General features: G+C 37.2%; 104 protein-coding genes, 2 tRNA genes and 2 pseudogenes (2 of these 108 only partly in view). 23 read left to right on the forward strand and 85 right to left on the reverse strand.

The genetic code is table 11. The annotated features are described in order from the left end of the window. On the reverse strand, positions 1–191 hold the start of the coding sequence (locus IGJ53_RS11440; protein WP_002291499.1) for a PTS sugar transporter subunit IIA. 247 nt of this gene lie to the left of the window's left edge; 191 of the gene's 438 nt are visible here — the first part of the coding sequence; it begins with the start codon at positions 189–191; its stop codon lies beyond the left edge, outside the window. A 14-nt stretch (positions 192–205) separates the two neighbouring features. Next, the gene (locus IGJ53_RS11445) at positions 206–1,972 is read right to left on the reverse strand and encodes a PTS mannitol-specific transporter subunit IIBC (RefSeq protein ID WP_259742156.1); all 1,767 of its coding nucleotides are present in this window, start codon (positions 1,970–1,972) and stop codon (positions 206–208) included. A gap of 260 nt (positions 1,973–2,232) precedes the next feature. Between IGJ53_RS11445 and IGJ53_RS11450 the strand changes: the two genes are divergently transcribed. The 3 genes from IGJ53_RS11450 to IGJ53_RS11460 all read left to right on the forward strand — a co-directional run bounded on the left by IGJ53_RS11450 (position 2,233) and on the right by IGJ53_RS11460 (position 4,481). Further along, the gene (locus tag IGJ53_RS11450; RefSeq protein WP_201064543.1) at positions 2,233–2,565 is read left to right on the forward strand and encodes a hypothetical protein; all 333 of its coding nucleotides are present in this window, start codon (positions 2,233–2,235) and stop codon (positions 2,563–2,565) included. Between the two features lie 108 nt (positions 2,566–2,673). Beyond that, positions 2,674–3,351, forward strand: a complete 678-nt coding sequence (locus IGJ53_RS11455) for an ATP-binding cassette domain-containing protein (RefSeq protein ID WP_010732951.1) — start codon at positions 2,674–2,676, stop codon at positions 3,349–3,351. Between the two features lie 2 nt (positions 3,352–3,353). Beyond that, positions 3,354–4,481 (forward strand): hypothetical protein, encoded by a 1,128-nt coding sequence (locus tag IGJ53_RS11460; protein WP_010732950.1) that lies wholly within the window; start codon positions 3,354–3,356, stop codon positions 4,479–4,481. A gap of 109 nt (positions 4,482–4,590) precedes the next feature. On the opposite strand, the gene IGJ53_RS11465 is transcribed toward IGJ53_RS11460, so the two are convergent. The 9 genes from IGJ53_RS11465 to IGJ53_RS11505 all read right to left on the reverse strand — a co-directional run bounded on the left by IGJ53_RS11465 (position 4,591) and on the right by IGJ53_RS11505 (position 16,451). Continuing rightward, positions 4,591–5,031, reverse strand: coding sequence for a PTS sugar transporter subunit IIA (locus IGJ53_RS11465; RefSeq protein WP_259742157.1), 441 nt, complete (start codon positions 5,029–5,031; stop codon positions 4,591–4,593). A gap of 10 nt (positions 5,032–5,041) precedes the next feature. After that, complete coding sequence (locus IGJ53_RS11470) at positions 5,042–7,075, reverse strand: BglG family transcription antiterminator (protein ID WP_259742158.1); 2,034 nt, start codon at positions 7,073–7,075, stop codon at positions 5,042–5,044. A 1-nt stretch (position 7,076) separates the two neighbouring features. Continuing rightward, positions 7,077–8,780, reverse strand: a complete 1,704-nt coding sequence (locus IGJ53_RS11475; protein ID WP_149558071.1) for a PTS transporter subunit EIIC — start codon at positions 8,778–8,780, stop codon at positions 7,077–7,079. Between the two features lie 92 nt (positions 8,781–8,872). After that, positions 8,873–9,823 carry a mannose-6-phosphate isomerase, class I gene (gene manA, locus IGJ53_RS11480; RefSeq protein ID WP_010732946.1) on the reverse strand — a complete coding sequence of 317 codons (951 nt, stop codon included), beginning with the start codon at positions 9,821–9,823 and terminating at the stop codon, positions 8,873–8,875. 38 nt (positions 9,824–9,861) lie between these two features. Then, positions 9,862–10,887: a serine hydrolase domain-containing protein gene (locus IGJ53_RS11485; protein WP_010732945.1), complete on the reverse strand. Its 1,026-nt coding sequence runs from the start codon at positions 10,885–10,887 to the stop codon at positions 9,862–9,864. A 207-nt stretch (positions 10,888–11,094) separates the two neighbouring features. Next, positions 11,095–11,964: a VOC family protein gene (locus tag IGJ53_RS11490; protein ID WP_002374774.1), complete on the reverse strand. Its 870-nt coding sequence runs from the start codon at positions 11,962–11,964 to the stop codon at positions 11,095–11,097. Between the two features lie 204 nt (positions 11,965–12,168). Continuing rightward, positions 12,169–14,061, reverse strand: a complete 1,893-nt coding sequence (locus IGJ53_RS11495; RefSeq protein ID WP_010732943.1) for an ABC transporter ATP-binding protein — start codon at positions 14,059–14,061, stop codon at positions 12,169–12,171. Continuing rightward, on the reverse strand, positions 14,058–15,785 hold the full coding sequence (locus tag IGJ53_RS11500; RefSeq protein WP_010732942.1) for an ABC transporter ATP-binding protein: 1,728 nt from the start codon (positions 15,783–15,785) through the stop codon (positions 14,058–14,060). Before IGJ53_RS11500 ends, IGJ53_RS11495 begins: the two co-directional genes overlap by 4 nt. Before the next feature lie 15 nt (positions 15,786–15,800). Next, positions 15,801–16,451, reverse strand: a complete 651-nt coding sequence (locus tag IGJ53_RS11505; protein WP_002374782.1) for a TetR/AcrR family transcriptional regulator — start codon at positions 16,449–16,451, stop codon at positions 15,801–15,803. Between the two features lie 203 nt (positions 16,452–16,654). Here IGJ53_RS11505 and IGJ53_RS11510 point away from each other — a divergent pair, with 203 nt between their 5' ends. Further along, positions 16,655–16,951 carry a rhodanese-like domain-containing protein gene (locus IGJ53_RS11510; RefSeq protein ID WP_002291478.1) on the forward strand — a complete coding sequence of 99 codons (297 nt, stop codon included), beginning with the start codon at positions 16,655–16,657 and terminating at the stop codon, positions 16,949–16,951. 190 nt (positions 16,952–17,141) lie between these two features. Continuing rightward, positions 17,142–17,762: an NAD(P)H-dependent oxidoreductase gene (locus tag IGJ53_RS11515; RefSeq protein ID WP_010732941.1), complete on the forward strand. Its 621-nt coding sequence runs from the start codon at positions 17,142–17,144 to the stop codon at positions 17,760–17,762. 88 nt (positions 17,763–17,850) lie between these two features. Here the strand turns inward: IGJ53_RS11515 and IGJ53_RS11520 are convergent, their stop codons facing one another. Both IGJ53_RS11520 and IGJ53_RS11525 read right to left on the reverse strand, forming a co-directional pair. Then, positions 17,851–19,017, reverse strand: coding sequence for an AI-2E family transporter (locus IGJ53_RS11520; RefSeq protein ID WP_002291475.1), 1,167 nt, complete (start codon positions 19,015–19,017; stop codon positions 17,851–17,853). 11 nt (positions 19,018–19,028) lie between these two features. Continuing rightward, positions 19,029–19,382, reverse strand: coding sequence for a PTS glucitol/sorbitol transporter subunit IIA (locus tag IGJ53_RS11525; RefSeq protein ID WP_002291472.1), 354 nt, complete (start codon positions 19,380–19,382; stop codon positions 19,029–19,031). 127 nt (positions 19,383–19,509) lie between these two features. Here IGJ53_RS11525 and IGJ53_RS11530 point away from each other — a divergent pair, with 127 nt between their 5' ends. Then, complete coding sequence (locus IGJ53_RS11530) at positions 19,510–20,532, forward strand: lactonase family protein (RefSeq protein WP_259742159.1); 1,023 nt, start codon at positions 19,510–19,512, stop codon at positions 20,530–20,532. A gap of 18 nt (positions 20,533–20,550) precedes the next feature. Next, positions 20,551–20,712: a hypothetical protein gene (locus IGJ53_RS11535; protein WP_002310079.1), complete on the forward strand. Its 162-nt coding sequence runs from the start codon at positions 20,551–20,553 to the stop codon at positions 20,710–20,712. 256 nt (positions 20,713–20,968) lie between these two features. Here the strand turns inward: IGJ53_RS11535 and IGJ53_RS11540 are convergent, their stop codons facing one another. Together IGJ53_RS11540 and IGJ53_RS11545 are read right to left on the reverse strand one after the other, a co-directional pair. Next, complete coding sequence (locus tag IGJ53_RS11540; RefSeq protein ID WP_438750254.1) at positions 20,969–21,403, reverse strand: hypothetical protein; 435 nt, start codon at positions 21,401–21,403, stop codon at positions 20,969–20,971. Positions 21,404–21,512: 109 nt separating this feature from the next. Beyond that, a complete protein-coding gene (locus IGJ53_RS11545) occupies positions 21,513–23,372 on the reverse strand; it encodes an LTA synthase family protein (protein ID WP_438750256.1) in 1,860 nt (619 codons plus the stop codon). Between IGJ53_RS11545 and IGJ53_RS11550 the strand changes: the two genes are divergently transcribed. Beyond that, positions 23,373–23,513, forward strand: coding sequence for a hypothetical protein (locus tag IGJ53_RS11550; RefSeq protein ID WP_002321042.1), 141 nt, complete (start codon positions 23,373–23,375; stop codon positions 23,511–23,513). Here the strand turns inward: IGJ53_RS11550 and IGJ53_RS11555 are convergent. The 4 genes from IGJ53_RS11555 to IGJ53_RS11570 all read right to left on the reverse strand — a co-directional run bounded on the left by IGJ53_RS11555 (position 23,490) and on the right by IGJ53_RS11570 (position 28,714). Further along, entirely contained in the window at positions 23,490–24,650 is a 1,161-nt protein-coding gene (locus tag IGJ53_RS11555) for an NAD(P)-dependent oxidoreductase (protein ID WP_010732937.1), read from the reverse strand. The genes IGJ53_RS11550 and IGJ53_RS11555 overlap by 24 nt on opposite strands. Positions 24,651–24,957: 307 nt before the next feature. Beyond that, positions 24,958–26,382 (reverse strand): L-arabinose isomerase, encoded by a 1,425-nt coding sequence (araA, locus tag IGJ53_RS11560; RefSeq protein ID WP_438750259.1) that lies wholly within the window; start codon positions 26,380–26,382, stop codon positions 24,958–24,960. A gap of 15 nt (positions 26,383–26,397) precedes the next feature. After that, positions 26,398–27,096, reverse strand: a complete 699-nt coding sequence (locus IGJ53_RS11565; RefSeq protein ID WP_010732935.1) for an L-ribulose-5-phosphate 4-epimerase — start codon at positions 27,094–27,096, stop codon at positions 26,398–26,400. Beyond that, positions 27,053–28,714: a xylulokinase gene (locus tag IGJ53_RS11570; RefSeq protein WP_259742161.1), complete on the reverse strand. Its 1,662-nt coding sequence runs from the start codon at positions 28,712–28,714 to the stop codon at positions 27,053–27,055. The genes IGJ53_RS11565 and IGJ53_RS11570 overlap by 44 nt, the downstream gene beginning before the upstream one ends. Before the next feature lie 217 nt (positions 28,715–28,931). On the opposite strand from IGJ53_RS11570, the gene IGJ53_RS11575 reads away from it, so the two are divergent. Continuing rightward, complete coding sequence (locus IGJ53_RS11575; protein ID WP_259742162.1) at positions 28,932–30,332, forward strand: sugar porter family MFS transporter; 1,401 nt, start codon at positions 28,932–28,934, stop codon at positions 30,330–30,332. A gap of 58 nt (positions 30,333–30,390) precedes the next feature. Here IGJ53_RS11575 and IGJ53_RS11580 read toward each other — a convergent pair whose 3' ends face one another. The 3 genes from IGJ53_RS11580 to IGJ53_RS11590 all read right to left on the reverse strand — a co-directional run bounded on the left by IGJ53_RS11580 (position 30,391) and on the right by IGJ53_RS11590 (position 33,845). Continuing rightward, the gene (locus IGJ53_RS11580; RefSeq protein ID WP_259742163.1) at positions 30,391–31,470 is read right to left on the reverse strand and encodes a GntR family transcriptional regulator; all 1,080 of its coding nucleotides are present in this window, start codon (positions 31,468–31,470) and stop codon (positions 30,391–30,393) included. Between the two features lie 117 nt (positions 31,471–31,587). Then, positions 31,588–32,826, reverse strand: a complete 1,239-nt coding sequence (locus IGJ53_RS11585) for an oligosaccharide MFS transporter (protein ID WP_010732931.1) — start codon at positions 32,824–32,826, stop codon at positions 31,588–31,590. 17 nt (positions 32,827–32,843) lie between these two features. Beyond that, on the reverse strand, positions 32,844–33,845 hold the full coding sequence (locus IGJ53_RS11590) for a glycoside hydrolase family 43 protein (RefSeq protein ID WP_002374797.1): 1,002 nt from the start codon (positions 33,843–33,845) through the stop codon (positions 32,844–32,846). Between the two features lie 201 nt (positions 33,846–34,046). Between IGJ53_RS11590 and IGJ53_RS11595 the strand changes: the two genes are divergently transcribed. Continuing rightward, positions 34,047–34,937 carry an ArsR/SmtB family transcription factor gene (locus IGJ53_RS11595; protein ID WP_002310057.1) on the forward strand — a complete coding sequence of 297 codons (891 nt, stop codon included), beginning with the start codon at positions 34,047–34,049 and terminating at the stop codon, positions 34,935–34,937. A 69-nt stretch (positions 34,938–35,006) separates the two neighbouring features. Here IGJ53_RS11595 and nadE read toward each other — a convergent pair whose 3' ends face one another. The 7 genes from nadE to IGJ53_RS11630 form a co-directional block, all read right to left on the reverse strand. After that, positions 35,007–35,831 (reverse strand): ammonia-dependent NAD(+) synthetase, encoded by an 825-nt coding sequence (nadE, locus tag IGJ53_RS11600; protein WP_259742164.1) that lies wholly within the window; start codon positions 35,829–35,831, stop codon positions 35,007–35,009. Between the two features lie 11 nt (positions 35,832–35,842). After that, on the reverse strand, positions 35,843–37,315 hold the full coding sequence (locus IGJ53_RS11605) for a nicotinate phosphoribosyltransferase (protein WP_002374800.1): 1,473 nt from the start codon (positions 37,313–37,315) through the stop codon (positions 35,843–35,845). Positions 37,316–37,640: 325 nt separating this feature from the next. Next, a complete protein-coding gene (locus tag IGJ53_RS11610; protein ID WP_259742165.1) occupies positions 37,641–38,669 on the reverse strand; it encodes a DUF916 and DUF3324 domain-containing protein in 1,029 nt (342 codons plus the stop codon). 105 nt (positions 38,670–38,774) lie between these two features. Further along, entirely contained in the window at positions 38,775–39,398 is a 624-nt protein-coding gene (locus IGJ53_RS11615; RefSeq protein ID WP_010732928.1) for a hypothetical protein, read from the reverse strand. 22 nt (positions 39,399–39,420) lie between these two features. Then, complete coding sequence (locus IGJ53_RS11620; RefSeq protein WP_002374805.1) at positions 39,421–39,993, reverse strand: hypothetical protein; 573 nt, start codon at positions 39,991–39,993, stop codon at positions 39,421–39,423. Next, a complete protein-coding gene (locus IGJ53_RS11625; protein WP_010732927.1) occupies positions 39,983–40,279 on the reverse strand; it encodes a hypothetical protein in 297 nt (98 codons plus the stop codon). Before IGJ53_RS11625 ends, IGJ53_RS11620 begins: the two co-directional genes overlap by 11 nt. Before the next feature lie 73 nt (positions 40,280–40,352). Beyond that, entirely contained in the window at positions 40,353–43,145 is a 2,793-nt protein-coding gene (locus IGJ53_RS11630) for a hypothetical protein (RefSeq protein WP_259742166.1), read from the reverse strand. Positions 43,146–43,585: 440 nt separating this feature from the next. Here IGJ53_RS11630 and IGJ53_RS11635 point away from each other — a divergent pair, with 440 nt between their 5' ends. Next, positions 43,586–45,127 (forward strand): helix-turn-helix domain-containing protein, encoded by a 1,542-nt coding sequence (locus IGJ53_RS11635; RefSeq protein ID WP_259742167.1) that lies wholly within the window; start codon positions 43,586–43,588, stop codon positions 45,125–45,127. Between the two features lie 361 nt (positions 45,128–45,488). Here the strand turns inward: IGJ53_RS11635 and IGJ53_RS11640 are convergent, their stop codons facing one another. After that, positions 45,489–45,845 (reverse strand): DUF1827 family protein, encoded by a 357-nt coding sequence (locus tag IGJ53_RS11640; RefSeq protein WP_086311487.1) that lies wholly within the window; start codon positions 45,843–45,845, stop codon positions 45,489–45,491. A 222-nt stretch (positions 45,846–46,067) separates the two neighbouring features. On the opposite strand from IGJ53_RS11640, the gene IGJ53_RS11645 reads away from it, so the two are divergent. Continuing rightward, a complete protein-coding gene (locus tag IGJ53_RS11645) occupies positions 46,068–46,823 on the forward strand; it encodes a MerR family transcriptional regulator (RefSeq protein WP_259742168.1) in 756 nt (251 codons plus the stop codon). Between the two features lie 132 nt (positions 46,824–46,955). Here IGJ53_RS11645 and wecB read toward each other — a convergent pair whose 3' ends face one another. The 4 genes from wecB to IGJ53_RS11665 form a co-directional block, all read right to left on the reverse strand. After that, on the reverse strand, positions 46,956–48,059 hold the full coding sequence (gene wecB / locus IGJ53_RS11650; protein ID WP_010732922.1) for a non-hydrolyzing UDP-N-acetylglucosamine 2-epimerase: 1,104 nt from the start codon (positions 48,057–48,059) through the stop codon (positions 46,956–46,958). A gap of 118 nt (positions 48,060–48,177) precedes the next feature. Further along, the gene (locus tag IGJ53_RS11655) at positions 48,178–49,482 is read right to left on the reverse strand and encodes a glycosyltransferase family 2 protein (protein ID WP_010732920.1); all 1,305 of its coding nucleotides are present in this window, start codon (positions 49,480–49,482) and stop codon (positions 48,178–48,180) included. An 89-nt stretch (positions 49,483–49,571) separates the two neighbouring features. Continuing rightward, positions 49,572–52,802 carry a hypothetical protein gene (locus tag IGJ53_RS11660; RefSeq protein WP_438750267.1) on the reverse strand — a complete coding sequence of 1,077 codons (3,231 nt, stop codon included), beginning with the start codon at positions 52,800–52,802 and terminating at the stop codon, positions 49,572–49,574. A 284-nt stretch (positions 52,803–53,086) separates the two neighbouring features. Then, on the reverse strand, positions 53,087–54,202 hold the full coding sequence (locus IGJ53_RS11665) for a sensor histidine kinase (protein WP_259742205.1): 1,116 nt from the start codon (positions 54,200–54,202) through the stop codon (positions 53,087–53,089). A 485-nt stretch (positions 54,203–54,687) separates the two neighbouring features. Between IGJ53_RS11665 and IGJ53_RS11670 the strand changes: the two genes are divergently transcribed. Beyond that, positions 54,688–55,440 carry a LytR/AlgR family response regulator transcription factor gene (locus tag IGJ53_RS11670; RefSeq protein WP_042957061.1) on the forward strand — a complete coding sequence of 251 codons (753 nt, stop codon included), beginning with the start codon at positions 54,688–54,690 and terminating at the stop codon, positions 55,438–55,440. Between the two features lie 217 nt (positions 55,441–55,657). Here the strand turns inward: IGJ53_RS11670 and IGJ53_RS11675 are convergent, their stop codons facing one another. From IGJ53_RS11675 to groES, 5 genes are all read right to left on the reverse strand, one after another. Then, positions 55,658–56,581 carry a LacI family DNA-binding transcriptional regulator gene (locus IGJ53_RS11675; RefSeq protein ID WP_002293627.1) on the reverse strand — a complete coding sequence of 308 codons (924 nt, stop codon included), beginning with the start codon at positions 56,579–56,581 and terminating at the stop codon, positions 55,658–55,660. Positions 56,582–56,595: 14 nt separating this feature from the next. Then, a complete protein-coding gene (locus tag IGJ53_RS11680) occupies positions 56,596–56,868 on the reverse strand; it encodes a hypothetical protein (RefSeq protein ID WP_002310043.1) in 273 nt (90 codons plus the stop codon). An 82-nt stretch (positions 56,869–56,950) separates the two neighbouring features. Next, positions 56,951–58,357 (reverse strand): PTS sugar transporter subunit IIC, encoded by a 1,407-nt coding sequence (locus tag IGJ53_RS11685; protein WP_438750271.1) that lies wholly within the window; start codon positions 58,355–58,357, stop codon positions 56,951–56,953. 330 nt (positions 58,358–58,687) lie between these two features. Then, positions 58,688–60,313 carry a chaperonin GroEL gene (gene groL / locus IGJ53_RS11690; protein ID WP_002290607.1) on the reverse strand — a complete coding sequence of 542 codons (1,626 nt, stop codon included), beginning with the start codon at positions 60,311–60,313 and terminating at the stop codon, positions 58,688–58,690. Between the two features lie 51 nt (positions 60,314–60,364). Further along, complete coding sequence (gene groES, locus IGJ53_RS11695; RefSeq protein ID WP_002288862.1) at positions 60,365–60,649, reverse strand: co-chaperone GroES; 285 nt, start codon at positions 60,647–60,649, stop codon at positions 60,365–60,367. 223 nt (positions 60,650–60,872) lie between these two features. On the opposite strand from groES, the gene IGJ53_RS11700 reads away from it, so the two are divergent. Then, positions 60,873–61,535, forward strand: a complete 663-nt coding sequence (locus tag IGJ53_RS11700; protein WP_086311483.1) for a CPBP family intramembrane glutamic endopeptidase — start codon at positions 60,873–60,875, stop codon at positions 61,533–61,535. A gap of 76 nt (positions 61,536–61,611) precedes the next feature. On the opposite strand, the gene IGJ53_RS11705 is transcribed toward IGJ53_RS11700, so the two are convergent. After that, a complete protein-coding gene (locus IGJ53_RS11705) occupies positions 61,612–62,910 on the reverse strand; it encodes a PTS sugar transporter subunit IIC (RefSeq protein ID WP_259742206.1) in 1,299 nt (432 codons plus the stop codon). A gap of 170 nt (positions 62,911–63,080) precedes the next feature. Here IGJ53_RS11705 and IGJ53_RS11710 point away from each other — a divergent pair, with 170 nt between their 5' ends. Continuing rightward, positions 63,081–63,710 (forward strand): NAD(P)-dependent oxidoreductase, encoded by a 630-nt coding sequence (locus IGJ53_RS11710; RefSeq protein ID WP_438750273.1) that lies wholly within the window; start codon positions 63,081–63,083, stop codon positions 63,708–63,710. A gap of 101 nt (positions 63,711–63,811) precedes the next feature. Here IGJ53_RS11710 and IGJ53_RS11715 read toward each other — a convergent pair whose 3' ends face one another. The 7 genes from IGJ53_RS11715 to IGJ53_RS11745 all read right to left on the reverse strand — a co-directional run bounded on the left by IGJ53_RS11715 (position 63,812) and on the right by IGJ53_RS11745 (position 71,009). Further along, entirely contained in the window at positions 63,812–64,621 is an 810-nt protein-coding gene (locus tag IGJ53_RS11715; protein WP_002288854.1) for an MBL fold metallo-hydrolase, read from the reverse strand. A gap of 54 nt (positions 64,622–64,675) precedes the next feature. Next, positions 64,676–65,545 (reverse strand): two-component system regulatory protein YycI, encoded by an 870-nt coding sequence (locus IGJ53_RS11720; protein ID WP_010732913.1) that lies wholly within the window; start codon positions 65,543–65,545, stop codon positions 64,676–64,678. Further along, positions 65,546–66,862 (reverse strand): YycH family regulatory protein, encoded by a 1,317-nt coding sequence (locus IGJ53_RS11725; RefSeq protein ID WP_438750276.1) that lies wholly within the window; start codon positions 66,860–66,862, stop codon positions 65,546–65,548. Beyond that, positions 66,859–68,694, reverse strand: coding sequence for a cell wall metabolism sensor histidine kinase WalK (gene walK / locus IGJ53_RS11730; RefSeq protein ID WP_002310033.1), 1,836 nt, complete (start codon positions 68,692–68,694; stop codon positions 66,859–66,861). The genes IGJ53_RS11725 and walK overlap by 4 nt, the downstream gene beginning before the upstream one ends. Positions 68,695–68,698: 4 nt before the next feature. After that, positions 68,699–69,403 carry a response regulator YycF gene (yycF, locus tag IGJ53_RS11735; RefSeq protein ID WP_002288850.1) on the reverse strand — a complete coding sequence of 235 codons (705 nt, stop codon included), beginning with the start codon at positions 69,401–69,403 and terminating at the stop codon, positions 68,699–68,701. 189 nt (positions 69,404–69,592) lie between these two features. Then, a complete protein-coding gene (locus IGJ53_RS11740) occupies positions 69,593–70,453 on the reverse strand; it encodes a DegV family protein (protein ID WP_002299785.1) in 861 nt (286 codons plus the stop codon). Then, positions 70,440–71,009, reverse strand: a complete 570-nt coding sequence (locus tag IGJ53_RS11745) for a DUF1836 domain-containing protein (RefSeq protein WP_049142158.1) — start codon at positions 71,007–71,009, stop codon at positions 70,440–70,442. The genes IGJ53_RS11740 and IGJ53_RS11745 overlap by 14 nt, the downstream gene beginning before the upstream one ends. Positions 71,010–71,390: 381 nt before the next feature. On the opposite strand from IGJ53_RS11745, the gene IGJ53_RS11750 reads away from it, so the two are divergent. After that, positions 71,391–71,463 (forward strand) — tRNA-Lys (locus IGJ53_RS11750). Between the two features lie 161 nt (positions 71,464–71,624). On the opposite strand, the gene IGJ53_RS11755 is transcribed toward IGJ53_RS11750, so the two are convergent. From IGJ53_RS11755 to IGJ53_RS11780, 6 genes and pseudogenes are all read right to left on the reverse strand, one after another. Then, entirely contained in the window at positions 71,625–73,352 is a 1,728-nt protein-coding gene (locus tag IGJ53_RS11755; RefSeq protein WP_259742210.1) for an ABC transporter permease/substrate binding protein, read from the reverse strand. Next, a complete protein-coding gene (locus IGJ53_RS11760) occupies positions 73,345–74,538 on the reverse strand; it encodes a quaternary amine ABC transporter ATP-binding protein (RefSeq protein ID WP_259742211.1) in 1,194 nt (397 codons plus the stop codon). Before IGJ53_RS11760 ends, IGJ53_RS11755 begins: the two co-directional genes overlap by 8 nt. 186 nt (positions 74,539–74,724) lie before the next feature. Further along, positions 74,725–75,369, reverse strand: a complete 645-nt coding sequence (locus IGJ53_RS11765; RefSeq protein ID WP_002287801.1) for a GntR family transcriptional regulator — start codon at positions 75,367–75,369, stop codon at positions 74,725–74,727. A 93-nt stretch (positions 75,370–75,462) separates the two neighbouring features. After that, the gene (locus tag IGJ53_RS11770) at positions 75,463–75,597 is read right to left on the reverse strand and encodes a hypothetical protein (protein WP_002290587.1); all 135 of its coding nucleotides are present in this window, start codon (positions 75,595–75,597) and stop codon (positions 75,463–75,465) included. Between the two features lies 1 nt (position 75,598). Then, positions 75,599–77,731, reverse strand: a pseudogene (gene feoB, locus IGJ53_RS11775) (ferrous iron transport protein B). Next, the gene (locus IGJ53_RS11780; protein ID WP_259742212.1) at positions 77,728–78,201 is read right to left on the reverse strand and encodes a FeoA family protein; all 474 of its coding nucleotides are present in this window, start codon (positions 78,199–78,201) and stop codon (positions 77,728–77,730) included. The pseudogene feoB and the gene IGJ53_RS11780 overlap by 4 nt, the downstream one beginning before the upstream one ends. Before the next feature lie 401 nt (positions 78,202–78,602). Here IGJ53_RS11780 and nrdH point away from each other — a divergent pair, with 401 nt between their 5' ends. From nrdH to nrdF, 3 genes are all read left to right on the forward strand, one after another. Continuing rightward, positions 78,603–78,827 carry a glutaredoxin-like protein NrdH gene (gene nrdH / locus IGJ53_RS11785; RefSeq protein ID WP_002287795.1) on the forward strand — a complete coding sequence of 75 codons (225 nt, stop codon included), beginning with the start codon at positions 78,603–78,605 and terminating at the stop codon, positions 78,825–78,827. 158 nt (positions 78,828–78,985) lie between these two features. Further along, a complete protein-coding gene (gene nrdE / locus IGJ53_RS11790; RefSeq protein ID WP_010732901.1) occupies positions 78,986–81,145 on the forward strand; it encodes a class 1b ribonucleoside-diphosphate reductase subunit alpha in 2,160 nt (719 codons plus the stop codon). A gap of 49 nt (positions 81,146–81,194) precedes the next feature. Further along, the gene (gene nrdF / locus IGJ53_RS11795) at positions 81,195–82,160 is read left to right on the forward strand and encodes a class 1b ribonucleoside-diphosphate reductase subunit beta (protein WP_002287792.1); all 966 of its coding nucleotides are present in this window, start codon (positions 81,195–81,197) and stop codon (positions 82,158–82,160) included. A 45-nt stretch (positions 82,161–82,205) separates the two neighbouring features. Here nrdF and IGJ53_RS11800 read toward each other — a convergent pair whose 3' ends face one another. The 11 genes from IGJ53_RS11800 to IGJ53_RS11850 all read right to left on the reverse strand — a co-directional run bounded on the left by IGJ53_RS11800 (position 82,206) and on the right by IGJ53_RS11850 (position 92,375). Then, the gene (locus IGJ53_RS11800; RefSeq protein ID WP_010732900.1) at positions 82,206–84,623 is read right to left on the reverse strand and encodes a polysaccharide lyase 8 family protein; all 2,418 of its coding nucleotides are present in this window, start codon (positions 84,621–84,623) and stop codon (positions 82,206–82,208) included. A 133-nt stretch (positions 84,624–84,756) separates the two neighbouring features. After that, positions 84,757–85,563, reverse strand: coding sequence for a PTS system mannose/fructose/sorbose family transporter subunit IID (locus IGJ53_RS11805; protein WP_010732899.1), 807 nt, complete (start codon positions 85,561–85,563; stop codon positions 84,757–84,759). Beyond that, the gene (locus IGJ53_RS11810; protein WP_002341162.1) at positions 85,550–86,347 is read right to left on the reverse strand and encodes a PTS mannose/fructose/sorbose/N-acetylgalactosamine transporter subunit IIC; all 798 of its coding nucleotides are present in this window, start codon (positions 86,345–86,347) and stop codon (positions 85,550–85,552) included. The genes IGJ53_RS11805 and IGJ53_RS11810 overlap by 14 nt, the downstream gene beginning before the upstream one ends. A 23-nt stretch (positions 86,348–86,370) precedes the next feature. Further along, entirely contained in the window at positions 86,371–87,297 is a 927-nt protein-coding gene (locus tag IGJ53_RS11815) for a PTS mannose/fructose/sorbose transporter subunit IIAB (RefSeq protein WP_002374862.1), read from the reverse strand. A 211-nt stretch (positions 87,298–87,508) separates the two neighbouring features. Beyond that, on the reverse strand, positions 87,509–88,198 hold the full coding sequence (gene alsE / locus IGJ53_RS11820; RefSeq protein ID WP_010732897.1) for a D-allulose 6-phosphate 3-epimerase: 690 nt from the start codon (positions 88,196–88,198) through the stop codon (positions 87,509–87,511). Positions 88,199–88,254: 56 nt separating this feature from the next. Next, the gene (locus tag IGJ53_RS11825; RefSeq protein WP_010732896.1) at positions 88,255–89,352 is read right to left on the reverse strand and encodes a PTS fructose transporter subunit IIC; all 1,098 of its coding nucleotides are present in this window, start codon (positions 89,350–89,352) and stop codon (positions 88,255–88,257) included. Between the two features lie 20 nt (positions 89,353–89,372). After that, positions 89,373–89,693, reverse strand: coding sequence for a PTS fructose transporter subunit IIB (locus IGJ53_RS11830; RefSeq protein WP_002315681.1), 321 nt, complete (start codon positions 89,691–89,693; stop codon positions 89,373–89,375). 16 nt (positions 89,694–89,709) lie between these two features. After that, positions 89,710–90,162: a fructose PTS transporter subunit IIA gene (locus IGJ53_RS11835; protein ID WP_002290571.1), complete on the reverse strand. Its 453-nt coding sequence runs from the start codon at positions 90,160–90,162 to the stop codon at positions 89,710–89,712. 15 nt (positions 90,163–90,177) lie between these two features. Beyond that, positions 90,178–90,492 carry a PTS fructose transporter subunit IIB gene (locus IGJ53_RS11840; protein WP_010732894.1) on the reverse strand — a complete coding sequence of 105 codons (315 nt, stop codon included), beginning with the start codon at positions 90,490–90,492 and terminating at the stop codon, positions 90,178–90,180. 13 nt (positions 90,493–90,505) lie between these two features. Beyond that, positions 90,506–90,901 (reverse strand): PTS sugar transporter subunit IIA, encoded by a 396-nt coding sequence (locus IGJ53_RS11845; RefSeq protein ID WP_259742332.1) that lies wholly within the window; start codon positions 90,899–90,901, stop codon positions 90,506–90,508. Then, positions 90,891–92,375 (reverse strand): BglG family transcription antiterminator, encoded by a 1,485-nt coding sequence (locus IGJ53_RS11850; RefSeq protein WP_259742333.1) that lies wholly within the window; start codon positions 92,373–92,375, stop codon positions 90,891–90,893. Before IGJ53_RS11850 ends, IGJ53_RS11845 begins: the two co-directional genes overlap by 11 nt. Positions 92,376–92,654: 279 nt before the next feature. Here IGJ53_RS11850 and IGJ53_RS11855 point away from each other — a divergent pair, with 279 nt between their 5' ends. The 3 genes from IGJ53_RS11855 (at position 92,655) to IGJ53_RS11865 (ending at position 96,455) form a co-directional block, all read left to right on the forward strand. Continuing rightward, entirely contained in the window at positions 92,655–93,362 is a 708-nt protein-coding gene (locus tag IGJ53_RS11855; RefSeq protein WP_002290565.1) for a GntR family transcriptional regulator, read from the forward strand. A gap of 126 nt (positions 93,363–93,488) precedes the next feature. Next, positions 93,489–94,652: a glycoside hydrolase family 88 protein gene (locus tag IGJ53_RS11860; protein WP_438750285.1), complete on the forward strand. Its 1,164-nt coding sequence runs from the start codon at positions 93,489–93,491 to the stop codon at positions 94,650–94,652. 15 nt (positions 94,653–94,667) lie between these two features. Beyond that, positions 94,668–96,455, forward strand: coding sequence for a glycoside hydrolase family 35 protein (locus tag IGJ53_RS11865; RefSeq protein WP_259742335.1), 1,788 nt, complete (start codon positions 94,668–94,670; stop codon positions 96,453–96,455). 126 nt (positions 96,456–96,581) lie between these two features. Here IGJ53_RS11865 and IGJ53_RS11870 read toward each other — a convergent pair whose 3' ends face one another. The 5 genes from IGJ53_RS11870 to nagB form a co-directional block, all read right to left on the reverse strand. Further along, positions 96,582–97,415 (reverse strand): hypothetical protein, encoded by an 834-nt coding sequence (locus IGJ53_RS11870; protein ID WP_010732889.1) that lies wholly within the window; start codon positions 97,413–97,415, stop codon positions 96,582–96,584. Next, positions 97,402–99,138, reverse strand: coding sequence for a DUF2264 domain-containing protein (locus IGJ53_RS11875; protein ID WP_259742336.1), 1,737 nt, complete (start codon positions 99,136–99,138; stop codon positions 97,402–97,404). Before IGJ53_RS11875 ends, IGJ53_RS11870 begins: the two co-directional genes overlap by 14 nt. 380 nt (positions 99,139–99,518) lie before the next feature. Beyond that, positions 99,519–100,658 carry an AI-2E family transporter gene (locus tag IGJ53_RS11880; protein WP_259742337.1) on the reverse strand — a complete coding sequence of 380 codons (1,140 nt, stop codon included), beginning with the start codon at positions 100,656–100,658 and terminating at the stop codon, positions 99,519–99,521. A 178-nt stretch (positions 100,659–100,836) separates the two neighbouring features. Further along, entirely contained in the window at positions 100,837–101,550 is a 714-nt protein-coding gene (locus tag IGJ53_RS11885) for an MgtC/SapB family protein (protein ID WP_002290559.1), read from the reverse strand. Between the two features lie 258 nt (positions 101,551–101,808). Further along, positions 101,809–102,510 carry a glucosamine-6-phosphate deaminase gene (nagB, locus tag IGJ53_RS11890; RefSeq protein ID WP_002287787.1) on the reverse strand — a complete coding sequence of 234 codons (702 nt, stop codon included), beginning with the start codon at positions 102,508–102,510 and terminating at the stop codon, positions 101,809–101,811. Positions 102,511–102,743: 233 nt separating this feature from the next. Between nagB and IGJ53_RS11895 the strand changes: the two are divergent. Then, a pseudogene (locus IGJ53_RS11895) lies at positions 102,744–104,275 on the forward strand (ABC-F family ATP-binding cassette domain-containing protein). 254 nt (positions 104,276–104,529) lie between these two features. On the opposite strand, the gene IGJ53_RS11900 reads toward IGJ53_RS11895, so the two are convergent. The 16 genes from IGJ53_RS11900 to IGJ53_RS11975 all read right to left on the reverse strand — a co-directional run. Beyond that, positions 104,530–105,732, reverse strand: coding sequence for an MFS transporter (locus tag IGJ53_RS11900; protein WP_438750289.1), 1,203 nt, complete (start codon positions 105,730–105,732; stop codon positions 104,530–104,532). 81 nt (positions 105,733–105,813) lie between these two features. After that, positions 105,814–106,503, reverse strand: coding sequence for a TVP38/TMEM64 family protein (locus IGJ53_RS11905; protein ID WP_002373125.1), 690 nt, complete (start codon positions 106,501–106,503; stop codon positions 105,814–105,816). A 1,516-nt stretch (positions 106,504–108,019) separates the two neighbouring features. Beyond that, positions 108,020–108,589, reverse strand: coding sequence for a hypothetical protein (locus IGJ53_RS11910; protein WP_259741942.1), 570 nt, complete (start codon positions 108,587–108,589; stop codon positions 108,020–108,022). Positions 108,590–108,607: 18 nt separating this feature from the next. Continuing rightward, entirely contained in the window at positions 108,608–109,501 is an 894-nt protein-coding gene (locus IGJ53_RS11915) for a DUF6731 family protein (protein ID WP_438750292.1), read from the reverse strand. Between the two features lie 408 nt (positions 109,502–109,909). Further along, positions 109,910–109,983: transfer RNA gene (locus IGJ53_RS11920), tRNA-Ile, on the reverse strand. A 289-nt stretch (positions 109,984–110,272) separates the two neighbouring features. Next, a complete protein-coding gene (locus tag IGJ53_RS11925; RefSeq protein WP_438750294.1) occupies positions 110,273–111,310 on the reverse strand; it encodes a GH25 family lysozyme in 1,038 nt (345 codons plus the stop codon). After that, a complete protein-coding gene (locus tag IGJ53_RS11930; protein WP_259741945.1) occupies positions 111,307–111,582 on the reverse strand; it encodes a phage holin family protein in 276 nt (91 codons plus the stop codon). The genes IGJ53_RS11925 and IGJ53_RS11930 overlap by 4 nt, the downstream gene beginning before the upstream one ends. Before the next feature lie 42 nt (positions 111,583–111,624). Beyond that, positions 111,625–111,906: a hypothetical protein gene (locus tag IGJ53_RS11935; protein ID WP_369904026.1), complete on the reverse strand. Its 282-nt coding sequence runs from the start codon at positions 111,904–111,906 to the stop codon at positions 111,625–111,627. Positions 111,907–111,923: 17 nt separating this feature from the next. Beyond that, positions 111,924–112,052 (reverse strand): XkdX family protein, encoded by a 129-nt coding sequence (locus IGJ53_RS11940; protein ID WP_178243945.1) that lies wholly within the window; start codon positions 112,050–112,052, stop codon positions 111,924–111,926. Further along, positions 112,039–112,371, reverse strand: a complete 333-nt coding sequence (locus IGJ53_RS11945) for a hypothetical protein (protein ID WP_438750297.1) — start codon at positions 112,369–112,371, stop codon at positions 112,039–112,041. The genes IGJ53_RS11940 and IGJ53_RS11945 overlap by 14 nt, the downstream gene beginning before the upstream one ends. An 11-nt stretch (positions 112,372–112,382) precedes the next feature. Next, positions 112,383–113,807 carry a BppU family phage baseplate upper protein gene (locus tag IGJ53_RS11950; protein ID WP_438750299.1) on the reverse strand — a complete coding sequence of 475 codons (1,425 nt, stop codon included), beginning with the start codon at positions 113,805–113,807 and terminating at the stop codon, positions 112,383–112,385. Between the two features lie 34 nt (positions 113,808–113,841). Next, positions 113,842–113,955: a CD1375 family protein gene (locus IGJ53_RS11955; RefSeq protein ID WP_259741947.1), complete on the reverse strand. Its 114-nt coding sequence runs from the start codon at positions 113,953–113,955 to the stop codon at positions 113,842–113,844. Beyond that, positions 113,948–114,310, reverse strand: coding sequence for a hypothetical protein (locus tag IGJ53_RS11960; RefSeq protein WP_438750302.1), 363 nt, complete (start codon positions 114,308–114,310; stop codon positions 113,948–113,950). Before IGJ53_RS11960 ends, IGJ53_RS11955 begins: the two co-directional genes overlap by 8 nt. Before the next feature lie 12 nt (positions 114,311–114,322). Next, positions 114,323–114,946, reverse strand: a complete 624-nt coding sequence (locus IGJ53_RS11965) for a hypothetical protein (RefSeq protein ID WP_438750303.1) — start codon at positions 114,944–114,946, stop codon at positions 114,323–114,325. A 13-nt stretch (positions 114,947–114,959) separates the two neighbouring features. Further along, complete coding sequence (locus tag IGJ53_RS11970) at positions 114,960–115,187, reverse strand: hypothetical protein (RefSeq protein WP_438750305.1); 228 nt, start codon at positions 115,185–115,187, stop codon at positions 114,960–114,962. Then, on the reverse strand, positions 115,180–115,343 hold the final stretch of the coding sequence (locus IGJ53_RS11975; protein ID WP_438750307.1) for a phage baseplate upper protein. The gene runs 718 nt beyond the window's last position; the window shows 164 of its 882 coding nt (coding positions 719–882); its start codon lies beyond the right edge, outside the window; it ends in the stop codon at positions 115,180–115,182. The genes IGJ53_RS11970 and IGJ53_RS11975 overlap by 8 nt, the downstream gene beginning before the upstream one ends.

Here is a 115,343-nt window from a genome sequence, read left to right on the forward strand (position 1 = left end):
GTTCCATGAGGAATCGCGATAAAATTCCCCATGTAAACAGATAACATGTTGTCTCTTTCTACCATGGCATCGATATATTCCTCATCAACGCATCCTGCTTCTACAAGCTTTTGACCGCAATAGCGGATCGCTTCTTCTTTGGTTTTAAATGATCGATTGAGTTCGATCATGTCGAATGGCAAACTTTGCATGCTGTTTTCCTCCCTTAAGCTGTGTGTTTCAAATATTGTGCAATTGATTCAAATTTTTGTGGGTTGACCATGCTATTAACCGATAAATGAATGGATTGCGGTGCAGCCATCTGTGCTTTTTCTGCTAAACTTTCTTTGGATACGATCAGTGAATCAGGCTCCCCTTTTAACTCCTGGATGTTGACTTTTCGTAACGGGATAGTTAAATGGTTCTTGTCTAATATATCTTTGAGCACGGTCATCCCCATTGTTGCCGACCCTGACCGATCATCGTGGACAAGTAGAATCTCTTTAATTTGTTTGATGTTTGCTGAAAGAAACTCTTCTGTTGGCTCGTTCTTGATTTCAGAAACTGATGGTTCCTGTTTGCTGCTCAATTCTTGAATGATTTCATCATATCGAGGTGAATTCAAAAAGTTTTCTACTGAGACAAAACGCGCGCTCGGTGCTTTTTGTTTTGCTCTTTCTTGTAGTTCGACCTGAGTAACGATCAATGTATTCGAGTCATCTGTCAGTTGGCTGATTGCTTGGTTAGTCACCGTTTGAGGCAAGTCTGCTTCCTGTACTTTTTTTCTCAAGATCGAAGCGCCCATCGCACTTGATCCCATCCCTGCATCACAAGCAAAAATGATTTTTTGTACGCCAGATAGCGCAGTTCCTTGAGGAATACCTTGGGCACCTTTAGATGCTTGTTTAGCTGCTTTTGTCTCTTGCACAGACTTTTCAAAGTCTTCATTTGTATCTTTCGCATCCGCTTTCAAAATCACTGCAGAAATACCGAATGAAACAGCTGCGGCAACAATCACGCCCAAAATAACAGGAAGGTAAGAATTGAACGGTGTCATCGCTAGAATCGCAATGATCGATCCTGGAGAAGCTGGCGCTCTTAGTCCAGCATCCATCAATTGGAAAATGAAACTTCCTGACATTCCTCCGCCTATAACTGATAAGAATAATAACGGTTTCATCATGACGTAAGGAAAATAGATTTCATGGATCCCACCTAAAAAGTGGATGATCATGGCACCTGGTGCTGAAGATTTTGCTGCTCCTTTGCCAAACAAAGTAAAAGCAAGTAATACACCAAGTCCTGGACCAGGATTTGCTTCAAGCAAGAATAGAATAGATTTTCCTGCATCTGCTACTTGTTCAGTTCCTAATGGTGTCAAAATCCCATGGTTGATTGCATTATTCAAAAATAAGATTTTTGCTGGTTCAATAAAAATACTTGTCAATGGAATCAAATGGGCAGATAAAATGATCTCTACACCTTTTGCCATTGCTTGAGTCAATGCATCGACAACTGGACCAATCGCAGAAAAACCTAATAACGCTAATCCAAAACCGATAAGACCTACTGAAAAATTATTGACCAACATTTCAAAACCGGATTTGATCCGTTTTTGGAACAGCTGATCAAACTTCTTGATGGCATATCCACCAAGAGGTCCCATAATCATTGCGCCTAGCATCATTGGAATTTCTGTTCCGACAATCACACCCATCGTTGCAATTGCTCCTACAACTGATCCGCGGTCACCAGCAATTACTTTTCCGCCAGTATAGCCGATCAATAAAGGAATCAGATAAGTTAGCATCGGGCTTACCATGGTAGCAAAAGCTTCATTTGGCAAATAACCATCTGGGATAAATAAAGCCGTTAACACACCCCAAGCAATCAGTGCTCCAATGTTTGGCATGACCATGCTTGATAAGGTACTGCCTAATTTTTGTACCTTCGCTTTTAACGAAATGTTGTTTTTGGGAATCGTCCGTTCCATTTTGTCTCTTCCTCTCTCCTTTTGATACTCTAATTGTATCCGCTTACTAAAAAGAGAAATAGTCGTACTTTGGCACGAAACTTTGTGCCAAAGGTTTGAGAGTGTCTTTAAATAATAAAATTCAAATAAAAAACTGTTTTTTCATAACTTAGTTATTTAATTTATTTAAAATTACTTTAAAAAAACAAATGTAATGGCTTTCTTTTTATTTGTAAATGTTTTATTATGGTATTGAAATAAAAATGAAAGGGAGAATAACAATGAAAGGGAGAATAACAATGAAAAAAACAGTAAAAATTAGCATTGTTTCTGTTGCCCTCGCCACATGCTTATTTCCTAATGTAACTTTTGCTGCAGAGCATCCGTTCGAAGAAGTAGACTTATTTAGACAAAGAGAAGCGATTGTTCGTAAGACTGGTAGACAGTCTTTTTATCGAGATCCTTCCATCGGTTGGGGAGCAGTTAATGTGTTAACATGGCGTTCCTATTGGTTTACGAATAGTATACGTGAAATTAGTCGAAATACTACCAGAATTGATAAAGGATTCAGTTTAGATACCTATTATTACACATGGGAATATCAAGTTCGTTAATTCTTTATTTTTCAAAGCCTGTGTTGTATATATGGGAAATTTCCTAATAATGAAGCTAATGTCTATAACACAGCTTTCGTCACACAATCATAAAATGGAGATTTTATTATGACATTACTGATCAAAAACATGAACATGAAACGTGGTAAAAAACGTGTGATTCGACAATTGGATCTTTTAGTAGAATCAGGAGAAGTAGCTGCTTTGATTGCCCCGAACGGATTTGGCAAAACAACTTTGCTGAATGGCATTGCCCAACTGCTGCCAACAATTTATGATCAATTGTCCCTTCACAACATCTCTCCTACTGCTTATACAGATTACCGCCGGTCTTTCTTTTTTCTAGAATCAACGAATCAGTTATCCGACTATCTATCGGCTGTTGATTATTTGACTTTGATCAAATACTATTGGCAGAGCAAAGTAGAATGCCAAACTGTTTTCCAACGATTGAAGATGACTGAGTACCTTACTTTGCCGATTGGAAAAATGTCTCTAGGAATGAAACAACATGTCTTGCTTGCTGCTTACTTGATCAGTGATTCATCTGTCATGTTATTCGATGAACCGTTGAACGGGTTAGACCCAGGAAGTATTGATGTCTTGAATAGGCTGATCAGACAATGGCAGGAGGAGGGGAAGACGATTCTTCTTTCTTCCCACGCTATCGCGAATATCCAATCGATTTGTTCTAAAGCATGTTTTCTAAAAAATGGAGAAATCGTCACAGAATCCTCAAATATGGAAGAGATTTTAGCTATTTATCGTAAATTGTATGAGGTGTAACTATGACTTTATTTACATTTGAACGCAATCTCTTACTAAAAAACAAAGTAAACTTTTTATTTCCTCTATTGTTGGTCGTGCTCTTTGCATTCCCACTTTTTTTTGATTATGAACTTGCTTATACAGAATTCGATGAACTGAATCATAACTATGAAGAAACGCAACGTTTGATTGAAACGTTGAAAGAAGATGAGAATGAGAAAGAATTTGTGGAAAGTTTAGAGAAAAGCAACAAACTGATTGAAGCAATTTTACATGCAAAAAACACAGGGAATGTCCAGGAAATGGTCGAAGCAACTTATCATTATGAAAAAGATATACTGGATCGACTGATTTCTGGTCAAAGACAAGGAATTCCAATCATTGAACAACAAAAACGTGTCGAGTTGCTCCGTTATATGAACGAACATCAGATCCAAAGATATTCAATTTTTGACTTGCCAGCGCACCTCCCTTTAGCGAATTACTACGAAAATATTTTTTCAGGAATGATTTCTAGTTTTTTGATTTTATGTATAACCGCCTTGTTTCTTTCCTCGATCATCTCTTATGAAAAAAGAAAGCAGGTAATCTCTCTAGTCAATCTATTACCGGATAGTATAGTAAAGAAACATAGCATCCGTTTTACCGTTTATTATGGTGCAGCTATGCTAAGTCTCGTGATTCCATTTTTGTTCGTCTCTATACTAGTAGTAATCAAAAATGGTTTGGGAGACTTCCGTTATCCTGTAGGAACGATCATTGGTCAGGAGATACGAATCCTTCCGATGTATGTGTATCTTTCCCAGAGTTTTCTGTTCCTGTTGTTGTGGGTGCTTTTTTTAAGTACAATCAGTTTTCTTCTATCTGCTTTATTTGAACATTCTCTAGTCAATCTTTTAGGTACACTTCTTTGTCTTTTCTTAGCAGAGTATCGCTTGTTTTCTTCGATTGGATGGATAGAATCAATCAGTCATTACTTGCCAACTTCTTATGTTGATTTTCAAAATGTGATCGTAGGAGGAGATATGTTCTCGCCACTAGCTTCAGAACAGGTTACTTTCATGAATGGTATCTTGACACTTGGTACATGGAGTATCGTTCTATTATTCATAGGTATGGGCGCTATCTATAAAAAAAAGAGTTATTAAAACACAAAAATAATAGGAGCGGTGACAAAAATCTTGTCACCGTCTCCTATTTTTCCCTTGGTTGAAGTTATTACTTGATGCAAGGCAGCTTTTTTACTGAGAACATTGGTTATATATGTCCATATTCAAAAATCATTTGGACTTCTTCAATCGTTTCCGCATCACTGAGCGCCATTACTTGGTCGATGTCTGAACAGAAAAAGGCTAAATCTTGTAGCACAGCTAACTGATGTTCTTTTTTTAAAGCCACTACAAATAAGAGTGTCGCGATTTTTGGTTCCTCTTTTGTTCCAAAGTCCACACCATCAGGCACTTGGACTAAATAGATCCCTTCTTCTACTACTTCTTCATCTTTGTCAGTCCCATGTGGCAAGGCTACGAAATTCCCGATATAGACACTCGCTTTTTCTTGTCTTTCGATCATTGATTGGATATATGCCGGTTTGATTCCCCCTTGTTGGGTCATCCACTGACCGATCTCGGTCAACGCTTCTTTCCAATTTTGATAGGATTGATCGAGCAATATTTTTTCTGCTGGTAGCTGGATCATCTTTTCACCCTCATTTCTTTATTTCTTCAATCAGGATTTTCGCTAACAATTGATAAACGATTTCTTTATTTCCTGAGCGGAAGATCTCTGTGTTCAAATCGTTCATGATGATTGCTCCACTGATTTTTCCTAAAAGAATCCCGTCTTTTTCTTGGATTGGCGAAGGCGCCAGCATAACTAACATACGGGACAAATCGACTGGCTGTCTATCCATCCCGTCAATTGTCAACGGTTGTTTCAAATTGAAAATACAAAAGATCGGTTTAGAAACCAATGAGCTGGATGTATGGAATAACCCCATATTTGTATGAGGAATTCCGATAGGTGCTTGTTCGTATCGCTTAAGCAATCGGCGATGAACTACCTCTTCATCCGTTACTAGTCCTTCAGGAAAATAAGGAAATAAGCTGCGAATCGTTTCGGAGACCGTATCAGGGTTATCTAGTTCTTGAATAAAGAAACGATCAAGTAATTGATTGATTTGCTCCATGAAATGCATCGTTTCCTCATAAGTATCTTCTAGCATCCACTCGTTATTGCTGTTATACGTATTTTTTTGCCTTTTTTTCTTCTCAATATGCGAAAAAGCTTCTTTTAGCTGTTTGACTTCCTCTTCCAGCAGTAGCGGGGAGACTAAAATATATGTTCCATTATATCCTGGTAGAATAGATGTAGAAATAACAATATCATATTCTTCTTGTAAATCAATTTTTTTCAAATCAGCGATCCGATAGAAATGAATCTGTTGAATGAAAGGAAAATAACGTTTCAAACGCAGTTCCAACATGCTAGTAGAAGCTAAGCCGCTTGGTGAAAATCCTGCAATACTGATATTGCTTTCTTTCGGACTTTTTTCCAATGAATTTGCAAAATGAAGGACCATATATGCAATCTCTTCTTCTGATAATTTCTTTTCTTGAAAAATCCGCTCTACTGCTTTGCGGATTGCATTGGCAATTTCCTCATATTGAACCATGATTTTTTCTAAAATCGGATTAGTCAGTGTCTCTTCTTGTAAAACAGCTCTTGAAAACACACCAGACAAATGGGTCAAAAGCATTTTGTACAAAGTTTCATCTTCATAGAAATGGACATTCGTCTCTTCACCTACTTCTTGAATCAGTTGTTTTACTAAATAAGCAAGCTGGGTATCGAACGTTTCTTCAAAGAAATTCTGATCAAATGAGTTCGTGAAGTCATTTAATAATCCTGCAAAAAAGACGATTTCATTTACTGGATAAAGTTGTTTTGTCTCAGAAGCAATCCGTGAGAATAATCGTTTAGCGGTCTGAAGCAATTCTTTGTTTGCCAGACCATTATACGTCTCATTTGTCAGTAAATGATTTTTCGTTACACGATCCATCGTCAATGTCAGCATCAAAACCAAATGTTCAAGTTTTCTATCACTTAGATTAGTCTTTTTTTGGATCAATTCTTCCCCGACTACTTGGCGTGCAAGAGACAGATGTTGCGGATCAACGAATCGAAAAAAGTAATTCAGCGATGAATCAAAAGAAATACTATGAAAAAGTTCATATTCATTGATTTCTAATTCTAATACATTCGCTGTTAGAAGCCGACGGTATTTTTCCGGTCCTACGATCTCATATCCTTGGTTCCGAATGATTTTCAAAGGCAGTTGGCAGATGCTTTCTTCCAACTGTTTGATATCTGCATAAAAAGTAGTATTACTGATGCGGTATAATTCCATAAAATGGGCAAGACTCAACGGTTCTGTCGTTAGTAACAACTCGGCTAAAATTGCGTGTTGTCGTTTAGCAGTAGGCAAATCATCGCTTTTCCCATCTGTATTTTCATTTAATTGCTCCATTACTTCTTCCGATGCCTCAATGACAAACGAACCTCTTGCTACTTTTTTCAACGAAGCATTTACTGATTTCAATGAGATTTCAAGATTATCTAATTCGCGGTAAACAGTCCGCTTGCTGACTTTCAATAAATTCATCATTTTTTGGATAGTCACAGGTGAGGGACTGCTGAGAAATTCTGCTAATAATTGTTTTTCTCTGGGCGATAAGTACATCTTATTTTTCTCCCTTCACGAGTTTTTCGTATTCATTCGTAGCTACCCAATGTTCCACTAGGACTAGCTGAGGGATCTTTTCTTTTAGCTGTTCATTTACAGCTAGTTCTCTTTGGGCGATATAAATCGTTTCTTCTTGGATTTTGAGCTGTTCGATTGGTTCCTTTAAGATAACAAACTGTTTTTTCTCTTTTTTTGCTAATTGACTTAAAATCGCCATGCCCATGGTTTGTGAACCTCGTCTATTATTTTTATACAAAAACACAATGTTGACGAGCGACTTTTTCTGTTCTGCTACTTCTACTCTCTCTTTTTTTTCTTTCCAATTTGGTTCGTGGATCGCTTCTTTTATTCGTGACAGCAAGATATCTGTTTCCAAAAAGTGATCCAATACGAAAATTTGACTTTGAGGTACTTTTTCTCTTGCAAGATCCGCTAATTCATGTTGGACGATAACAAGCTGATTTACTTGATTGTTCAATTCATAGACAGAGCTGTATCCGACAGCGAGATCAATTTTTTCCGCTGCTAATTTCTTCTTCAGCAGGGCGGCTCCCATAGCGCTTGATCCCATGCCTGAGTCACACGCAAAAACGACAGAATGAATGGTAGATAGTTCCAAAATTTCTCCCCTTTCTTTGACCGTGTTGTCTCCTTTTTCTTTTTTCGGTAATTTCAATAGCAGCGTTGCACAAATGAAGCTTACAAATGTACTGAGTGCTATCCCTATGCTTACCCCAGCTAGTTGCGGATAAGGCGTATTGGCAAAAATCACGAGTAGTGACCCGGGCGATACAGGAGTAGCTAATCCCGCATCTAACCATTGGAATATCAACGTGCCGCTTGCTCCACCAACCATTACAGCTAAAAACAGAGATGGACGCAACAAGACAAACGGAAAATAAATTTCGTGAATCCCACCAATCGCATGGATCATCAACGCTCCACTTGTGTTTACTTTTTCCTGTTTTTTTGCAAAACAAAGGATAGCAAGTAAGATCCCTAAACCAGGTCCCGGATTTGCCTCCATCAAAAACAGGTAAGAGTGTCCGACTGCTTGTGAGAATTCGATTCCTAAAGGTGTCAACACACCATGGTTGATTGCATTATTAAAAAATAATACTTTTAGAGGTTCTAGGATCAAACTGACAAGCGGCAACAGATTCATTTTGACTAGCCAAGACACGACGGAGACAAGCAACAGGTGGAAACTATTTAAAGCTGGCTCAATAAAAACGATTCCAATTATACAAATAACACTACCAATCAGCCCTACTAGTAAGTTGCTGACAAGCATTTCATACCCAGCTCTGAATTTCGCATGAAATCTAGAAACAAATTGTTCATACAAGATGCCGGCAAGTGGCCCTATAATCATCGCTCCTACGATTTGCGGGGCATCGGAACGAGCAATCAACCCTAAAGAAGCGATTGCACCCGCGACTGCCCCTTTTTGTCCCCCTACCGATTTTCCGCCTGAATAGCTGATCAAGATTGGTAACAGCAGTTGAATCATCCAGTGGCATACCTTTTCCAACGTGGCATGCAAATCGCCAGACACACCTTTCATTACTAATGACAAGATTCCCCAAGCAATAAACAGACTTAGGTTTGGCATGATCATTTCATTCAAGTGGTGTCCGGCTTTTCTTAGTTGTTTCGTAAACACTCGACTGCTGCCGTTTGCTTTCCATTTGTATTCCATCTTTTTCACCATACTTCTATTTATTGATAGACGGATTTTATGTAGAAAAAGCAGCAAACGAAAACCGTCTGCCGCTTTCAGCTATCTGGGAACTATTTGCCTGGTTCAGACGCAATGATTGCTAGTTCACCTTGGACCGTCCACTCAGAAACGCCACTTGGAATGATACAGCTTGTTCCTTTTTCTAATGGATATGTTTTTCCGTCAACAACAAGGTCTCCTGCTCCTTCAATCACTGTCATCAACGTATAAGGGGCTTGTTTTTTGAAAGATGTGATTCCTTTAATATCCCACTCATATACATTGAAAAACTCAGTTTCTAAATAAGTGACGATCGATGAATTCCCTTTTCGGACTTCTTTGATTTGTAATTCTGGTGTTTTCGCAGGGACAGTTGTTACATCGATCGATTGTTGGATATGCAGCTCTCTTGTTTGTCCTTGCGCATCTTTTCTGTCGTAGTCATACACGCGATAGGTCGTATCGGAGCTTTGTTGTGTTTCTAAAATCATGATTCCTTTACCAATAGCATGGATCGTTCCGCTTGGTACATAAAAGAAATCACCTTTTTTAACTGGTACTTTCTTCAAAAGGTCATCCCAGCGCCCATCTTTGATCATCTCAGCTAGTTCTTCTCTTGTCTTTGCATGATGACCGTAGATGATTTCTGCACCAGGTTCAGCATCGATGATATACCAGCATTCAGTTTTTCCTAATTCACCTTCATGTTTCATCCCATAGGCATCATCTGGATGTACTTGTACAGATAGATCATCTTCTGCATCTAAGATCTTGATCAATAATGGAAACACTGGTTCTGAAGGATGGCCAAACAATTCCTTGTGTTCTGACCATAGTTCATCTAATCTTTTCCCTTTGAATTCGCCATTTTCTACTACACTGACACCATGAGGATGCGCGCTGATCGCCCAATCTTCTCCGATTTTATCGTTAGGGATATCAAAACCGAAGACTGAACGTAAACGGCTTCCTCCCCAAATTTTTTCTTGAAAAACTGGTTTTAAAAACATAGGTTCCTGCATAATTCAAACTCCTCTCATTTTTCATAGCTATTATAGCATTATTTCTGTAATACCGCTTTCTCTTTCAAAAAGTTTTCAACAATTTCATCTCGACATATGAGATACTCCGCACGATGATCGACAGGATGTACGCGATTTGACAAAAATATCAACGCTTCTTGTGTTTTTATATCGATCAAGAAAAACGTACCTGTATAACCAGTATGAAAAAGAATCGCATGACCGTCTTCTACATCTTTTTTTAAATCCCACCCTAGAGAACGATAGCCATTTTTTTCTGGAGTTTGATCTTGTAGCAAAGAATCAATCGTTTCTTCTTCTAAAAACCGACCATTACTGATTTTTCCCTTGTTCAAATACATTTGGACAAAAGTAATGCTGTCGTTCAAATCGATAAAGAGCCCAGCATTTCCTGCATGTTCAGCTAAAACTCTTGCTTTCGGATCATGAGTTTGTCCACGCAAAATCTCACCCGAAGGCAGTTGTTCTGTGGGAACGATTTTTTTGGAAGGAAAAGGAAGAAATAAGCTGTTCATCATTCCTAATGGTTCCAATACTTGTTCTTGAAAGATTTCCACTGCAGTTTCTTGGTAAATTTTTTCCAGCATCAATCCAAGAAGAATCGTTCCGGCATCTGTATATTTTACTTCTTTTCCTAGTTGCTCACCTGGTTCTAGCTTCAAATAAGCGGCAATCAATTCTTCCTGAGATAGCTCATCTCTGTTTGGTATCCATGTTTTGATATCAGAAGTATGTGTCAGTAAATGACGCAAAGTGATTGTCTGATTTTCAAATTCAGAAAGATATTTATGCAGTGGTTGATCGAGTTCTATTTTTCCATCTTCTAATAGACGCAAAACTAATGAAGTGGTTGCAACGACTTTCGTCAGTGATGCTGCATCAAACAACAGATCTTCTGTCATCGGCTGTTTTTCAGGAACGACTTGGGCAAAGCCAGCTGTAAATGATTCTACTTGATTTTCTTTGATGAAGGCGGCTGCTACACCTGGATAAAATCCTTCTTCCATTTTTTTCAAAATAAGCTGTTTCGTTTGTGGGTACATCTTTTTCTCCTGCTTTTCTGTCAGATTCTTACAGTCCAAGCTTAAAGCTTAATCTATGAGGAATCAACCTTTTTACACAAAAAAACTGCGCGGAAAACCACGCAGTTTCATTCGGTATACTGTTTGCTCTTTCTATCTCTAGAACAAGTGATAGTATGACCGTTCATAAAATGACGAGACATGCGACAATCGTTAAGAAAGAAAAAGTTAAGCGTCGCATCGAATGTCAGTTTTATTCTTTTCTTTTGGCTCACTGACGAACCACCATTCGATTCCTATGGCATCATAGATTGTGAGTACTGTATGCTTTTTGTCCAAGAAGAAATCGACTGATAATTGCTGCAAGTGAGCAATCAGTCCTTCCATGCTTTCAGTATCAATCATGAATTTCAGAAAATCAAGGCCAATCACTTCATCTGTAGGCAAATCGATGGCATCACCACTTGCTTCTGTCAATCCAACATGGAAATCTCCTTCATTCAATACATGGATGCCCTCTTCTTCATTATGTACCTTCAAACCAAGGACACGATTAAGAAATTGGCGTTCTTTTGCTAAATCAGTAACATTTAAATGGATTTTTTCAAAATAAGATCCTGCTGATAGTTTACTGAATTTTTCTTCAGATTTTCTTAACAACGCTTCTTGATCCATCGTCTCTGGAACTTCTCTTTGGTCACTCTTATTCTCTTCATGGTAAATTTCTAATTCATTCTCTTCGGGGTCTACGAGTAAAATCCCCATACGTCCATGATCTTCTAAAGCTTCTTTGATTGGATAATTCTTTTTACGTATACGGCAAAGAATATCTGCCATTTCTTCTGTGCTAGGGATAATCAATGAGAAACGGTTCAACTTTTTGATCTCCCCCATGTGATCATTCGCTCTAGGACTTTCTTCCAGCAGCAACATTTCACTTCCAGCTTCTTCTGTTCCTAAAATGGCTAATTCGTTTTCTTCTCTTTTCAAATCAAAGCCAACAACGTTCTTGTAAAAATCAATCATTTTATCTCGGTCTTTCACCCGAATGGCTACACTTTTTAAATAGGTGGCAGCCCCCAATTGAAAATCTCTCATATTTCTTGCTCCCCTCTACGTCAAGCTTTATTTTAACGATGGATTCTTCTTCTTTCAAGCAATAACTTTGATTTTGTTAAAAAAAGTGTGAGAAACTTCGCATTTTACTTGTTTTTTGTAAATAAATGAGTAAAAAACCACATGAAACTCATTTTCTTGAAATGTGCTTCATGCGGTAAAGAAAAATAATAAATTTGTACGTTTCTATGAAGCTTCTTCTTCAGAAAACTGACTGTTATAAAGATCTGCATAGAATCCGTCTTTTTCCATCAATGTATCGTGGTTTCCAGTTTCTACGATCGAACCATGATTCATCACAATAATGTTGTCTGCATCGCGTATTGTAGACAAGCGGTGAGCGACAACAAAACTTGTTCGGTTTTCCAATAGGCGGTTCATCGCTTTTTGAATTAGTATTTCTGTTCGTGTATCTACACTAGATGTTGCTTCATCAAGGATCAGGACATCCGGATTTGCTAAGAATGCCCGCGCAATAGTGATCAGCTGACGCTGTCCTTGCGAAATATTGCTTGCATCCTCATTTAATACAGTGTTATATCCTTCTGGCAATTTACGAACAAAATCATCTACGTGAGCGGCTTTAGCAGCTTCAATGACTTGTTCATCTGTTGCATCGTCGTTCCCATATTTGATATTGTCATAGATACTTCCTGTAAACAGCCACGTATCTTGCAGTACCATTGAAAACTGTGCGCGCAATTCATCACGTGAAAGGTCACGAGTATCTACACCATCGTAACGAATACTACCTCCAGAAACATCGTAGAACCGTTCAAGAAGGTTGATCAGTGTCGTCTTTCCTGCACCGGTTGGCCCTACAATAGCGACCATCTCGCCAGGTTTGACATCCAAGTTGAAATCAGTCATTAACAAGTTATCTGGTGTGTAGCCGAATTGAACATTTTCAAAACGAACTTTGTATGGTGTATCTTTTTCTTCTGGAAGGCCAGATTTTTCATTGGACATCTCTTCTTCATCCAACACTTCAAATACTCGTTCGGCTGAAGCAACCGTTGATTGGATAGTGTTCATCAAACTTGCAAGTTGAGTGATTGGTTGAGAGAACTGTGTCGTATATTGCAAGAATGCTTGAACATCCCCTAATGTCATGTTCCCATTTGCAACTTTTACTCCGCCTAGTACAGCGACGAACACATAGCCTAGATTTTTAACGAAATTCATCAGCGGCATGATGATTGCCGAAATAAATTGAGCTTTCCAACCAGCAGCATACAGATTCTGATTTTCTTTTTCAAATACTTCCTGATCTTTTTCAGTATGATTGAATGTTTTAACGATCGTATGACCACCATATGTTTCTTCTACTTGGTTATTCAATAAACCTAAACTTTTTTGCTGATCTGCGAAAAATACTTGTGATCTTGGCGCAACGATCATAACGATGATCAAGCTTAAAGGAATCATCAATAACGCGACTAACGTCAATTGCCAGCTGATTGAAAGCATCATCACGATGACTCCAATCAGTGTGACCGCACTAGTTACAAATTGAGTCAAATTTTGCTGCAACGTGCTCGCGATGTTATCCATATCATTGATTGCTCGAGACATGATATCGCCATTTGTATGTGTATCATAATAGGAAATCGGTACACGATTCATTTTGGCTTCCAAGTCATGACGCAACTCATAAACTGTCCGCTGTGAAACACGCGTCATAATAAACTGCTGTAAAAAGTTGAATACAGCAGAGATCAAATACATCACGATTACTGTTGCAATGATCTGCGCAATTTTATCAAAGTCTATCGGAAATTTTGTTACTTGTTGCCCTTGTTGCATCTGTTGAGCACCAGCCATTACACCTTTGAATATTTCTGTGGTTGCTTTCCCCAAGACCTTTGGTGTTTGGATTTGGAAGATCACGGCTGCTATTGCTAGTACAAATACAGCGATGATCGCAACCATACGTTTAGACATATAGCCAAACAATCGGCGTACCGTTCCCCAGAAATTTTTAGGCTTTTCCCCTTTTACACCGAGATTTCTGCCAGGTCCACCATGTCCTGGACCGCCTGCTGGTCCATGAGAGGGACGTGTGTTTGTTTTACTCATGCTAAGTCCTCCTCTCTTAGTTGTGAATGAACGATTTCTTGATAAGTTTCGTTTGTTGCTAATAGTTCTTCATGTGTTCCTTTGCCAACCAGTTTTCCTTCATCTAGCACAAGGATCATATCTGCATCCATTACAGTACTTACTCGTTGAGCAACTAAAACGGTGATACTTTCTTTCATATTCGTTTTCAATGCTTGGCGAAGATTGGCATCCGTTTTGAAATCCAATGCTGAGAAGGAATCATCAAACACATAAATGTCGGCTGTTTTGACTAATGCCCGTGCAATTGCTAGACGCTGCCTTTGTCCGCCGGAGAAGTTTCCTCCTCCTTGTTCCACATGGCTATCTAAGCCATCTTCCATCTCTGAAACAAAATCTTTAGCTTGTGCGATTTCTAACGCTTTCCAAATCATTTCATCTGTTGCATCCGGCTTACCATACTGCATATTGTCTCGGATCGTTCCAGAGAAAAGAACTGCTTTTTGAGGAACAAAGCCCATTAATTCTCGCAAATTATATTGAGTCATGTCACTAATGTCCGTTCCATTTATTTGGATCGAACCAGATTCGATGTCATATAATCGAGGGATCAAATTGACTAAGGTCGTTTTACCTGAACCAGTCCCCCCTATGATTGCGACGATCTCGCCCGACTTGGCTTGGAAATCAATATCTTCCAATGCAAGTTTTTCTGCTCCATGATATCGATAATTGACATGATTGAAGGCCAATGTTGCTTCTTTTCCAGCAAAAGAAACTGTTTTAGGATTTTCAGGGTCATGGATACCGATTTTTTCATCCAACACCTCATTGATACGGTCAGCTGAAGCTTGTGCACGAGGTACCATGATAAAAATAGCGGAAAGCATCATAAAGCTGATCAAGATCTGCATCGCATAAGTCATAAATGCAATCAGATTACCGACTTCCAAGGTCATATCTGCTATGTAGTGTCCACCAAACCAAGTGATTGCTACGTTTGTACCGCTCATGATCAATGTCATCATCGGCATCATCAATGCGACGATCGTATTAACTTTGATTGCCGTATTTGTATAATCTTTATTCGCTAAATCAAAACGATTTTCTTCAAAGCGCGTTTTATCGAATGCGCGGATGACTCTGACACCTGTCAACCCTTCTCGAAATACCAAGTTCAAACGGTCAGTTTTCTTTTGCATGCTTTTGAATAATGGAACAGCAAAATACATGATTCCGCCAATCAAAATAATCATTACTGGAATGACGACTAAGAAGATTTTTGTCAACTGATGATCTTTTTGATAAGCAAGTATGCTTGCGCCAATCAACGTGATTGGTGCATTGATCATCATACGTAAAAACATTTGTGTGACCATTTGGATTTGAGTCACATCATTGGTCGTTCTTGTGATCAAAGAGGCCGTTCCGTATTTGTCAAACGCATCTTTTGTCAGGCTCTCTGATTTTTTATAGACATCCGTACGCAATTGCTTACCCAGTTTCTGTGATTCTCGAGTAGCAAAAAATGTATTTGCAATAGCAGCTAAGATACTGATCAAAGAAAAACCGATCATCACAAAACCTGTATGCCAAATATAATCGACATCTCCTTGCGCTACCCCTTTATCAATAATATTGGAGGTAAGTGTCGGCAAATATAAATCTGCCAGTACTTGGATCACCATGAAAACTGCAGCTGCAATTGCTGAAGTCAAGGAGATCCGTTTTACGATTTTTAGCATCTAGTTCCCTTCTTTCTATTTATATACTCCGTTTTTCAGCCAAGAAAGTTTCAAATTGAATTCACTGATTGCTTGCTCTACTGAGTAATCTTCAGTTGTTGAAAATAAGCGATACGAATGCGCAATTGTTGTAAAGACAGTATTCATCACTAATTGGATCAGTAATTCCAATTCATGATCATTTTTTACTTTCAGCTTCGTCCGATCAATCAATTCAAGCAACTCTTTTGCATCTTGTTTGTGTTCTTTATGTGGATCATGAGGCGTTTTTTGGCGACTCGTATGAGGAGCGACTTTTCTTGAGGCACGGTAATCCATGTTCATAAACAAGTTACGATAAAAAGAAGCATTCTCACCTTCCAAAATCTCATAAATCATTTTAGAAAAATAGGATTCGAATCCTTTGAATAGATCACCATCGGATTCTTTCATTAGTTGCAACATATCTTTAGAGCTGTCACGTCTCATTGTCTCAAAGTAATAAAAATAAAGATCCTCTTTATCTTCAAAATACTGATAGAAACTGCCTCTAGGGATATCCGCTAATTTGACGATATTAGCAATCGAGGCTTCTTTCAAAGGTACTCTAGAAAACTCGATTCTCGCCGCTTCAATTAACCTTTTTTGTTTTTCTTTCGGCAAATGGAAAAATGTCTGTGTCGGCATATGGATCCTCCTTTCTTCTAAGATGACACATTGTCATATGACGCTATGTCATTATAACACCTCCCACCTGTTTTGCAAGACATTTGCATAGTTTTTTTCATTATTATCCGATACATTAAAAAAGTGATAAGAGGAATCCTTCCATTTGAATTAATGAGAGCTGCCCATTAAAATAGCCACATACTAAACAAAGGATGAGATAAATGGCCCAATCAATTAGTGTCCAAGACTTCAATAAATTGCCGCTCGATGCTGACAGCATCGTTTTAGATACAAGAAATACTTTAGATTACACAAAAAAACACTTAAGCCACTCGCTTTCTATCCCCGCTGCTATCTTGCCAAGACAATTAAAAAATCTAGATCCAAAAAAACTTTATTATATTCTAAGCTACACAGGCAGACGATCAGAAGCATTAGCCGATCAACTTACTGCTAGCGGATTTCGTGCTGTTTATATCATTGGTGGGATGGAAGCTCTTCAGTCAAGCGTTGCTTGAACATTGCTTGTTAGATTCAAAGGGGGCTGTGACAAAAATCGTGTCACAGCCTCTTTTATATCCTGTCTTTTTTTAGTTATTTATTCTTCAACCTTATCAATATGACTTGATAGCCTTTTCTTTTTCGAGTAAACTGATTTTGTTAGTCATAGTTATAACAATCATAGCAATAAAAGGAGAAGGTAAGCATATGGCATCTGTTTTAGTAGTCAAAGGTCATCCCCTAACTGCAGAAGAATCACGTACAGTTAAGGCATTGACGTCTTTTTTAACAAGTTATAAAGAAAATCATCCAGATGATGAAGTGACTGTTTTGGAACTTTATCGCGATGATATTCCAGAAATCGATGAAGAATTATTATCAGGTTGGGAAGCATTACGTGCTGGTGCAGAATTCACTTCCTTATCAGAAAGTCAACAACAAAAAATTGCTCGTTTCAATGAATTGACTGAGCAGTTCCTTGCTGCTGATAAAATCGTTATCGCAAACGCCTTATGGAATCTAAATATCCCAACAAAATTAAAAGCTTGGTTCGATACCGTCAATGTAGCTGGAAAAACGTTCCGCTATACAGAAAACGGGCCAGAAGGATTAGTGACAGGTAAAAAAGCATTGCACATCCAATCTAATGGCGGTGTATACAACGGACAAGACTTTGCCTCTCAATATGTAAAAGGTATTTTGAACTTTGTAGGCATCGATCAAGTAGATCAACTATTCATCGAAGGAATCGATTATGACCCTGACCGTGCAGATGAGTTGATGCAAAATGCATTAGATAAAGCTGCTGCTTTAGGTAAATCATTTTAAAATTGAGGTAAATGTATATAAAAGAGACAGAGGGAAAAATCTTCAAAGCAACATTTGTGCTTTGGATATTTTCCTCTGTCTCTTTTTGTTATTCTTTCTGCTTTTTCAACGGATTTTCTTCATAAAGAGAAGAAATCGTTGTGTACCATTCAAAAACATGAGTAATCACTACTTTAGCTGCTGCATAAACAGGAATCCCCAAGATCACACCAACGATCCCAAACAATTTCCCTGACGTCAGCAGAACTAATAAAATCGTTACTGGATGGATTGCTAACTGATTTCCCAACACTAATGGAGAGATCAAGCGTCCTTCTATTGTCTGTTCTACTGCAAAAACGATCAGTACCTTGATGATCATGAATGGACCTGCCACAATAGCTAAAAAGATGGCTGGAATCATTGCTAAAAATGAGCCTAAGTATGGGATCAGATTCAAGAACCCTGCAATGATCCCCAACGTGACAGCATATTCTAAACCAATGATCGCAAAACCAATCATAAACATGATTGCCACAGCAAAAGCCACAGTTAGTTGCCCTCTTATATATGAAGAAACTTGACTATTCATTTCACTCAGCACATTCAACGTCGGTTTTTGCATGCGCGTTGGTAAAAACTTGACGAAATAAGGGGCTAATCGCTTACCATCTTTCAATAAATAAAATAAGATAAACGGCATCGTCAGCAAAGCTACTAAAATAGTCGCTACCGCACCAACAAAACTCCCAAGACTCTGAACTGTACTCTTAGATATGTCTTGGATCATATCACCTGCTGAATTCATGAACTTATCACCTGCTGTTTCTAACTGTTCACGAAATTGGTTGAACAGCGGGTCTCTCAAGATCTCGGTCAATTTATTATCGATCGTATCAACGTATTGAGGAAAGTTACTGATAAAGCTGACTGTTTGCTCTTGGATCTTAGGTATGATCACTACGCTTCCCCATACGATTAATGCAACGACCAAAACAAACAGCCCAATGATACTATAGAGCCTTGGTACTTTTCGCTTCTCAAAGTAATCAACTACCGGATTCATCAAGTAATACAAGATGCCTGCTAGAATGATAGGTAGTCCTACGATTGCTAAAAATTGCCAGATCGGTGCAAACAAATAAGAAACTTTTGTAAATAAAAAGACGATCAGCAATATTAACAATACAACAAGTAAAGCTGTGACCACTTGATTATTTAAAAACCAGCGCCAAAACCAAGACACCGGTCTGTTCTTCTTATTTTTCCCTTCCATAAGTCCTCCTGTTAGTTATAAATAATTTGGCTTCCCAAACCAATAGCAGGCAGTTCATGCGGATGAAGATAGATTCCGTTTGCAATTTGTCCTTCTTCTGGACAGGTATCAAAAATCAATGATACGTGAGCTACCGTCTCTAAATTTCCATTGGCCATCGGACCGACATAATCGATCGTATACGACTGATCATCAAAAGTAATCGTTCCGCCTGCTTTCAAAGAAAAAGGTTCGTCTTTCGACACCTCTTGAATCACCGAATATTTTCGCAAGGCAGCTGTTGCTGTTTTATCGAACAAAATCAGCATCGGTTCTTCCTTGTTTATTGCTTCTGTTCCAATTTCTGTAATCGTTGCCTGAATCATCGCACTCTCTCCTTTACTTGCTTTCAAAAACAGTATAACACATTCTCATTCTTTAGCCTTGGGGAATAATTATGTGATAGAATAAAGACGAAAACTATTTCATTACCATTAGGAGGAATCAGCTCATATGATCGAAAAGATAATTTTAGGAACCTATACGCGTCGCGAAAGCAAAGGAATCTATACGATCGACCTTGATACAGAAAAAGAAGAATTATCCAGTCTTTCATTGGCTGTTGAAGAGAACAGCCCTACCTACCTAGCAAAAAGCAAAGCTGGCAATCTTTACACGGTCACCAGTATAGACGGATTAGGTGGTGCCGGTGCGTACGATAAGGATTTTCGTTTTTTGAATGCGGTAACAGAGTCTGGGGCTCCTTTATGTTATGTAGCGGTTGATGAAACACGGCAATTGCTCTATGGGGCCAACTACCATAAAGGCGAAGTAAATGTCTATCACATATTAGGAGATGGCGAGCTGAAAGCAGCGGATTCCGTATTCCATCAAGAAGCGACAGGCCCTCATAAAAACCAAGATCATGCGCATGTCCACTATACGGATCTGACTCCTGACCAACGATTAGTCGTATGTGATCTTGGTACAGATCGTGTGTATACTTATGATGTGTCCGAAAACGGCAAATTGAATCTTGTCACTACCTTCACTGCAGAGCCAGGAACAGGCCCTCGCCATCTCGTCTTTCATCCGAATGGACAATTCGCCTATTTATTTGGTGAATTAGACAGCACAGTCCGAGTGCTTTCTTATGATAAAGAAACAGGTGATTTTGAAGAATTACAGAAAATATCGACCTTGCCAGAAGAATACGACGGTGAAAATGGAGGGGCTGCTATTCGCATTTCCAATGATGGCAAGTTCCTTTATGCTTCTAATCGGGGACACAACTCGATTGCCGTATTCGCAGTTTCCGAAGATGGTTCTCACATCCAAAATAAACAAATCATCTCAACAGAAGGAGATTTTCCTCGCGATTTCGCACTAGATCCAAGCAATGGTTTTGTCGTATGTGCCAATCAGAATACCGATAATCTGACATTATACCGCCGTCATCCTGAAACAGGATTACTGGAATTATTGCAAAAAGATGTCTACGCACCAGAATGTGTCTGTGTTTATTTTGATCGTTAGCAAGAAAAGGAGAATAAAATGAATCAGCAAGACGTATTAGACAGGCTGCGGGAAGAACTGAATATTCCTTTCTTTGATGGGAAAATCGAAGATAAAGAGTATAGCGAAGAGGAATATCAGAAACTCAAAGCCGATTTACAGAACTACTTTGAACAATATGTACGGAATGTAGAAAACTAATCAACCTTCCATACTATATAAAAAGGACATCAGCGCAAGACTTTTTCGTCTGTTCTGATGTCCTTTTCTATAAATAAAAAAACCGCCGAGTTGGTTAGACTCTGCGGAAAAGGAGTATTTACTCAATTTTGAGTAAGTACAAGGTTGTTGGTTATAGGTATGTTCTTATCATAAAGGATTTTGTTCACTCTATCATAAAGACAATATTACATTTATATTAGATAACTCTAGTTTTTATTGTCATCAAATTTTTCTTCTATTTTTTCAATAACAAATTAGTCATTTTTTGGATGGCAGCTGTCAATTGGTCAGTCGCTTGGTCTTGTTTTGCTTCAGATGTATTGAATAAATCTTTATCTACCCCTGACTCAAGATCAATACTTTGAATCATTTCTTCACAGCCTGCTACATATGAAAGATAAGCTTTTTCAAAATTTTTATGAATGCCCATTGCTTTTGCTGGTGGGCGCAATGTACTGACTTTCTTAAGCATTGCCCGATATTTTTTTGTTCCTTCTTCAAATAACTGGACGGTCTCTTCAAGGGTCGATCTGTCCAGTTCACTTGTTTTTCCTTCATCGATTGCGTTTCTGATCACTTCATATTTCGGATGCACTCCTTCTCCGATTGCTTCTGTTTCCTTGACGATTTGATCGATAGACTGCACATAATAGCCAATATTCGGTAACATGTTTGTTTTCCTACTTTCTCCATTGTTGTTATTATTTATTCTACTTGTTTTTATCCTCAAATGACAAGTACTTGAAAAAATTTAATGGTTTCTATACAGCTCGCCATTCTTATTCGTGCTCAAAGAAACCATCTGCTAAACTATATTGTTTCCCTGCGACAATGTCATATTGGATCAATTGATATTCGTCGTAAATCTCTTGTTGCGAGCGATTGAATTGCGCTTCTTTATACCACTGTCCGTTTTGATAGTACAGTTCTCGTTCAAACGCCGGAAGTTCTTGTTCTAATGATAAAAGCAGCTGATAAAAGCCATTCGTTGTCTGATTCGTCTGTTCCATTAGATTCGCTGCAAAATAAAAAGGACTGGTGATTGCATCTTGAGTCGTTTGCTTTTCTAATTTTCCTTTACTGTCAAACATCAAGAATTGTGTTTCATGTAATGTTTGTTTATCATTTTTGGCTTGGATGGTATCTGAATAGATCCCTGGCAGATGATCCCCCCAAAAAACAACTAGAGTCCTTCTAGAAAGATTCTTCAATTCTTCCGTGAACTGCTTCAGTGCCGTGCTGCTATAGGAAATATCTTGCAGATAATTCTCTAAGTCAAGCGTCCCACTTCCATCTGAAATCTCTGCAGAATAGTCCAGTTTATCATACTTTCCATTGTAAGGCATATGTGTCTGCATCGTGACTAAATGAATGAACTGAGGTGTTTTTTCTTCCTTGAGAAGTGTCATTATTTCTTTGTAAGCTGACTCATCAGAAATATATGGATTATTCTCTATCGTATCCGTATAGGTCATCGTACGCTCGCTGATGAACTGGTCAAATCCTAATGTCTGATAAACATCCTCTCTTTTATACATCGAAGTATTGTATGGATGGATCGCTGTCGTCTGGTATGATTGTGCGTTTAACGCTGAAACGATAGAAGGAAGCTGATCCATTTTTGGTACAAGCATCGTGTAAGGGGTGGTGAGTTGCGCATTAAATAACGCCATAGAAAAACCAGTCAATGCTTCGAATTCGATATTTGCTGTTCCACCGCCATAGTTTTGAGAAAGCATATTGCCACTATATGTTTGATCAGCTACTTCATAATAATCTGCCAATGGCTCACCAGATACTTCTACGCCGTTTAATCGACTAGGATCTGAGAAACTTTCACTCATCACGAACACGATGTTCGGCGACTCTTCCTCTACAGCTTTATTTTTTTCATCTGCTAGCTTCTGGTATTTTTCAGTGATTTCTTTGATCTTTGCTTTCGAATATCCTTCAGGTTCATCCATTGGTTCTACCTTCAGATTGTACAAAAACCCACCGATAAAACCAGTGTTATAGTAGTTCATTTTCTGACTGTAAGGTATCCATAGTGCCGTTTTATTATATGCTTTTCGCAACAAATTATCGGGATTGTTGAAATTACTGATATACCCTAGCAGTCCAATTGCCACAAGCAGTGTCGTTAATCGGATCAATTGGAATCGCCTTCCTTTTTTCAGGCTTCGAAACATGTACCAGCAAAACAATCCTAGCACGGTTCCTGCGGCAGCTAAAATCACTGTAAACAGCATAGTGCCGGTCATATCTTTCAGCAATCCGATTTCAGTGATCATCTTCAAATCGTCTGGATAAATCGATTCTTGCCGATAACTCATTTTCATATAATTTGCAAAACCTAATACACCGATGGCTACGACATACGTAAGGGAACCTAAAGGGACAGATCCTGCTAGTGCAATCAGAAAAATAAGAATGATCAGCAAGACGAGACAGGCTAAGAAGAATTTTTCCGTATGCCAAGAAAAAGCAAATTTCAACGCAAGGTCTACGGATAGATCATTTTGACACCACTGCAAAAATAAATTACTAAAAACAACAAGAAAAAAGATACTGATGATTGCTACTGTTCCTTTTAAAATCTTTTTCTGTTTGGTCGAAAGTCTGCTTATATATCTTTTCAAATGCTTGCTCCTTCATTTCTATCAATAAAAGAATGTTGCTTCTCTTATTTTAGTTGTACGAAATTCGAAAGTAAAGAACGGAAAGAAGAATTAATGAAATCCAAATATTCTCTTTCTTTATGGCCTTTCTGGTTTCTTTAATAAGCGGACCTTTCGTACTCCAGAAATTTTTTCTAGCTGTTGTTTCACTTGATTGAGCTGTTCAAAATCAGTACTGTCTATGTCAATCAATATGTAGACATGCTCATTCTTATGGTTACGCGATATATCTGCGATCGCTAGCTCGTTCTCATTCAGCAGAGAAAATATCTCTGCTAATATATTGGTTTTCTTTTGATAAAATATAGTGAATCGAAACGGCGCTTGGAAAAACATTCGTGCGGATGGATAATTGACCGCTTCTCTAACCGTACCGAACAAAAGATAATCTTTTAAGGCTTCAACTGCCAAACGTCCGCTGTCTGCCAAAGCTTCCTGAGTCGATCCCCCTAGATGAGGCAACATAAGTATACGGTCATTTTTTAAGAACTCTTCTTCTGGGAAATCAGTCACGTATTTGGCTAGATGTTGTTTTTCCAATGCTTGCATAACAGCGTATTTATCAACAATTTCACTTCTTCCTACATTGATAAGTACAGCATCTTTTTTCATTTTTTCTATATTCGCCTGATTGATCAATCCTTTTGTATCTTCTGTCAACGGCAGCATGACTACGATGTAATCCGAGGCAGAAAGAACTGTTTCTAAATCTGCTTGCCGAACATAATCCAACTGGGCATCGCGGATAGAATAACCCAAGACATCCATCCCTAAGCCATAGCAACTTAGCGCTACTTTTGTGCCTATCGCGCCAAGACCAAGCAGACCGATGGTTTTGCCTTGCAATTCTCGTCCCACATAAGCACTTCTTTTGTTTTCTGCCTGTTCTAAAATACTAGGACCTGTTAGTGTTTGTACCATACGACTTGCTTCGATTATCGGACGGGAAGATAAGAGCAAACAGCACAAAACAAGCTCTTTTACTGCATTAGCATTTACACCTGGTGTATTCATGACGATCGTCCCGTTTTCAGAAGCTTTTTCAACGTTGATCGTATTCACCCCAACACCAGCTCTTGAAATTGCTAGCAAATCTGGTGTAAGCCATTCGTCTTTCACTTTCGTACTACGAATGACTATTCCTTCGGCTGGCAAATCATCTATTATTTTGAAATATTCCCCTTGTAACTTTTCTATCTCTTGTTCTGGAATAGCATCAATCAAATGAACGTGATACATAAAACCCCCTCCTTACTAACAAGTATCTCGAAATTTTTGCAATTAGACAACTGTTTACCATTTGACTTCCTAGAAGCAAAAATAGCAGTTAGAGCAGAGTAGGCTTAGCGATAAAAATAAGGCCATGACAAGTTACTGCCATAAGCCTTATTTTTGAGAGCAAAATATTGTGGGTGAGATTTCTTGATAAATGGTGTTCAGTTAGCTGACATTGATGATAAGCCAAAATTTCAAAAATAGTTGAAAAGCAATTTTCGTCAATCTCTTCTTTTTTCTTAAAACTAAGCGGCTTTTTCAAAACCTCTTTTTATCTAATAACAACTGTTTCCAATTCAACTAATTTTGCCCATGTTTTAATTTGATCGGTTGTTAGATTTAGCGAGACAACGGTATGATGACCGCCACCTGCCTGAATCCATGAATGAACACCTTCATGGAAATTCGGTTTAGTTTTCCATAACACACGTGCAACAGGTAAATTAGGTGCTTCAGTCGTTGGTTCAAAGGCTTCTACTTCATTGATCAACAGTTTATAATGCGTACCGAAATCTGCCATCGATACGACTACCCCTTCTCCTGCTTTCCCATCAAATACAAGACGCGCTGGATCTTCTCTATCTCCCATTGATAAAGGAGAAACAACGATTCTTGGTTTCGTCGCAGCAAGCGTCGGATCTACTTCCATCATATGGGATTCCAAGATTGCTTCTTGGCCACTAGCTAGCTCGTAAGTATAATCTTCCATGAATCCTGTATCTTTTCCTCGAGCCATGATTTTCAGCAACCGATCAATCGCTGCAGTTTTCCAGTCGCCTTCCCCAGCAAAACCGTATCCTTCTGCCATCAAACGTTGTACAGCTAGTCCAGGCAGTTGTTTCATTCCATAAAGGTCTTCAAAATTAGTCGTAAAAGCGTTATAGCCTCCTTCTTCTAAGAAACGGCGAATACCGATTTCCTGCTGAGCTTGTACTTTTACATGTTCTTCCCATGTCTTTTCTTCATAATCACCATAGTCGAAGGTATACAATTCCTTGTACTCTTCAAATAATTGTTCGACTTCTTCGTCTGATACGCGATCGATTACTTGTACAAGATCTCCGATACCAAAATAATCAACAGTCCAACCAAATTGAATCTGTGCTTCCACTTTGTCTCCTTCTGTGACACCCACGTTTCTCATGTTGTCACCAAAACGAGCCACTTTTATTCCAAAACTTTCATTATAGGCTACTGCAACATCCATCCAAGCAGCAATCTCTTTTTGGATCTCAGGTCGTTTCCAGTAGCCAACGACGATTTTATTTTGTTTATTTAATCGAGCATTGATGAACCCATATTCGCGGTCACCATGAGCGGATTGATTTAAATTCATGAAATCCATATCGATCGTTTTCCAAGGAATGCTTTCGTTATATTGCGTAGCTAAATGAAGCAATGGTTTTTGTAGAAGCTTTGTCCCACGGATCCACATTTTTGCTGGTGAGAAAGTATGCATCCAAGTGATCACACCTGCTACTTCTTCTCGATAATTGACCTCTTTCATGATTTTTGTGATCGTGTCAGCAGTAACTGCTAATTCTTGAAGGCGGATAGGATAAGGCAATTGGCCATTTTCATTCAGTTCATCGACCATTTCTTGTGCATGTTTCTTTACTTCTCGCAGTGCTTCTTCCCCATATAAATGCTGTGATCCTACAACAAACCAAAATTCTTTTTCTCCAATATTCAACATAATTAGCCACTCCTTTTATTTGTTTTGTCCGTAATACGCATTTTTTCCGTGTTTTCGTAAATAATGTTTATCTAAAATCCGTTGAGGCAGCTCTTCTGAAAATGAATTGAGCTGTCTGGTAAATAAATTCATCTTGCATACTTCATCTAGTACGACTGCGTTCATTACCGCACTTTGCGCATCTTTCCCCCAAGTAAATGGACCGTGTCCGTGTAAAAGTACCCCTGGAATTGCTAAGGGATCAATTTTGCGTTCTTTGAATGTTTCTATGATAACTTTTCCTGTTTCATATTCGTACCCGCTGTCGATTTCCTGTTGTGTCAAAAATCGAGCACAAGGTACCGATCCATAAAAAGTATCTGCATGCGTCGTCCCCATCGCAGGAACATCCAATCCTGCTTGTGCCCAGATCGTCGCCCATGTCGAGTGAGTATGGACGATTCCTCCGATTTGAGGAAATGAACGATATAAAACAGCATGAGTAGGCGTATCCGAAGAGGGATTAAGTTTACCTTCGATGATATGATTGTCCAAGTCCATAACGACCATGTCGTCTGCTGTCATCTCTTCATAATTGACCCCACTAGGTTTGATAACGAAATATCGTGTTTCAGGATCAAAAGCGCTCACATTTCCCCATGTATATTTGACGAGTCCATGTTTAGGCAAGTCAAGATTTGCTTGATACACTTCTTCTTTCAGTTGTTCCAGCATTTTCTATCACTCCTTTTTCTTGCAATTGATGAATCGCTGTTTTTTCAATGTCGATCCCCTCACGGTAACGTCTCATAAATATCTGATAGCCTGCTATTTCTTCTGCTGAAGGTGTGATGGTGACTCCCTGGTCTTGTCCAAACACGTCTTCTGCCAAGAAGTTTTTTAAAGACTTCCCATGCTGATCTATCATATAGGCTGCTAATAACGCGATTCCCCACGCTCCACCTTCTCCGGCTGTGTCCATCACTGTAACTGGTGCCTCCATAGCAGATGCTAGAATCCGCTGTCCAACTTCTGGTGTTTTAAAAATCCCCCCATGCCCCACTAAACGATCAATTTGGACATCCTCAGATTTCAATATATCCATTCCGATTCTCATTGCACCAAAAGCACTGGCTAAATGGATCCGCATGAAATTCGCTAAATCAAAACGGCTACCTGGTGTACGTACAAATAATGGCCTTCCTTCATTTACTCCTGTAATGTTTTCACCGGAAAAATAACCATAAGAAAGTAATCCCCCGCAATCCGTATCGCCTTCTAGCGCTTTGTTGAATAATACCGTGAATAATTTATCTCTGCTTATCTCCATACCCAAAGAATTTGTAAATTCTTCAAAAATACTGACCCAAGCATTGATATCCGAAGAGCAGTTATTCGTATGAACCATGCCTACTAGTTCTCCTGAAGGTGTAGTGACCATGTCGATTTCCGGATGGACATTTTCTAGTTCTTTTTCTAATACGATCATAGCGAAGGCGGAAGTACCAGCCGAAATGTTCCCTGTCCGTTTGGCTACACTGTTCGTAGCGACCATACCGGTTCCTGCATCTCCTTCTGGCGGACAAATCGGGATTCCTGGCTTCAGGTTTCCCGTAGGGTCGATCAGATAAGCCCCTGATTCGCTCAACTTGCCAGCTTCTTCTCCTGCTACTAGAACTTTAGGCAAAATGTGATCCAAATCAATCGCTACATGCTCTTTTTCGACTAATTGACCAAAAATATTTTTCATTTCTTGATGATAGGTTTTCGTTGAAGGATCGATAGGAAACATGCCTGATGCATCTCCTACGCCTAGTACTTTCTCACCAGTAAGCTGCCAATGAACATATCCTGCAAGCGTTGTCAAAAAATCGATTTCTCTCACATGTTCTTCTTTATTCAAGACAGCTTGATACAAATGAGCGATACTCCATCTCTGCGGAATATTGTATTGAAATTTTTCCGTTAATATTCGTTCTGCTTCTTCAGTGATTGTATTCCGCCAAGTACGAAATGGTACTAGTAACTGTTCCTTGCTATCAAAAGCTAGATAACCGTGCATCATTGCACTAAACCCAATCGACCCGATCGTCGTAAGATTTTCGCCATAGATTTCGAATACTTCTGCTGCCATTTTTCGGTAACTGACGCGCAGTCCTTTCCAAATATCTTCTAATGAATAGGTCCAGATACCATTTTCTAGTTTGTTTTCCCACTCATAACTACCAGCTGCAATAGGAGTAAAAGATGAATCAATCAATACAGCTTTGATCCTAGTTGATCCAAACTCAATCCCTAAAGATGTACGACCATCTATGACATCTAACATACTTTGCGCATTTACTTCCTTCATAATGATTTAACTCCCTCCTTCTCGTCAAACCTGATCAAACCGTCTTTTTAGTAGCGCTTACAATGATTATTGTATACTTTTGTACGTACATGTCAAGCGGTTATTTACAAGAACACAATAAAAAACGCTTGTTTTGTACGTACATAAGTTATAAAATGAAATTGCTTACAAAACCTGATCAACCGCCTTCTCGAAATTCTAGAAGGAGAGAATACTTATGAAAAAAGAAAAAAAAGTTTCCTCATCGTTTATTTATTTTTTTGGCGCATTTGGCGGCATTCTATTTGGATATGATATTGGTGTTATGACCGGCGCCTTACCTTTTTTACAGCATGATTGGGGTTTGGCAGGTAAAGCTTCTTTGATAGGATGGATCACGTCTTCGGTCATGTTAGGTGCGATCCTTGGCGGCTCTTTATCTGGTCTTCTTTCTGATAAGCTTGGACGACGAAAAATGATTCTTCTTTCTGCACTTATTTTTATGGCTGGTTCTGTCCTTTCTGCATCTGCCCCTCACAATGGTTCTTATTTTCTGATTGCAGCAAGGATTCTTCTAGGTTTAGCTGTTGGCGCTGCATCTGCCCTAGTTCCTGCTTATATGTCTGAAATGGCTCCTGCTAGACTAAGGGGAAGATTGTCAGGGATCAATCAAGTGATGATTGCTTCTGGCATGCTCCTTTCCTACGTTGCAGATTATTTGCTAAAAGGGTTACCTGAAACGATGGCTTGGCGCGTGATGTTAGGACTTGCTGCTGTCCCTGCACTGATTTTATTTTTCGGCGTTTTAGCTCTACCAGAGTCACCGCGTTTTCTTGTGCAATCTGGTCGCTTGGAAGAGGCAAAAAGAGTATTGAACTATATTCGGACACCAAAAGAAGCTGAACAGGAATTCGAACAAATCCAGCTGAATGTCAAACAAGAAAAGACAACCGTAACTTCTTGGCATACTTTGTTTTTAGAAAAGTATCGTTCGTTAGTTATTGCCGGTATTGGTGTAGCAGTATTCCAGCAATTCCAAGGAGCTAATGCTATTTTTTACTATATTCCGCTGATCGTAGAAAAAGCGACTGGGCATGCAGCGAGCGATGCATTGATGTGGCCGATCATCCAAGGAATCATTTTAGTTGCTGGTTCTTTGCTCTTTTTGGTTATTGCAGACAAGTTCAATCGGCGAACTTTATTGAAAATAGGCGGTAGCGTGATGGGACTTTCTTTCATCCTACCAGCTGTTTTAGGAACTGTACTGGATGCTCATACAAATTCGTTGTTGATTCTCTTGTTTTTATGTATTTATGTCGCTTTTTATTCTTGCACATGGGCTCCACTGACATGGGTAATCGTAGGCGAAATATTCCCGCTAGCTGTCCGCGGGCGAGCATCTGGCCTAGCCTCTTCTTTTAATTGGATTGGTTCTTTCCTAGTCGGCTTGCTTTTTCCTGTGATGACTGCTTCTATGTCTCAAGAAATCGTTTTCGGTATTTTTGGGATCATCTGCTTTTTAGGGGTTTTATTTATTCAAGAGATCGTACCAGAAACTCGTGGGAAATCTTTAGAGGAAATCGAACAAAGTGCATCTAAAAAAACTTATCCTAAACGTATTTCTATCCATCATTCTTAAAGATGTTGTGACAGCTCCAAATCGATATAAAAAATAAGAGGCGGTAAAAACCCGTCTCTTATTTTTCGTTTTCTTTTACTGTTTCCCGTTCAACTAGTACAGGTTCATAGAGAATATTTGGCTGTGCCCGTCCTTTTTCAATCGTTGTGACGATCCACCGTGCGGCATCTTGTCCCAACTTTTCTTTTGGATGCGTCAATGTTGTCAATTTTTTATTCCCTAAATGGCTTAAAGAAGAATCGTCTGTTCCTACGATCGATAGGTCATCTGGAATATGATAGCCATTTTCTGTCAACTTATCTAGCAATAAACTAGCTATTTGATCGTTATAGCAAATGATGCCATCTAAAGCTTGTTCTTCTTTCAACCGTTGTACTGTTTTTTCAGCGATTGTTTCTCGTGTTTCTGTGGTGAAAGTAATGATATCTTCCGTCAAAAAACGCACATTATACTGTTCACACGCGCTGATAAAACCTTTCATCCTGTATTTTCCTTGAAGATCGTCGATTTTTGTGATGAACAACAGACGCTGATGTCCTTTTTTTATCAAATATTCCGCTGCCATAAAACCGACTTTCACATCATCTAAACAAATATAAGAGGCATTTAACTCTTCATAAGCAGCATTGATCATCACCATCGGAATACCTTGTTCTCTCAAAGCAACATAAAGTGCTAAGTTTGGGTTATACTGATTACTTTTCGTAGGCTCAACGATCAAACCATCTACCCCATAAGCAATCATTTTCTTCAAACACTCTTTCTCCAATTCGTGATCGTTATTCGTACTGGCTAAAAGCAATGAATACCCAGATTCTCGTAATTCATTTTCGATTCCTCGAATAATCGACGGAAAAATATAATCAGAGAGATATGTGGTGATGACACCGATCGTTTTTGTTCTGTCCAATGGTGTTTTTTCTTTCTTATAGCTGTCATCTACATATGTGCCCGACCCTTTTTCTTTACGCAGATAGCCCTCATTTACCAACACAGCGATTGCTTGCCGAATCGTATGTCTGCTGACGTCATATATTTCTTGCAGCTTGAATTCTGAAGGAATGGTTGTATTTACTTCGTATTCCTCATGAAGGATCTTTTGTTTTATCTCATCTGCAATGTCTTGATATTTTGCCATTTGCCTTGCCCCTTTTTATTTGTACGTACATATGTATCCATTATACACAAGAAAGAGACAACTTGGAAATATCCAGTTGTCTCTTTCTGATTATTTCTTTCTCCTGTTTTTAGGAAACTATATTCCTTTTTCTAAACCAACCGGTGTTATTCTTTTATCTGGATTCTTTAGTCCAATCGCACCAACAACCGTCACTATGAGCACCAATACTGCTAGAAAAATATATGTTTCTTTAAATCCTATGCTGTCATACATTTTTCCAGCAATAGTAGAGAATGCAAAAACTGAGATTTGCTTGGAGAAATTAAACCCTAGAAGATATACAGTTGCTGACAATCGCCAATCGAATGCGCCAGAAATATATTTCATAACGGAAACAAGAAGCAGTGGCATTTCTACGGCTGCAATCAATCGAGCACCTGACAATACGATCCAGTTGGGAGCCAATGCACTAAGCATCACTCTTATAAAAATCAAACAGCCAAACAGGATCATCCCTTTTTTCGCACCGATTTTATTGATAAGACTCGGCATTGGGATCATGATCATCGCTTCCAAAGCTACTTGGATTGAAAGCAATCGACTGTAGATGATTGTTCCCTGAGATACCTCATGGAAAAAAGTCCGATAGTAGATAGCAAATTGCTGATCTACTACATCATAGATAGCGGCTGTCCCAACAAAGAATAGACACAAGAGCCAAAAGTTTTTATTTTTAAACAAAGTGAAAATCTCTTTTCTGGTCACTTCATTTTTTTCCTCTACTGGTACTTCACTGCTTTTAAGATTTACTTTATCTCCAAAAATCACTAATCCAGTCAAGATTGTCGCCATAAATGAGCAAAGCCAAAAAATAGAATTAGGATTTTGCGTAAAGATAATTCCGCCTACGAATGCCGCAAGAGCGCCAGCAATCGAACCGCCTAAACGTGAATGTCCGTATTCGAATTTATTCACTAAACTTGCCCGTTCAACGTAAGTCTCAACTACTCCTACGCCACCATTTAAAACAAAAGCTAGATAAATACTGCCGATGATCGCTCCAAAAAAAGTATTGATTGATAAAAGAGGAATAAAGAGCCATTGGAAAAATGGGCCAATGAACATTCCAGCTATCGTGATAGTTATCAATAGATTCTTTTTGAATGCTAATTTATCCGATAATATCCCAAATATCGGCTGGTAAAACAAAGAAACGAATGCCATGAACGAAAAGATGATACCTGCTTGCGTTCCGTCAAGATCTGCTACTTGCTGCAGCCATAACGACAAAAATCCGAAAACTGTTGCCCAGATAAAGAAATACGTAAAATGGGTGCCCGCAAAGCTCCAAAAATGATTCGATTCGTTTTTCATGATTCTCCCTCTTTCTCTTAGTCATTCAAATATGGAAGCGGCTTGCCAAAAATTGGGAAACCATCGTTACCCCAACCAAAAGCTTGTACTTTTGTGTGTCTGTTCGGGTCGTATAGCGGATCACCTTTGATCTCCGTATAGTCCCGACAGTGATAAACCAGAATATCTGTTTCTCCATCTTCTGCAATAGTAAAAGAATTATGTCCAGGTCCGTATTGTTGTGTAGAAAGGTCGCTCTGGAAAACAGGTTCTGTCACTTTTGTCCAATTTTCTCTTTTCAATAAGTCAGATTCCAAATCAGCATAAATCATTCCCATACAATAATTTTCGTCGGTAGCGCTTGCAGAATAAGTGATGAAAATTTTTCCATTCCGCATCAATACTGCAGGTCCCTCATTTACTTTAAAGCCCTTACATTCCCACTCAAATTCTGGTTTTGTCAGCATAACTGGTTCTGTTTTCAATGTCCACGGATTAGTCATTTCTGCTATATATAAATTAGAATTTCCTTCAATAGCATTGTCTTTTTGTGCCCAAACATAATATAAATGATTATTCTGTTCAAACACTGTGGCATCTAAACAAAAAGTATCTAAGTGCGACACCACTTGACCCTTTTCGTGCCAATTTTCGTCTACCATCGGATCTTGCGCTTCACACTCTAAACAATACATTCGATGAGTGAACAATCCATCAATAATCTCTTCTGTATGCGTTGCAGCAAAATAGATATACCATTTTCCAGCAATATAATGAATCTCTGGAGCCCAGATTAGTTTGCTCATCTCGCCCGTCTCATGTTTTCGCCAGATTGTACGTGGTGTTGCATAAGCTAGACCAGCAATCGTTCTTGAACGGCGTAATTCAATACGATCGTATGAAGGCACAGAAGCAATGAAATAATAATATCCGTCCTCATGTTTATAGATAAATGGATCTGCCCTTTGAATAATCAACGGCTTTTGATAATTCTCATTCATCTCTTTGATTTTTACTTCTTCTTGTACTTCAACTGTCATTGTGTCTCCTCCTTAATTAATTTATAAATGAATGTTACCTCTTAAAGAAAGCGTTGTCAATAATATTTTTGTTAATTAAAAAATAAAAATTAGATATAATTAATATAAACATTAATAATAAAAGCCGTAATTTATAAAACGATTGACTATATTAATGTTAGTGTTAATATATAGTTAACAGAAAAATAAGCGAGGAAAATTATGCAACTACAAATAAACGAGGAATCCTTACCGGTATATGAAGCATTAGCTAGCAAAACAAGAATCAGGATCATTCAGCTGCTTTCCAAAAAGAAGATGAATGTCAAAGATTTGGCAAAAGAACTTGGAGTAAGCAGCGCGATCACGACGATGCACGTGAAAAAGTTAGAAGAAGCAAACATCATCAAAACAGAGAAAATAGGACAACAAAAAATTTCGAGCCTTCGTGTCGATAAAATAGATATCAGTTTCCCAGAAAAAATATTCAATGCTTTTGACACGAAAGAAACATCGATACCTATTGGTCACTATACGAATTATGCAATTGAACCGACATGTGGTTTAGCGACGATCCATGACTTTATCGGAAAAGTGGATGAACCACGCTATTTTGTGGATCCTCGAAGGATGGATGCTCGTATCCTCTGGTTTACCAGCGGGTTTGTCGAGTATCAGTCACCTAATTTTTTGAATGCAGAGGATACATTAGAAATGTTGGAAGTTTCTGTGGAAATTTCTTCTGAATTTCCTTTTTCAAATGACAATTGGCCTTCCGATATCACTTTCAGCCTAAATGGCGTAGAGCTAGGAACATGGACGAGCCCTGGAGATTTTGCTGATATCCGCGGGAAATATACGCCTGACTGGTATCCAGATAATCTCAATCAATACGGCTTGCTGAAGACGATTCGAATCACCAAACATTTGACAAATATGAATGGAGAACCTTTGTCAGACATCACGATCAACGACATCCCTAAAGATCAAGACACTTGGCATTTGCGAATCGAAGTGAAAGAAGATGCCGAACATGTAGGTGGCTGTACTTTATTTGGTAAAGGATTCGGTAATTACGACCAGGATATCAAATTAAAAGTTTACTACAGCTGATACTTTTCTATTTTATAAAGAAAAAACAGCCACTCCCTATGAAGGGACGGCTGTTTTTTTATTTTATTGTTATTTCCAAAAATCATCCAAAACAGAAATTGGCAAATGACGTTTATGCTGCGTCTTGTTCCACCACGCTTCGATTTTTTCTTGTGCTTGAGCGGGAACTTCTTTTCCTTCTAGATAATCATCGATTTCGTCATACGTAACACCTAGTGCGACTTCATCCGCAATCATTGGTTTCCCATCTTCAAGATCTGCAGTCGGAATTTTTGTGTATAGCTTTTCCGGTGCATTCAATGCTTGAAGCAATTGTTTCCCTTGCCGTTTGTTCAAACGGAACAATGGTAAGATATCGGCTCCCCCATCACCAAATTTCGTGAAAAAGCCAGTGATGTTTTCTGCAGCATGATCTGTCCCTAATACAGCTCCTGCTCTTTCTCCAGCTACGGCATATTGTGTAATCATTCGTTGTCGTGCTTTGATATTTCCTTTGTTAAAATCGCTGATTTCCACACCTGCTTCATTTAATACTTGTACTTGTGCATCAACAGCTGGTTTGATATTTACTCGCAAACTGACATCAGGCTGGATAAAGTCAAGGGCAGCTTTTGCATCTTCTTCATCTGCTTGTTCACCATAAGGAAGACGAACAGCGATAAATTGATAGCTTTCATCTTTCGTTTCTTCACGCATTTCTTCCATCGTTAGTTGCGCCAAACGACCTGCTAAAGTAGAATCTTGACCACCGCTAATACCTAATACGAAGGTTTTAAGAAACGGATATTTTTTCAAATAAGCTTTCATAAAATCAATACTTTTACGAATTTCTTCTGTTGGATCAATTATTGGTTTGACACCTAATTCATTGATGATTTCTGTTTGCATGCTCATTTATTCTCCTCCTATGCTTCTGTATGAAGTTCTGCTACGCTTTTTTTCATTCGTTCCATCGTAGCCATTTTATGGTTCCAGCATTCAGTAGATAGATCGACCGGATATTTTTGCGGATTCAAGTCTCGTTTGTACTCTTCCCACAGTGAATCTAGATTTTCTTTTGTATATTCTTTGATTTCGTTTAGTACAGGTAGTTCGTATACTCTTTTTCCTTCGATAAAGATATCTTGTAAAACGGGGCGAGCGGTAAAATCCCGAACAGTTTTATTGATAAACGTATGCACTGGATGAAACATAAAGATAGCTTCTTCTTCTCGTGGATCTTCATCCCATAATGTGACATAGTCTCCTTCAGATTTCCCATCAGAGTTTCGAGTAATACGCCATACTTGTTTTTTTCCTGGAGTTGTCACTTTTTCCGCATTGCTTGATAACTTGATCGTATCCATCATGTTTCCTTCGCTATCTTCAATTGATACTAGTTTGAATACTGCACCAAGGGCTGGCTGATCATAAGCGGTAATCAGTTTTGTTCCAACACCCCATACATCAATTTTAGCTTTTTGCATCTTTAAATTCAAAATCGTTGCTTCATCTAAGTCATTCGAAGCATAAATTTTTGCTTCCGTAAATCCAGCTGCATCTAATTGTTCCCGAACACGCTTAGATATATAGGCCATATCTCCACTGTCGATACGTACGCCTTGGAAGTTGATTTTATCACCTAATTCTTTTGCTACGCGGATTGCACTTGGCACACCTGATTTCAACGTATCATAAGTATCGACTAAGAACACACAGTCTTTATGGGTTTTAGCGTACGCCATAAATGCTTCATAATCATTTCCATAAGATTGGACTAACGAATGCGCATGAGTCCCGCTAGCTGGTATCCCAAATATCTTTCCAGCACGTACATTGCTTGTTGCATCTGCTCCGCCGATATATGCCGCTCTAGTTCCCCAGACTGCCGCATCCAATTCTTGCGCTCGTCTAGTCCCAAATTCCAAGAGCGGATCTTCTCCGATCACAGATTTGATGCGAGCTGCTTTTGTCGCGATCAACGTTTGAAAATTGACCATATTCAACAGTGCTGTTTCTACTAATTGACAATGTGCCAAAGGACCTTCCACTTGGATCAATGGTTCATTTGCAAAAACTAATTCACCTTCACGAGCAGAACGAACCGTTGCTTTAAATTCAAAATTTTGTAAATACTCCAAAAACCCTTCAGGATAGACTTCTAAGCCACGTAAGTAAGCAATATCGGAATCACTAAACGTCAGATTCTCTAAATAATTGACTAACCGTTCCAATCCTGCAAAAACCGCGTACCCGTGGTTAAAAGGCATTTCTCGAAAATAACATTCAAAAACAGCATGTAAATCAGCTCGACCTAATTCCCAGTATGTCTGCATCATATTGATTTGATATAGATCCGTATGCAACGTCAAACTGTCGTCTGGGTAAGTATTATTCATCTTGTATTACTCCTCTTGGCAAGTTTTCATTTCCTACCCATTATAACAAAAAAAATTGATAGGAAAAGAAATCTTCATTATTTTCTGAAAAAGAGGTTGTGAAAAAGCTGCTTAGTTTCGAGTATTAAGAAAAATTTTGTGAAAATGGCTTTCCACATTTTTGCATAACCTCATGTTTATTGAATATTGTGACTTGTGACCGAGGAGTTGGCAGGAGAACACCGTTTATCCGGAAAAAAGGGCTGCGACAAGACTTTTGTCACAGCCCCTACTCTTATTTTTACTACTTCTTATAAAACAGATTTCACTTAATATTCGATATGAATCACCTTCTGCGGAATTTCTTTCCTCTGCGATATACATAGAAACCACCGACTAAAAGAACCGCTGCTAGGGCCCCGATAATGATATACAACAAAGAATTTGTATTATTTTCTACAGTAAAAACCTCATGATTGACTGAGTTTGCTTGTTCTTTCGTAATCGTAAAGTCTTTTGTCAGCAACCACTTTTGCCCTGTCACATCTTGTGCTTCGACTAAAAGTTGATAATCCCCCGATTCTAAAGGTTTCGTATTTCCAGCTTCCCCATGATAAATAGGCATAGCAAAAACTGATTCAGGAGCAATACCGCCATTTTCGATTTTTCGTGTCATTATCGGTTCTTCCTGTCCTTTTGAATGAACAGTTGCTTCAACGGTCACTCCCTTGATATTGATTGGTTGAGGATTTTCTAGCACAGCAATCACACCAGCATTGTTGGTGATCACTTCGGAACGTACCTCATTCAACTTCAGATCCGGCACAACTTCCTTGTCATTTGCGCTCATCATCAACCCAACCACATAAGCGTATTCGCTAAAAAAAGGCTGATTACTTTCTTCTTTTTCAGCTGAAAAATCTTTTTTCACTTGGATCCCGCCTAATAAGATTCCATCAAAGGAAGTATCAGGTGCTTGTACTTCTAAAGTAACGACTCCTGCTTTATTCCCTGGAATCACTGCTTCTTTTGGATAATCGACCAATGCGCAGATGGGTTGCTGAACGATTGACTCCTCTGGTAATTCATTTTGTCCGTAGTCAATCACTATGTTTCCGTTTGTCTGAGCTGTATTGACATTGATAAAGTACGTTTGCTCCTGGTCAGAAAAATTATTGATCTGGATCTGTAGTGTCTGTTTTGTTCCAGGTTCTACTCGTAAATCAAAGAATGAACGTCCTTCTCGCTGATTGTCCGGTAAAATAGGATGGACGCTATAGTCTGCTCCATGGTTTTCATCAGCAAAAACGACGATTCCAGGAAAAACTAGCTGTATTAACAAAATTATCAAAACCAATACTAAATGTCGTCTCACTTTTCATCCCTCCATTTTATGTAAAAAGGATGGAGTTAGCTTATCCGCTCCATCCTTTTGCGGTTGTTTACAAGTAAAACGAATTATTTTACTTAAATATTGCTGTTAGATCGAATCAACTGCTGTGTAAGTAACTGTCCCAGTATACTCTCCAACCGGTGTATTCGCTTTGACTGTTAGTGTTGGCGCTTCTGATGTGAGTTCATTTATATGATTAAAAGTACCGGAAACATAAGATATCGGAAGAGTTGTGGCAGATTCTAATACATTTTCTCCATTGATCGTAAGAGCAGAAGCAATATCATCTGTTAAATTTGTTGCACTGACTGTCAATACCCAATCTCCCGCAACTACAGCATTCTCCCAAGCTGCTGTCAGCTCTGTTGTATCTTCAACACCAGTGTATTCGCTGATCAATTCTAAAGCTTCTGTTTTGCTGGCTTCTAGCGGACGAAAATCGGAAGCTTGCAATGCGCCATCAAAAGTACCATTGACAGTTGTATTTGCGCTGATTTGCGCAACCGTATGTTCACCAAAATCGATATCAGGAACAGAATCTAGTGTAAAAATCCCTGGGTAAGTTGGAAGATCATCCACTACTAAAAAGTCAGTGATCTCCACTCTAGTCGTTCCATCCATTGGTTCACCAAATTCTGCTGCCATGACTGTTGGTGCAAAACATGTAAATAACATCGCACTTGTACTTAAAACCCCTACTAATTTTTTCATTTTTTGTCCTCCTTTTTTCTCATCAAAATTCTGCATTCACAAATCGCCAATAATGTTTCGAGTAGTAATGACCACTAGATGTCCCCTCAGGAAAAGAGAGTGTTGACTGCTCGCCAGGAATCGTATATGTAACGATTCCACGTTCTTTGTTTCCTGTTGACTGGATGATTGTACGATACTCTTTTCCTGCATCTTGGTGATCATATTCGAAAGCTTCCAATCCTTCGACAGCTTCTTCGTTCTTTCCGCTGAACATGCCTCTACCCAATTGATAATCAGCAGTCAAAAGATGGCCATCTTTTTTACAACGGAAGTCTTCTGTTTTCAGTTGTAGTTGCCATTCTGTGCTCTCTTTTCGAGAATCAAGAAAGGTAATCGATAAATCGTTGCTCTCTCGATGGATTTGATTGTGTTCATCTGTATAGCGCGATACGAACAGTAAATCATCAATGTATAGCATCCGTGGAAATTGTTCATTCAAAGGAACGATTTTCAGAGAAGTCGTGCCCTCGGTCTGTCCGTGAACAGCAGAAGAACAGCTAAACATTCCTATGAATAATGCACTCCATAACGCTAGCGAAAATCTATTTTTCATGTTTTTCGCCTCCACGTATTTGATGACGATAGACTAAAATAACGCCGATAATCAACAGCGTCCCAGCAAATGAAATCAATCCTGCCTTTGCTTCATTTGCCTCTGGAAAACTGCTTTTCTGTTTTTCTTCTCCCATTTCAGTCTGCTTTCCTATCTCCCGTTCATTGATTTCTATGACTGCATGCGTTTCACCAGCTTGGGTAGCAGCATTCACCACTGGCATCGATAACGAGAACAGGAGTAGAAGAAGAACAGAAATTATCCAGTATCGGATTTTTGATTTCATTGTTTTCTCCTTTCCACTTTTTTTCTAGTATCTAGCCAGCCATACGATCCCCCCTTTCAAAGCTAGCTTCTTGCTATAACACATCTTCAATTTTCCACGTGATCGTTCCAGAATATATGCCTAACGCCTCTTGATTGTTTAGCCGCAGCAATAGCCCTTCTTCCTCCGAAAATTCATACTTTTTGTCAATCTCAAGCGTTAAAGCAGAAAGTGCGATTTCTCCCCGTTCATTTTTGAACACAAGATACTCTTCACTAATCGCATGTTGCATATCCACATGATTTAGTTCTTCAGCGGATACGGTCACTCTATATGAATCTGATGTATTCAACGTGTTTCTAGTAACAACACGCATCCCTTCTTCACGAGCTTGTGCTTGTCTGTTCATTGGCAATTGTGATCGAGCATACTTCCAGCTGTATTCTTCTGTCACGAATTCAAATCCGATAAATCCTTCAACAGTGAAGGTTCCATTTAGCTCTAGATAAGTAATCTCATCATTGATAGGTCGATTATCAGTAAGGGTGAGCTTGATTGTATTTTCTCCTAGTTTGAAAACACCATCTGAATCTTTTAGATCGATTTTGAACCCTCGTGATTGATGCATTTTGAATTCTTCTTCTGCATCTGTGATTATCTGATTTTCAATCAATAACTCATCATTGATCCATACGCTGTAATACAAACGATCTAAGTCTGGATCAAGATAATCAAATGTAAAATGGAACGGATCTTGAAAATCAATAAATGTATTTTTTTCGCCAAACACTTCATTTGTCGTTCGTAAGTTGTCAATTTCTGGTGGGTGGTTAGGTTCACGCTGGATCTCGTATTCAACTGCATGTTCGACTTGAGCATGATAATACTCACCGGTTGTAGTGCCTGATCTACCAATAAACTCTACCCGTTCATAGACGTTATGGTTTTCAAGTCCTTGAAACTCTGGTTTTACTTTTGTTTTGTAATGCAACGTCACTTCTGTTCCTATAGGAATCTCGATAGCTTCCTCTGGATAAAAGCGCTGGGTGGATGAAACATAAAAAGCATTTACATCTATTGATGTAGCATTTTCACCGTCACTATCTAGTTCTTGATACGTAAAATATGGTTGATAGCCATCTTCTAATAAGATTAATTCAGTAAACTCAAAAGGATTGGATTTACTTTCTTCTTCATCAGAAGTCAAGATAGTGATACCATTATCTTCACTAGGATTAAGGAAGATACTACCATCGCCTTCTTCGTTGTAAAATGTAACGGTGTGTTCCAATTCTGTATTGATAGGGATTTTTTTGCCATTCACATTCACCGTCACACCTTGCTCTTGCGTTGTAATCTCATGCACCAATTCCCCTTGGACCTCAAATCGTGGATTGGTTAAAAAGATTGCTGCATCTGCACGAGGACTAAGAAGGGAAAATTCAGCAGTCGCAGTGAATCCCCAATATAGTTTCTTCGATGGAAGATTGGTAAAATAGTCATTGATATTGATGACGCCTTCTGTTATGCCATATCCTCCTGTTTGGCGCAGATCCTCCATTGTAAAGGTAAGCATCCCTGCTGGGGTAATGTTGATATCCAATTTCCACCAGCTGCCAGTCGAAAATTCACTGTTTCTGCCAAAGTCTTTTTTAAAAGATTTAGTAGTCGGATTACCCGAAGGCGCTGCTGCAATATGGGCACCAGAGAATTCTCGATCTCCTAATGCATTGAGATTTAGAAGAGGACCATTAGAAATTTTATTATCGAATTCAAGAATCATTCCATTCGCTATATATTTATCAATAGGAGCTATACCTGTCAAAAGATCTGGGTGATAATACGCTCCTAATGACTTAGGTGAATGCCCTGCTGTAGGATCATACATATTGTAGATACCCCGTCTGCTGAAAAACAAATTAGTAGGATTCCCATCATGAAGAAAGAACGTGATTCCCTCTGTATCTTCATCAAAATAGAGATAACTTGTAAATCCGATATCCGTAGACATGTTCGTAAAATCAATCCTGTTAGAACTTGTTGAAACCATATGCCCTCTGTTATATAGCAATGAACTCAAATTTGAAGGCGTCATATAACTTAATCGGTAGTCTTGATCTAATGTTGCGACATTAGGTGCAAGTGTGAAAATATGACTTGGTCTTGCAAACAAGTGATTTAAAGGAATAGCATCTGCAAAAGCACCATTCAAATTGGAATCTAATGTATTTGCGGCATAGGTTTCAACTTCTTCCGCTTCTGTTTGAGCATTTTCCACTGGTTCTTCTCTTGATGCTTCTGGCTTATCAGAAATCTCAGTAGGCTCCCCATTTATTTCAGATACGGCGGTATTTTCCGGCAAATCAACTGCGACTACGTACTCTGTCTGGTCACCAATGAATATCTCTTCTAATTCATCTCCTGTTTGTTTCATCAGTCTTGGCGTAATTTTTAGATGATATTGATTATATTCTTCTACTATGAGGCTTTTAAAAACGATTTCAATTCTCTCATTCTCCGAAGAAAAATCACCTGCGTAGTACCATTCCTCATCAACTGGTCCTACTTTTCCAAAGGTTCGTTCGATTTCCTGAATGCTTTCTCTCAGTAATAATCCTTCATGTTCAACTATTTCCAGCTTAAATTGCATTTGATATTCAGCTTCATCTTTTGCATGCTTCTCATACGTCATACTCCATTGTATCTGCTTCAGTTCCTCATCCATTTCGTAATCGATCACAATATTCGCATGTTCATCAGCTACTACTTTTTCAGACTCAGTCTTGGCAAAAGTGATCTGCGACAGTCCCGTAAGTTGCGATAAAAATAGTACAGCAACCATAAAAACTACACTGCCATAATGTGAGACAGTTTTCGTTTTTTTCATTTCCTCTCTTCCCCTTCTTGAATATTAGTGAGATTTTTTCAAAAAGCTCCGATATAGTCGTTCTCATCTTTTATCCGATACCTAAAATTTAACTTAATTAAAATAAGATTGCAAATAGATTAGAAAAAAGGTGTTAAAAAATATAATAACAAAAAAATACCGTAAACAGCCATTAAATCCATAATAAAAGGTAGCAATCAACTTAATAAAAAACATTGACCTATAAATAATGAAAGTGATTTCTCAAATAAATTGTATTTATCGATCAAATTTGAGACAATAAAATGGGAATAAAACCAAAAAAATGAGAAAAATATAATTTAAGTGGATATAAAGAAAAATGAAGAGGTATCTAGAAATGATCTGGAGTTGAATAATAGTTTATAAAATATTTGTATTTTTAATTATTTAAAGAAATAAGCAATCAAAAAGGAGGTCCTATGTTTTTCAATATTGTGTTTACCCAGAAAGAACGCCGCAAGTTAGCAATTTTTCATCTATTGGAGGAGCAACATGAATTAACTATCAAAAAGATCAGTAAAAAACTTGATCTATCTTCTACTATCGTAAAAAATATATTGAATGAAATGGAGAATGAATTTGATGCCTTTTGCTTTTCTGGATTCAAATTATTGTCAAAAAACAAGATCAACCAGAATCTGCCAACTGATTTAAACTATGATTATTATTATTCATATCTTATCCAGCATAGCCTCCCTTATCGCGCGATCAAATCTTCTCTTTTCTATCCAGAGAAAAATCTGGTGGAATTCTGCCAAGAAAATTTCATTAGTCGTGCTTCTGCTATGCGGCATCTGCAGTCATTAGCCGATTATGTACAGGAATACGATGTCATTTTTAATCGCAGCCAATTATCTTTCAAAGGAGACGAACGCTTGATTCGCTTGATATTATTCAATATTCTTTGGGCAGCTTCTCGCGGAAATGAAGATTATGCTTTTTACGTCTCAAAATCTGAGTTATTAAAAAAATTGGCTGAACTTACTAAGCATACATCTTTAAATTGGAGTTTCGTAGGAAAAAAAGAAGTTTGTCTTTTTGCTGGGATTACCACTCAGCGGATTGCACAAGGTCACTATGTAGAGGATGACCCTCGCTATAGCGAAGCAGTTTTTAGTAATGATCATCGAATAAAATGCCTTTTTGGTGAACATTTTTCTATTCCCACCTCTCATCAAGACAGTGAATTTCGTTTTGCACAATTTATGGTGTTTTATGCACCGACCTTTCAATATGAGAATCCTACTCTTAATGAAGCTTTAGACATATTCGACAAAAAAGGACAGCTGCTTTCTTCATTATTGAAAGAACTTGACAATTATTGGCAAACTGAGATTTTTCCTGATGACCGTGTTTTTCAACACAATCAAATTGTTCACCTCCATTTATTTAATATTCTTTTTTGTTATTATCTTTTTCCAAAGCGTGTACCGACACTTTTCTTTCTAATGAATTATTTTCATAAAAAGAAGTCATCAAGTTATTACTATTTAAAAGAGCATTTTACCTTCTTCTTGAACAAGATGGGGCGGCGACATAATTATCAATGGCTTTCTATTTGCTGTAATGATTTAGCTGAAATATTTGCATGGCTGACTTTGCAATGTTGCGAGGACAATGAAAATTCAACTAAGTTACAAGTTTCTTTAGTGATGGAAACAAATTATTTTTTTACCCAAGATATCAAGAATTTTTTAAAAGACTTGTCCTTTATCGAACTGAAGGAATTATCCTATGAAGAAATACAACCCATTGATTTTCTGATCGTCTCTTCTGTACATCTTATGCCCAAAGAAACGGATACAAGTTATTATGTAGTGAATTTTTTGGAAGGAAAGACAGATTATGTCAAGTTGTACCTTGAATTGAAAAAAGCTCATGAAAATAAGAAGTTTCACTTGCTTTTAAAAAGACCTGAAAGAAAAAAGCTGCCGTCAATTAAACCACAACTGTTCGTATAATTGGACACCAAAAAAAGGGCTGCGACAAAAGTCTGTCACAGTCCCTTTTTCCGAATAAACGGTGTTCTCCTGCCAACTCCTCGGTCACAAGTCACAATATCCATAAAACATAAGAAGCTGTCTTTTGAAATTGTTTCTTGTGACTCGGAGCTGAACGGCAGGCTTACTACCTCTTTCTTAAACGGTGTTCAAAAGCTTGCATCTGCGGTAATAAGCCCAACCAAACAAAAAATATGACGAACTATTTTTGTTTGGCTGTTCTTATTACTTGATGCAGAACAGCTTTTTCACAACCTCTTTTTTACTGTATACATCATAAGTATGGAGCGGTTTAGCATAAAGATGATTAGCGATTAGGACATCAATCGATCGGATTCTTTTGTTCGACAACTACAATATCTTTATTTGGACGTTTGAATTGTATTCCGGCACGTTCCAGCTCCTGTTTCACTCCTACATGGACTTTGACATCTTCCCGTGTCATTTTTAAAACGTGATGAATCGCATAGTCGATTTCTTGCCTTGTGATTTTTTTCTTCGTATTGATCATCACAACTTGCTTTTTGTCATATGTGTCCACTAGCAGCAACTGTGTCCGATCTAACGAAAATAATTTGTAATAATTAATGGCCGTATTCCCAAAAAAGAATTCTACTACTTTAGGATAAAATGTCTTAATATTTAAATTACTATTCACAGGTGTTTCGATTAGCTTCATCTCATTCCTCTTTTCTATATAGTCGATTTAGATTCAATCCCATATATATTCCCCGTTGTTCCCAACATTAAGGAATCGGTTACAATTGAACCTTTAAAAACAAAAGGATTTACCTTTTATCACTTAATAGTATAACATAATTTCATGAGAAAAAAATACACTTTTTTCTTGACCATCTCGTTACGTAAAGGATTATGCTTACATTTGTCAGGAGGAAAAATAATGGAATACACGATAAAGAAAATGTCAGAGATATCGGGAGTCAGTCCGAGAACCTTGCGCTTTTATGATGAGATTGGACTGCTAAAGCCAGCTAGGATCAATTCCTCAGGCTATCGGATTTATGGCAAAAAAGAAGTCGATCGTCTGCAACATATCTTATTTTATCGAACGTTGGCATTCAAGTTGGAGGATATTCAAGAAATCTTAGATAATCCGCATTTTGACCACCAGAAAGCTTTAATCGAACATCAGCAGATGCTTCTAGAAAAACGGGCACAAATCGACATCCTCTTGGCAACTGTCCAACAAACACTTGATAGATACGAAGGAGGAAGAAAAATGAGTGATAAAGAAAAATTTGAAGGGTTCAAACAACAAAAATTGAAAGAAAATGAAGAAACTTATGGACAAGAGATTCGACAAAAATACGGGGAAGAAAAGGTTACAGCGTCCAACGAAAAATGGATGAATATGGATAAAGAAACGTATGAAGAGATGCAAACTGTTGAAAAGCAGATGTTAGCTGACCTCACTCTTTATTTACAAGCTCCTGCAGATGAAAACTTAGCAGATCGCATCTTTCAAACTCATAAGAAGTGGTTATCTTACAGCTGGTCTGAATATCAGCCAGAAGCGCATAAAGGATTAGGGATGATGTACGAAGCCGATGAACGATTCACTGCATATTATGACGAACGAAGTGGTCAAGGTGCAGCAAAAGCATTAAATGAAATCATCCAAAAAAAGTTAATGTAAATAGGTATTTATTTCTTATATCAGAAAACTAGAGATGCGGTTAAGAATTTTTATTATAATCATAAGGCAACTAACAGGAGTTGTTTACATAAAATGCTCCTGCTAGTTGCCATATATTTACTAGCGCTAAACTCACATTATATACTCTTGTTCGATTATTGAACAAATTTGTTTCGATGCCGTGCCATTCCCATAAGGATTTTTCTTATTTCTAAATGTATCATAATAATTACTATCTATAATAAGTTTGGTTACTTTATTATAAATACCTTCTGGATCCGTTCCTACAAGTATCAAAGTACCAGCCTCTATGCCCTCTGGTCGTTCTGTGGTGTCTCTTAACACTAATACTGGTTTTCCTAGTGAAGGTGCTTCTTCTTGTATTCCTCCAGAATCTGTTAGAATCATCTTAGCTTTTTTTAAATAGTGATGAAATTCCAATACATCTAAAGGCTCGATTAAATAGATATTATCAATATTATCTAAATGTTTATACACAACTTCTTTTACCAATGGATTTAAATGGACAGGAAATACAATGGAATATTCATTGTGATTTTTAGCAATTTTTTTTAATGCAATACAAATGTTTTCTAAAGATTCACCTAAATTCTCTCTTCTATGAGCAGTCACAACAATAAGCTTATCATCTTCAATTGTATTAAGAAAAGCATCTGAACTATGGGTTTTCGAAATATTATACACCAATGTATCAATAGAAGTATTTCCCGTTACATAAACATTTTTTACTATTCCTTCTGCTTTTAAATTTTCTTTCGCCATTTCTGTAGGAGCAAAATGGTAGTCAACAAGTCTACTGATTAATTGTCGATTTATTTCTTCTGGAAACGGACTATATTTATCATAGGTCCGTAATCCCGCTTCTACATGACCAACCTTTATTTTATAAAAGAATGCTGAAAAAGCAGCTATCAGAGCTGTTGTAGTATCTCCATGTACTAAAACTAAATCGGGTCTTTCTTTTAAATATAATTCATCAAATTTCTCCATTAATCGTCTGGTCAAATCTGTTAAGGATTGTTTTTGCTCCATAATATCAAAGTTTACGTAAGGAACTATATGATATCTATCTAACACTTGGTCTAACATTTCTTTATGCTGCCCAGAAACAATGATTTTCGTGTCAAAATGTTTACTTTTTTGTAATTCGTGAAAGACTGGTATCATCTTTATAGCTTCAGGTCTGGTTCCGAAAACGACAAATATCTTTTTCATCAATAATTTCTCCTATCTTAAAATAAAATAAAAAACAGTCATTGTAATAACAAATATTAAATATATAAGGTTATACGGTATTTCTTTATTCTTTTTCTGTGATTTTCGCATTTATTCATTACTCCTTTTCAAAAGTCGCATTATGGACTGTCTTTTTCCAATTATTTTGTGGAAAATACCAAGTACAGAATCCATACAGTTGAGCTAATAAATAAGTTAAAGAATTCCAAATAAACCCTATAATCAGACGAATATATAAAATCACTTTAGAAAATATCGTTTTTTTCTGTTTAAAATAAAGCGCTCCTTCTTGTGTAATATAGACTAAGGGAATCAAAATAAAATTGATGAATTCAATATCTAACCAGTAAATAGCCAAAGAAAATAGATTCGGTAAATAGTGAAATAACCTGAAATCAATCAAACTAAAAAATATAATTAAACAATAAATGATTGGTCTGATCATCGAGTAAGAATAAAACAAAGTTTCTAAGCGATTCATAAACTGCACTAAATTTTTTGATGAAAAAATTGCGCGTATTTGTTTGCTAGTAGTGGTAAATCCTACGAACCAATGCCCCTGAGCCCAACGTGTTCTTTGATGATGACTGGCACTGAATGAATTAGGTTTTTCGTCGTATACTTTAGCAAAATGATTCCAAGTACTTCTTTTCCCCTGATTGGAAAGCTCAACTTGTAACTCAAAATCTTCTGTATAACTTCTAGGGTTCCATCCATGTTCAACTATATAATTTGTACTCAAAATAAATCCGGTTCCTCCAATAGCAGCATTCCATCCTAATAATTTTTTCCCATATTGCACAGCTCTATTTGTAATAAAATATACGGCTGCATATCCTGAAGCTGTAACAGATGTAGCAATATTTTTACTTCCTAAATATCCTTGAACTGCTGTTAAATATGGTTTACTGATTACTTGACTATTCATTTCTTTTAAATAATCTGGATGAACGATATTATCCGCATCAATGAAACTAATATAGTCATATTCTTTCCATCCAGTAGTTGTTAAAAAAAATTTAGCAATGGCATGTGGTTTCCCTCTTGGTTCGTCTGGTTCAGAAGTATTTTCAAAACATTCCACTTGCGGAAATTTCTTCCCAATCGCACTCGTATTATCTGTACAGTTATCCGCTAGCAGCACGATGTCGTACAAATTTTTATCGTAGTTTTGATTGGTTAAATTAGCTAGTGTTTCATAGATAACATTTTCTTCATTATGCGCTGGGATCAAAAATAAAAATTTCTTTTCTGGACATACATCATCGTAGTCTTTTTTAGGTTTGAATAAAGCAATTAAGCTTAGACTTGTATAGAATATTAAATTCGCAAATAATAAGACTAAAAGTATGAATATAATGACTTTTAGAATGAAAAATATTTGCACAGGTGTATGAAACATACAATTTTCTCCTCCTATAATTAAAATACGAAACTTCTGAAAAAATATAAACTGGGAGAGAATTGAGATTCTCTCCCAGTAACTCATTGCTATGAGAGGTCTTGCGAGGCAAGAATTTCCCCTGATGAATCTTTTACATTCACTGTATAAATATATTGACCCATAGAGACTCCCGGAGTAGTTGTTGTATATTCCATAGGTACAATTGCTTGGAAGGTCGTTGCTAGGTCAACATCGATCGATTCGTCCCAATTTGTAGAGACTGTTGGAAGATTTTCTTTTCTATAAACTTCCTCTCCTGATTGATTAGTAATTACTAATTCTTTTGTAAGATCTTTGATATTTTGATTATTGTCTAATTGGACATATCCGTCTAACACATATTGCATTGAATCATTGAAGTAAGAATTTACTTGTTTAATAGCGGTCCCCACTGATTGTTTGGATACTCTAATTTTAGGAATATTTCCTTCTAAAATAGGTTTGATAAAGTTTCCCTTCTCTATATCTCCTTCTAAATCTTCATAATCATCATGATACAAAGATGTTCCTAGACCGACTTTATTCGTAAGTTGAACAGCATCATAAGGTATATCTTTGGCAGTTACTTGAATTTGGAAAGAATAGATCCCTTCTGAGAGTCTAGCTAAAGTATTAATATCAATAATAAACTGAAATCCATTATAAACATCAGGTGTGTACCAATTTGTTGGTGTTGCAGGTACGTTGGCTACAATTCTACCCGAAGCATCCACTATATTAATTGTTTCTAACAAATTACTTGATTGGCTCATATCCCAATCTAAGTTATTCAATTGCCCTTCATAAACCATACCGTAATCTTGCCAGTACGTCCGTTTAAACCAGTTTGTCGTTGTCGCTTTTTTATGTTCTTTTACATGAACCTTCACAGTCTTCGTTTGTCCATCTTTTGCTTTCACAATGACATCGTAATCTCCAGCTGTATTCATATCTACACGTGATTTATCGATTGTCACTTCAATCTCATTTCCAGCCTTATCTGTTGCCGAAGCGTTAAATGCTTCGTCTGAAGGAATCTCATCTCCTACGTAAGCCGTGACATCTTGAGCAGTGATATTTTGTTGGTTTGCTAATACATGAACTTTTACAGTCTTCGTTTGTTCATCTTTCGCTTTCACAATAACATCGTAATCTCCAGCTGTATTCATATCTACACGTGATTTATCGATTGTCACTTCAATCTCATTTCCAGCCTTATCTGTTGCCGAAGCGTTAAATGCTTCGTCTGAAGGAATCTCATCTCCTACGTAAGCCGTGACATCTTGAGCAGTGATATTTTGTTGGTTTTCTTTGACTATGACTTCATCAGATACACTTGATTGTTTATCTTTGCAATTAGGTTGATGCCCAATCACTATTGCTGTAACTTGTTGTTTTGCTTGTAATGGTTTATTCAACTGGACATTTATTGTTTTTTCATTTTCTATTCGTTCTACTGTCGTCGCTACCTTGTCATCAATTAATATTTCTACAGAGTACGTACGATTATAATTAGTGTCTTCTTTTGGAATATCAACTGAAATTTTTTCATCTCCAACAAACAATCCATCCCTAACCATCGGCGCTTTTATAGTCCATCCATCATAATCTGAGTCATCTTTTACTATTTCCTGTACTTCTGAAGATTGTTTAACTGGATTTCCTTCTTGATGACCTTCAATAATTGATTTAATCACATCACCATGTTTAAAAGGTATAATACTACCATCATCGTCAATATTTGATATTGAATACATGCTACCCAAAGTTGTAATCTGTCTCGAATCAATTAATCGTTCATTCACATAAGTTTTTAAAACATAAGAACGATTTAAGTATGGATCTTGATCAGGGGTTTGGATTGATACATTGGCTTCTCCAACTTTAGCTTCTGTCAATTGAGGAGCATTTACAACCCATGAATCAAACGGATGATCACTATTCCCCACAACAATCTTATCTACTACTTCACTATTTTTATCTTCTTTGTCAGGTTCATGTCCTACAATATATGCTGATACTTTGTGTCCTTTGACTAATGATAATTTAGTAAATGATACACCAAGTTCACTTTGTTGCCCGTCATAATACCCTTTAACAGTTTGATCATCTGCTGTTACCACATATTCATAGGTACGATTTTTTTCAAGGTTTTGTTTTGGTAAATCAATCGTAACTGAAGTATCACCTTCTTCTGGCTGAACAATTCTTGGGGAATTGACATTCCATTTATCATAAGGTATTCCTTCTCCTATTGTTTTTTCAGTCCACACAGAATAATTTTTTATTCCCGTTGGATTGACATGACCTACACGTGCCTCTAAGACATCCCCTTCTTTTAGATTCAGTTTAGCCCCATCAAAAGTCCAACTTCCATTTCCATCTAAAGAAATATTATTTGTTATTAATTCTCCGTTTACAGCAAGTTCGACAAAGTAATTGCTGTAAACGGTATTTTCTGATTGCTTCGCATTGCCTGAAATTTTATATTGTTCATCATAATTTAGAGAGGTTGGTTGAATATCACCTTCGACCCAATCCCAATCTTGTTCAGGATAATAGTTAAAATACGTGGAGGCAGGTGCTCCACCGATAGTGATACTCCAATCCTTAAGCCCCGTTTGACATTGGAATTCATATTGATGTTCTTGCTTAACTAATTTATCTGGATAATCTTTGTGAAATTTATTCATATCAAAGGTAATATGCCAATCAACATGTGTTTCGAAACCTAAATCTAAATCATATTTTTTTGTTCTTAATGTTAATCTATGACTATTTGCATCATATTTAATCCATTGATAATTTTCGTTTTTAGTTCCTCTTTCAATCAATTGTTGAATGTCTTGAACACCGTCATACCAATCACTGTAAGGAAATTCAACCTCCCCAACCAAATAGTCTTTCCAATTCGGCACGCTAAATAGCTGTTCTGCGATATATGGATCTACCGTCAATTCACTATCAAATATGGCGCCTATTCCTCCACCAACTAATCTAGTTGTTTCAATATCCATACTCAAATTTTCATATTGATCTACGCTAGTGGCTACAAATTTCGTTTCAAAACCCGTAGACAGACTAGCCTTGACTGAATTTGATTCTAGTTGTGTTTTGTTTGTAACTAACATTGCACTACTATCTGTTTGTTTAGCATTTATTGCAGCACTCGGTGCAACCTCACTATCTCGTACTGTTGCATCAATATTTTTAACTGTACTAAAAATACTTGTAGAAACTAACAAACCACTTAATGCTGTCATGATAAACAACTTCTTACTCCTCTTTTTCAACTTCATTGTCCCTCCATTAAATTACCAAGTTATTCTATTCAATACTTTATTTATAATAATTCCAATTATTGATATTTACATCTCTTTTGATGACGTATTTTTCACGTTTCGTGTATTTTTATAATCATCTATTTTTCAACACAATTGTTTTTCCTTCTATTGCTACAAACAACATTTATTTTTATAAAAAAAAGCAGAAGTTATAATAAACTTCTGCTCCTAACTGTTTATTTTCAATTTAACGTAAATTAAGCATTTGCTTTCGTATATTTTTGTTGTTGAATATTTTCTCAAGATGAAATAATTTTTACCATTACTCTAAACGTGCCTTTACTTCTATCGATAATAAAATTAAAATTAGGGTATCTGTCGGCTATTTTAGCCAGATAGCTAAGTCCTAATCCATTATGCCCAGATTTGGTTGTGATACCTTTTTTTAATATTTTTTCTAAAGAAAAATCATTATTTTCACTATAGATGTTTTCAATTTCAACAAGTAATTCTTTATTATTTTGTATAAATTTTATTGTAATAGCTGGTTGAATTACTTCCTGACTACTTTCAATGGCATTATCAATTAGTATTGACAATATACGAACAAAGTCTAACAGATTTATTCCAATCTCCTTGATTTCACCGATTACACATAATTGAATATCTATTTTTTTATTTATACTGTCTTGTATTTTTGTAAATAGAATACTTTTAACAGGCAAAATGTAGATGTGTTTTAGATCTTTCAGAACATTATCTTCAATTATACTATCCGAGTAAGAAGTTATTTCTTCAAGTAGATGAAATGCTTCATCCGTTTTATTCGATTTTAAAGAAATAGTTAACGTTAGTAGTAGATTTTTATAATCATGCCTGAATTCTTTCATATCGTCTAGTTTCTCAATTTCTTGACTATATGCTATATTTAACTGATTTATTTCATGAAAATATCGTGTTATTTGGGTTATTGAGTAGATCCCACCTATAAACATAAGGAACAATAACAATAAAATGACATTATAAAACCAATAAATCATATGATTCAAATTTGTTTGTATTGCCTGCAATAGGGCAACTGAACTAAAAATAACACAGAATATTGCTATAATCACTCGTAATGGATTGGAAAGTTTATTAAGTAAAAAATAGATTTGAAAATGCGCATCTAATCTATACAATACATATAGAAAAGCTAAAAAAAATATAATGTCTAAAATACTTCCCCAAAAAAGAATATTCGTTGATATAATATAACTATTATATATGTAAAGTACATCGAAAGAAAATATCATACTTATTTGGATTAACATATAATTTAACATTACCGTTAAAATAGTATAAGAACCACTACGACTACCATAATAAATAAATAGAAAACTACTTATATACGTAAGAGGAATTAAACTATTCATAGTGCCGCCATGGTTACTTAAGTTCATAGAGCGTAGAACAACTAATAAAAAAGTTACCAAGCTATTCAACAATTTATTATTAAAAGAACAGGTTTTACGTAATATAACCCAATTAAAAAGTAAGTGTTCAATTAAAGCAATATATAAAATGAACGCTATTGAAAATTGCAAAACGGTCATCCTTTCTTTATGAAATACATGTCCATATTTTTATTATTCCTCAAAATCATAATAATAGATATCAAATAGCTAAGTTTCTACTCATCAAACCATCTACTATAAACCTATAAGCATCCCCTATATTTATACTAGATCCATATCACTTTATGACTGCATATATTTCTCTTATTTTTTAATAAAAGACACTTTAGTATATAATTGCTTTTTTCTTTACACAATACTAAAATGATGATTACTCAATAAAAATTAATTTACTTGATATACGAAAAGTTTTATACTCATAATAATTTTTGGAGGAGTAGATGATGACTAATATCTACCTTATAGAAGATAACCTAGCACACTTAACCTATATAAAAAAAACGGTTGAGAAGCATAAGCAAAAAAATGGTATTTCTTACCATATCCATGAGGTAATCGATATTGTTAATTTTAATAAAAAAATAGTTCGTACGACCATTCTAGATAGTGATGTTTTCTTTATTGATATAAAGTTAAGTCAATATTTTAATGGAGTTGATTTAGCTGAAAAGATTAGGTTAAATAATTCAAAATGTTTGATTATCTTTATAACTAGTGAAGAAAATAGGACATTGGAAGTAATTAATAAAAATATTTCTCCATTCGGTTATATCATAAAATCTGCTAGCAATATTGATTCGATTGATACACAATTAGTTAAGATATTAGATAAAATCCGTCTCATACAAACTGAAAAAAATGATATTCTTCGTTTTAAAAGTCTCAATGATGACTTATTAATTTCTTTATCTGAAATTAATTATCTTACCACTATCAAGGGAAATAGATTTCATACCTATCTCCAAACAGTTGAAGGAGAACATATTATTAATCATTCTTTTGCCAATGTTAAAAAAATGCCTTTTCCAGACTATTTTATAGTTTCACTTAAATCTTATATTATCAATACACACCAACTAAAAAGTCTCAATAGAAAATCTGGTGAAATAACTTTTAAAAATGATTATAAACTCTATTTAAGCCCTTTATTAGTCTCTAAATTAACCAAATTAGTTGATTTCTCAATTTTCATTTAAATTGTTTTCGCATTATAAATAGTTAGTGATAATTAGACCTATGAAATAATATTCTATAATTCCAACGAGTTATTTTTACTAAAAAACTATTTTAGCAAAAAATATTTTCTCTGTGATTTAAAATAAATAAGGATTACATGTCATATTCAACAAGAATACAACATGTAATCCTTATTTGTTCTTGAAATCACTTGATTTTTACCTATAAATCCCCCTGTCAGCGCTGAATAAACGTATAAGGTATTTTCACTTTATCCTTTTTTTCTGTAAGAAACAATTGAAAAGCCATTTCTCCGCAAGCTTCCAGATGGTGATCGATCGTTGGAAAGCCAAGAAGCTCGCTGATCAGCAAATTATCGCGTCCAATCACCACTGGTGTCTTATCTTGCAGATAGCTTTGCAAGATGCCTGCTGCGACCATATCCGAATTTGTAAAGACCCCATCAACTCTATGGTCTTTAAAAAAGATACCTGCTTGTTTTCCTTTCTCTGCATCTATGCAATCCCAAAAAACAAGTGACTCATCAAAAAACGGAAAAAGTCGACGACATAGTTGCAAAGTGATCTTTGAATTATAACTCAGCCTGCCACTTCGCCCCAATGTGATGCCCAATCGTTTTACCCCTTGCTGCTTCAAATAAGAAAGACCTTCTGTAATCGATTGTTCTCGATCAATAAAGACGCAACTTGCCTGTTTTTCCTTGATTTCTTCACAAAAAACTAGAGGACCATATTTTTGATAATCTAGCAAATCTTCTAGTGTATTGGCACGAGATGTGATGATCAATCCATCGAACGCTTTAGCTGCAAATTCTTCAAGATAGCTTCGCTCTTTTTCTTTCTGATAACCCGTCGGTAAAAGCGTCACTTTGTAATCATAGTCAAACGCCTCTTCAATGATTCCACTGATCAGCTGATCAAAGTACGGATGGTTGGTATAAGGCAAGATTACTCCGATACTTTTCGTTTTTCCATAACTCAACTGTCTGGCTTTTGCATTAGGGATATAATCGACTTCTTTCATGACCGCAAGTATTTCTTTCCTTTTTTCCTCATCTACATATGGATGTCCATTGATTACACGTGAAATAGTAGAAACTGAATAACCTGTGAGCTTTGCGATATCTCGAATATTTGCCACTGCTGCTTCGCCACCTATACAAAAAGATTTTCTTGTAAATAGTCTACCACAGCTGGACCGCATTCAAAAAACTGATACATTTTTCCATCATGAGAAAAACTGATCCGCTGTCCACCCCAATATATATCTTTTGTCAACGTTTCGATTTCATTCATCGGTATTTCTTTTACTATATTCTTATTCAGCCCTTGAAAACTGTACAACGTTAATATGGACCCCTTAAACTCGACAAACGCATAAAAATATTTGTTCGTTGTGCCATCTGTTATCTCTACATAGGTATTCATTGCAAGCCCTCCTTTTGATACTTTGAGTATAGTGTATGAAACGCGTCTCATATCAAGGAGTTTGTTTTGCAATAGAAACGTTCTATTCCTCTGGTTCACCTAAATTTGGATCTAAGCGGTTTGCTGCTAAAATAAATGGCGCCCAGATCAAAGCAGCTACTATTAAATTAACGATTGTTAAAACGATGGCTCGCCAATCTCCCGCAGTAGCTAAAAATCCACTGATGATCGTTGGCATGACCAAAATCACATTTACTACAACTGGACGAACAAGCCCAGCCATCGTGGCAAAATAGGCGATCGTTGCAGTCGCAAGAGGTGCCAAGATGAACGGAATCATCAACAGCGGATTCAACACAACAGGAAGACCAAACATCACTGGTTCATTGATATTGAAGATTCCTGGTGCAATCCCCAACTTTCCTACCGTTTTATAATCTGCCCGTTTAGATAAAAATAAAATCATAACTATCAACACCAGCGTGACTCCAGCTCCTCCCGGCCAGACAAAAGCTTCAAAAGAACCTGCCACCCATTTGAAAGGGATGGGCTCATTATTTTGAAAGGCATTCGTGTTTTCGACCATCGCGGTACCATATAAGGTCTGCAAAACAGGTGACATGATATTTGTGCCGTGAAGACCAAAAAACCAAAGAACATGCACAAGAAGAACAATGATAAAGACCGCTCCATAACCTTGTGATAAGTTCATCAAAGGAGATTGGATGGCTTCAGAAATCCAGTCAATCAGCGGCTCGCCAGCTGTTTGTCTAAAGATATAATTAATCACACCAACGACGTATAAAGAAACTAATGCAGGAATAATCGCCGCAAAAGCTCTTGCTACAGCAGGTGGCACAGAATCCGGCATCCGTATGATGATCTTTTTCTTGATCAGAATCGCAAAAATAATGACAGAAATAAATCCAAAGATCATAGCAGTGAATAAACCAGACCCACCCATATATTTACCAAAATTAAAATAGCCCCATGCGCCTACTGATAACGTTTGTCCTCCGTCTGGCGTTCCAGCAATCACACCACCTGCAGAAGTAATCAAATCTGCTGCGTCTTGCGAAAGCTTCTCGGGCAATGTCAACACCGCTGTTGCTGCATCGGGTAAGCCAATAATAAAAGCAACCAGAGAAACAATACTTCCTGAGACAGGATCGACCTCATAGGCTTTCGCTAGATTCGCTCCTAGTGATAAGGCAAAGACCACTGCCATAATAGCTAAAGTACCATTCCAGATCAATCCATTTACGCCAATGACTGGGGTAAAAAATGTCGTGATTGCATTCCCTTCACCTAGATACGTATTCGGAAAATCCCGCATAAATGCGTTCAGTAAAACAGCAATTGCTCCTGCCATCGTAGCTGGCATCGTACCAATAAAAGCATCCCTCAATGCAACCAAGTGTTTCTCCGACCCGATTTTCGTTGCAACTGGCAAAATATACTTCTCCATCCAACTCATTAATCCATTCATTTTTTCTCCTCCTGTTTTTATTGTTACCGAAGCTCCGTTTTGAATACGCATACATTATAATGATATTATAAATATAGCATAGTTATTCCTATCTGGCTATCTGTTTTTAGCAGATAAAATAAATAACTATGCGAATTCAAAAAACATGCATAATCCTTTATAAATAGTATAGTTTCCAACTACTCGCAAAAGCAAATGATACCATTTAAATTACACTTATTATGAATAAGTATACAAAAAAAGTAGAAAAGGAAGTATTTCGCTTCCTTTTCTACTTTTTATCTATCTTTCTCAAATAATGGGCTACGCTGGATAAGCAAGGTGCTTTTCTTACATCATACCGCCCATCATTGATGGATCCATTGCAGGAGCTGCTGGTGCTGCTGGTTCTGGTTTATCTGCAACGACTGCTTCTGTTGTTAATAACAAGGCAGAAACGGAAGCGGCATTTTGCAAGGCAGAACGTGTTACTTTAGTTGGGTCTACGATACCTGCTTCAACCATGTTTACCCATTCTCCAGTAGCAGCGTTGAAACCAGTACCTAGTTCTACGTTCTTCAATTTATCAACAATCACTGATCCTTCATAACCAGCGTTTTCAGCGATTTGACGAATTGGTTCTTCTAAGGCACGAACAACGATCTTGATACCTGTTGCCACGTCTCCTTCTGCTTCTACAGCAGAAACTTTGCTGATAACGTTCACTAGAGCTGTACCACCACCTGAGACCATTCCTTCTTCTACTGCGGCACGCGTAGCATTCAATGCATCTTCAATGCGTAATTTCAATTCTTTCAATTCTGTTTCAGTAGCTGCACCGACTTTAACAACAGCTACACCGCCTGCTAATTTAGCTAAGCGTTCTTGTAATTTTTCGCGGTCAAAATCAGAAGTTGTTTCAGCAATTTGGTTTTTGATCAATTGCACACGCGCTTCGATGGCTTCTTTTTCTCCTGAACCTTCTACGATCGTTGTATTGTCTTTATCTACAACAACTTTAGACGCATTTCCTAAGTTTTCGATTGTTGCATCTTTTAATTCTAGACCTAGATCGTCAGTAATTACTGTACCACCTGTCAAAATAGCAATATCTTCAAGCATTGCTTTACGACGATCACCGAAACCAGGAGCTTTTACGGCTACTACATTAAATGTTCCGCGAATCTTGTTCAATACAAGAGTTGGTAATGCTTCGCCATCTACATCGTCAGCAATGATCAATAATGGACGTGATTGTTGCAAGATTTGTTCTAACAATGGCAGAATGTCTTGGATGTTAGAGATTTTTTTGTCTGTAATCAAGATATATGGGTTTTCTAGAACAGCTTCCATTTTGTCGTTATCTGTTACCATATATTGTGATAAGTAACCACGATCAAATTGCATACCTTCTACAACATCTAGTTCTGTTTCGATTCCTTTTGATTCTTCAATTGTGATGACACCGTCGTTTCCAACTTTTTCCATTGCATCAGCAATCAAATGTCCAACTTTATCAGAGCCTGAAGAAACAGCTGCTACTTGTGCAATGGCTTCTTTTGAATCAACAACTGTTGAGATATTATGCAACTCTTCCACTGCGGCTTTTGTTGCCAATTCGATCCCGCGGCGAATGCCTAGAGGATTAGCACCTGCAGTTACGTTTTTTAAACCTTCGCGAACGATTGCTTGTGTCAAAACAGTGGCTGTCGTTGTTCCGTCACCGGCAATATCATTTGTTTTTGATGCTACTTCTGATACAAGTTTTGCACCCATGTTTTCAAAATGATCTTCTAACTCGATTTCTTTTGCGATCGTCACACCATCATTTGTGATCAATGGAGAGCCGTAAGATTTTTCTAGTACGACATTTCGGCCTTTAGGTCCTAATGTTACTTTCACTGTATCTGCTAATTTATCTACCCCGCGTAACATAGCTGCGCGTGCGTCTTCTGCAAATTTCAATTCTTTTGCCATGATTGATTCACCTCATCGATTATTTTTGATTATTTTTTCTATCTTCAAAATTTACTCAACAATCGCCATGATATCTTTTCCTGCGACGATCAGATATTCTTTTCCTTCGTATTTTACTTCTGTACCGGCGTATTTTTCGAACATAACTTGGTCGCCTGCTTTCACAGCGGCAGGAACTTTTTCACCGTTTTCCAACAAACGGCCCTCACCGACTGCAACAACTGTCCCAGTTTGGGGTTTCTCTTTAGCTGCAGAAGCTAAAACGATTCCTCCGACAGTTTTTTCTTCTTCTTTTGCGACTTCGATAATGACGCGATCACCTAATGGTTTTAACACGATAAATCCCTCCGATAACTCTTTTTTTAATCCGTTAGCACTCTTAACCTTCGAGTGCTAACCTACATTTTTAATAATACTCATTCTCCCTCTTTTTTGCAAGCTTTTAAATCAAAGAAAAGAAATTTTATTCTGACAGTTGCTTATTGAAATTATGATATAATTGAAATCAATCGATAAAAGCTTGCCTTGCATGCTTGTTATCCCTTAAAGGAGGAATTACATGTCTTTAAAAAAATATAGTTTCCTCAGCATTTTTTGCTATGGTCTAATTTTTATCTCACCCTTAATCCTAGCTTCGATAGGACTTGTAAAATCTACGTCTGAATTGATCACAGCAACTGCAGTCATGTATATACTGGGCGCGGTTGTCCTAGCTATTTTTTATTTTAAGCAACGTGAACCGTTAGCAATCGAATCAGCAGTAAAAAAAGCTTCTGTTCCAAAGATCGTTATTTATGGATTAGTTGGAATCTTTGTCGCATTGATTCTGCAAAGCATCGCTGTCATGCTGGAATCTGTATTGTTTGGCGAAGCAACCCCTTCTGAGAATACACAAAATATCATCCAGATGATCATGGAAGCACCTGCTTTTATTTTGGCGACAACTGTTGCCGGACCAATCATGGAAGAGTTCGTATTTCGTCGCAGCATACTGGGGATCATCAGTCGGTATTCAAATTTTTGGGTCGGGGCAGTGATCAGCTCTTTGCTGTTTGCGTTTGCTCATAATGATGGTCATTTGCTGATTTACTTTTTCCTAGGTTTCTTCTTCAGCCTAGAGTACAAAGCTACTGGTCGGATCTGGACATCGATGATCACACACGTAGGAATGAACACATTAGTTGTTCTTGTTCAATTAGCTGTCCAAAAAGGACTGGTATAAACATGATTAGAAATACTCCTGTCATCCTAGATTGGTGATTTTTCCAATCTAAAGCGACAGGAGTATTTTTGTTTTTTTAGTCGATGATCTTTTCTGCTGTTCCATCATTTTTTGTCTGTCTTTCCTTTTTGAAGTTTGCAGAATCTATTTTTTTCAAAAATGGGAAATAAATGAAAAAACTAATTGCCAGCACGATACCTTGTAAAATCGCTGCAGGCACTCCGCCTACTAAAAAACCCGAGAGGATCGGCGGTGTTGTCCAAGGAACTTGGACCGCTGTAAATAAAGGAACGAATCCAAAATATAAAGCGGAATAGGTAATCAATCCTGAGAGGATCGGCGCGAAAATAAAAGGAACAGCCATCATCGGGTTCATCACAATTGGTGTGGAAAAAATAATCGATTCATTGATATTGAAAAAGGCTGGTAAAAGAGAAAGTTTTCCTAATTCTCGGTATTTCCTCGATTTCGCAAAAAACATCATAAAAAATACAGCTCCTAACGTCAAACCTGCTCCGGTAACAGTCATGAATTGATCAAGAAATTGCTGAGTAACGATATGCCCGCCATTTGCCACAGTCAAGTCTTTTCCAGAGGCTAAGATTTCTGCATTTGCTAATGAGTTTGCTTGTAAGATCGGACTAACCAACCCATTGACCATCGCAGATCCATGAAGACCAAATAGCCATAAAAACGGGACAAAAAAACCTAATAAAAGCACACCGAATAACGTGTCTATCAACGATTGGATCGGAAGCTGGACGTACGTCCATATTCCTTGAATGACAGTCATCCCGAACAACTGTTGAAAAACCGCTGAACCTATAAGCGTAAAAGTAACTATAGCAAGTATTGGGATCAATGAAGTAAAAGACTGCCAAACATTTTCAGGAATCTTCCCATTTTGCCTCCATCCTTTCGCAAATCTTGCTAAACGTGCATAGCCCCATCCAATGAGGAGCCCGGTTGCAACTGCTCCTAGTATCCCTTCACCGCCTGTCCAGATATTATCTATCTCTACCTGAACATTAAGTGGCTGAATAAGTAGTAGATAAGCAGACAAGGCTGTCATGCCGACTGGCAAGCGATCGATGTTTTCTTCTTTTGCATAAGCATACGCAATAGCAAAAACGATCCAAAAGGCTATCACGTCAAATGTAGCCTGGTATACTTGTGTAAAATACATAGAAAATCCTGTTTTATCTATCCACTGAGCGATGTAATCTACAGGAAAATGAGCAAATAAGAAAAACAGCGAGCCAACTATAATTATCGGGATCGTATAAGTCATTCCATTACGCAAAGCAGTTAAGGGTCTAAGATTCACAACAGATGTTACCATTGGTAAAAAGGCACGATCTAACCACTCTTTCATTTCTTATCTCCTTCATCTTCTATTTGATCAACTAGTTTCCTTAATTTAACTATACCCAATGATCACGAACCATGAAAGGAATGCGCACTAAGCTTTTCAAAAAACGGATTCTTTGACGAATATCCAGTAACTGCTTACAATGGACAGGAATAAAAAAGGAGGCTTTTTTTATGAAAATCGCAATCATTGGCGCTACTGGTCATGCAGGTTCATTTATTTTAGACGAAGCATTGTCCAGAGATTTAGACGTGACGGCAATCGTGCGTCATCCAGAAAAATTGCCATCAGATGTTCCGTTTATACAAAAGGATTTATTTGAGTTGACAACTACTGATCTTACATCTTTTGATGTTGTCGTTGATGCTTTCAACGCTCCTAAAGGAAAAGAAGAAATGCATCAAACTTCTTTGTCCCATTTGATTGAGATACTTGAAGGAACCGATACACGCTTAATTGTCGTTGGGGGCGCCTCTTCGTTATTCTTAGATACAGAAAAGACGACTCGTATGATTGACCAAGTGCCTAAAAATGCACCCTTCTATCCAACAGTTTTCAATATGTACGAAGGATTGCTAAAATTGAAACAATCTAAAAATCTACAGTGGACTTATATCAGTCCAGCTTCTTTATTTGATCCACACGGCAAGCGTACAGGCACTTATTTATTAAGTGATGATTATTTACAAAGAAACGCTGTTGGCGACAGTACGATTAGCATGGCAGATTACGCGATTGCATTAGTAGATGAGATACTGGATAAACAACATGAAAAACAGCATATCAGTGTAGTCAGCCGATAATACGGTTATTTTGTCAATGATCTGAAAAAAATAAAAACAGAAGATAAAACCAACACTGATTGATTTTATCTTCTGTTTTTATTTTTTATTGACTACACTGTTTAAATCGAAAATAGCTCAGTTGCTTCATCTGGATCTGTATCATAGATTTCAAAATCATGTCCAACGCCAAAATCTTTTTCTTTCAAAACATTTTCCATCGTTAAATGAGCAAGTTCTTTCATATTGTTTTCCTTGCTAAGATGACCAAGATAGATTCGTTTGGTCCGATTACCGATCACATCAGTCATGACAAGTGCACCATCTTCGTTGGAAAGATGCCCTCTATCTCCTAAAATACGCTGTTTTAGATTCCACGGATAAGGTCCCATGCGTAACATCTCAAGATCATGGTTACTTTCCATCAAATAACCATCGGCATTTTCAATGACACCTCGCATGTAATCACTGCAGTATCCGGTATCCGTCAACATGACGAATGAACGGTTTTCTTTATGGAAACGATAAAATTGCGGAGCTGCTGCGTCATGGGAGACGCCGAAACTCTCAATATCGATATCGCCGAATGTTCTTACTTTTCCCATCTCAAATAGATGTTTTTGTTCCACTGGTACATTCCCAATCAGCGGCTCCATCGCTTCCCAAGTCTGCTGATTGGCAAAAACATCCAAATGATACTTACGAGCCAAGACACCCACACCATGTATATGGTCTCGATGTTCATGCGTCACAAGTATTCCATCTAATTGGTCCGGTGTCCGATCAATTTGAGCCATCAAGGAAGTGATTTTTTTACCGCTAAGTCCTGCATCGACCAAAAGCCGTTTTTTTTCACTTTCGATATAAAGTGAATTACCCGAACTTCCACTTGCTAGGATACTGATTTTAAAAGCTGGTTTTTCTTCAGCCATTTGACTCCTACTTCCCTTCTTACTTTGTAAACTTTTTTCATTATACTCGCTTTTTTATTGATCTTCCACTTTTGGTACAGTATTGTTTGTCACGATCGTATTGCTGAAAGCGTTGACGCTCTCGATTTGGACCACTTTATCGCTTGTTTCGATTGCTACATGCCAAACAGGAACATACACATTTTTTTCCCGGACTTTCAGAATACAGGAATAAGCTAGTTGACGCCATAAAATTTTTGATCCTCTTGGTATTTTGTTATTGATGTACAATGTATTGATTGCTTCCTCTTCCGTATACAGTTCCGTCTTTTCGCGCAGCTGCTCGATATCAGATAAATGCGTCTGCATGTATTTCGTGATGCTATAATCATTATCGTTTTTTTCTAAAGAAAGAACGATTTTTGCTGTATCATCATTGAATGGGATGCCTTCATACTCTTGGCTTGCTTGGATTTCTAGTGGTTCTTCTTCTAAATGAGAAAAATTTTTCGTGTACACATACTCATTACCGAATAAAATATTGTCTTTGTTAGCTAAAAAATCTTCCAAAGAACTGCTGATCTTATCTGGATCAATCACGTTCTTTTCAGCTTCTGAGCTGGATAAGGATTTTGTCAAAACATCGCCGTCTAAAAACACGCCACTTTCCAACAATCCGCTTTTTCCAGCCTTGCGATAATTTGCTAATGAAGTGCTAAGATTGGTCTGTTCCGCGCTAAGATAATAGCCTTGCTTGCTCTCAGAAGAAATCTTCCCCGTATAAGTGATATCGTCACTAGCCAGACGTTGTTGAATTGATTCAGTCTGATCAGAACGAATGACATTGTTTTCTTGGTATACCGCATCATGATAACTGCTGAATAAAAACACATTCAACCCTAAAAAAGCGACGAAAAATATCCATTCGATTTTTTTAAAATCCAATTAATTCGCCTCCAATCCAGGTAATTTTTCCAGAAGGTCGTTAGCTGAATACCAGTTATCTTTATATTTCACATACCATTCAGGTAAGAGATCAACGACGCGATTCGTTTCTTTGACATTTTGCCATGTATAGCCAACGATTACTGAACCAATCTTGTTGCTATCTGCTCCCTTAGCTTCCAGCTGCTGGATGATTTCATTCGTACTTGCAAGTTCTACTTCTTCATCTGAAGGTATCGGTACTTGAATCGTATTCAAACTGGTTTGGATATTCACTTGCACCGAACCGTTTGTTTCACCGCCAACTTCCACACCGATCTGTCCTCTGCTGTCCGTCCCAAAAACCGGAAAGCCTTCCACGAAGATCCGGTAATCGATTGTATTGTCACTCCGGTCAAAATATCTGAGATTCCCTAAAGAACTGCCTAATTTGCTAATATAGGGAAAACTTTCAGAAAATACACTAGCATTTTCTTTTTTCTCTGGCAGCTCTCCTCGAAAATCAACTACTTGCGTTTCCGAATGGATAGACATCGTTTCATTCCCACCGTAAAAAATCAATTCATTGCTTTCATCATTATTTTTCACGCTATCTGGCTTCTGGAAAAAAGCATTTCTAAAAAGTGTATAGGGTTGCTGCGAAAGGATATAGCTGTACTTTTTCAACTTGATTGAATGTTTCGTAGCATATTGCGTGTCGATCGTCGACGGTTCTGTTGACATTTCTGTCCATTTCGTGTCGTTTGCTGTTAATTCTTTGTTGATATCCTCCCAATTCAACGAAATATTCGCTTCATATACAAGGTGGTTCGAATAATTCAAAAATCGGATTTTTTTGTTTCCTTGATCGAATTGTATTCTAGTAAAATACATATTTTCGCTTTCTTTTGCCAAATTCGAGACGTCTACATCTAAATCAAATGCTTCCTTATATTCTCTTAGCAAAAAAGGCGCATTATAGGCCAACTCGAAACCAGATGTCAGATTTTTCACTTGTTCGAATTGTGATTCATCTCCCGAAACGACTTCAGAAAGCTTCCCGAATCTTGCTTTATCGATGATCAATTGCAATCGGTACACGAGATTTTCACTGTTGGTTTCTTGGATCGTTCCCGAATGGTGCCATGTAACATGAAGCGGAAGAAAGACTTCGGAAGTTTTTCGATTGCTTTGAGACTCGATCATTTGAGTGTTTGTCTCATCTACGTTGATTGAACTTTTTCCTGCTGGGCTCAGCCAGATTGCATAAGAGAAGTATATGCTTAACGCAACCATCAAAATGAGTCCTATACGAACGACTTTTTCAGAGATTCTCATTCCCACCATTCCTCCTCATAAGGTTCATATGGCAGCGAGATATAAAAAGTCGATCCTTTTCCTTCCTTGCTCTCTGCCCAAATAGCGCCTCGATGCGCCTTGATCACTTCTCTAGAAATAGCTAATCCAAGACCTGTCCCACCTTGTGCTCTTGCACGTGCTTTATCTACTCGATAGAACCGCTCGAACACTCGGTTCAGATCTTTTTTAGGAATCCCCAATCCTTGATCGGTGATACTTAAAATCACGTTATTATGCGTTTCTAATAAGCGACAGGTGATCGTTCCCCCATCTGGTGAATACTTGATCGCGTTATTCATGATATTATCGACTACTTGGATGATTTTATCTGTATCTACTTCGACCCAAAGATCTCTTTGCGTGAATTCACGACGGATCTTATAATTTTTTTCCTGATTTCCTACCATCATATCAAACCGGTCAAGAACAAAATTCACTAACTCGTTGAAATTGACATATTCTAATTGAAGCTGGGTATTACCTGTATCCATGCGAGACAGATTCAGGAGATCATTGATCATTCGAATCATCCGATCTGTTTCATCCAATGTTACCTTCAAAAAATTTGGTGCTACTTCCTCGTCTTTCCACGCACCTTCGCTCAATGCTTCGATATAACTACGCATACTTGTCAACGGTGTACGAAGTTCATGGGAAACATTAGAGACGAATTCACGACGTTCCCGTTCTGTTTTTTCTTGTTCTGTCACATCATGCAAGACAGCTACTAATCCGCTGATAAAACCTGATTCACGACGGATCATGGAAAAGTCTACTCGTAAGATCATCTGATCGCTCTCCAATGTACTGGTTGAACGGTCAAGTACCATTTCGTTTGGATCTTCTAATAATTTACGCAAGGTATATTCTTCTTCGATATCCAAAAGTGTCAAAATCGATTGTCCAATTGCTTCCTCATTTTTGACATCTAGCAAGGAAACAGCCATATCATTGATCGTAATGACTTTACCCCTGCGATCTGTCGCAATGACGCCGTCTGTCATATGGGATAGCACGCTATCCAACCGATTGCGTTCAGCTTCCATTGTATCTTGAGCTTCTTCAATACGTTCAGCTAACTGATTGAAGGTATCAGCCAGCTGTCCAAGTTCATCTTGTCCATGCACTTTGACTTTCCGACTGTAGTCTCCTCTAGCGATTCGAATGGCTTGTTCTCTCATTTCACCGATCGGCTGTGTAATCGAACGAGCAACTAAAACAGATACGATCATTGAAATAAATGCCGCAATTAGTGAGGCAGTAAAGAAAATGACTGCTGTGTTATTGATTTCCGAATATTTTTGTTCGATATTACTTTTGACGTAAAGAGCCCCGATAACGGCATCGCCGGTCGGGGACAGGATCGGTTGAACATTGATATTCACCCGTTTATCGTCGTTATCTAAAGCAACATAACGTTTAGTCGTGAAATCATTGATATCAACATAATCATTTTTCTTTCCCACAGCGCTTTGTTCATTGACATCGGTTGTTCCTCGGATGATCCCTTTTTCGTCAACGACCCGTATTTCGATGATATCGCTAGTCGCACTGTTTTCAATAAATCTTTTGATATTCGCATTTACCTCTTCATCATCTGCATTATCTTTTCGATTCAATTCCGGGCTGATTGTTGTTGCTAATGATTCCACCGTTTGATTCATATCTTTAATAAATGTATTGATCGTGGAACGTTCCAATCCACGTATAAAATAGGCGCCAATAATTTCGATCGAGATCAATAAAATCAAAATAAAAGTAATAGCGATCTTAAAATTGACTGATCGAAAAAAGCGGACTTTTCTTTTCATCCAATTACTCCTGTTCTGGGTTACGCAAATAGTAACCGACACCACGACGTGTCACTAAATAATTTGGATGGCTTGGATTATCTTCGATCTTTTCACGCAAACGACGTACAGTTACATCCACTGTTCGTACATCTCCAAAATAATCATAACCCCAAACCGTTTGTAATAAATGTTCTCTTGTCATCACTTGTCCAAGGTGCTTCGCCAAGTAAAAGAGTAGTTCGAATTCACGATGTGTTAACTCGATTGTTTCTCCTCGTTTCGTCACCATGTAAGCTTCTGGATGGATCGTCAAATCACCAATCGTCAATTCCGCAGGTGCTGCCTCTTCTGGTTCCTTCGCAGCCGTGGCACCGCGACGAAGATTTGCTTTGACACGTGCAACTAATTCTCGGTTGGAAAATGGCTTGGTCACGTAATCATCGGCGCCTAACTCTAAGCCTAGGACTTTATCAATTTCAGAATCTTTAGCTGTTACCATAATGATCGGCATATCATAAGTTTTGCGTACCTCACGAGCAACTTCTAAGCCGTCCATTTTAGGTAGCATCAAATCAAGTAAAATCAAATCAGGTTCTACCTCAGCAACTTTTTCCAAGGCTTCTTCCCCATCATATGCAGTATAAACATCATAGCCTTCTTTGGCTAAATTGAATTTAACGATATCCGAAATCGGCTTCTCATCATCGACAACTAAAACTTTTTTCATAAAGAGCCACCTCTTATATATTATTGTCATACCTTCTCATTATACCGTATTTCTGCTTTTGTTTCATCTTTGCCTATAAAACAAAAGAGAAAATTAAAATGAAAGTGCAAAATACTTTATTATTTTTTGTTCTAACTTCAATAAAAAAGGAAAACACTGATTTTCACCTCAGTGTTTCCTTTTTTTGATTTATCCTTCTAAAACTTGTATACCGACACCCAATAATCCCGGACCAGTGTGGACTACTAATGCCGGAGAAATCTGGCCAAAGTAGATTTGGTTTGCTTGTGGGAACTCTCTTTTAAGTCTCGCTTCCATTTCAATTGCTTCTTCTTTCGCATCCCCATGGGCAACAGCTAAGTTGAAGACCTTTGCATTACCGATTTTTTCTTTGACGTAAGCAACCGTTTTATCCAAACTTTTTTTACGTCCCCTAGCTTTTCCTACTGTGTAATAAATCCCTTCTTCATTACATGAGATGATTGGGTTAAGTTTTAAAGCGGTTCCTACAATAGAAGCAACTAAACCGATCCGTCCACCTTTTTGAAGATATTCCAATGTCGCAACATTAAAGAAAACTTTTGTTCTTTCGACTAACTCATTCAGATTACTGATCAGTTGATCCCATTCTACTCCTTCTTCCAGCCATTTTGCTGCTTGGATCGCAGAAAAACCTGCACCAATACCAATATTTTTCGTATCTAGTACATATGCTTCCAATTCTTCTTGCTGTTGTGCAATTAAACGAACCACATTATATGTCCCGCTCAATCCACTGGAAATTGTTACCGCAAGTACCTTTTCATAACCGTCTTTTTTGATTTGCTCAAAGATTTCTGTGATCGACTCACCATCCGGCAAAGATGTACCAGGGATTTCCTCTGGCAAACGTTGATAGATCTCTTCAGGGGTAATGTCAATTTTATCTGTATATACCTGATCTTTATAAATAATTTTCAATGGGATCATATACATCTCGTATTTTTTTATCAATTCTTCTGGCACATCCGTACCTGAATCTACTAAAATTGCGATTTTATTGTTTTTCATTTGTTTTCTCCTCTTTTAAATATTCGGTTTCTAGAACAATCGTTTTTTCCGCAAGAAGTTTCATTGCAAACGATAAAGTTGCTGCTCTTACAGCAATATATTCTACAGGGGTCGCCTGGTCGAATTTTTGGGGATGGGATTTGCCTTGTGCTAATTGGCTAACCATCCATACAGCTGCTTCTTGTTCATCACAGAATAGATTATAAGCTTCACGAATCCCCACTGTTTTTCCTTGGAACAATATTCCTTCTTTGATTTCAGGAATAGTCAATACTTGTTTCAATGTAGTAATTGCAAGTAAAAATGCTACGTGTTCTTTGTTGTATCTTTTTTTAACTGGTGCTGGTATCAAACCTAGTTTAACGTAGTTGTTTACCATAGAGGAGGTCAGCAATGGATGCTTTTCTCCTTGTATCACAGGTGAAAGATAACGATCAACTAACGTTCTGACTTGATCCATATAAAGTTCTAGGTCGGGGAGCTCTTCCCAGTGAGGCAGACGGAATGTTTCCAGTTCTTTTCCCCACTCTATTAATTGCTGACGCATTTTTTCCATCGTAACCGCTCCTTTTTTCATTTCATTAACATGATACCAAAGTTATCATAAACATTCAATCTAGTTGTTTGAACTAGATGATTTAATTAATGGAATTTTATAAAAGCAAAAAAACAAGAAGGCCAAGCCTTCTTGTCTTTTATCGTTAAGAACAGGAGACCCGCCGGGGAGACGGCGGGAAAGGAGTAAAAAATGAAAAAAGTGTTAGGGTTTGTTCTCTTGCAAGAACTTTGTTTGTTGGTATGCTTATATAATAGCGAGCAAATGTGAATAATCTATGAATGATTTCCTATAAGGAAGTAAAGATTTTTCTGATTTTCTTTAAATGTAGTCTTGCATTTTAAAATTCTTAGTGCTACTATTATTAAGTACTTTTTGTACGGGCCGTTAGCTCAGTTGGTAGAGCAGCTGACTCTTAATCAGCGGGTCGCGGGTTCGAGCCCCTCACGGCCCATTGGGTGCCAAACCCACGAGAATGGTAGTTTGTCGGCGTCTTCGGACGTTTCGAAGACGAACTGCGCATTCTCTTTTTTTATAAGACAGACGAATATGGAGCTTCCAAAACTGGATTTTTGATCCAATTTTGGAAGCTCCATTTATTTCGTGTCTGTCTTTTTATTTTTTCCAGCTTTCGACTAATTCTTGGTTCTCTTTGATCCAGTCTTTTGCTGCTTGCTGTGGATCTTTTCCATTGTTGATTTCCAACATAACTTTTTCCATATCTTTTTCTGACCAATGGAAATTGTCTAATACTTTGTAAGCTTCTGGCTGGTCTTCTTTCAATCCTTTTCGAACCATCGTATGGATCTGCTCTTCGCTTCCCATTCCGTTTTCAGGATCTTCTAAGTATTTCAGATCATATTTGGCAAACATCCAATGAGGTGTCCATCCTGTAACTACAATTGGTTCGTGTTTTTTGATCGCTTGACCTAGTGCAACGGTCATTGCTCCTGAAGAAGATGTCTCTACTTTCCAGTCTTTCAAGTTGTCATATTTTTGGATCGTGTTTTCAGCAGCCGTAACTACACCAGCTCCTGGCTCGATTCCTATGATTTTCTTACCTGCCTGATCGGTTAACTCATCGATCGAATTTACATCCATGTAGGCTGGCACTGCTAAACCAACTTTTGCTCCTGTCAAATTGGCACCTAGGTCTTCGACTTGATCTTTATATTGTGCATATTGTGAACCATGAGTTTTAGGTAGCCAAGCTGAAACCATGGCATCTGACTCGCCATTTGAAACAGATTTCCACATGATTGAATTATCTAATGGCGTCATCGTTACATCATAGCCCATTTGTTTCAATACTTCACCGACTACATTTGTTGAAGCAACTTCTGTATCCCATTCAACATAAGATAAGTTGATACGTTTTGTTTCTTTGGCAGATGAAAAACTCCCTATACCAATCGCACCTAAGATCACTACTACTACAGCACCAATGATCAGTCCTTGACGTTTTTTACTTTTCTGTGTTATTGCTCCTGCAGCTTTTTTATTGTTTGGCTGGTTCAAATGCTGTGTAAAACGGTCAATGATGATTGCTAAGATAACTAATGCAACCCCGTTGACAAATCCATTCCCGACTTGTGCTCTTTGCAATGCTGATAATACGCCGCGTCCTAAGCCGGGTGCACCGATCATAGAGGCAATAACGACCATTGAAAGTGACAGCATTGTTGTTTGATTGATCCCTGCCATGATCGTACTTTTAGCTAAAGGCAATTCTAGTTTGAATAGTTTTTGACGACTTGTGCTCCCGAATGAATCAGAAGCTTCTACTAATTCTTTAGGAACTTGTCGAATCCCTAAATTCGTAAAACGAACGGTTGGTGGCAGAGCAAAGATGACTGAGGCAAATACCCCTGGAACCATCCCGATACCGAAAAATGCAACTGCTGGAATCAAATAAACGAATCCTGGCATTGTCTGCATAAAGTCAAGGATCGGTTTGATAATACTTTGGGCTTTACTGCTTTTTGCCATCAAGATCCCTAATGGTACCCCAATGATGATCGAGATCACACTAGATAAAAGAACAAGTGTGACAGTATTCATCAAATCATTCCATAGACCTTGGTTATAAATAAACCATAGACCGATTAATGTGAACAACGTAAGTCCTGGACGTTTCTTAGAAATAAAGAAAGCTGCTACCGTCAATAACAAGATAAACAAAGGAGCTGGAATCACTAACAGTAAATTTGTAATCCCCGACATCACTGCCTGTCCAATCGTTTGTAAAAATGAAAATAGGCCAGAAAAAGTTGTCGTAAACCATTCTGTGATATTTTCTACCCAGTTTGCCACTGGTAATTGATAGTTCAATAGATTATTCATGTTCACTCACCTCGCTTATTTCTGCTAATGCTTCAATCACACTACCTCGGATGACGACACCTTTTAATTTTCCATCCTCTACAACTGCAAGTGGAGTCGGTGAGTCATAAATAATATTGAAAATATCACTTACCACCATGTCTTTCCCAATCACCGTCACATTTTCATCTAGGAAGTCGATCAATGGACGTTTTTGCTTCCTAGCTTCTAACGCCTGATCTGCAGTAATGATTCCTTTCAGGTGTCTCTTTCGGTCAACAGCCATCAGCATGCTGACTTCTTCATTACGCATCCTTGTCAATGCGACATTTGGTCCATCAGATTCGATATTCGTCGTCAATGCAGGTACCATGATGTTTTGAGCAGTAAGCACTTTGGAACGATCGACTTCTTCCACAAATTCACGTACGTAATCATTTGCTGGATTGGTCAATATTTCTTCACCTGTTCCGATCTGCATGATTTCGCCGTCTTTCATTAATGCGATTCTGTCCCCGATCCGTAAAGCTTCATTCAAATCATGGGTAATGAAAATAATCGTTTTTTGAACATTGGCTTGCAGGTCCAGTAATTCGTCTTGCATTTCTCGCCGGATCAGCGGATCAAGAGCCGAGAACGCTTCGTCCATCAGCAAGATCTCAGGATCATTTGCTAAAGCTCTGGCTAGGCCAACCCGTTGTTGCATCCCACCAGATAACTGACTAGGATATTGGTCTTTAAATGAAAGCAAACTAGAATTTTCTAATGCTTTTTCTGCTTTTTCTTGTCGTTCTTCTTTAGGTACACCACGGACTTCTAACCCGTATTCTGTATTTTCCAAGATCGTTCGATGTGGAAACAGACCGAAGTTTTGGAAAACCATATTGATTTTATGACGACGGACTTCTCGCAATTCTTCTTTACTTAACTTCGATACATCTTCTCCATCAATATAGATACTGCCCGAAGTTGGCTCAATCAGACGATTCAATAGACGGATCAATGTGGATTTCCCACTCCCGGAAAGCCCCATGATCACGAAGATTTCTCCTTCTTTTACGTCAAAATTCACGTCATACACACCAACCGTTGCACCGGTTTTCTTTAAAATCTCCGTTTTCGGCTGGTGATCATTCATCATATCTAAAGCGGCTTGTGTCTTTTTACCAAATATCTTTGTTAAATGTTTTACTTCTACTTTTACCAAACAAATTCTCCTTTTTTATGTAAATTCATTTTTCTTTCTGAAAAAAGTGACCACACTATGTTAACATCATGTAGTCACTTTGTCAAAAATGAAAGAAATTTGCTTGTCTAAACAGAAAAAAACTTGGTTAAATCTTTATAAATAAAAGGTTTAGCCAAGTTAATATTTTTATAATATTTCACACAATCATTCTGCAAGCTGATGTTCCGGGTAAAAAAAGTTTGTCATACGCTGTAGCGTATACTCATTTCCAATAAAATGAACGATATCCCCTGCCGTAAATTTAGCATAAGGTCCAGGTGAAACAAGTAGTTCTTCGTTATGAGAAATTGCGATAACTGTAGCACCAGTCGCCTGCCAGATATTCAACTCGCTAATCGAACGGTCCAGATGCATTGCTTTTTCTGATAAAGACAATTCAAACGGAAGTAACGGGTTCATCTTATGTATTCGCTTCGTTTGATTGACCAGCTGATCCAATAATTGAGAAAAATGATTCAGCTCATCTTGTTGCTTCTCCACACTCGCCATGATTTCTGCTTTTGTATCTTGGATAGATTGTACATCTTGATACTGCAATAGGAAATCTTTTGCTTTTTCTTTCGAGGCAACAAATGCCCCACTCCCATGCCGTACTTCCATGATCCCAAGATCTACCAGCACATTGATAGCCTTTCGGGTAGTCTCAGGAGAAGCATTGTACGTACTGGCAAGCGTTGAGCGAGCATGGATCTTCTCACCCACTTTATATCGGTTTTCAACGATACGTTCGGCTAAATCAACAGCAATCTGCTGATAGCGCGGGCGGACGATTTTTTTCTTTCCAGACATTTTCTTTCCTCTTTCTTTTTTTACTTTCCCTCATCTTACTATGCTCTAGCAAAATAAGCAAAAAAGGGGAGAACAGCCTCTTGCAACGACTGCTCATCGCTTGATCTGTTCCTTTTTTACTGGGCAAGCTGTTTGACAGTCATCACAATTCTTTCCGGATTTTAAACGAGTATAGACAATCGCTCCTGCACTTCCAAAGATTAATACACTTAATAAGAATGTCGCCATCCTATTCCTCTCCTTCTAATGACAATATAGTATAAAACTGGTTCTTGGATTTTGGCTGACGGAACAAAACATAAACGAGACCTATCATCAGTAAAATAGCAAGATACGTCCCTAAGGCTACCTGTCCACCTTCCAATAAGTGTCCCAACTGATAGATCACAAAACTAACTAAATAAGCTAAACCGCATTGATAGCCTATGGCGATCCAAGTCCATTTCTTGGCATTCATTTCCCGATGGATAGCCCCAATTGCCGCAAAACAAGGCGCACAAAGTAAATTGAAGGCTAACAATGAATAAGCTGCTGCGGGAGTATATGTGTGTTGTAGCACTTGCCAGATTTCTCTGCCATTTTCGGATACTTCCGCATGTCCAAACAAAATACCAAATGTGCCAATAATATTTTCTTTAGCAACTAATCCTGTAATCGCTGCGACAGTTCCTTGCCAATTCCCCCAACCAAGCGGCTGAAAAACAACAGCCAGGATTCGTCCGAAAAAGGCTAGGATACTTTGGTCTTCAGGAACAGGTTGAGCATAAAAATTATAAGAAGAGCTAAACCAGATCACGATACTAGAAACAAAGATAATCGTTCCTGCTTTTTTAACAAAAGACTTGCTGCGGTCATAGGTTTGTCTTAGGATCGTTGACCATTGAGGAAAATGATATGCAGGCAATTCCATGATAAACGGAGCTGTTTCTCCGGCAAACAAACGCGTTTTTTTCAAGCTGATTCCAGAGAAAATAATTGCAGTCATCCCAAGAAAATAGGCAGAAGGAGCTACCCAAGATTGGTGAGGAAAAAAGGCCCCTGCTACTAAGGCAATAATCGGCAACTTTGCAGAACAAGGCATGAATGTCGTGACCATGATCGTCAACCGACGATCTTGCTCGTTTTCAATCGTGCGAGTAGCCATGACGCCTGGTACGCCACATCCCGTGGCAATCAGCATAGGAATAAAGGATTTTCCTGAAAGCCCGAATTTCCGGAAAAGTCGATCCATGACAAAAGCGATCCTCGCCATATATCCGCAGTCTTCTAGAAAGCTCAAGCATAAAAACAATACGATCAATTGCGGTAAAAATCCTAATACTGCTCCCACGCCTGCAATGATGCCGTTCAAGATCAGCTCCTGCATCCATCCAGCTACTTGCCATTCAGCTAACAGTCTGCCAACATGTTCTGGTAGCCACGTTCCAAACAATGTATCATTGATCCAATCTGTCCCCATTGTTCCTACTGTTTGAATAGCCAAGTAATAAATCAGCCACATCACAAATGCAAAGATTGGCAAGGCTAACCAACGATTCGTTGCAATCTGATCGATTTTGTCACTCATCGATAATTGGAAAGAATCATTTGACACGACAGATAGTGCACATAATTGGGTAATAAATTCATAACGTTCATTGACTAGAATCGTTTCACTATCGTCATCCAATAGTTTCTCTGTCAACTGGATCAGTTGTTCGATTTCTTTTTGCTGAGAAATTGTTATCTCATCATCCTCATTCACCTTCTGATCTCTTTCAAAATATTTCATTGCATACCAGCGTTTCTTGCTGCTTTTTTCTCCTAGTACATCTTCAATTTCATGTAAAGCTGCTTCTAAACGCGAATCTTATGTACAGGGAACAGGAATAGAGGGCCGTTTTTTTGCAGACTCCTGAATCTTTTCGATTAATTTTTCGATTCCTTGCTTTTTCAATACGCTGATTGGTAAAACTGGTACACCAAGACCATAGGAAAGCTTTTCTAGGTTGATTTTTTTTCCTTCTTTTTTGATGACATCCATCATATTCAGACCAATGATCATAGGAATGTCTAAATCTAATAACTGCGTAGTTAAATATAGATTCCGCTCTAAATTGGTAGCATCAATAATGTTGATGATCAGTTCAGGCTGTTCATGAACCAAATAATCTCTTGCAATCACTTCTTCGGGTGTATAAGGAGACAAAGAATAGATGCCAGGTAGGTCTTGAATATGAATGTTCGGATTTTTTTTCAACGATCCTTCTTTTTTTTCTACTGTTACGCCCGGCCAATTCCCTACATATTGATTCGAACCAGTCAAGAGATTGAACAAGCTCGTTTTTCCGCTGTTTGGATTTCCGACTAACGCGATATTCATTCGTTTTCCTCCCTTTGTACCAAGACTAATTCAGCCTCTGACTTTCGTAACGTCAATTCATATCCTCGCACTGTCAGTTCGATTGGATCTCCTAGAGGGGCTAGTTTTCGGATGACTATTTTTACATTTCGCGTCAATCCCATATCCATCAACCGCCGCTTCACTGCGCCTTGTCCGTGGATGGCTACGACGATCCCAGTCTCTCCTGCTTTTAATTGATCAAGAGAAGTCCAGCTTTCAGAGGAAGCAGTCTTTTTATTGACAAAGATCTGACTTAGTATTTCCCGACTTACTGCCACTCGATGACTTTTTACCAGTAAAATGGCATTGTTGCCTGATAAATTGACGACGACGATTTTACTTCCGGCAACGACCCCAATATTTTGCAAATGGCGTTTTGTTTTTTCTTCTGTTTCGATTCGTTCGACTTGATAAACGAAGTTTTGCTTTGCCTGCGCTAAGGTCTGCATATTGATTCCTCTCTTGTGAAATAAATCATGTATTGAAATCATTCATTCTATGTTCTAGTTTTCTTACGTATTACGCAAATAAATGAGAATCATTCTCACATAGAATACTCTCGGTAATTGAGAATGTCAATTACACTTGTGATATTATGAGCGATTCTTTATTATTGATAGATAAAAATGAGAAAAAAATATTTCTTCATAGTTTTCCACAATTTTTTCTCTATTAGATTTGCTATTTTCCCACACGATACTTGTTTTCAGCTCTTTTTTCAAAAACACAAAACTTAGTATTCCACAGTTTCCACAACACAATATGTAGTGTTTGTTGTTTGACTTTTTTACTAAGAGTTTTATACTATCTATTATAGATAATAAGAATGTGTTTAGAGGAGGCACTCATTATGAACGTAAAAATCTTTTCTAAAAATAATTGTATGCAATGCAAGATGGTCAAACGTTTTTTAACAGAAAATCAAATTGCTTTTGAAGAAGTCAATATCGATGAACAACCGGAAGCAGTAGACTGGTTGAAAGCACAAGGATTCCAAAGTGTTCCTGTCATTACTTCCGATGCAGAAACAGTTATCGGATTCCGTCCTGATCAGTTGCGTAAACTTGCTAGCTAACATGACTAAAAGAATCAAAACAAGATACATGGATTTGAAGGGCTTGAGACAGCACCAGTTTTTGTCGCAAACTTCCAAATCCTTTTTTAAAGCTTAAAAACAATGCAATGATTTGCAATCAAGCATCATCAAATACGAAATGAAGGTTGGGCGTACGTATGAGTCTTAAAAATTTACAAGATGTCAGTTATTTCAAGCTGAATAATGAAATCAATCGACCAGTCAATGGTCAAATCCCTTTGAATAAGGATAAAGAAGCTTTGGCTGCCTTTTTTGAAGAAAATGTCAAACCAAATACGATGACTTTTCCATCTATTATGGAAAAAATCAATTACTTGATCGATCAAGAATATATAGAAGCAGAATTCATCCAATTATATTCACCATCATTTATTGAAAAGCTATATCAATTTTTGGACGAACAACATTTTTCTTTCAAATCTTTTATGGCTGCTTACAAATTTTATTCTCAATATGCGTTGAAAACCAACGACGGTTCCGCTTATCTGGAAACTTATGAAGATCGAGTAGCCTTCAATGCGCTTTACTTTGCAAACGGGGATGAAGAATTAGCACTTGCTCTTGCAGATGAAATGATTCATCAACGTTATCAGCCAGCTACACCTTCTTTCTTGAATGCTGGACGTAAACGTCGGGGCGAATTGGTGTCTTGTTTCTTGACTCAAGTCACTGACGATATGAACTCTATCGGGCGCTCAATCAACTCTGCTTTGCAATTGTCCCGTATTGGTGGCGGTGTGGGGATTACTTTATCAAATCTTCGTGAAGCCGGCGCTCCTATCAAAGGATACGAGGGTGCTGCGAGTGGTGTCGTTCCAGTCATGAAATTATTCGAAGATAGTTTCAGCTATTCTAATCAATTAGGTCAGCGTCAAGGAGCTGGTGTGGTTTATTTGAATGTGTTCCATCCAGACATTATTGCTTTCCTTTCAGCAAAAAAAGAAAATGCAGATGAAAAGATTCGCGTAAAAACTCTTTCTCTTGGTGTGATCGTACCTGATAAATTTTATGAATTGACACGCAAAAACGAAGATATGTATTTATTTAGTCCGTATAGTGTCGAAAAAGAATATGGTGTCCCATTCTCTTATGTAGATATTACAGCTGAGTATGATCATCTAGTTGCAAATCCAAACATTCGCAAACAAAAAATCAAAGCGCGTGATCTTGAAAATGAAATCTCAAAATTACAACAAGAATCTGGCTATCCTTACGTAATCAATATTGATACAGCGAACCGCGAGAATCCAATCGACGGTAAGATTATCATGAGTAATTTATGTTCAGAGATTTTACAAGTTCAAACGCCTTCTGTGATCAACGGCAAACAGGAGTATGAAGTATTAGGAACAGATATCTCATGTAACTTAGGTTCGACAAATATCGTGAATTTGATGCAAAGCCCTAACTTTGGTCAATCTGTGCGTACGATGACTCGTGCATTGACATTTATTACAGATGCATCTGATATCGATGTCGTACCACCGATCCAAAACGGAAATAATCTGAATCATACGATTGGATTAGGTGCCATGGGTCTACACACTTATCTTGCAAAAGAACAAATGGAATATGGCTCAGAGGATTCATTAGACTTTACAAATATTTACTTCATGCTGTTGAATTATTGGACACTTGTTGAAAGCAACAATATCGCTCGTGAAAGAAAACAAGTTTTCCATAATTTTGAAAAATCAGCTTATGCTGACGGCACTTATTTCGAAAAATACGTAACTGGAGAATTCCAGCCAAAATCAGAAAAAGTCAAAGCATTGTTTGAAGGGATTTTTATTCCAACTGCTGAAGATTGGAATGCCTTGAAACAAGCAGTAATGAAAGATGGGCTATATCACCAAAATCGCTTGGCAGTAGCACCAAATGGCTCGATTTCATATATCAATGATACGAGTGCAAGCATTCATCCTATCACTCGCATGATCGAAGAACGCCAAGAGAAGAAAATCGGTAAAATTTATTACCCAGCGCCTTATTTATCCAATGAGACGATTCCATATTACACTTCTGCTTATGATATGGACATGCGTAAAGTGATCGATGTTTATGCAACGGCACAACAACACGTCGATCAAGGCATGAGTTTGACTTTATTCATGCGTTCTGAAATCCCAGAAGGTATTTATGAATGGAAGACAACAACGAAGCAAACGACACGTGATTTGAATATTTTAAGACATTACGCTTTCCATAAAGGAATCAAATCCATTTATTATGTACGTACCTTTACTGATGATGCAGAAGAAATCGGAAGCAATCAATGTGAAAGCTGCGTGATCTAATATCATAGATAGATTCGCTTATTCATATTTTAATTAAAGGAGCATTCTCATGTCAGAAACATATTATGAAGCAATAAACTGGAATGAAATTGAAGATATCATTGATAAATCCACTTGGGAGAAGCTGACGGAGCAATTTTGGCTAGATACACGTATCCCACTTTCAAATGACCTAGATGATTGGCGCACATTGTCTCAATTGGAAAAAGATACAGTAGGACATGTATTCGGCGGTTTGACACTGCTGGATACTGTCCAATCTGAAAGCGGTATGGATCAGTTGCGTAAAGATGTCCGCACTCCCCATGAAGAAGCCGTTTTGAACAATATCCAATTCATGGAATCCGTTCATGCCAAAAGTTATTCTTCTATTTTTAGTACACTGAACACGAAAAAAGAAATCGAAGAAATTTTTGACTGGACGAATACGAATCCTTATCTGCAAAAAAAAGCTGAGCGTATCAATGAAATCTACAAACACGGTACACCGCTAGAAAAGAAAATTGCCAGCGTCTTTTTAGAAACATTCTTGTTCTATTCAGGTTTTTATACTCCTCTTTATTATTTAGGAAACAACAAATTGGCAAACGTAGCAGAGATCATCAAACTAATCATCCGAGATGAATCGGTACATGGAACCTACATCGGTTACAAATTCCAATTAGGTTTCAACGAATTGCCTGAAGCAGAACAAGAAACGTTGAAAGACTGGATGTACAATCTTCTTTATGAGCTTTATGAAAACGAAGAACGTTATACAGAAGAATTATACGATCCAATCGGTTGGACAGAAGAAGTCAAAACATTCCTACGCTATAATGCCAACAAAGCATTGATGAACCTAGGGATGGATCCACTCTTCCCAGATACTGCCAATGATGTCAACCCAATCGTAATGAACGGGATTTCAACAGGCACAAGCAACCATGACTTCTTCTCACAAGTCGGAAACGGCTATTTGTTAGGTCATGTAGAAGCGATGAAAGATGACGATTATTTGATTGGATTGGAATAAGGAAAAAAATTACGCACAAGAATAGAATATTCTTGTGCGCTTTTTTTATTCCACGACAATTTGTTTTTGTGTATCCGATGTTTGCGAAAAATCAATAGTAAAGCGACCCATCTGCTCATCATAGGTAATTCCTTCACTCATGCTTCGAATAGCTTCAAAATCATTTGGTAATTCAATTGTTATTTTCGTCTTTGTATGAGCAAGATCAGCAAACGTATAACTTTTTTCTTGTTCGTTTATTTTCTTTAATACAGAAAGTGGTTTATCTGTTTTTAATCCATCTAATTCTCCACCAGTATTATCCCAAAAATTGATACCCAAATAACCGGATTCTTTTACTTTTACTGCTTGAATTTTTGGAGTATTTTGAAGAATAGTAACTGGTTCTTTTTCTGCATATTCTTTTAATCCTTTTTCGTTCACTCCTGGTAATATCACATATGCATAAGCTTCATTGATTGGATGTTTTCCATGATTGATCAAAAACTTCCGATAACTTCCATGATAAACTTCATCACTAGGAAATGATTCGTTGATTTCCCTATAAGTACCTTGCCGTTCTTCACTTATCACTTGTACTGTTTCTTTCTCAGGAAAATAATAACCGATCGATGTTTCTGGTTGACTTGATTGTAACAATAACCATTCTTTTTCACTTTGTTCGATTGGCTGGGTAACTTCTCCTGTTTCTGTTATAACTTTATAAGTAAACTGATCGTTTAATAAACGATTATCTATAATCGTTTCAATAGACGCATTTGTGTTACCGGTAATTCCCGAACCAAGCGCAATCAATTGATCGTCAAGCACAAACCACGATTTTTTCCCTTTGACATCCATTGGCAAAACTGCCCCATTATTCTTTGTTCCAGTTTTATTTAGAGCCATACCTACCACTGCCTGACCTTCATTTGATACACCGCCAACGGCTTTCTCATTTGATCGCACAGTCGTAAAAGAAGAGATTTCATCTTTTAAAGGGACTGTATCGACCGTTGTTCCTGGCAATCGATAAGGATCGACAGTCGGCCAATAGCTTTTACCGAATTGTACATCATCCTCATTATATAAGTAGACCATCCCATCCGATGTATGCCAGCCACGTTTGTTTTCTTTATTTCCTGCTTCAAAAGAAGAGATACGGTTCGAATACATACTGATTCCTACCATATACTTACTGGTACGCTGAACAAAACGATCCATTTTATGATACATTTTTGTCCCTATGAATGGTAAATCCTTCCCTAAAATCGTCTGGTCTTCTAATAAGGATAGTGTCATGACCAGATCATTATAATCTCTTACATTCGTTATATAATACGAAGGGTTCAATTGCATCCAATATTTGACTGCTTCTTTTAGTTCCTTTTGCTTATCTTCTGGTGCAAATTTTGAAACAATCAATAAATTATACATCGTTGAAGACCCGTATCCTACCTTCGTCTTTGAAGGCGCACGTGAAATAGCGCGTCCATTCACCATGGGAAGCATTTCACCTTGGTAAATCAAAGGAATAAAGGCCTTCTCTACATTTTCTACGAAAGCGTGAATGTCATCAGAAGCTGCTGTATAAGAAGTCCCATCCACAATCGTAAAAATCTGTCCGACTCCTTTGATTAGTACATTCCCGTAAGAACCTGTATAAGGAATATCATTATGCTGGATAAAGGAACCATCTGCGTAAAACCCATCTCCACTTGTCACGAGTTGAAAAACATCTTTGATCCCATTCACTGCTTGATGGATTTTTGTGGCATCTTTTTGTAAAATACCTACTCCTAAAACAGTCAATGATAAGTCTGTTCGATTGGCACCAGTCGTTGAAAAGTTAGGGATAAATGCAAGGTCTACAAATGAATCTTGTGGTTTAGTATATAATTGCTGGAATGGATCAGGTACATATTGATTTAAAATAGCTGTATATTGTTGGATTTTTTCACTGGATAGCTCTTGGTGCAACAGTAGAAGGATATTCACAAATTTTTGTGGGATACCAATTTGCCAATCCCACCAATTTCCATAATACTTTTTCCCATCATATCCTTTTTTGGTAATCATAAAATCGATTCCCTCTTTAATTGCTGCAGCAACCTCTGGCTGTTGATAAAGTGTTGTCCCTTTTGTTTTATAGGCATAAGTAAGTTTCTGGAGTTTCGTAAATTGTGTCGTCAAATCTGCTGAAGAAGTATTTCCCGATTCAAGTGGCCATAGATAGGTCCGGTCAGGTGATTGATCCAATGTTTGATATAAATTTTCCGCTTCTTTTGATAACGCTTCTATATATGCTCTTAATGACTCATTTTCCGGACTTTCTTTTTCAAAGACAAGTTGACTTTTCCATCGTTCTTCCATCTTTTGAAATTCATCTTCCTCGGCAAAGGTTGATATACTCATTCCAAATAAACTAATTAAACTAAGCATACTCATCAAAAGAATCCTTTTACCCAAACCTTTTTTCTCCATCTTTGTTCCCTCTTTCTCATCAGATTGTATGAATATACAGAGGCTAAAATCACATTTATCTTAGTGAATGAGAAAACCGCTTAGCCTCTACTTTTTGGACAAATGTGTGAACGGACGTATCTCACTTTTCCTTTTAAGCTAAAATACCAACCGCACTTAATGCAATGGAAAGAATCAAAATGATCCAGATTACTCGTGTGGAATTTAATTTCTTTTGTCCCAACATCCAATAAGTTAATAAAACAAGTAACACTGGAACAAGAGAGGGTAAAATAGCGTCTAATGTATCTTGGATAACTAATTCCACACCATCTTTTTTATAAACAAATGGGACCGTTGCCTTTACCACGGAAGGAATCAAAGCACCAATTACCGTGACACCTAAAACTGTTGCGGCATTAGTGAATGCAGATAATTTGTTTTTCAAAGTTGTGACAAGTTTGACTCCTTGTTTGTATCCTAATGGTAATAACGCAGCCCGTCCAAATAATAAAGCGAGATTCGCGATGACCCAAATCACACACCCAACAATTGAGCCGCTTTGAGCTAATGTTCCTGCAATCGAGCCAAAAATCGTTCCCCAAATCACATGGAACAATGAATCACCTACGCCAGCAAGAGAACCCATTAAAGCTGTTTTTAAGGCAATGATTGTGTCTTTTGCTTTGTAACCATCTTCTTCTTCGATTGCCACATCAATCCCCATGATTAAATTTCCGAAAATCGCGTTGGTATTGAAGAATTGATTATGTGTACGCATCATGTCCTGTAATTGTGATTCGTCATTACCATAGAATTTTTTCAACACTGGTAATATCCCATATAAATAGCCAGAACTCATCATTCGTTCATAGTTCCAGTTCAGCTGACTTCCTAAAATATAGCGCCAACTAATCGCATTCAGCTCTTGTTTTGTTAATTTCTGGTTATTCATCCCCATCATATCCTCCTTCAAATGTTCCATTATTTGTGGCTGTCACTGTCGGATGTTCTGCTTTTTCACTATCTTTTTTAAATACAATAATTGCAGCAATCACACCGACGATTGAGATACCAAGCATTGGCACTTGTAAATAAGCGGCTAAAAAGAAACCCAATAGTAAATAAGGAATATATTGTTTTGTTGGAAGGTAATGCAACAAGATTCCCACACCAACGACTGGTAACACCCCACCAGCAGTTTTTAGTCCATTCATCAACCATTCTGGTGTATTTTCTGTGATCGTTGAAACAGCAGCATCACCGACTAAAAGCATCAATAAAATCGGAATGGCTCGTGATAATCCCCAAAGAAAAGAGCCAGATAAGACTAATCGCGGTATACGATTGATTTTCATATCATCAATTGCTCTATCTACACGATGCAAGAGATAAACATTACAAAAGCGAGCGACTACATCAAGTTGCAACATCAATAAAGATACTGGAACAGCCAATCCTATACCATACTCTGCACCTTTCCCAGAGATAACCGCAAATACTGTTCCCAAGACGGCTCCTGTGAAATAATCAGGAACTGATGCCCCACCGAAAGCCGCAATCCCTAGTCTCATTAGTTGCAATGTACCTCCAACCATCAATCCTGTTTTCAAGTCTCCCATGATCATTCCTGAAATCATACCTGCGATGGCTGGTTGTGTTAATGTATTTGAAATAAGCGAATCATTGATTGCAATAAAAGCATAAACCGTAATAAGAATAATTTGATACGCTGCTAAGTGCATACTTTCTTCCTCCTCATTTTTGTTTAATTTCTCAGTTTATCCATGAAGTCAATAACTGGATCATTTGGTACCAATTGAGCGGTTACATTTATATCCATTGCTGCAATTGATTCGAACACATCAATTTCTTCTTCTAATACTTTGATACTTTTGGTTATGTCTTTTGACCCCTCTTTATAACTCATATTTCCAACATTTACGTGTGTTAGCTTTCCTCCAGCTTTCAAATAACGTAAGACATCTGTTGGATTTTTGAATACTAGGAATAGACGCTGTTTTCCATACTTTCCTGAACGTATATTTTTCGCAGCAGATTCAACCGACAAAACTGAAAGTCTCATCGATGTAGGCGCTGCCATTCTTAAGGAAGATTTTTGTAACGAATCTGCTGCTGCTTCATCGTTGATCACAATGATTCGCTGTGTGTGCAAACTGGGCGCCCAGATGCCCGCAACTTGTCCATGAATCAAACGCTCGTCTATCCTGACATTCACGATATTTTCTTTTCCTTTATATGCCTCATACAATTGGCTATTATCCATTGGTAGGCTTGGTTCTTTTTCGATTTCTGTTTGTTCCATTTTTTGCTTCACATCAACAATGCCAGTTGTTGCTGCTTGGATCAATTCTTTTACCGTAGCAGTTGAATTCAACGTTGCTTCTATGACTAATGGTAAAGACATCCCTGCAATAATTTCTACATTTTCTGATTCTAGATAGTTGCTTAATGCTACATTACATGGCGTACCACCTAAAAGATCTGCAATAATCAAGGATGAGCCGTTAAGGGCTTTCATTTTTTTTAATAATTCTTTTTCGAATTGCCGATTGTCCCCATCAGGCGTCAACGCAACGACATGAACATGATCTTGCTTTCCGACGATCATTTCTAGACTTGCCTTGACGCCTTCAGCCATACTGCCATGACTAATCAATATAATATTCTGCATCACTTTTCCTCCCCAAAAATAAAATCTCACTTAACATATTATCTTTTGTACAAGCACACTATAACATAGTTTATCTCATTCGTAAACCTAACATCTTAACATATTATGTTTTTTATTTCTGTACAATTATCTGAAAAGGATCAGCATACAAAAAAGGTAAGAGGCAAAAGTAGCTCTTAAACTTTTGCCTCTTACCTTTTTAACTATTTCCTTACTCTATACTTTTTCCAGTTGTTTCCTCATAGTCTCTTTTCATGATGGCCCATGATGTCTCAATGTCTTCGTCTAAACCAAATAATCCACTACGTCCGATGATATAGATATCTGGTCCGGCATGATCAATTCGCTTAAATGATTTTCGATTCGAAGATCCGTCCATTTCGATCAAATAATGATATCCCTTTTCTTGACGAAGTTTTCTTAAATCAACGATTTTATCTAATGTGCTTTCGATGAAGCGCTGCCCAGCAAAACCGGGATCGACTGTCATGATGGTGATTTTATCCACTAAATCAATATAAGGGAACATTGTTTCAATAGGTGTTTCAGGATTTAATACGACTCCTGCTTTTAACCCTGCATCATGGATCTGATCGATCAATCGAAAGGCTAGCCCGTCTAAACATTCGACATGCATACAAATCCATTCGCATTTTTGTGAAATCAATTGATTCACCCAAAAACTTTGGTCTGTGACCATTAAATGGGCAGACATTGGTAATTGACTGATTTTTCGTACTTCCTCAATGAACCATGGAGACAGTGTCAGATTAGGTACATAATGTCCATCCATGATATCGATATGATAAGAATCGACATGCTGATTCAAAAACTCAATTTGTTCTTTAAATTTATCTAGATCCATCGTCATTAAAGACGGTGAGAACAAAACTTTACTCATATATAAGACTCCTTTATTTAAAAATCAATGCTTGAATCCCCGACTAAATGAAGGATTTAGAAAATCTGAATGTCCCCCAAGTCAATATCTTCTTCTTCCTTTTCCACTACGGATTCGACTTCTTTCCCCACATCTTTTTTAATAATTGCCAAAACAACGGCTGTCACAAGAACATTCACTAAGATTGCTATCACACCTGCCCAAGGTCTGGACATCGTCGGAATCATCAATACACCGCCAAAGGGTACTGTTGCATCGGCGCCTAGGATCATTGTCGTTGCACCACCAGCAAATCCGCCAATGGCCGTAGCAACCACACCTCGAACGATATCATTCATCACTAGTGGGATCACACCTTCGACAATATTGATCACACCCATTGGAACAGCTGATTTCAATGTTTCGACTTCCACTTTTGTATAGATGTTTTTCCGAAATATTTTTGCGACAAAGTAAGCTAATCCAAAACCGATAGGCGTCGCCGTATTCACCAATTGGAGAGCTGTAATTGGCCCATTGATTCCTTCTGCTTGCATTGTGAGAACAAAAGCAAAAACCGTTTTATTAATTGGCCCACCATAATCAACGCCACTTAGTAAGCCGATCACACCACCAAAAATCAACAAGGACGAATTACCTAATCCATCTAAGAAATTCGTAAGAATAGACGTAAACAAGGCAACAGGGGTTCCAATGATATAGACCATGATTAACCCACCTAGGATGGAAGCAACAAAGGGAATAATCAATGTTGGCATCAGTCCTTTTGCCCAATTTGGGACTTTCACATGGTTTAAAATAGCTAACACGAGAAATCCAGAAAGATAGCCACCTAATATCCCCCCAATAAAACCAGCCCCAATAGCATTCGCTGTCAACCCGATGATGAACCCTGGAGCAATCCCTGGTTTTGCTGCAATAGAATAAGAAATCCCCGTTGCGATGACTACAGGAAGTAACCCTAAACCAGCGCCTCCCATTGTTGCTAAAGCATCAAAAAAAGAAAATTCACCTTGTACCAGTGTTCCTTGACTTGTTCCACCGAACGCCATCCCGATAGCAATCAAGAACCCTGCTCCACAAACGATTGGAATCAAATAAGAAATCGCTGTCAATAAATGTCCCTTTAAATTTAACTTTTTTATCTTTTCCATCTTTTTTTCCCTCCTTATGATCAAACAAGTTGTTTTTCAATTATTTCTTGTGCTTTTTCGATCAGTTTATTGGGTGACTTTACGGCTATTTCAGTGGGGACTTGAATGATACGTTTTCCTTCAAATCGTTCTCTGCCGCTTATTTTTACATCAATTGCCAGAATCACGAGATCTGCTTCTTTTATTTGCTCTGGGGTTAATTCATTCTCGATTCCAATCGTTCCTTGCGTTTCGATGTGCATCTCGTGTCCTGCTTTTTTGGCTGCATTTTCTAATTTTTCTTGTGCAATATACGTATGGGCAATCCCAACTGTACATGCGGCTACTCCTATGATCTTCATGTTTTCTTCCTCCTTTTTATGATGCAAATGCTGCGATGACCTCTTTTGTCTCTTTTGCTTTGATCAATTGCTCAACAACTTCATCATTTCCTAGTTTCCTTGCAAATAAAGATAACAACTTCAAGTGAGTTTTAGCCCCTTCATTATCATTACCCACAGCAAACAAAATAATTCCTTTTACCCCTTTACCATCTAATGTTTCCCAAGGGATTTCTCGAGCTGTCACTCCAATTGCTACCCCGATCTTTTTGACAGATGCACTTTTTCCATGAGGAATTGCAATGTAGTTCCCAATACCTGTCTGCCCTTCTTTCTCACGAGCATATATGTCTTTCATAAATTCTTTTACATCGGTGATATACGCATTTTCCAACAATATAGTTGCTAATTCTTCAAGTACTTCTTCTTTTGTCGTTCCTGCTAAGTTTGTTTTGATCGTATTCGGATCGATGATGTTTGTTACTTCCATGGCATTTCCACTCCTTCACGCTTGTTTTACGACTTCAACGCCTTTTTCGATTAGTTTATTGGGTGATTTGATGGCGATTTCTGTCGGTACTTGAATAATACGTTTTCCTTCAAATCGTTCTCTGCTACTTATTTTTACATCAATTGCCAGAATCACGAGATCTGCTTCTTTTATTTGTTCTGGGGTTAATTCATTTTCGATACCAATCGTTCCTTGCGTTTCGATGTGCATCTCGTGTCCTGCTTTTTTGGCTGCATTTTCTAATTTTTCTTGTGCAATATACGTATGGGCAATCCCAACTGTACATGCGGCTACACCTACGATTTTCATCTTTTGTCTCTCCTTATTTTCTTTTCTTTAATGTTTGAATAAATCTTTCGTCCGCTAAACATCTCATGAAATTCGCTATTTTCTTCTTTTTTTCCGTAGTTTCGTTTGGCGAAAGCAATACAAAAAGAATCAAATCGACTTGTTCGATTGCTTCGTTCCATTGAATAATGGTTTTTTGGGGATACAAAATGATGATTTTTGATTCAGTGATCAACTCATGTTCAATATGAGGAAGAATGATCCCCTCTTCGATTTGAATATTTCCATTTTGTTCACGCATAAGAAAAGCTTCCACCAATCTACTTATTTTCTCTTCTTCTCCAGGATAAAGTGAACTTGCTAACCAATGATATGTCTCTCGTTGAGAAGTAACGGATACTTCGATTCTTTCGATGAACTCATCTTTCATTATAGATTTCCCCAATCTTTTTCTGGATTCGTGATTGATCATCTGCTGTTAGCATCGCACTAACAAGTAATGTATGGACTCCTAATCGTGAGTGGATTCCAACAGTTGTCAAAATCAATTCGATGTTCGGATTTTTTTCTAAAGCCGTACGATAGTTTTTTGTCGCAATGACATCTACTATATTTAAATCTGGAAATTTTTTAATGATTTTTGCTTTCAGCAATTCAGAAGTTCCAATACCTGTCGTACACATAATCAAAGTTTGAATCGGTAATTGTTGTGTTTCTAACATCCGTGCGAAATACAACGTTATGAAGCCAATCTCATCTGCATTGATTAGAGATAATTTGAAGTGCTGACTGACTTCTTTAGATACTTCAGACACACTGTTATAGATTTTTTCATAGGTCAGCTGAATTTGGTCCAACAAGCCATTTTTTACGTGGATACGGTTTTTTAAGCGATTGATCATTGGTTTGATATGATTGGCTAGATCAATAAAAATACTTTCATTTGTCACTTTCATATTGATTCGTTTTCCTACTTCTGTTAAATAGTAAGTAGTGATTTTTTCTACCTCTTCTGGAAATTTTTTTATTTCTTTTGTTGTTTTTTCCATTCTTGAGGAAACTAGATACTGATAGAGATAGTAAGATTCATTCACAGATAACGAAGTTGTAAGATGTTTTTCAACATTTTGTATAACGATTTCGGCCGTTTTTTTAATTTGGTTATCTTTTTCAAAGAATTCAATTTGTTCCGTGGTTAGTTCCTCTTCTCGGGCGGGAGCACTCCTTTTCCTTGAGCGACTGATCAAGATATACAGATGTGAAAAAATATTGACATTGTAAGGATAAGGAAGTCCACCTTCTAATATTTTTTCGATTAGCTTTAATTGATCTGAAACGAACAAGACATCGTAACGATTGAAGTTGAACGTTTTCGAAGCATTTATTTCATCGATATCAAGGATATTCATGCGCCAAATAACTTCTGCAAGCCCTCTACGTATATCTTCTTCTAAACCTTTGATGGCTAATGTCCGATTTTTTCGAATCAATTGAAGATCAAACTTCCTCAACTTTTGTGCGATACTTTTCTCATCATTAGAAATTGCCGAATCACCCACCTCGTAGGCATTAAAAAGCTCAGATATCCTGATTGCTCTTGGTGAAGACAGTAAAAGTTCCTCCATTACACGATTCTGACGTTCATTTGGCGATAGACTAATTGATAGATTATTTGTTTCTTTGTTTCGTTCAATAAATTTTTCGTAGTCTAATTTATACCCTTTCCCCTTTTCTGATAAAATCAAGTGACCATTTTGAAATTCTGTATTTATTTTTTTTACTAAGCGGTAGACCGTTTTAGTCGAGGTATCTAATAAATCAGCTAATTCTTCTGAAGTCATGTAATGATTTTGTTTTGACAATAGTAACACTAATTTATTTTCTCGATTCATTTGACTAGTCATGATCCTTCCCCCCTTTGCATCTTTATCATAACCATTTTTACTCCATCTGTTTCACTGAAATTTGTCCATTGCATCAGACATTTTTGTATCCGCTTTCTAAAGTGTGATGTTTTATCCCAATTTTACTTCTATTATTTTTATAAAGTTCCACTAAATTCATCTACCGTCATAATTTTATTTACTTCTGCAATAGCAGACTTCATGGGTTTTAATTGATTTGGATATGTTAACATGTTATCCTATTAGATAATGATGATGAAAGAAAGGAAGACTTCTAGTATGATTCCTAAATACGAGCAAATCAAGCAAGACTTACTTGAAGAAATCAAAAACCACCACTTTATTCCTGGTGATAAATTTTACTCAGAAGCAGATATCAAACGGAAATATTCTGTTAGTTCAATTACTGCAGTCAAGGCTCTCAATGAGCTGACTGCTGCAGGCTATCTCTATCGTATCCAAGGAAAAGGAACATTCGTTTCAAAATCAAAAGTTTCTCAAAGTGTGAAATTCTCTGATATCGAACTACATTCTTTAGATAAAGAAAAAGTTAAAGTACTCTCGATTGAGGAAGAAAATGAAATGGATATTTTAAAGGAATTAGGCTTACCAGCAAATGCTTCTTACTATAAAATTAAACGTGTTCGTTTCTTTGAAGACACACCCTTTTTGGTCCACATCACTCACTTACCAAAAAAATTAGTGAAAGAACCAATAGCAAAAGATATTTCTGTCTATTCAAGTATATACGAAAAAGTTCGTAAAGATTTTGGGATTGATCTTTTTTCCCTTGCTTCTGTGGAAACAAATGAAATTGTTTTCCCAGAGCATGCAGAACTACTTAATCTATTGAATCTAAGTTTCCGAGAACCTGTTGTACAACAAATCAAACACTCTTACTTAGCAGATCAAAGTGTAGCAGAATATATCATCAGTTATAAACATTGGAAATACTTTAAAACAAAAATTGAAGTGGAAGCGGAATAGCTTTCACTTTTTTGTTTGCTCTCTTCTAAGAAACTTTTTTAAATCCTCTTGAATACTCGCTTTTTTTTTCTAAATACGTTATACTACTTTTAAGTTAATATGTTAACATTTTAAGAGGAGGTAGCTATGAATATTCAACAAAAAAAGGAAATGTTGATTGAATTGGGAACATTTGTAGATAAAAATTGGTTGGATGAACAATTTGAATGGTGCCTGATGCGTATCAAAAAAAATATGGTTCGTTTCGGGTTAGATTTCCCTTCAGCTTGTGCAACAAACGGAAAATATCGAATCAAAAAAAATGATGATTGGACAAATGGTTTTTGGACGGGAATGCTTTGGTTATCTTATGAATGGACAAAAGAAGAGAAATTTCTAGTACGTGCAATGGAAAATATCCATAGCTTTCAAAAACGCTTAGACCAACACTTCGTCCTTGATCATCATGATATCGGTTTTCTTTATAGTTTATCCGCTGGAGCCGGGTATAAAGTCGTGGATAGTCAGTTGTGTAAAGAATCGCTCTTACAAGCTGCAAATATTTTAGTGGCAAGATTTCAGAACAAAGGGAATTTTATTCAAGCTTGGGGAGCATCCGGTGATCCTCTCGAATACCGTTTGATTATTGATTCTTTGATCAACCTTCCTTTGTTGTTCCAAGCATGTACGCTTTCTAATGACCTACATTATAAAGAAGTGGCTTTCAAGCATTACCAGACATTGTTGCATACTGTGATTCGTGAAGATGCCACGACTTTCCATACCTATTACTTTGACTCAAACACAGGAATTCCAACACATGGTGCAACGCATCAAGGTCATAGTGATGAGTCGATCTGGGCTAGAGGGCAAAGTTGGGCGATTTTAGGGATTCCACTAAACGAGCGATACTTGCATTCTGTTCCTTTTCCGTTGAACTACAAAGCAATCGTCGATGTTTTCTTAGAACATTTACCTCAAGATCTTGTACCTTACTGGGATTTTGATTTCAATGATGATTTTCCATCAGATAAAGACAGTTCTTCTCTAGCGATTGCTGCATGTGGATTATTAGAAGCAGAAAAAATGGAAGCGTATCCTGAAGCAAAAGAAATAGCAAAAGGAATGATTTATCAATTAGGAACACACTATACTGCTAAAAATGATCCAGAAAATGAAGGAATTCTTTTACATGGCGTTTATGCTCATGCGGAAGGAAAAGGAGTCGATGAGCCAAATCTATGGGGCGACTACTTTTATTTAGAAGCGCTTATGCGTTTAGCAAATCCTGAATGGAACACTTACTGGTAAGGAGAATGAATAGACATGCAAACATTTAAAATAAAAGACGAATTTTTAGTCGACGGTATTCCTACAAAAATCATTAGTGGGGCAATCCATTATTTCAGAATACCCCCTTCTCAATGGGAGCACAGTTTATATAATTTAAAAGCACTAGGAGCAAATACGGTTGAAACTTATATTCCGTGGAATCTTCACGAACCACAAGAAGGTTCCTTTGATTTTTCCGGATTCAAAGATGTCGTTCAATTTGTAAAAATTGCTCAAGAATTAGACTTGATGGTAATTTTACGTCCTTGTGCCTACATTTGCGCTGAATGGGAATTTGGTGGATTACCTGCTTGGTTATTGAAAGAACCTGATATAAGAGTACGTTCTACCGATCCTCGATTTATGGAAAAATTGAAAAATTATTATCAAGTACTTCTACCAAAACTTGCACCTCTTCAGATCACACAAGGTGGTCCAGTCATCATGATGCAGCTCGAAAATGAATACGGTTCTTACGGAATGGAAAAATCTTATTTACGCCAAACAAAAGAATTGATGCTTGCACATTCGATTGATGTTCCTTTATTTACCTCCGATGGTGCTTGGCTAGAGGTGTTAGATGCTGGTACATTAATTGATGAAGACATTTTTGTGACTGGTAATTTTGGAAGCCACTCAAAAGAAAATGCGCAGGTCTTAAAAGAATTTATGCAGAATCATCAAAAAAATTGGCCGATCATGTGTATGGAGTATTGGGATGGATGGTTTAATCGATGGGGAGAACCTATCATTACGCGTGATCCCGAAGAATTAGCAACTGAAGTAAAAGAGATGTTAGAAATTGGTTCCTTGAATCTTTATATGTTCCACGGGGGAACAAATTTTGGTTTTTATAATGGGTGTTCTGCTCGAGGCAATACAGATCTTCCGCAAATCACAAGCTATGATTACGATGCACTATTAAACGAAGCTGGACAACCTACTGAGAAATATTATGCAGTTCAACAGGTCATCAAAGAAGTTTGTCCATCTGTTTGGCAAGCAGAGCCCCGAACAAAAACGTTAAAAAATCTAGGGACTTATCCGGTAAATAGAAGCGTTTCTCTATTTCATATAAAAGAACAGATCTGTGAAGAAATCAAAACAGATTACCCTTTGACAATGGAACAAGCAAGCAATGGCTACGGCTATTTATTATATTCACTTACCTTAAAAAATTACGGACATAAAAATAAACTACGTTTAATCGAAACAAACGATCGTGCACAAATATATATTGACGGCAAATACGATCAAACGCAAACACAAGAAACACTGGGTGATGAAATGATGATTGAAGGACAAAAAAATCAGCCCACTATCGCATTAGATGTTCTAGTTGAGAATTTAGGAAGAGTCAATTACGGTGCAAAATTGAATAGTCCCTCCCAATCAAAAGGGATTCGCAATGGTGTCATGCAAGATATCCATTTCCATCTTGGATACCGCCATTACCCGTTGACTTTCGAACAAGCTCAACTAGATAAAATCGACTATTCCGCTGGCAAAGACCCGTCACAGCCTTCTTTTTATCAATTTGAATTTGATCTTGCTGAAGAAGCAGATACTTATATCGATTGTTCTTTATATGGTAAGGGAGTCGTCATCGTCAACGGATTCAATCTCGGGAGGTACTGGAATCATGGGCCTATTTTATCACTATATTGTCCAAAAGATGTACTAAAAAAAGGCAGAAATGAAGTGGTTATTTTTGAAACAGAAGGTATATCAATTGATACATTGATTTTTTCAGATCAACCAATAAAAAAAGATTTGTCATGAACGATCCAAAATAATCATCCTGTAAATTAGCTTATATAAAAAGGGAGTCCTACGAAAATCATTGTTCGATTTTCAAAACGGATTCCCTTTTATAGTGAATAGCTTTTCTATCATTATTTCTCTTAATCAAGTACAAGTGATTACTTCTCGTCCGAAAATCTCAATTTGTGTTAATGCTGGGAATGGTGACGTATCTTCTGCTTTTTTCAAATTTTTCAAAGTAACTGAACTCGTCATTTTTTCGGGAAAGTAAAACGATTGAAATTCAAGCGTATCTGTTGTTGCTACTTTTATTGTTTCTCCATCAGAAAAACAAATAGAAACTTCTGTCCAATAGCTATCATGTGGATAATCTCCTCGAAACAAAAGATTTACTCGATTGGTTTGGATTGAGCGTCCAAAGTCGATCGTCAAAGTTGCATCTTTTTGCTGATTGATTCCCCAAGAAGTAAATGGATAGGATCCATGTGAGCGATTACCAAACTTTCCGTCAATCGCATTTTTAGCAAAAAAAGTCACATCATTTCTCGTCTCTACATTAGCATATGCATGTGGATATGCTCCACTGATCAATTTTTGATCATGAGGGTTTGTAGATACATTCCGATAGCTTTCCACTTCAAAATCATAGGCTTTACGAACATATATGTGATGTCTTTTTGAACGAAATCCCGTCTCTACTGAAGCTTTCGTTTCTTCTAGCGGAATCACATATTCCCATTTCTTCTCTGGAATATAAAGAAGTGTTGGTGCCAATGTTTCATCTAATTGCACAACAAAATAGTGATCATTTTTCTCTTTCGTTATGACCAGTTTGTCTCCTACTTCATATGTGTGATTTTTGATTGCTAAAACTGCTATTTCTTCTCCATTTGCAGAAAATGCGGTTTCTTTTTTCTCGTGATCGATTTTGCCAATAACTACTTGATTATTTTTATTTTTTAGATCAATTTGGATCATTTTTTTCTCCTCCATTTATTATTCCGCCAACTAAACAAATAAAGCGATGGGTACCAGGTTCGATTTTCTTTTTCAAATAGGGAAGATTGGTTCTTGAAAAGAATACAGAAGTATTTGGTTCTAGCACCTGAATACCTGCTTCTTCATACCCCTCGATTGCAATGATTTGAGACACATGCGTTTCTTTTATTTTTGCACAGTCTTTCGACAAAGTTATTTCTGGTTCTTTTACCAAAAGACTAAATCCGCCTTCTCTTATCTCTAAAGGAATCGTCGTATATATCTCATGGAATCGAACATGCCATTCACCAAATGGGTAAATTTCTGTTTGGATCAGCACTTCTTGGAATGGTTGCCATTCATACATAACAGAAGTCTCTGTTGCTTCACTACTTCGTACCTTTTTCTTTGTCCTGAAATATTCACCGTCTCTTGAAAGAGCTAATGTATTATCAAATGCCCCTTCTCCATATGTGATTCCCGCTTTTGGCACACTAAAGCCGAATTTAGTAGAGTAGACAAACTTACTATACTTCGCTGGGGCATGCGCTTGGCCATCGATCATCAAACCATATGGATAACCAAGTACATGTTTTCCTTCTTTTGCCTGACACAAAAGCATATTTCCATTATCAATCAATCTTTTCTCTTTGGTATTGACTGGTTCAGGTTTGGCTTTCCAATACGGATGTTCTTTTTTTGTTGCTAGTAACAAAAATACTTTTAATGCCCAATAGGGAGACCCCGGTGCGTTATAACCTTCTGCCATCACCAGGTTCTCATAATGATACCCAATGGATAGCCGTCCGTCATAAGTAAAGATATCGTGTGTCATCCACTGCTTCATATGGTTGGAAAGAAGCGTCTTTATCTGACCCCAAGGGATTGCTTCCACTTCTGCAAAAATCAATGCAGAAAAAAAAGCACCTTGTGCAAATCGATAGATGAGACTTCGTCCATAAGGTAACGCTTCTCCATCGAAATCGAAATAATAAATATAGTCCTTCGTAAACTCTTTTGCACGATCGATGAATTTTTCTGACCATTCAGGAAAGTCGTCTTTCATTAACTTGGCAAAAATCAATCCATAATAATGAAAAGCAAAAGGAACATAGTAATCTTTTTGCGAAGATTTACCGTCGATATACCAGCCTTTTCCTACATACATCGTATCAATAAAGCGTAATTCTGCTTCTATTTTTTCTTTATCTAATGATTCACCACAATGTTTTAAAGCAATTCGGATCAAAATTTTGAAAAATGTCCAATTATTTTTAGGTATTTTTTTATCTAAGGCTTGTTTTAGCCAATGAATCAACTGTTGTTTGGAAGTGCCTGACAGTTCATCAAAGAAATAGTTTCGATTCAATAACAGATTCAAAGATAACGCTGCCATTTCTACGATATATTGATCATAATCGTCAATATCTCCCCAATAAAATGAATCTTTTGGATTCATCCCTTTCAAGATTTTCTTTCGATAGACGTCTTTCAACTCATCTTTCGTCCCATTATTCATCCAATAAGGTGCCAGTCCCCATAATGGACGAATAAATGCCTCCATTTCTGCTCTCTTCTCGTCATAAACAGCGCCGCTACTCCCTAGACGTACTCCTGGTTTTTCACTATTGAATAGTCCCTGTTTTAAAGGCAGAATCATCTCCTCTAGTGCTTCTTCGAAATCACGCCGCGTCAAAAATAAATTTTGTTTTAATTGATTCATGACAACCCTCCGAATTCTTTTTCTTTAGGATACCATGGTAGAAAATCGGTTTCAGGAGAGACTTCTGAGTGAGATGAAAATGAAATGAGTGAGAAAACAGGATAATCAAAACTTAATATGTTAGCACACTTAGTATTGTTTTCTCTTGGAAGCATTTCTTGTGATTTCTTCGTTTTACTTACTCTATTTAAAATGAAAGAAATTTAATATACCTTTGAGCCATTTCCAGTAAACAATATTTACCCTATGATTTGCTAATTCGTCCACCCTAACTAGGACGGATCGGTTAGGTTATAAAAAAGCATCAACTGGATCATATAAATAAGAATCTCAGCATACATCTAAATAAAATGAACGCTAAGATCCCTTTTTAAATAGGCTTATTCACTTGTTTCTTCCAGCACTTTTGGACTATCTAACTTTTCAGAAACATGTTCCATTCTTCTCAATAAATAGATTTTCCGAATATTTAAGATTATCGTCTTAATCACTGCATAGACAGGTATACAAATCAGCATGCCTAATATTCCTGCGACACTTCCTGCTCCAATCAATACCAAGATGATTGTCAGTGGGTGGATATTCATTGATTTCCCAAACAACAACGGCTTGATCAAATTTCCATCTAATTGCTGGATCACTAAAATCGACAACGCCATGTACAAAGCTTGAAATGGAGAGATAAACAAACCGACAATGATTGCTGGTACTGCTCCAATAAAAGGGCCGACATATGGGATAATATTCGTGATGCCGCAAATGACCGCAAGCAATAAGCTATAAGGCTGATTGAATATTCTCATTGCCAAAAAGCTCATCACACCAATAATCAAAGCATCTAAGATCGTACTGCTGATATAGGCAGACAATGTTTCATTTAATTCTTTCACTGTTTGGCGCAACTCTTTACGAATCGCTTTCGGAAAGAAATGAGACAACGCATCAATAAATTTGTGTCCATCCTTGAACATAAACAGCAAAATAAATGGAACGGTAAATAACAAAATAAAAAATTGCATCATGAATGAAATGATTTTAGTGACACTTGCAGATAAACTGACCAATATGATATTGAACAAATTACTGAGAGATAAATTCGCTGATGCTAATTGTTCTTCCAAATTGAAATTTTTAAACTCTTCTCGCTGCGCCAATTCATTTAACCATTTGCTTGTTTCATCTGCATAGATTGGCAGGCTCTGAGTCAATTGAATCGTCTGCTCCACTAACTGAGGCACTACATTCATGACAGTCAAAACAACTAAAATGATTACGACCAAAAATGTCAATAAAAATCCGAACACTCTCGGAATCCGATGCTTTTCGAGAAAAACAACGATTGGATCGAACATATAATAGATAAAACCAGCAACAAGCAACGGCAAAAAAATAGCCGAAAGCATTCTCAATATTGGACTAAAAATATTCGGCATTTGTAAAATGAAATACACGCCGACGATCGTGAGTACTAGCTCCACTGTCCAGAAAAATAATTTTGATTGTTTAAAACGTGATTGCATACATCTCCTCCAAGTTCCTTTGATACTTCTATTCTATCATTTAACAAAGAATTACGCGCTGAGATTTTCATTTGCTTAAAAAAAACAAAATAAAAAAGGAAAGGTATTTTACTGATCAGAAGAGTACTTCAAAAAAAACACGATCCGCCCAAAATAAAAATCGTTTTGGGCAGATCGTTTATTGCGCAATACTGACTAAATGCAGCTTTGTGATATTTTTGTGTACAGACAACTCTTCGATCACATCGGCATAAGTGAGTCCTTTAGGAAGATCGATCGTATATATATTTTTATATACACGATAGTCATCAACGAATTTCACATCAAAATTCACATCTTCGATCACGATATTTTTCTCTTCAAAATAATCGGTAAGAAAATCTTTGGTTTCTTTTCTATGGATAAATTGGATTTCTAACTTTTTAGTCGTAGGTACATGGATCACGCGTTTCACTACTGTGAGTGCAATAGCAATCCCGATAAAACTGATGATCGCAATGGAATAGTAACCCATGCCGATGGCGATCCCTAATCCGGCAATAGCCCATAAAGAAGCGGCAGTCGTAAGTCCCGTCACCGATTGTTTCGTGACGATGATCGTTCCAGCACCTAAGAAACCGACGCCACTCACTACTTGAGCAATCAGCCTTGCTTCATCTGAACGGATCGTTCCAGCAAGCTGTGGATACGCTAAAGCATCTCTTAATGCTCCACTAGCGATCTCGACTTGGATCAATGCAATGATACATGCTCCCATACAAACTAAAATATGTGTACGCATCCCTGCTGGACGATTTTTATATTGTCGCTCAAAACCGATTGCTCCGCCAAATAGCATAGCGATCCCTAAACGTAAAATAATCTCTGGAATTGTCAATACCATATCATTCATCTAAACACCCTCCAGTCCAATATATCATGTCTGAAAGGAGCAGACAAAAAAAGTGCAATTTTTACCTCTTACGAAAAAGAGCGTGGGACAAAAGTAAAGAAAAACTTTTGTCTCACGCTCTAAACATGTGTAAACGGCGGAAGCAGAAGCAACTCCTTCGGAAATAAGCTGAAATTCACAAAAATTTGAAAAGCAATTTTCGTGAATTCCTTCTTATTTCTTGGAGTTAAACGCTTCTGTCCCAGCCTCTTTTGAAAATTACAATTTACTTGCTGCTTCTTCATCGATGATCACAACGACATTGTCGTGGTTTTGCAATACACTTGCTGGTAAATGATTCGTTACAGGTCCTTCAATCATCCCTTTGATTGCATCAGCTTTGCTTTCGCCAAACGCCATCAAGACGATTTCTTTACTTTTCATGATCGAGCCAATTCCCATTGAAACAGCTTTTGTTGGTACATCTTCTGCTTTATCAAAGAATCGTTTGTTTGCATTGATCGTTGATTCTGTCAAATCAACTACTGAAGTTGTTCCGTCAAATGAAGCACCAGGTTCATTGAAACCGATATGTCCATTTTGCCCGATTCCTAAAATTTGGATATCGATTGGATGAGCATCGATGATTTGATCATACTTTTTGCATGCTGCTTCCAGATCTTCTGCTTTCCCATCTGGTACAAATGTTTCCTTGAATGGTTTTTTATCAAATAATTGGACATCCATGAAATGGCGGTAGCTTTGTTCATCTGAACCACCTAGTCCAACGTACTCATCTAAGTTTACAGAAGTCATTTCACTGAAATCCAAATCGCTTGAAGTCATTTCTTTATATAAAGTAACTGGTGTGCTTCCTGTTGCCAATCCTAATACTTTTGCACCTTTGTTCATACCTTCTTTGATGATTTCAAATGCTTTTTTTCCGCCTTCTTCAGCGTTTTTTACACGAATGATTTCCATAGTGATTGCTCCTTTGTGTTTTGGTATAGCCCAATTATAGCATTCTTTTTTTCTTTTTACAATAATCAGTATAGACCAAATTCTATTTTTTTCATTTTCTTGACAACAAAAGGGCATCCGTGTTAGGTTTCATAAGATGGTTCAATCAAACAATCCATGTTGCATGAAAACCAAGCAATTGATTCACTGTGGACGCTTTATGTCTGCAGTTTTTTTATGAAAAAGGAGTTATTATGAGTATACTGACATTAAACAACATCACCCAGCAGTTCGGCGATAAAATCCTCTATGAAGGAGTCGATCTGCAATTAAACGCTGGCGAACATCTTGGGCTGATCGGACAAAACGGAGCCGGCAAAAGTACATTGATTAAAATCATCACTGGTGAGATCCTGCCAGATGACGGACAGATCCATTGGCAAAAAAATATTCATAAAGGTTACCTCGATCAATATGTAGAAGTCGATGAAACATTAACGATCGAAGAATTTCTAAAAACTGCGTACGCAAAAGAATACGAAAAGGAAAAAAAATTGCTTTTCTTTACCAAACATATAGCGAGACCTTCGATGATTCCTTGCTGGAAAAAGCTGGGAAACTCCAAACGGAATTAGACCAAGGAGTGTTTTATCAAATCGACACCTTAGTTGCTGAGATGAGCAGCGGGTTGGGAATCGATGTCTTAGGTTTAGATTCACTGTTGAAAAATCTAAGTGGTGGACAACGTTCAAAGGTGATTTTAGCAAAACTACTTTTAGAAAACCCAGATGTTCTGATCTTAGATGAACCAACCAATCACTTAGATGATCAGCATATCCAATGGCTGACGCAGTTTCTTCAGGATTTTGACGGTGCGTATATCGTGATTTCCCATGACCAAGAATTTCTTGATCAGATCACCACCCATATCGCAGACATCGAGTTTGGAAAGATTACTAAGTATACTGGTCATCTAAAACAAGCATTGAAACAAAAGGAACAAAATCGCGAAAGCTATTTGCGCCAATATCATGCTCAACAAAAACAAATCGAAAAGACCGAAGCTTATATTCGGAAATACAAAGCCGGTTCCCGATCAACAATGGCAAAAAGCCGACAAAAACAATTAGATAAAATCGAACGGCTGACGCCTCCCGCTTCAGCAAGTAAAGCTGTCTTTGATTTTCCATTCTCTCCTATTGTCACGACGTTGGCAGTGGAAACAACTGATTTAGTCATCGGCTATGATCGACCGCTACTTGCACCCATTAATTTGACCATCCGGTTTGGTGAAAATATTGCCATTCGAGGCTTCAATGGGATTGGGAAATCTACTTTGTTAAAAACATTGATTGGTGAGATTGAAAAAATAAGTGGCGATTTCCACTTCCCAGATAACACAAAAATCAATTACTTTTCACAAGATCTATACTGGGAAAATCCATTAGAAACACCACTACAATACTTAAGTAGTCAATTTCCAAAAGCGACTATCAAAGAATTACGTCGCCAATTAGCTAAAGCTGGACTAGTCAATCAATTAGCAAGCGAACCTCTCACTACATTAAGTGGTGGAGAACAAACCAAGGTGAAACTTGCACAGTTGACAATGAATCAAGGTAATTTACTGATTCTCGATGAACCGACGAACCATATTGATCAAGAAACGAAAGAAAGCTTACAAGATGGCATTCAGAAATTTCCAGGAACGGTGATCATCGTCTCTCATGAACAAGAATTTTATCAAGATCTTGTTCAACGAGTCATTGAGATTGAACCGAAATAAATGTTTGATTGAATAGTGGCAAGAAGGAGCTGTGACAAAAGTCTTGTCACAGCTCCTTCTTCTGAATAAATGGTGTTCAATTAGCTGACCTTCGTATTAGCTCAAACCGCTGATTTTACAACCTCTCGATAAACAGTGTTCAAAAGCCAGTTTCTCGGTATTAAGCCAAATTTATGCAAAAATGTGGAAAGCCATTTTCACAAAATTTTTCTTAATACTCGAAACCAAGCGGCTTTTTCACAACCTCTTTTCGTCTATTTTTTATTTTTGAGATTTCTCTTTCCTTTAAAAACAACTGTTTGAAAGAAAAACGCACATCCCTGAAAAACAAGTCCGCTAACCGTTACACCTAACCAACCATACTGCTGCCACATGGTCGTCCCTAGCAATGAACCAACCGCACCTCCAATAAAGTACATAAACATAAATACAGTATTATTTCGGTTGCTTGCTGCTTCACCTAGTCCTTGTACTCGTGTTTGATTGGCGACTTGACCAAATTGATTCCCGACGTCTAATAAAATAATAGCTAAAAGCAAAATGGCCAAATGGCTTCCGCCAACCAATAAAGCAATAAAACTTATTGTTTGCATAACAAGTCCCATATATACAATTTTTCTTTCAGAATAAGAATCTGCCAGTCGTCCCACGATAGGTGCAGCGACTGCTCCAGACAACCCAAAAATCGCTAATATCCCTGCTTCAAAAGTCCCCCAATTGTAAGCGGGACTGCTGATATAAAAAATCAACGTAGACCAAAAGATCGAAAATGTGCCAAACATAAAAAATCCGCTGACTGCCGCTTCTCTTAATAAACGTTGAGAGGCAACTAAATGCGGCAAACTTTTGAGTGAATCAAGGTATGAAACAGATGTACTACTTTGCTGGACAGAACGCGGCATCTTCCAGTAAAGCAGAAGTGTAAGAATCCCGACGGCACATAAAGCAAATAAATAGATCATCCGCCAAGAAAAAAGACTGGCAACAATACCAGATACCGTCCGAGAAAGCAAAATCCCCACGAGTAAACTGCTAAGCAATGTTCCCATGACTTTTCCTCTTGCTTTTGGTCCCGCTAGTACCGCACTGTAAGGAATGATGATTTGCGGCACGATCGAAAGTAATCCTATTAAAAAAGAAGCGCATGCAAATAACGCAAACGAAGGCGCAAAAAAAGCGGCCAACAGCGAGATAGCAGATAACGCTGCCATTCGTATAATTAATTTTGGACGATCCACCACGTCCCCTAAAGGAACTAAAAACAGTAGCCCTAGTGCATAGCCTAACTGAGTCAACATTGTTAATATCCCGACTGCACTTGTGCTAACAGATAAACTAGCTGCTACTTTTGTTCCAATCGGTTGGATGTAATACATATTGGCAACAACGACGCCGCAAGTGATTGATAATAATAAAATAAGCGATGTTGTTAAAGGTGTTTTTTCTTTACTCTCCATTGATTTCCCCCATTTCCTATCTTAGTTTACAACTTATGGAAAAGATTGGAAATAGAAAAATACAACTATTCGCCACAGTTATTATTTTTGTCTTTGTTTTCCTTGTTTTTTCTTGCGATCTTTATAAATGAAGACAACTAACCCTACTAGCACAGTAACACTTGCAACCAACGTGACTGCAGTTTTGTTATATCCGTGAAACAGAGCTTCTCCCCCACACGCATACAACACAGATGAAGGGATGACTCCAATCACGATCGACATTACGATTTGCTGAAGAGGCAACTTCATCGCATCTGCAGCAAAATTGACCATAGAAGATGGGATCACCGGTATCATGTAACCTAACATTACGCCTATTTTCGGATGTTTCATTTGCCGAATGGATTGCACCCAATGATTCGTTTCGGTTTTCTTATCTAAAAATTTCAATCGGTGCATCAAAAACACAGCGGAGATATTGCCCAAAGCATTCCCTAAAACATTGATACCTGCCCCAATAAACGGACCAAAGCTCAATCCGGCAATGACACCAATAACCGAAGTAGGGATACCCGGAACAGCACACATCACCGCTGTCAACACAATCAAGAGTAGCGATGCAGAAAAACCATGAGAACGAATATGTGCAAGCAGCTCTTCCTTACTTGCTCTAGGGTTTAAAAATAATTGTATATCTGTCTGGTATTCTAAATACAACCGATAACCCACCATCAGTATCAGAACGATTCCCAACGTGATTAAAATCAATCGGATTTCTTTCTTTTTCATATTTCCTCCTGAAAAAAATCTATATTCATTAAATAATAGTTTAACATAAAAACAAAAAAGCACCGAAATCCAAGATAGGATCTCAGTGCTTTCAAATAGTTAAAAAATTATTTAACAGTTTTTATTTTTGTGGTTCTCAGTTAATTCTAGTTAACTCTGATTGCTTTAATATCAACATGTATATAGTTTTTCGATTACTATTATTTTCTATATTTTGCTAAATAGTATGGTCAAAGTATGGTCATTTTTCATTCCCATTGACATAATTTATTTATCAGATATAATGATAATTGAAAGTGAATTTAAACAAATATACACCGTAAACACAACGTACCTGCGAATACGTTGTGTTTTTTTCTTTTTCAAAAAAAGACACTTACCGCTGCGAAACAGTAAGCGCCATGTCGGCTCTAATGTTTATCTAGCCAATGACTAAACAATGCCAAAGTTAAACCAATTAACAATGGCAAGAGCACGTGCTCTAAAGTGAATTCAAACAAATTATACACCTCCTTCCACAAAAATCTCTGTGGAAGCGACGAGCCGACATTTTATTATAGCATAAAAAAGGAAGCCCCCGAAGGCGCTTCGCTGTTTTAGAGTTGTAAAAAGGATTGGAAAGTTGATTCATCAGCTGTTACGATTATTATTATAAGCTCATCCTGCAAAAAATCAATACTAAAAAAGCTACTCTTTCGAGTAGCCATAAACTGATGTCATCAGAAATAGAAAAGGAAACGGTGTTCAGATTGTATAATATGATGACATAATTTATTTTATCATGATTAAAATTCATGTTTTATTATTTTTTTTGCATATAGAAATTAAAATAAGGAAAAAATTACCATATAAAGATAATTCAATAATAAATATCCATTTGTAAGTTTCTTTACAGATATTACTCTAATAATAATCTTTTCCATCTAGAGGAAGATTATATAAATCTATTGATTAATCATCAAATTTCCATTCTATTTCAAATATATCATCGTCATCAAGCTCTAGAGTATTCGTTGTAAAATTTACAAAAAAACAGGTTCCTAAAATAGATAGTGTTATAAAAGGAAAGAGAATTTTCTTATTCTTTATTATCCCATAAATTAAAACTACAAATGCTAGAACAAAGAATAGAATTGTTAAAAACAAACTCAAAATATCACCTCTTTTTTAAATAACTTTATAATAAAAGGGAGTAAAAGTCGAAGTAAAACTTAGGAGATCGGGTAGGGTTGATCAAGTTACTTTACTTCGACTTTTATTTATGTGCTATATATTTTAAGCAGACAATGCGAACACAACATAGTAAGAGATTTTATAGCACAAATCAATTATAGCATGTAAACGCAAACAAATTCTATTCAATTTTGTTATACCTAATATAATATATAAAAATATCACCCGAAGATGGGTGGTAATAGTTTAGTTGTGGGTTGACTTACGTGATAAATATAGCAAAAAAAGAAATTTAATTGAAAAAAAACTCTTCCATGGTTGAGTGAGTTTTTTCGATAGACACTTAACTTTTTTTTCTAAGCTTATTTTCCTTAGGCGGTTCGTAAGTAATTATTTTAGTTATTAAAATTATTAAGTACATAACTTGCCATAAAGTCTTAAGAAATAAATAGGACCAAAAGATTAGAAACGTACTTTTTAACAAAAAACTCACTGCTGGTAAAATTAAGTTCAACATTAAGGTTAAAACCACGAAAAATAAATTAGTAAGAAACGCGTTTCTTAATTTTAACATTAAACTTTTATAAAAAAAGTCATCTTTACCAACTTTTGCTGCATTAACAAAAAAAGTAGAGTCTTCTTTCATGCTTATTAACAATCCAATTAAAACACCAATAACTCCTAATATTATTGATGAAATAGTGATAGTATCACTTATACTATTTCTAATAGAAAGAAATTTTCCACACATATAAAAACTTGAAAATACTATACAAAAAATAAGTATTAATTCATTATGAACTACATTCACTCTATCTAACCAATAATAATCTTTTCTTTCTATCGCTTTTTTTACGTCATTAAAATGCTTTCTGCTTACCTTCCTGATATATTTGAAATGTTTTGTAAGCATTGGATATCACATCCATCCCTATTCTCTTGCCAAGATATTCATAACTGTTCTCTGCATATGGACGTTCTCATGAAAATAATTTTGTTCTTTGAAACCATTAAATATATATTCTGCACCTATAGTTGACCTATTCTGAACATCTAAGATAATCTTAGATGTAAGCCTAGGTGCTATCAAATCAATATATTCGATCGAATTTTCTTCATCTTTTCTAGAAGCTATATTCATTGAAACATCGATATTTTTATCTCTTAATTCTAATACTTCATCAATTAATTTTCTTGTTTCTGTCTCATCAAGACTTTTCTGTTTGGGTGCTCTTGCCATAGTAACAGTAATTTCAAAATTCACTCCATTTATTTCGTTTAGAGCTTCTATAGCAGTTCCCATAAATTGTGTGTCCAAGTCTTCATTAGCAATTTCTTTATAATCAGCTCCCTTAATTGTAATAGATCGATAAATATTGTTATGCTTAACTCTTGAAATTGCAGTTTGATCAATTATTGGTTCAAGACTAACTATATATGGTACATCACCATCATTTTCACCAATAGCATCTTTATATTTCATTCTGAGATTACTTAAGGTCATAGTAATCTGTTTAGTTGTTAATCCATAGAAGTTTCCTTGAGTTATTAAAATATTTAATTTTGGATCGAATATCAGTAAATTAAATTCACCTAAAAATTCGTCATCAGCTAAATTTAATGGAATTTTATCATGATTTACTCTTTTTCTAGAAGGAATATTCTTAGAACGTAGTTTCGATAATTGTATATAATATAAGTCATTAAATTCATCGTAACCACAACTATTCCATTCTAAATCAGAAATTTCATCTCCAAGTATTACTGATGGATCAAAAGAATGTTTATTTCCAATAATATATTCAATAAAATCTCTCATATCCATTCAAACATTTCATTTTGATTATTAATCAATTTTACATGAAAATAATTAAATCGTATTACTTGTTTTGCCATAAATATTCCTCACTTTATTATAATTGCCACTTTAATTAAAGCAAAAGAAAACCTTAAAAACAAGAGTCTTAAGGCTTCAAATGGCAAATATAAATATTGAGGATTACATAATTATATTAACATAGAGGGAACGTAAGTTCAATTCAAACGTTTATGATATAAAAACATTATTTTATGAATCTAGTTTTACTGACATTGTAATATTTTTATAAACAAATCATATACTAAGCCATATAATTTTATGATTTAAAAATTAATTATTAAAAGCAAATAAATAAGCTCAAAACGCCCATAAATAAAATCTGGTGAGTTTTGAGCTATAAATATTATTATCTAATGTACCCTGTAGGACTCGAACCTACGACCGGACGGTTATGAGCCGTCTGCTCTGACCAACTGAACTAAGGGTACAAGTCGTTGTCACGATAATGTCAAAGGACTAATATAGTTTGATTACTCGTGACAACACACTTGTTATCGCATCAATCATTATTCACTAATGAGTGGAGTGGTTAAACCTTTTTAATAACGAACGGTATTTATGGACTATGGAATGAATGCGATAACATGCTTATTTTATAAAAAATTTTTTTATTAAGTCAATAGAATTAATATCCATGTATTGCACATATTATTTCTATTTATATTATAAATAACATTTATATTGTACTATACTGCTCCTAGAATAGGATATTTTATTTTATAAAGTTAAATAAATATCCTTAATCCGAACATCATTCACTGCACCTTCACCATTTGCTTGATTACAACGACGGAAAATGACATCGATTTTCGTGCCTTTTTTCACCCATCCTAGATTCACTGTGACATCCATACCTAAAGCATCGCCACCTTTGTATCCATATGCTTTCTTCACATCAGGTCGTTTGATTCCTGGCGAAGCAACACGAGTAATTTCTTTTGTAGTACCGTGTTCCATGATCAAGATTTCCGCATACTTACCAATTTGACCATCTGGTTTATCTGGTACTAGCCAACCAGCAATATTCACCTTTTTATTTCCAACAAATTTGAATCGTTCCAACTTACCATATGCATTTCCCTGATGTACTACTTTACTTGCTGTTACTGCTTTATCATGATCGGAAGGTGTTTGTGGTTTTGGTTGCTGTACTTGTACTGATTCTACTTTCACTTGATTACTTGAAGTTTGACACTTACCTGATGTGGCATATGCTTTCCAAGTATTTTGATCACCATAAAACGTATTTTGGTCATATGGTGTCGAAGTATATTGCCACATAGCAGCATTGGACCAATGTTTCAAAGCTGGAAATTGGGCTTGATAAGCTGCTACCCATAGACCATAATCAGCTTTAACAATCTCTGAGAAATCCTCTTCAAATAAAACAGAAGCGGACGTATACACTAAAGCTTTGATACCTGTTTTTTGTTGGATACGATCCAACATTTGTTTTAAAACGCCTGTTCCTTGCCGTCCATACATTTCATAATCTAAAACGAGAATTCCTTTACCAATGTAACCTTGAACATTATTAATAAAGAAATCCGTTTGAACTTGCCAATTTGAACCGTCAATAAAATGATACACACCAAAAGGTTTTCCAGATTTGATAGCTTGTTGAACAAACGGATCGCAATAGCGATCAACAAAATTACACCCTTCCGTTGCTTTAAACATATAAGCATCTGCAGGATAATCTTTAATATTTTTTGAACCGTTATTATTCGATAAATCTACTACTTTCAATGTCATTTTTCATCTTCTCCTTCATCTAATTCTTTGATTCCATGGTTGGTTTGTTTCCATAACTGATCGCCATACACTGTAATTCCCACCGCTACAATGGCTACAAAAAAGTTAAATACAGTATACCCACCAAATAATAGTGGTGTACCAATACAACTAATAACCGTAAGTGCCAAAGGAATTCCCCAGTTAGGGAACTTAGGAATTTCCTTTAACACTTTTCCTGCTACATATAGTCCACACATTGCAAGAATCATTTCCGTTGAGAGTGATTCCATCAATCTTCACCTCCTTTCAGAGCATAAAAAAGAAGCACAAAATCACTTTCGTACTTCTTTTTCAATCTCATTTACTTTGTCTTCAATTCGTTTCATATCAGAACTCATATTCATAAACCCATTTTTTAATTCATTCAACGTGGCTAAAAAATCTCTTCGATCTTGTTTTGAACTATTTCTCTCATCTTGTAATTCTTTCCGATAGGAAAGGATCATCCGCCATGCAGCAAAAATGATAATCCCTACTAAAATAATGGTTAATGGTAAAAAAATAAGCCCGTCTATTGCGACTAACTTAGAAAATACTTGATCAATGCCTTTCATATCTTCCCACCTGCTTTCTATTCAGTGAGAATCTCTTTCGCTTCTTCTTTTGTAATACTTCCTTGTGCAACATAGCTCATGACGTCCGCTTTTGTATACACACCTAAATCATAAAAAAACTGAATATCTTCTTTACTTGGATACATTTGGCACGCCTCCTTCTGTAATTACTACCTCATTTGGAAATACAACATCTTGAATTCTTTCCACCATTTTTTTCAGTTTTGTTAATTCTTTCATGGTATTCGCTGCTACCTGATTGGAGCGAACATACAGATCATAAGGAACTCCTTTCACCCAAATCCACTGATTGTTTTCCCAATCAAAACCTGCAATCATCACATCTGGTCCTTTAGGTGGTTCTACTTCTGTAAATGGTCGTGAAGTCGTTGATTCTTTTGGTGCAAACCAGACTTCATAACTTTGTCCGACTACTTTATAAACAACTTTCATATTTTCATTCATAAATCTTCCTCCTAATGTTTAAATACTTCATTCCATAATTGTTGAATTTGTGTTTGCATTCGGTCAATGGTAGGGTCTCTCTTGTAATAAAGCAGATCTGTCAAATAAATTCGATAAGTAAACTGCAACGTAGTTTTTCCATAGTATAAAGAAGTATATGCCCCTTTTTCACCCATCATGAGAATATTCACTCGTCCTTGTGAATCTAAGAATTGTTCACTTCCATTTTTTACAACCGAAGCAGACATTGTTTGAAATCTTTGTTTTGTATTTCTTTGGTATTCTTTCCATTGTTCTAAATGATTGTCATACCATAGACTAGCCATTCCTCCTTGTCCGTTACTCCAACTATCAGCTACCGTTCCATGATAACCATACCCATAGGTACTTGGAGTGATCGAAACTATCCCTTTTTCAGTCAATTGAACTTGTTGTTCTAAGATATTTGTACCTAATGCTTCATAGTAATCTTCTCCTAACCATCGTTTGATTTCCTCCACTACATTCCATTGGATGCGTAAATAAGGATAGTTAGGATTATTATCAGAACCAGATGAACTAGAATTATATGTTCTAGTTCCACGTAGAGCTTCATAACCAATTGCATTGACTGCACTTGGATAAGCATTAACTTCAGGATAACGCGTGTAAGGAGTCGGCATTTCAAACCTATTTTCAGAAAGAAAATTGACTTGACTAGCAATATTTGGATTTTCAACCATACTACCGACCACTTTTCCTTTAAAATCAAGTGACCGTGATACCTCGAAATAACCTTTTGTAAATGCCTCAATCAATTCTTTTTTCGTGAATAATTCATTTTCATCAATGAGTTGCAATAATCGATTGGTTTCTGTTTGTGTAACTTCTACTTTTTGACCAAGCGTTTGAACTTGTTCAGTCAATTGTTGCACACTTCCCTCTAGAGAAGGACGAAGGGCTTCGATGGCTTCTTTTTCTCTTTCAGCCAATTCAAAGACTTCTTTTTTCACTTGTTCAAAGTCTTTGATGTAGATCTCACTCGCTTCTTCGATTTCACTGTCAATCTTCGAACGAATAATCGTAAAAGTGAAGGCTGATTCATCGCTGTGCGAACCATCTTCGAAATCAAGATATACATAGCCTTTTACTTCTCCTTCATAGTTCAACAATTGTTCAGGCAGTGGATAGGTCACAATTCCGCTTTCCGAATGATCGATAACTGGTTGACTATCGATTGCAGTGAATTTCTTTTCTTGGCCATCTTGTTCGATAGTCAGTAAGATTTTAAATATGGTATTGGTGAGATCAACAATTTTGTAATCTTGATCACGGAACAAAAATTCTAATGCGGCAGAACCTTTGTCGTAACTATAAAAAACAAATCCTGTATCTTGTCCATGTCTGCCCTTTACTTTTGTATTGACTTTCATTCGACCGATTTTTTTAAATGCCATTCGTTACACCTCCCTTCTTAATAAAAAAGCCATCCTACTCAGTTTCATCTTGAGCTAGAATTGCTTGTACTTGCTTTTTCAATTGTTTTGGCACTTCGTCGATGTTTTTTATACCTTTGCGAACTAAAGAAGCATACACATTAGCCATTTTGAACACCTCCTGATTTGGACTCATAAATTTCCGTCATTGCAACTTGTAAATCTGTCACTTGATTATTCAATGCTTCGCTACTCTCTTTGAAAGCTTGATTTTCTTCTTGTACTTGTTCAAGTTGTTGTTCTGTCTTACGATGGATTTCTTCCAACAATTCTAATTTTTTAGAGAAATCTTGCGTGACTACTTCCTCCCATTTTTGTTCACTCGGATTCCAAAATTGACGTTCTAATGGAATATCTGGTAATGGTGGTACCGATGTACAAGGCAAATTTTCTGGATAGTCATCTGGTACTTCTCCTAAAACTCTCCCACCTACTGGATAAAAATATTCATACATTGTTTTCATACTTTCTTCCTCCTATGCTCTGATTACTTCTTGTATATGAACTTGATCTACTCCCCAAGCAGGTACCGAACTGTTTGTATAGTTAGTGCCTGTGACTAGAGTAACTTTGTCTCCTGCATTAAATTTTCTCACGACAAACCAAGCAACATCATTTCTCCAATTCAAATCACCAGCAATTCCTGCCACTCTCCAATCAGCTGCTCCATTTACTCTCATTCCTAAATAAGCATAATACTTAGCATATTCTGTTTGACAACAAAACTTCCCATCAAATTTCAACGTACATTGTTTCAAAATAGTCAACGTCTTATTATCAGATGACAAAATAAAGAAATCATTATTTTTTGACCGCTCATTATCATAAGCATACAGATTTCCCCATTTTAAGGTTGTTCCATCTGCCACAGGTACTTTGGATAGTTGGCCTCCTTGTAGCGTCACACCAAACATTTCTTTGGCAAGATTTATTCCTTTTACAGTTGGGGTTTGCAAAAAATTCTTGAAGCCATCAATGGATTGATTGCCAGAAGTTTGCACTAATTCTTCTTTTCCTTCAATAGCATTGACATGTGTTCTTAAAAATTTAGGCACACCGTTCTCTGTTAATTGAATAATTTTTCCTAAAATACTCGACATTTATTGTCCCTCCTTATGGATGATTTCCTAATCTCCCTGCATCATAATCAGCTATAATTTGGCGAATTTTTTGATATTCTTCAGGTGTTAACGAAACATTAGCGTATGATCTACTTTGATTTCTCAGCTTCTTGTCAATTGCTTCATCTAATCCTAATACAGCAGACACATGTGTCGTAGGCATGAATTGACGTTGTACCCCTGACTCATCCGTTTCCATCATTCTTTTCTTCTTAACCACTGATTTCACCCACTTTTTCTAATGTAAAAACATTTTGTTTTTTATCATCAATTGTTGCAATAATCAATGCTCCATCTATTTCTTCGCATGTCACATCAGAAAATTCTTCTACCTCATGAGTGGTAGAAAACAAATCATCTTGTAAGATATCTACCA

Source organism: Enterococcus sp. DIV1283b, from assembly GCF_051710965.1.
Taxonomy (GTDB): Bacteria; Bacillota; Bacilli; order Lactobacillales; family Enterococcaceae; genus Enterococcus_B; species Enterococcus_B lactis.

What these genes read in the sequence shown, in the direction of transcription:
- IGJ53_RS11445 (WP_259742156.1), bottom strand. Translation starts at nt 1,972, where the DNA reads ATGGAACGGACGATTCCCAAAAACAACATTTCGTTAAAAGCGAAGGTA.
- IGJ53_RS11450 (WP_201064543.1), top strand. Translation starts at nt 2,233, where the DNA reads ATGAAAGGGAGAATAACAATGAAAAAAACAGTAAAAATTAGCATTGTT.
- IGJ53_RS11455 (WP_010732951.1), top strand. Translation starts at nt 2,674, where the DNA reads ATGACATTACTGATCAAAAACATGAACATGAAACGTGGTAAAAAACGT.
- IGJ53_RS11460 (WP_010732950.1), top strand. Translation starts at nt 3,354, where the DNA reads ATGACTTTATTTACATTTGAACGCAATCTCTTACTAAAAAACAAAGTA.
- IGJ53_RS11465 (WP_259742157.1), bottom strand. Translation starts at nt 5,031, where the DNA reads ATGATCCAGCTACCAGCAGAAAAAATATTGCTCGATCAATCCTATCAA.
- IGJ53_RS11470 (WP_259742158.1), bottom strand. Translation starts at nt 7,075, where the DNA reads ATGTACTTATCGCCCAGAGAAAAACAATTATTAGCAGAATTTCTCAGC.
- IGJ53_RS11475 (WP_149558071.1), bottom strand. Translation starts at nt 8,780, where the DNA reads ATGGAATACAAATGGAAAGCAAACGGCAGCAGTCGAGTGTTTACGAAA.
- manA (WP_010732946.1), bottom strand. Translation starts at nt 9,823, where the DNA reads ATGCAGGAACCTATGTTTTTAAAACCAGTTTTTCAAGAAAAAATTTGG.
- IGJ53_RS11485 (WP_010732945.1), bottom strand. Translation starts at nt 10,887, where the DNA reads ATGTACCCACAAACGAAACAGCTTATTTTGAAAAAAATGGAAGAAGGA.
- IGJ53_RS11490 (WP_002374774.1), bottom strand. Translation starts at nt 11,964, where the DNA reads ATGAGAGATTTTCAATTGGGGGCTGCCACCTATTTAAAAAGTGTAGCC.
- IGJ53_RS11495 (WP_010732943.1), bottom strand. Translation starts at nt 14,061, where the DNA reads ATGAGTAAAACAAACACACGTCCCTCTCATGGACCAGCAGGCGGTCCA.
- IGJ53_RS11500 (WP_010732942.1), bottom strand. Translation starts at nt 15,785, where the DNA reads ATGCTAAAAATCGTAAAACGGATCTCCTTGACTTCAGCAATTGCAGCT.
- IGJ53_RS11505 (WP_002374782.1), bottom strand. Translation starts at nt 16,451, where the DNA reads ATGCCGACACAGACATTTTTCCATTTGCCGAAAGAAAAACAAAAAAGG.
- IGJ53_RS11510 (WP_002291478.1), top strand. Translation starts at nt 16,655, where the DNA reads ATGGCCCAATCAATTAGTGTCCAAGACTTCAATAAATTGCCGCTCGAT.
- IGJ53_RS11515 (WP_010732941.1), top strand. Translation starts at nt 17,142, where the DNA reads ATGGCATCTGTTTTAGTAGTCAAAGGTCATCCCCTAACTGCAGAAGAA.
- IGJ53_RS11520 (WP_002291475.1), bottom strand. Translation starts at nt 19,017, where the DNA reads ATGGAAGGGAAAAATAAGAAGAACAGACCGGTGTCTTGGTTTTGGCGC.
- IGJ53_RS11525 (WP_002291472.1), bottom strand. Translation starts at nt 19,382, where the DNA reads ATGATTCAGGCAACGATTACAGAAATTGGAACAGAAGCAATAAACAAG.
- IGJ53_RS11530 (WP_259742159.1), top strand. Translation starts at nt 19,510, where the DNA reads ATGATCGAAAAGATAATTTTAGGAACCTATACGCGTCGCGAAAGCAAA.
- IGJ53_RS11535 (WP_002310079.1), top strand. Translation starts at nt 20,551, where the DNA reads ATGAATCAGCAAGACGTATTAGACAGGCTGCGGGAAGAACTGAATATT.
- IGJ53_RS11540 (WP_438750254.1), bottom strand. Translation starts at nt 21,403, where the DNA reads ATGTTACCGAATATTGGCTATTATGTGCAGTCTATCGATCAAATCGTC.
- IGJ53_RS11550 (WP_002321042.1), top strand. Translation starts at nt 23,373, where the DNA reads ATGCTTGCTCCTTCATTTCTATCAATAAAAGAATGTTGCTTCTCTTAT.
- IGJ53_RS11555 (WP_010732937.1), bottom strand. Translation starts at nt 24,650, where the DNA reads ATGTATCACGTTCATTTGATTGATGCTATTCCAGAACAAGAGATAGAA.
- araA (WP_438750259.1), bottom strand. Translation starts at nt 26,382, where the DNA reads ATGTTGAATATTGGAGAAAAAGAATTTTGGTTTGTTGTAGGATCACAG.
- IGJ53_RS11565 (WP_010732935.1), bottom strand. Translation starts at nt 27,096, where the DNA reads ATGCTGGAACAACTGAAAGAAGAAGTGTATCAAGCAAATCTTGACTTG.
- IGJ53_RS11570 (WP_259742161.1), bottom strand. Translation starts at nt 28,714, where the DNA reads ATGAAGGAAGTAAATGCGCAAAGTATGTTAGATGTCATAGATGGTCGT.
- IGJ53_RS11575 (WP_259742162.1), top strand. Translation starts at nt 28,932, where the DNA reads ATGAAAAAAGAAAAAAAAGTTTCCTCATCGTTTATTTATTTTTTTGGC.
- IGJ53_RS11580 (WP_259742163.1), bottom strand. Translation starts at nt 31,470, where the DNA reads ATGGCAAAATATCAAGACATTGCAGATGAGATAAAACAAAAGATCCTT.
- IGJ53_RS11585 (WP_010732931.1), bottom strand. Translation starts at nt 32,826, where the DNA reads ATGAAAAACGAATCGAATCATTTTTGGAGCTTTGCGGGCACCCATTTT.
- IGJ53_RS11590 (WP_002374797.1), bottom strand. Translation starts at nt 33,845, where the DNA reads ATGACAGTTGAAGTACAAGAAGAAGTAAAAATCAAAGAGATGAATGAG.
- IGJ53_RS11595 (WP_002310057.1), top strand. Translation starts at nt 34,047, where the DNA reads ATGCAACTACAAATAAACGAGGAATCCTTACCGGTATATGAAGCATTA.
- nadE (WP_259742164.1), bottom strand. Translation starts at nt 35,831, where the DNA reads ATGAGCATGCAAACAGAAATCATCAATGAATTAGGTGTCAAACCAATA.
- IGJ53_RS11605 (WP_002374800.1), bottom strand. Translation starts at nt 37,315, where the DNA reads ATGAATAATACTTACCCAGACGACAGTTTGACGTTGCATACGGATCTA.
- IGJ53_RS11615 (WP_010732928.1), bottom strand. Translation starts at nt 39,398, where the DNA reads ATGAAAAAATTAGTAGGGGTTTTAAGTACAAGTGCGATGTTATTTACA.
- IGJ53_RS11620 (WP_002374805.1), bottom strand. Translation starts at nt 39,993, where the DNA reads ATGAAAAATAGATTTTCGCTAGCGTTATGGAGTGCATTATTCATAGGA.
- IGJ53_RS11625 (WP_010732927.1), bottom strand. Translation starts at nt 40,279, where the DNA reads ATGAAATCAAAAATCCGATACTGGATAATTTCTGTTCTTCTTCTACTC.
- IGJ53_RS11630 (WP_259742166.1), bottom strand. Translation starts at nt 43,145, where the DNA reads ATGAAAAAAACGAAAACTGTCTCACATTATGGCAGTGTAGTTTTTATG.
- IGJ53_RS11635 (WP_259742167.1), top strand. Translation starts at nt 43,586, where the DNA reads ATGTTTTTCAATATTGTGTTTACCCAGAAAGAACGCCGCAAGTTAGCA.
- IGJ53_RS11640 (WP_086311487.1), bottom strand. Translation starts at nt 45,845, where the DNA reads ATGAAGCTAATCGAAACACCTGTGAATAGTAATTTAAATATTAAGACA.
- IGJ53_RS11645 (WP_259742168.1), top strand. Translation starts at nt 46,068, where the DNA reads ATGGAATACACGATAAAGAAAATGTCAGAGATATCGGGAGTCAGTCCG.
- wecB (WP_010732922.1), bottom strand. Translation starts at nt 48,059, where the DNA reads ATGAAAAAGATATTTGTCGTTTTCGGAACCAGACCTGAAGCTATAAAG.
- IGJ53_RS11655 (WP_010732920.1), bottom strand. Translation starts at nt 49,482, where the DNA reads ATGTTTCATACACCTGTGCAAATATTTTTCATTCTAAAAGTCATTATA.
- IGJ53_RS11660 (WP_438750267.1), bottom strand. Translation starts at nt 52,802, where the DNA reads ATGAAGTTGAAAAAGAGGAGTAAGAAGTTGTTTATCATGACAGCATTA.
- IGJ53_RS11665 (WP_259742205.1), bottom strand. Translation starts at nt 54,202, where the DNA reads ATGAATAGTTTAATTCCTCTTACGTATATAAGTAGTTTTCTATTTATT.
- IGJ53_RS11670 (WP_042957061.1), top strand. Translation starts at nt 54,688, where the DNA reads ATGACTAATATCTACCTTATAGAAGATAACCTAGCACACTTAACCTAT.
- IGJ53_RS11680 (WP_002310043.1), bottom strand. Translation starts at nt 56,868, where the DNA reads ATGAATACCTATGTAGAGATAACAGATGGCACAACGAACAAATATTTT.
- IGJ53_RS11685 (WP_438750271.1), bottom strand. Translation starts at nt 58,357, where the DNA reads ATGAATGGATTAATGAGTTGGATGGAGAAGTATATTTTGCCAGTTGCA.
- groL (WP_002290607.1), bottom strand. Translation starts at nt 60,313, where the DNA reads ATGGCAAAAGAATTGAAATTTGCAGAAGACGCACGCGCAGCTATGTTA.
- IGJ53_RS11700 (WP_086311483.1), top strand. Translation starts at nt 60,873, where the DNA reads ATGTCTTTAAAAAAATATAGTTTCCTCAGCATTTTTTGCTATGGTCTA.
- IGJ53_RS11705 (WP_259742206.1), bottom strand. Translation starts at nt 62,910, where the DNA reads ATGAAAGAGTGGTTAGATCGTGCCTTTTTACCAATGGTAACATCTGTT.
- IGJ53_RS11710 (WP_438750273.1), top strand. Translation starts at nt 63,081, where the DNA reads ATGAAAATCGCAATCATTGGCGCTACTGGTCATGCAGGTTCATTTATT.
- IGJ53_RS11715 (WP_002288854.1), bottom strand. Translation starts at nt 64,621, where the DNA reads ATGGCTGAAGAAAAACCAGCTTTTAAAATCAGTATCCTAGCAAGTGGA.
- IGJ53_RS11725 (WP_438750276.1), bottom strand. Translation starts at nt 66,862, where the DNA reads ATGAGAATCTCTGAAAAAGTCGTTCGTATAGGACTCATTTTGATGGTT.
- walK (WP_002310033.1), bottom strand. Translation starts at nt 68,694, where the DNA reads ATGAAAAGAAAAGTCCGCTTTTTTCGATCAGTCAATTTTAAGATCGCT.
- yycF (WP_002288850.1), bottom strand. Translation starts at nt 69,403, where the DNA reads ATGAAAAAAGTTTTAGTTGTCGATGATGAGAAGCCGATTTCGGATATC.
- IGJ53_RS11740 (WP_002299785.1), bottom strand. Translation starts at nt 70,453, where the DNA reads ATGAAAAACAATAAAATCGCAATTTTAGTAGATTCAGGTACGGATGTG.
- IGJ53_RS11745 (WP_049142158.1), bottom strand. Translation starts at nt 71,009, where the DNA reads ATGGAAAAAATGCGTCAGCAATTAATAGAGTGGGGAAAAGAACTGGAA.
- IGJ53_RS11755 (WP_259742210.1), bottom strand. Translation starts at nt 73,352, where the DNA reads ATGAATAATCTATTGAACTATCAATTACCAGTGGCAAACTGGGTAGAA.
- IGJ53_RS11765 (WP_002287801.1), bottom strand. Translation starts at nt 75,369, where the DNA reads ATGTCTGGAAAGAAAAAAATCGTCCGCCCGCGCTATCAGCAGATTGCT.
- IGJ53_RS11770 (WP_002290587.1), bottom strand. Translation starts at nt 75,597, where the DNA reads ATGGCGACATTCTTATTAAGTGTATTAATCTTTGGAAGTGCAGGAGCG.
- IGJ53_RS11780 (WP_259742212.1), bottom strand. Translation starts at nt 78,201, where the DNA reads ATGCAGACCTTAGCGCAGGCAAAGCAAAACTTCGTTTATCAAGTCGAA.
- nrdH (WP_002287795.1), top strand. Translation starts at nt 78,603, where the DNA reads ATGAACGTAAAAATCTTTTCTAAAAATAATTGTATGCAATGCAAGATG.
- nrdE (WP_010732901.1), top strand. Translation starts at nt 78,986, where the DNA reads ATGAGTCTTAAAAATTTACAAGATGTCAGTTATTTCAAGCTGAATAAT.
- nrdF (WP_002287792.1), top strand. Translation starts at nt 81,195, where the DNA reads ATGTCAGAAACATATTATGAAGCAATAAACTGGAATGAAATTGAAGAT.
- IGJ53_RS11800 (WP_010732900.1), bottom strand. Translation starts at nt 84,623, where the DNA reads ATGGAGAAAAAAGGTTTGGGTAAAAGGATTCTTTTGATGAGTATGCTT.
- IGJ53_RS11805 (WP_010732899.1), bottom strand. Translation starts at nt 85,563, where the DNA reads ATGGGGATGAATAACCAGAAATTAACAAAACAAGAGCTGAATGCGATT.
- IGJ53_RS11810 (WP_002341162.1), bottom strand. Translation starts at nt 86,347, where the DNA reads ATGCACTTAGCAGCGTATCAAATTATTCTTATTACGGTTTATGCTTTT.
- IGJ53_RS11815 (WP_002374862.1), bottom strand. Translation starts at nt 87,297, where the DNA reads ATGCAGAATATTATATTGATTAGTCATGGCAGTATGGCTGAAGGCGTC.
- alsE (WP_010732897.1), bottom strand. Translation starts at nt 88,198, where the DNA reads ATGAGTAAAGTTTTGTTCTCACCGTCTTTAATGACGATGGATCTAGAT.
- IGJ53_RS11825 (WP_010732896.1), bottom strand. Translation starts at nt 89,352, where the DNA reads ATGGAAAAGATAAAAAAGTTAAATTTAAAGGGACATTTATTGACAGCG.
- IGJ53_RS11830 (WP_002315681.1), bottom strand. Translation starts at nt 89,693, where the DNA reads ATGAAGATCATAGGAGTAGCCGCATGTACAGTTGGGATTGCCCATACG.
- IGJ53_RS11835 (WP_002290571.1), bottom strand. Translation starts at nt 90,162, where the DNA reads ATGGAAGTAACAAACATCATCGATCCGAATACGATCAAAACAAACTTA.
- IGJ53_RS11840 (WP_010732894.1), bottom strand. Translation starts at nt 90,492, where the DNA reads ATGAAAATCGTAGGTGTAGCCGCATGTACAGTTGGGATTGCCCATACG.
- IGJ53_RS11845 (WP_259742332.1), bottom strand. Translation starts at nt 90,901, where the DNA reads ATGAAAGATGAGTTCATCGAAAGAATCGAAGTATCCGTTACTTCTCAA.
- IGJ53_RS11850 (WP_259742333.1), bottom strand. Translation starts at nt 92,375, where the DNA reads ATGACTAGTCAAATGAATCGAGAAAATAAATTAGTGTTACTATTGTCA.
- IGJ53_RS11855 (WP_002290565.1), top strand. Translation starts at nt 92,655, where the DNA reads ATGATTCCTAAATACGAGCAAATCAAGCAAGACTTACTTGAAGAAATC.
- IGJ53_RS11860 (WP_438750285.1), top strand. Translation starts at nt 93,489, where the DNA reads ATGAATATTCAACAAAAAAAGGAAATGTTGATTGAATTGGGAACATTT.
- IGJ53_RS11865 (WP_259742335.1), top strand. Translation starts at nt 94,668, where the DNA reads ATGCAAACATTTAAAATAAAAGACGAATTTTTAGTCGACGGTATTCCT.
- IGJ53_RS11870 (WP_010732889.1), bottom strand. Translation starts at nt 97,415, where the DNA reads ATGATCCAAATTGATCTAAAAAATAAAAATAATCAAGTAGTTATTGGC.
- IGJ53_RS11875 (WP_259742336.1), bottom strand. Translation starts at nt 99,138, where the DNA reads ATGAATCAATTAAAACAAAATTTATTTTTGACGCGGCGTGATTTCGAA.
- IGJ53_RS11880 (WP_259742337.1), bottom strand. Translation starts at nt 100,658, where the DNA reads ATGCAATCACGTTTTAAACAATCAAAATTATTTTTCTGGACAGTGGAG.
- IGJ53_RS11885 (WP_002290559.1), bottom strand. Translation starts at nt 101,550, where the DNA reads ATGAATGATATGGTATTGACAATTCCAGAGATTATTTTACGTTTAGGG.
- nagB (WP_002287787.1), bottom strand. Translation starts at nt 102,510, where the DNA reads ATGGAAATCATTCGTGTAAAAAACGCTGAAGAAGGCGGAAAAAAAGCA.
- IGJ53_RS11900 (WP_438750289.1), bottom strand. Translation starts at nt 105,732, where the DNA reads ATGGAGAGTAAAGAAAAAACACCTTTAACAACATCGCTTATTTTATTA.
- IGJ53_RS11905 (WP_002373125.1), bottom strand. Translation starts at nt 106,503, where the DNA reads ATGAAAAAGAAAGAAATCCGATTGATTTTAATCACGTTGGGAATCGTT.
- IGJ53_RS11910 (WP_259741942.1), bottom strand. Translation starts at nt 108,589, where the DNA reads ATGCTTACAAAACATTTCAAATATATCAGGAAGGTAAGCAGAAAGCAT.
- IGJ53_RS11915 (WP_438750292.1), bottom strand. Translation starts at nt 109,501, where the DNA reads ATGGATATGAGAGATTTTATTGAATATATTATTGGAAATAAACATTCT.
- IGJ53_RS11925 (WP_438750294.1), bottom strand. Translation starts at nt 111,310, where the DNA reads ATGACATTGAAAGTAGTAGATTTATCGAATAATAACGGTTCAAAAAAT.
- IGJ53_RS11930 (WP_259741945.1), bottom strand. Translation starts at nt 111,582, where the DNA reads ATGGAATCACTCTCAACGGAAATGATTCTTGCAATGTGTGGACTATAT.
- IGJ53_RS11935 (WP_369904026.1), bottom strand. Translation starts at nt 111,906, where the DNA reads ATGAAAGGCATTGATCAAGTATTTTCTAAGTTAGTCGCAATAGACGGG.
- IGJ53_RS11940 (WP_178243945.1), bottom strand. Translation starts at nt 112,052, where the DNA reads ATGTATCCAAGTAAAGAAGATATTCAGTTTTTTTATGATTTAGGTGTG.
- IGJ53_RS11945 (WP_438750297.1), bottom strand. Translation starts at nt 112,371, where the DNA reads ATGAATGAAAATATGAAAGTTGTTTATAAAGTAGTCGGACAAAGTTAT.
- IGJ53_RS11950 (WP_438750299.1), bottom strand. Translation starts at nt 113,807, where the DNA reads ATGGCATTTAAAAAAATCGGTCGAATGAAAGTCAATACAAAAGTAAAG.
- IGJ53_RS11955 (WP_259741947.1), bottom strand. Translation starts at nt 113,955, where the DNA reads ATGGCTAATGTGTATGCTTCTTTAGTTCGCAAAGGTATAAAAAACATC.
- IGJ53_RS11960 (WP_438750302.1), bottom strand. Translation starts at nt 114,310, where the DNA reads ATGAAAACAATGTATGAATATTTTTATCCAGTAGGTGGGAGAGTTTTA.
- IGJ53_RS11965 (WP_438750303.1), bottom strand. Translation starts at nt 114,946, where the DNA reads ATGTCGAGTATTTTAGGAAAAATTATTCAATTAACAGAGAACGGTGTG.